This window comes from Mycobacterium sp. NGS63 (genome assembly GCF_059812295.1).
On the sequence record NZ_JCALCJ010000001.1, the window covers coordinates 622,322 to 737,664 of the forward strand.

82 protein-coding genes and 1 pseudogene (2 of these 83 running past the window's edge) are annotated in these 115,343 nt (G+C 70.7%); 56 read left to right on the top strand and 27 right to left on the bottom strand.

What is annotated here, in order from left to right; genetic code table 11:
- The 4 genes in view from ligD to AC5Y4Z_RS02790 are tightly spaced (at most 55 nt apart) and all read right to left on the bottom strand, a layout consistent with a single transcriptional unit that may run on beyond the window.
- Window positions 1-285, bottom strand: the 5' portion of a protein-coding gene (gene ligD, locus AC5Y4Z_RS02775; RefSeq protein WP_499960728.1) for a non-homologous end-joining DNA ligase. The gene continues 726 nt to the left of window position 1, outside the view; the window shows 285 of its 1,011 coding nt (coding positions 1-285); the start codon lies at window positions 283-285; the stop codon falls past the left edge of the window.
- A gap of 38 nt (window positions 286-323) precedes the next feature.
- Complete coding sequence (locus AC5Y4Z_RS02780) at window positions 324-941, bottom strand: fasciclin domain-containing protein (RefSeq protein ID WP_499960729.1); 618 nt, start codon at window positions 939-941, stop codon at window positions 324-326.
- A 55-nt stretch (window positions 942-996) separates the two neighbouring features.
- Window positions 997-2,715 (bottom strand): cytochrome c biogenesis protein DipZ, encoded by a 1,719-nt coding sequence (locus tag AC5Y4Z_RS02785; RefSeq protein WP_499960730.1) that lies wholly within the window; start codon window positions 2,713-2,715, stop codon window positions 997-999.
- A 19-nt stretch (window positions 2,716-2,734) separates the two neighbouring features.
- Window positions 2,735-3,400, bottom strand: coding sequence for a fasciclin domain-containing protein (locus AC5Y4Z_RS02790; RefSeq protein WP_499960731.1), 666 nt, complete (start codon window positions 3,398-3,400; stop codon window positions 2,735-2,737).
- Window positions 3,401-3,648: 248 nt separating this feature from the next.
- Here AC5Y4Z_RS02790 and sigK point away from each other — a divergent pair, with 248 nt between their 5' ends.
- Together sigK and AC5Y4Z_RS02800 are read left to right on the top strand one after the other, a co-directional pair.
- A complete protein-coding gene (gene sigK / locus AC5Y4Z_RS02795; protein WP_499960732.1) occupies window positions 3,649-4,212 on the top strand; it encodes an ECF RNA polymerase sigma factor SigK in 564 nt (187 codons plus the stop codon).
- Window positions 4,209-4,907, top strand: a complete 699-nt coding sequence (locus tag AC5Y4Z_RS02800; RefSeq protein WP_499960733.1) for an anti-sigma factor — start codon at window positions 4,209-4,211, stop codon at window positions 4,905-4,907. Before sigK ends, AC5Y4Z_RS02800 begins: the two co-directional genes overlap by 4 nt.
- Here AC5Y4Z_RS02800 and AC5Y4Z_RS02805 read toward each other — a convergent pair.
- Both AC5Y4Z_RS02805 and AC5Y4Z_RS02810 read right to left on the bottom strand, forming a co-directional pair.
- A complete protein-coding gene (locus AC5Y4Z_RS02805) occupies window positions 4,888-5,337 on the bottom strand; it encodes a ribonuclease FAU-1 family protein (RefSeq protein WP_499960735.1) in 450 nt (149 codons plus the stop codon). The genes AC5Y4Z_RS02800 and AC5Y4Z_RS02805 overlap by 20 nt on opposite strands.
- Window positions 5,338-5,412: 75 nt before the next feature.
- Window positions 5,413-7,992 (bottom strand): ATP-binding cassette domain-containing protein, encoded by a 2,580-nt coding sequence (locus AC5Y4Z_RS02810; RefSeq protein ID WP_499960737.1) that lies wholly within the window; start codon window positions 7,990-7,992, stop codon window positions 5,413-5,415.
- Window positions 7,993-8,153: 161 nt separating this feature from the next.
- On the opposite strand from AC5Y4Z_RS02810, the gene AC5Y4Z_RS02815 reads away from it, so the two are divergent.
- The 3 genes from AC5Y4Z_RS02815 to AC5Y4Z_RS02825 all read left to right on the top strand — a co-directional run bounded on the left by AC5Y4Z_RS02815 (window position 8,154) and on the right by AC5Y4Z_RS02825 (window position 13,895).
- Entirely contained in the window at window positions 8,154-10,190 is a 2,037-nt protein-coding gene (locus AC5Y4Z_RS02815; RefSeq protein WP_499960738.1) for a serine/threonine-protein kinase, read from the top strand.
- Window positions 10,191-10,314: 124 nt separating this feature from the next.
- Complete coding sequence (gene uvrB, locus AC5Y4Z_RS02820) at window positions 10,315-12,483, top strand: excinuclease ABC subunit UvrB (RefSeq protein ID WP_499960740.1); 2,169 nt, start codon at window positions 10,315-10,317, stop codon at window positions 12,481-12,483.
- A complete protein-coding gene (locus AC5Y4Z_RS02825) occupies window positions 12,480-13,895 on the top strand; it encodes an MFS transporter (protein ID WP_499960742.1) in 1,416 nt (471 codons plus the stop codon). Before uvrB ends, AC5Y4Z_RS02825 begins: the two co-directional genes overlap by 4 nt.
- On the opposite strand, the gene AC5Y4Z_RS02830 is transcribed toward AC5Y4Z_RS02825, so the two are convergent.
- Entirely contained in the window at window positions 13,865-15,442 is a 1,578-nt protein-coding gene (locus tag AC5Y4Z_RS02830; RefSeq protein ID WP_499960929.1) for a mannosyltransferase, read from the bottom strand. The two genes, AC5Y4Z_RS02825 and AC5Y4Z_RS02830, sit on opposite strands and share 31 nt — an antisense overlap.
- A gap of 113 nt (window positions 15,443-15,555) precedes the next feature.
- Here AC5Y4Z_RS02830 and AC5Y4Z_RS02835 point away from each other — a divergent pair, with 113 nt between their 5' ends.
- From AC5Y4Z_RS02835 to AC5Y4Z_RS02845, 3 genes are read left to right on the top strand one after another with little or no spacing between them, the layout of a single operon-like run.
- The gene (locus AC5Y4Z_RS02835; RefSeq protein WP_499960743.1) at window positions 15,556-15,999 is read left to right on the top strand and encodes a universal stress protein; all 444 of its coding nucleotides are present in this window, start codon (window positions 15,556-15,558) and stop codon (window positions 15,997-15,999) included.
- 53 nt (window positions 16,000-16,052) lie between these two features.
- On the top strand, window positions 16,053-16,301 hold the full coding sequence (locus AC5Y4Z_RS02840; protein WP_499960745.1) for a type II toxin-antitoxin system Phd/YefM family antitoxin: 249 nt from the start codon (window positions 16,053-16,055) through the stop codon (window positions 16,299-16,301).
- The gene (locus tag AC5Y4Z_RS02845) at window positions 16,298-16,678 is read left to right on the top strand and encodes a type II toxin-antitoxin system VapC family toxin (RefSeq protein ID WP_499960746.1); all 381 of its coding nucleotides are present in this window, start codon (window positions 16,298-16,300) and stop codon (window positions 16,676-16,678) included. Before AC5Y4Z_RS02840 ends, AC5Y4Z_RS02845 begins: the two co-directional genes overlap by 4 nt.
- Before the next feature lie 36 nt (window positions 16,679-16,714).
- Here AC5Y4Z_RS02845 and AC5Y4Z_RS02850 read toward each other — a convergent pair whose 3' ends face one another.
- Complete coding sequence (locus AC5Y4Z_RS02850) at window positions 16,715-17,392, bottom strand: MBL fold metallo-hydrolase (protein ID WP_499960747.1); 678 nt, start codon at window positions 17,390-17,392, stop codon at window positions 16,715-16,717.
- 102 nt (window positions 17,393-17,494) lie between these two features.
- Between AC5Y4Z_RS02850 and uvrA the strand changes: the two genes are divergently transcribed.
- Entirely contained in the window at window positions 17,495-20,401 is a 2,907-nt protein-coding gene (gene uvrA, locus AC5Y4Z_RS02855; protein WP_499960748.1) for an excinuclease ABC subunit UvrA, read from the top strand.
- Window positions 20,402-20,456: 55 nt separating this feature from the next.
- On the opposite strand, the gene AC5Y4Z_RS02860 is transcribed toward uvrA, so the two are convergent.
- The 3 genes from AC5Y4Z_RS02860 to AC5Y4Z_RS02870 are packed head-to-tail and all read right to left on the bottom strand — an operon-like array spanning window position 20,457 to window position 22,289.
- Window positions 20,457-21,629: a winged helix DNA-binding domain-containing protein gene (locus AC5Y4Z_RS02860; protein ID WP_499960749.1), complete on the bottom strand. Its 1,173-nt coding sequence runs from the start codon at window positions 21,627-21,629 to the stop codon at window positions 20,457-20,459.
- A 3-nt stretch (window positions 21,630-21,632) separates the two neighbouring features.
- On the bottom strand, window positions 21,633-21,860 hold the full coding sequence (locus AC5Y4Z_RS02865) for a PspA/IM30 family protein (protein WP_499960750.1): 228 nt from the start codon (window positions 21,858-21,860) through the stop codon (window positions 21,633-21,635).
- 9 nt (window positions 21,861-21,869) lie between these two features.
- Window positions 21,870-22,289, bottom strand: coding sequence for a DUF6653 family protein (locus AC5Y4Z_RS02870; RefSeq protein WP_499960751.1), 420 nt, complete (start codon window positions 22,287-22,289; stop codon window positions 21,870-21,872).
- A gap of 528 nt (window positions 22,290-22,817) precedes the next feature.
- Here AC5Y4Z_RS02870 and AC5Y4Z_RS02875 point away from each other — a divergent pair.
- Window positions 22,818-23,534 carry a hypothetical protein gene (locus AC5Y4Z_RS02875; RefSeq protein WP_499960752.1) on the top strand — a complete coding sequence of 239 codons (717 nt, stop codon included), beginning with the start codon at window positions 22,818-22,820 and terminating at the stop codon, window positions 23,532-23,534.
- A gap of 109 nt (window positions 23,535-23,643) precedes the next feature.
- Window positions 23,644-25,533, top strand: coding sequence for a putative bifunctional diguanylate cyclase/phosphodiesterase (locus tag AC5Y4Z_RS02880; RefSeq protein ID WP_499960754.1), 1,890 nt, complete (start codon window positions 23,644-23,646; stop codon window positions 25,531-25,533).
- On the opposite strand, the gene AC5Y4Z_RS02885 is transcribed toward AC5Y4Z_RS02880, so the two are convergent.
- Window positions 25,530-27,041, bottom strand: coding sequence for an alpha/beta hydrolase (locus tag AC5Y4Z_RS02885; RefSeq protein ID WP_499960930.1), 1,512 nt, complete (start codon window positions 27,039-27,041; stop codon window positions 25,530-25,532). The two genes, AC5Y4Z_RS02880 and AC5Y4Z_RS02885, sit on opposite strands and share 4 nt — an antisense overlap.
- Before the next feature lie 70 nt (window positions 27,042-27,111).
- On the bottom strand, window positions 27,112-30,441 hold the full coding sequence (gene lysX / locus AC5Y4Z_RS02890; protein WP_499960755.1) for a bifunctional lysylphosphatidylglycerol synthetase/lysine--tRNA ligase LysX: 3,330 nt from the start codon (window positions 30,439-30,441) through the stop codon (window positions 27,112-27,114).
- A 386-nt stretch (window positions 30,442-30,827) separates the two neighbouring features.
- Here lysX and infC point away from each other — a divergent pair, with 386 nt between their 5' ends.
- Genes infC through AC5Y4Z_RS02910 form a run of 4 tightly spaced genes read left to right on the top strand, consistent with a single transcriptional unit; the run spans window position 30,828 to window position 32,890 of the window.
- Window positions 30,828-31,424, top strand: coding sequence for a translation initiation factor IF-3 (gene infC, locus AC5Y4Z_RS02895; protein WP_499960931.1), 597 nt, complete (start codon window positions 30,828-30,830; stop codon window positions 31,422-31,424).
- 44 nt (window positions 31,425-31,468) lie between these two features.
- Window positions 31,469-31,663 (top strand): 50S ribosomal protein L35, encoded by a 195-nt coding sequence (gene rpmI / locus AC5Y4Z_RS02900; protein WP_083139999.1) that lies wholly within the window; start codon window positions 31,469-31,471, stop codon window positions 31,661-31,663.
- A 43-nt stretch (window positions 31,664-31,706) separates the two neighbouring features.
- Window positions 31,707-32,102 (top strand): 50S ribosomal protein L20, encoded by a 396-nt coding sequence (gene rplT / locus AC5Y4Z_RS02905; RefSeq protein ID WP_085204515.1) that lies wholly within the window; start codon window positions 31,707-31,709, stop codon window positions 32,100-32,102.
- 17 nt (window positions 32,103-32,119) lie between these two features.
- Window positions 32,120-32,890, top strand: coding sequence for a TrmH family RNA methyltransferase (locus tag AC5Y4Z_RS02910; RefSeq protein ID WP_499960757.1), 771 nt, complete (start codon window positions 32,120-32,122; stop codon window positions 32,888-32,890).
- An 84-nt stretch (window positions 32,891-32,974) separates the two neighbouring features.
- Here the strand turns inward: AC5Y4Z_RS02910 and AC5Y4Z_RS02915 are convergent, their stop codons facing one another.
- Complete coding sequence (locus AC5Y4Z_RS02915) at window positions 32,975-34,042, bottom strand: oxygenase MpaB family protein (protein ID WP_499960759.1); 1,068 nt, start codon at window positions 34,040-34,042, stop codon at window positions 32,975-32,977.
- 289 nt (window positions 34,043-34,331) lie between these two features.
- On the opposite strand from AC5Y4Z_RS02915, the gene AC5Y4Z_RS02920 reads away from it, so the two are divergent.
- The 29 genes and pseudogenes from AC5Y4Z_RS02920 (at window position 34,332) to AC5Y4Z_RS03060 (ending at window position 89,267) form a co-directional block, all read left to right on the top strand.
- Window positions 34,332-35,312 carry a PE family protein gene (locus AC5Y4Z_RS02920; RefSeq protein ID WP_499960760.1) on the top strand — a complete coding sequence of 327 codons (981 nt, stop codon included), beginning with the start codon at window positions 34,332-34,334 and terminating at the stop codon, window positions 35,310-35,312.
- A 140-nt stretch (window positions 35,313-35,452) separates the two neighbouring features.
- Window positions 35,453-36,184 carry a PE family protein gene (locus AC5Y4Z_RS02925; RefSeq protein ID WP_499960762.1) on the top strand — a complete coding sequence of 244 codons (732 nt, stop codon included), beginning with the start codon at window positions 35,453-35,455 and terminating at the stop codon, window positions 36,182-36,184.
- Between the two features lie 94 nt (window positions 36,185-36,278).
- The gene (locus AC5Y4Z_RS02930) at window positions 36,279-37,124 is read left to right on the top strand and encodes an adenylate/guanylate cyclase domain-containing protein (protein ID WP_499960932.1); all 846 of its coding nucleotides are present in this window, start codon (window positions 36,279-36,281) and stop codon (window positions 37,122-37,124) included.
- Window positions 37,125-37,142: 18 nt separating this feature from the next.
- On the top strand, window positions 37,143-37,919 hold the full coding sequence (locus tag AC5Y4Z_RS02935; protein ID WP_499960763.1) for a rhomboid-like protein: 777 nt from the start codon (window positions 37,143-37,145) through the stop codon (window positions 37,917-37,919).
- A gap of 89 nt (window positions 37,920-38,008) precedes the next feature.
- Window positions 38,009-39,052 carry a phenylalanine--tRNA ligase subunit alpha gene (gene pheS / locus AC5Y4Z_RS02940; protein ID WP_499960764.1) on the top strand — a complete coding sequence of 348 codons (1,044 nt, stop codon included), beginning with the start codon at window positions 38,009-38,011 and terminating at the stop codon, window positions 39,050-39,052.
- Window positions 39,052-41,538, top strand: a complete 2,487-nt coding sequence (gene pheT / locus AC5Y4Z_RS02945; protein ID WP_499960765.1) for a phenylalanine--tRNA ligase subunit beta — start codon at window positions 39,052-39,054, stop codon at window positions 41,536-41,538. Before pheS ends, pheT begins: the two co-directional genes overlap by 1 nt.
- Before the next feature lie 164 nt (window positions 41,539-41,702).
- A complete protein-coding gene (locus AC5Y4Z_RS02950; RefSeq protein WP_499960766.1) occupies window positions 41,703-43,274 on the top strand; it encodes a PE family protein in 1,572 nt (523 codons plus the stop codon).
- Window positions 43,275-43,425: 151 nt separating this feature from the next.
- The gene (locus AC5Y4Z_RS02955) at window positions 43,426-44,805 is read left to right on the top strand and encodes a PE family protein (RefSeq protein WP_499960767.1); all 1,380 of its coding nucleotides are present in this window, start codon (window positions 43,426-43,428) and stop codon (window positions 44,803-44,805) included.
- Window positions 44,806-45,051: 246 nt separating this feature from the next.
- The gene (locus AC5Y4Z_RS02960; protein WP_499960768.1) at window positions 45,052-46,548 is read left to right on the top strand and encodes a PE family protein; all 1,497 of its coding nucleotides are present in this window, start codon (window positions 45,052-45,054) and stop codon (window positions 46,546-46,548) included.
- 333 nt (window positions 46,549-46,881) lie between these two features.
- Window positions 46,882-48,537, top strand: a complete 1,656-nt coding sequence (locus AC5Y4Z_RS02965; protein WP_499960769.1) for a PE family protein — start codon at window positions 46,882-46,884, stop codon at window positions 48,535-48,537.
- Window positions 48,538-48,658: 121 nt separating this feature from the next.
- Window positions 48,659-50,449 carry a PE family protein gene (locus tag AC5Y4Z_RS02970; protein ID WP_499960770.1) on the top strand — a complete coding sequence of 597 codons (1,791 nt, stop codon included), beginning with the start codon at window positions 48,659-48,661 and terminating at the stop codon, window positions 50,447-50,449.
- Between the two features lie 129 nt (window positions 50,450-50,578).
- Complete coding sequence (locus AC5Y4Z_RS02975) at window positions 50,579-51,532, top strand: PE family protein (protein WP_499960771.1); 954 nt, start codon at window positions 50,579-50,581, stop codon at window positions 51,530-51,532.
- A 114-nt stretch (window positions 51,533-51,646) separates the two neighbouring features.
- Complete coding sequence (locus AC5Y4Z_RS02980) at window positions 51,647-53,479, top strand: PE family protein (protein ID WP_499960772.1); 1,833 nt, start codon at window positions 51,647-51,649, stop codon at window positions 53,477-53,479.
- A gap of 82 nt (window positions 53,480-53,561) precedes the next feature.
- Entirely contained in the window at window positions 53,562-54,971 is a 1,410-nt protein-coding gene (locus tag AC5Y4Z_RS02985) for a PE family protein (protein WP_499960773.1), read from the top strand.
- 497 nt (window positions 54,972-55,468) lie between these two features.
- The gene (locus AC5Y4Z_RS02990) at window positions 55,469-60,211 is read left to right on the top strand and encodes a PE domain-containing protein (protein ID WP_499960774.1); all 4,743 of its coding nucleotides are present in this window, start codon (window positions 55,469-55,471) and stop codon (window positions 60,209-60,211) included.
- 118 nt (window positions 60,212-60,329) lie between these two features.
- Window positions 60,330-61,389 (top strand): annotated as a pseudogene (gene argC, locus AC5Y4Z_RS02995) (N-acetyl-gamma-glutamyl-phosphate reductase).
- Window positions 61,386-62,597, top strand: coding sequence for a bifunctional glutamate N-acetyltransferase/amino-acid acetyltransferase ArgJ (gene argJ / locus AC5Y4Z_RS03000; RefSeq protein ID WP_499960775.1), 1,212 nt, complete (start codon window positions 61,386-61,388; stop codon window positions 62,595-62,597). The pseudogene argC and the gene argJ overlap by 4 nt, the downstream one beginning before the upstream one ends.
- The gene (gene argB / locus AC5Y4Z_RS03005) at window positions 62,594-63,478 is read left to right on the top strand and encodes an acetylglutamate kinase (protein WP_499960776.1); all 885 of its coding nucleotides are present in this window, start codon (window positions 62,594-62,596) and stop codon (window positions 63,476-63,478) included. The genes argJ and argB overlap by 4 nt, the downstream gene beginning before the upstream one ends.
- On the top strand, window positions 63,475-64,644 hold the full coding sequence (locus tag AC5Y4Z_RS03010; RefSeq protein WP_499960777.1) for an acetylornithine transaminase: 1,170 nt from the start codon (window positions 63,475-63,477) through the stop codon (window positions 64,642-64,644). The genes argB and AC5Y4Z_RS03010 overlap by 4 nt, the downstream gene beginning before the upstream one ends.
- Entirely contained in the window at window positions 64,637-65,563 is a 927-nt protein-coding gene (gene argF, locus AC5Y4Z_RS03015; RefSeq protein ID WP_499960778.1) for an ornithine carbamoyltransferase, read from the top strand. The genes AC5Y4Z_RS03010 and argF overlap by 8 nt, the downstream gene beginning before the upstream one ends.
- A complete protein-coding gene (locus AC5Y4Z_RS03020) occupies window positions 65,560-66,054 on the top strand; it encodes an arginine repressor (RefSeq protein WP_499960780.1) in 495 nt (164 codons plus the stop codon). The genes argF and AC5Y4Z_RS03020 overlap by 4 nt, the downstream gene beginning before the upstream one ends.
- Before the next feature lie 13 nt (window positions 66,055-66,067).
- Complete coding sequence (locus AC5Y4Z_RS03025) at window positions 66,068-67,267, top strand: argininosuccinate synthase (protein WP_499960781.1); 1,200 nt, start codon at window positions 66,068-66,070, stop codon at window positions 67,265-67,267.
- A gap of 97 nt (window positions 67,268-67,364) precedes the next feature.
- Entirely contained in the window at window positions 67,365-68,777 is a 1,413-nt protein-coding gene (argH, locus tag AC5Y4Z_RS03030) for an argininosuccinate lyase (RefSeq protein WP_499960782.1), read from the top strand.
- A 90-nt stretch (window positions 68,778-68,867) separates the two neighbouring features.
- The gene (locus AC5Y4Z_RS03035) at window positions 68,868-69,929 is read left to right on the top strand and encodes a type III polyketide synthase (protein WP_499960783.1); all 1,062 of its coding nucleotides are present in this window, start codon (window positions 68,868-68,870) and stop codon (window positions 69,927-69,929) included.
- 160 nt (window positions 69,930-70,089) lie between these two features.
- Window positions 70,090-76,494 carry an SDR family NAD(P)-dependent oxidoreductase gene (locus AC5Y4Z_RS03040; RefSeq protein WP_499960784.1) on the top strand — a complete coding sequence of 2,135 codons (6,405 nt, stop codon included), beginning with the start codon at window positions 70,090-70,092 and terminating at the stop codon, window positions 76,492-76,494.
- Between the two features lie 26 nt (window positions 76,495-76,520).
- Entirely contained in the window at window positions 76,521-82,877 is a 6,357-nt protein-coding gene (locus tag AC5Y4Z_RS03045) for an SDR family NAD(P)-dependent oxidoreductase (protein WP_499960785.1), read from the top strand.
- Between the two features lie 3 nt (window positions 82,878-82,880).
- Window positions 82,881-85,940, top strand: a complete 3,060-nt coding sequence (locus AC5Y4Z_RS03050; protein WP_499960787.1) for a type I polyketide synthase — start codon at window positions 82,881-82,883, stop codon at window positions 85,938-85,940.
- Between the two features lie 142 nt (window positions 85,941-86,082).
- A complete protein-coding gene (locus tag AC5Y4Z_RS03055; RefSeq protein WP_499960788.1) occupies window positions 86,083-87,192 on the top strand; it encodes a type III polyketide synthase in 1,110 nt (369 codons plus the stop codon).
- A 347-nt stretch (window positions 87,193-87,539) separates the two neighbouring features.
- Entirely contained in the window at window positions 87,540-89,267 is a 1,728-nt protein-coding gene (locus AC5Y4Z_RS03060) for an NAD-binding protein (RefSeq protein ID WP_499960933.1), read from the top strand.
- 11 nt (window positions 89,268-89,278) lie between these two features.
- Here AC5Y4Z_RS03060 and AC5Y4Z_RS03065 read toward each other — a convergent pair whose 3' ends face one another.
- The 9 genes from AC5Y4Z_RS03065 to AC5Y4Z_RS03105 are packed head-to-tail and all read right to left on the bottom strand — an operon-like array spanning window position 89,279 to window position 99,191.
- The gene (locus AC5Y4Z_RS03065; protein ID WP_499960790.1) at window positions 89,279-91,057 is read right to left on the bottom strand and encodes an ABC-F family ATP-binding cassette domain-containing protein; all 1,779 of its coding nucleotides are present in this window, start codon (window positions 91,055-91,057) and stop codon (window positions 89,279-89,281) included.
- A 7-nt stretch (window positions 91,058-91,064) separates the two neighbouring features.
- Window positions 91,065-91,787: a PAS and ANTAR domain-containing protein gene (locus AC5Y4Z_RS03070; RefSeq protein WP_499960791.1), complete on the bottom strand. Its 723-nt coding sequence runs from the start codon at window positions 91,785-91,787 to the stop codon at window positions 91,065-91,067.
- 60 nt (window positions 91,788-91,847) lie between these two features.
- Complete coding sequence (locus tag AC5Y4Z_RS03075) at window positions 91,848-92,957, bottom strand: enolase C-terminal domain-like protein (protein ID WP_499960793.1); 1,110 nt, start codon at window positions 92,955-92,957, stop codon at window positions 91,848-91,850.
- 9 nt (window positions 92,958-92,966) lie between these two features.
- Complete coding sequence (locus AC5Y4Z_RS03080) at window positions 92,967-93,416, bottom strand: hypothetical protein (protein ID WP_499960795.1); 450 nt, start codon at window positions 93,414-93,416, stop codon at window positions 92,967-92,969.
- Window positions 93,413-94,420, bottom strand: a complete 1,008-nt coding sequence (locus tag AC5Y4Z_RS03085; protein ID WP_499960796.1) for an SDR family oxidoreductase — start codon at window positions 94,418-94,420, stop codon at window positions 93,413-93,415. The genes AC5Y4Z_RS03080 and AC5Y4Z_RS03085 overlap by 4 nt, the downstream gene beginning before the upstream one ends.
- A gap of 44 nt (window positions 94,421-94,464) precedes the next feature.
- Window positions 94,465-96,258 carry a glycoside hydrolase family 15 protein gene (locus AC5Y4Z_RS03090; protein WP_499960797.1) on the bottom strand — a complete coding sequence of 598 codons (1,794 nt, stop codon included), beginning with the start codon at window positions 96,256-96,258 and terminating at the stop codon, window positions 94,465-94,467.
- Entirely contained in the window at window positions 96,251-97,957 is a 1,707-nt protein-coding gene (locus tag AC5Y4Z_RS03095; protein ID WP_499960798.1) for a GMC family oxidoreductase, read from the bottom strand. The genes AC5Y4Z_RS03090 and AC5Y4Z_RS03095 overlap by 8 nt, the downstream gene beginning before the upstream one ends.
- On the bottom strand, window positions 97,957-98,703 hold the full coding sequence (locus AC5Y4Z_RS03100; protein WP_499960799.1) for a gluconate 2-dehydrogenase subunit 3 family protein: 747 nt from the start codon (window positions 98,701-98,703) through the stop codon (window positions 97,957-97,959). The genes AC5Y4Z_RS03095 and AC5Y4Z_RS03100 overlap by 1 nt, the downstream gene beginning before the upstream one ends.
- A gap of 8 nt (window positions 98,704-98,711) precedes the next feature.
- Entirely contained in the window at window positions 98,712-99,191 is a 480-nt protein-coding gene (locus tag AC5Y4Z_RS03105) for a hypothetical protein (protein ID WP_499960800.1), read from the bottom strand.
- 263 nt (window positions 99,192-99,454) lie between these two features.
- Here AC5Y4Z_RS03105 and AC5Y4Z_RS03110 point away from each other — a divergent pair, with 263 nt between their 5' ends.
- The 3 genes from AC5Y4Z_RS03110 to AC5Y4Z_RS03120 are packed head-to-tail and all read left to right on the top strand — an operon-like array spanning window position 99,455 to window position 104,258.
- Window positions 99,455-100,981 (top strand): HNH endonuclease signature motif containing protein, encoded by a 1,527-nt coding sequence (locus AC5Y4Z_RS03110; RefSeq protein ID WP_499960802.1) that lies wholly within the window; start codon window positions 99,455-99,457, stop codon window positions 100,979-100,981.
- 33 nt (window positions 100,982-101,014) lie between these two features.
- A complete protein-coding gene (locus AC5Y4Z_RS03115; protein WP_499960804.1) occupies window positions 101,015-104,050 on the top strand; it encodes an acyl-CoA synthetase in 3,036 nt (1,011 codons plus the stop codon).
- Window positions 104,043-104,258 (top strand): Trm112 family protein, encoded by a 216-nt coding sequence (locus AC5Y4Z_RS03120; protein ID WP_499960806.1) that lies wholly within the window; start codon window positions 104,043-104,045, stop codon window positions 104,256-104,258. Before AC5Y4Z_RS03115 ends, AC5Y4Z_RS03120 begins: the two co-directional genes overlap by 8 nt.
- Here AC5Y4Z_RS03120 and AC5Y4Z_RS03125 read toward each other — a convergent pair.
- From AC5Y4Z_RS03125 to AC5Y4Z_RS03140, 4 genes are all read right to left on the bottom strand, one after another.
- Window positions 104,224-104,841 (bottom strand): TetR/AcrR family transcriptional regulator, encoded by a 618-nt coding sequence (locus AC5Y4Z_RS03125; RefSeq protein ID WP_499960807.1) that lies wholly within the window; start codon window positions 104,839-104,841, stop codon window positions 104,224-104,226. The genes AC5Y4Z_RS03120 and AC5Y4Z_RS03125 overlap by 35 nt on opposite strands.
- On the bottom strand, window positions 104,838-105,656 hold the full coding sequence (locus AC5Y4Z_RS03130; RefSeq protein ID WP_499960810.1) for an ABC transporter permease: 819 nt from the start codon (window positions 105,654-105,656) through the stop codon (window positions 104,838-104,840). The genes AC5Y4Z_RS03125 and AC5Y4Z_RS03130 overlap by 4 nt, the downstream gene beginning before the upstream one ends.
- On the bottom strand, window positions 105,590-106,354 hold the full coding sequence (locus AC5Y4Z_RS03135; RefSeq protein ID WP_499960811.1) for an ABC transporter ATP-binding protein: 765 nt from the start codon (window positions 106,352-106,354) through the stop codon (window positions 105,590-105,592). The genes AC5Y4Z_RS03130 and AC5Y4Z_RS03135 overlap by 67 nt, the downstream gene beginning before the upstream one ends.
- A 259-nt stretch (window positions 106,355-106,613) precedes the next feature.
- Window positions 106,614-107,894 (bottom strand): ammonium transporter, encoded by a 1,281-nt coding sequence (locus AC5Y4Z_RS03140; protein ID WP_499960813.1) that lies wholly within the window; start codon window positions 107,892-107,894, stop codon window positions 106,614-106,616.
- A gap of 71 nt (window positions 107,895-107,965) precedes the next feature.
- Here AC5Y4Z_RS03140 and AC5Y4Z_RS03145 point away from each other — a divergent pair, with 71 nt between their 5' ends.
- The 9 genes in view from AC5Y4Z_RS03145 to recN are tightly spaced (at most 52 nt apart) and all read left to right on the top strand, a layout consistent with a single transcriptional unit that may run on beyond the window.
- On the top strand, window positions 107,966-108,577 hold the full coding sequence (locus AC5Y4Z_RS03145; RefSeq protein WP_499960815.1) for a DNA-3-methyladenine glycosylase: 612 nt from the start codon (window positions 107,966-107,968) through the stop codon (window positions 108,575-108,577).
- A gap of 12 nt (window positions 108,578-108,589) precedes the next feature.
- Window positions 108,590-109,861, top strand: coding sequence for a tyrosine--tRNA ligase (gene tyrS / locus AC5Y4Z_RS03150; protein WP_499960817.1), 1,272 nt, complete (start codon window positions 108,590-108,592; stop codon window positions 109,859-109,861).
- Window positions 109,862-109,913: 52 nt separating this feature from the next.
- Window positions 109,914-110,270: a DUF732 domain-containing protein gene (locus tag AC5Y4Z_RS03155; RefSeq protein ID WP_499960818.1), complete on the top strand. Its 357-nt coding sequence runs from the start codon at window positions 109,914-109,916 to the stop codon at window positions 110,268-110,270.
- Between the two features lie 23 nt (window positions 110,271-110,293).
- The gene (locus AC5Y4Z_RS03160; protein ID WP_499960819.1) at window positions 110,294-111,022 is read left to right on the top strand and encodes a hypothetical protein; all 729 of its coding nucleotides are present in this window, start codon (window positions 110,294-110,296) and stop codon (window positions 111,020-111,022) included.
- Between the two features lies 1 nt (window position 111,023).
- Entirely contained in the window at window positions 111,024-112,019 is a 996-nt protein-coding gene (locus tag AC5Y4Z_RS03165; protein ID WP_499960821.1) for an HAD hydrolase-like protein, read from the top strand.
- Window positions 112,020-112,031: 12 nt separating this feature from the next.
- Complete coding sequence (locus AC5Y4Z_RS03170; RefSeq protein WP_499960823.1) at window positions 112,032-112,205, top strand: hypothetical protein; 174 nt, start codon at window positions 112,032-112,034, stop codon at window positions 112,203-112,205.
- Between the two features lie 8 nt (window positions 112,206-112,213).
- Window positions 112,214-113,023 carry a TlyA family RNA methyltransferase gene (locus AC5Y4Z_RS03175; RefSeq protein WP_499960825.1) on the top strand — a complete coding sequence of 270 codons (810 nt, stop codon included), beginning with the start codon at window positions 112,214-112,216 and terminating at the stop codon, window positions 113,021-113,023.
- Window positions 113,020-113,943: an NAD kinase gene (locus AC5Y4Z_RS03180; protein ID WP_499960826.1), complete on the top strand. Its 924-nt coding sequence runs from the start codon at window positions 113,020-113,022 to the stop codon at window positions 113,941-113,943. The genes AC5Y4Z_RS03175 and AC5Y4Z_RS03180 overlap by 4 nt, the downstream gene beginning before the upstream one ends.
- Window positions 113,943-115,343, top strand: the 5' portion of a protein-coding gene (recN, locus tag AC5Y4Z_RS03185) for a DNA repair protein RecN (RefSeq protein ID WP_499960827.1). Its footprint extends 342 nt past the window's final position; only the first 1,401 of its 1,743 coding nucleotides appear in the window; it begins with the start codon at window positions 113,943-113,945; its stop codon lies beyond the right edge, outside the window. Before AC5Y4Z_RS03180 ends, recN begins: the two co-directional genes overlap by 1 nt.

Below are 115,343 nucleotides of genomic sequence, written 5' to 3' on the forward strand. Positions count from 1 at the left end.
CACGAACCGGGCGGTGCGCTGGGCGCCCAGCGCGTCGACCAGCTCGGGGTAGGTACCGTTGAGCGGCAGGCGATTTCGCGACAGCAGCCGCACCCGGCCGCCGTCGCGAAAGGCCAGGCAGCGCATCCCGTCGAACTTGCTCTCGAAGATCCAGTCCGGGTCGGAGAAGCGCTTCTCGGTCAAGGTGGCCAGGGTGGGGGAACGCCAGTCGGGCACCGGCTCGTCGTGCAGCGCCTCGCGCACCGCGCGCGGCAGACCGGCGAAGTCGGGTCGCCGGTCGGACATAGGCGTCAGGTTACCCAGGTATCGGGCTACCGACACCGCTACGCCGGCGGCATCAGCACCGTGTCGATCATGTAGACCGTCGCATTCGCGGTGGGGACCCCACCGCACACCACGCCGGCGGTGTTCACGTTCAGGCGGTTGCCCTGGCCGTTGACCGTCACGCCGGCGCCCTGCAGCGTCTGGTGGCTGCCGATTACCTTCGCCGGGCTGAGCTGGCCCTGCACTACGTGGTAGGTGAGGATCTTGGTGAGCATCGCGGAGTCGGTCTTCAGTTGGTCGATCGTCGACGGCGGCAGCTTGTTGAACGCGTCGTCGGTCGGTGCGAACACCGTGTACTGACCGTTGTCGAGGGTGTCGACGAGGTTGACCTGCGGGTTGAGCCGGCCGGACACCGCGGACGTCAGGGTGGTCAGCATCGGGTTGTTGGACGCCGCCTCCGCCACGGGCACCTGCGACATTCCCTGCACCGAGGCCGGGCCGCTGGGGTGTGCGTTGGCGTAGTCGGCGCAGCCCGGTCCCACCAGGTCGGCGGCCGTGGCCGCCGGGGCCGCGCTGATCGCGAAACCCATCATGGTCACCGCGGCGAGACCCGCCGCCGCCGTTGCCTTCTTGTCCAGTTTCATCGCGTTCCGCTCCTTTGTCGTCGTAGGTGACATCGGGGATTCGGAGCCGCACCCCTTCTGGATTGCGCGCGGCGGCAATCGGCGATGATCAGCCGTAGGTGAACGAAAACACCTGAAGTCCTTTGCTGGGGCGTATTTCCAGGCTTGCGGCTTCGGGATGGTGGTCGGCGACGATCTGGTGTGACGTCGGTGGCCCGTCGATGGGCAGCGTGGTGGATCGCCCGTCCCGCGACACGGTAAGCGTGCCGGTGCCGCCGACGACGACGTAGACGTTTTGGGCGTGGTAGTTGAGTTTGATGCTCGACCGGTCGCTGTCGGCCGTCGCGCCCTGGTAGTCCAGGGACCACGGGCCGCGCAGCGCGAAGCTGTCGGCGGCGAGGTTCGGGGGATAGTCGAATGTCGTTGAGCCCTCGTCGTATTGACCGCCGCCGCCGTAGTTGACGACCTTGCCGACGGCGAGGTACGTCTCGGGCGTGGTCTGGTGCTGCGGGGTGGCATCGGTCGCGTCCACCGGAGGGGGCAGCGACGCGCTGGGGTTGGCCCGGGCGATCAGCTGTCTGATCAGCCGCTCGGTGAGGTTGTAGTCGCCTTCGCCGAACTTGATGTGCCGCACGGTTCCGTCCGCGTCGATCAGGTACTCCGCGGGCCAATACCGATTGCGGTAGTTGGTCCAGGTGGAGTAGCCGTTGTCGAGCGCGATCGGATAGGTGATGCCGAGGTCGGCGGCACCCTTGGCGACGTTGCCGGGCACTTTTTCGAAGGCGTACTCGGGGGTGTGCACGCCGATGACTTCGAAGTTGTGCTGGTGGTACGCGCGGTACCAGCCGACGACGTGGGGGATGGCGCGTTGGCAGTTGATGCACGAGTACGCCCAGAAGTCGATCAGCACGACCTTGCCGCGCAGCGATTTCAGGTCGATGGGTTGGCCGCCGGGCGTGTTCAGCCACCCGGCGATGCCCTTGAGATCCGGCGCCGGGCCGCAGTCTTCCAGGCTTTGGGCGGCGTTGCTGCAGTTGGACAGCTGAGCGTTCTGATCGTTGACGATGCCGCCCAGGTTGAGCTTTTCCCGGACCCGGCTATCGCCGGCGAGCTTGTCCTGCAGCGGGGCGGTGTAGTCGGGAATCGCCTGTTGTAGCAATGCGGGCAGGTTGAAAACCAGGGCCACCGCCAGCACGATCGTGACCATCCCTGCGGCGACGCGAATTTCGCGCTGTCGACGCCGAAAGGCGGTCACGCGCTGTGCCACCCGTCGACCCGCCAGCGCGAAACACAGCAGCGGCAGGGCGGCTCCGATGGCGAACGCGCACGTGAGCACGACGGTGCCCGGCCCGATCGTGGCGGTCGCGCCGGCCACCACGATCGCGGCCAGGACGGGTCCGGCGCACGGAACGTAGAGCACGCCCAGCGCCAGGCCGACGCCGAAACCGTTGCCGCGGTTGCCGACTTGCTTCTGCGGGATGCGCGCGAAGGGCCGCTCCAGGAGCCGCTCGACCCTGGGGAAGATCAGGCCCAACCCGATCGCGACCAGGGCCGCCAGCGCGATCCAGCGGATGGCGTCCTGCGGCAGGCCGAGCAGCGACAGCAGCGTCGATCCCACCAGGGTGACCAGGGCGAAGCTGAGAACGAGCCCACCGATCACGCGATAGGGCCGCAACCGTCGCCGCAGCGAATGTTTCGCCGCGGCCGCATCGTCGCCGCCCGCGTCCTGGGCGCCGGAAAAGAAGATCACCGGCAGCACCGGCAGAATGCACGGCGATACGCCGGTGATCAACCCTCCGACAAAACCGATCAGTGCCAGAGTCAACACGACACGTGCACCGCGGGACCTACTGGCCCGGAGGCATCAGCACGGTGTCGATCATGTACACCGTCGCGTTGGCGGTGTGCACGCCGCCGCACACCAGGCCGGCGTCGTTGAACTTGAGGCCGGCGCCCTGTCCGGTCACGTTGACGGTGGCGCCCTGCAGGGTCGGGTGGGTGCCGTCGATCTTGTTCGGGCTCGTCTGCCCCTGCACGACGTGATAGGTCAGGATGCTTTTCAGCATCGGCGCATCGGTCTTCAGCTTGTCGATGGTCGCCGCGGGAAGCTTGTCGAACGCGGCGTTGGTCGGCGCGAACACGGTGTACTGACCGTTGTTGAGGGTGTCGACGAGGTTCACGTTCGGGTTGAGCTTGCCCGACAGCGCCGACGTCAACGTGGTGAGCATCGGGTTGTTCGACGCCGCGGTGGCGACCGGATCCTGCGCCATGCCCGCCACCGAGCCCGGACCGGTGGGGTTCTGCTTTGCGTAGTCGGCGCAACCCGGACCGACGAGGTCGGCGGCGGGATCGGCGGCGGCCGACGTCGAGGCGGGTGCGGCCATGCTGCTGGCCGGGCCGCTGGTGGTCGGCGCGGACGCCGACTTGTTGCCGGAACATCCCGACAACCCGACTAGCAGTGCGGTTGCCGCCAGCCCCGTGGCGGCCACCGTCTTGGCCCGAGCGTTTGTCATCGCGTTCGACTCCTTAGTCATGGGCGGCCTCGTGCCGCCGGTTTTGGCCGGACAGCAGTCATTCGGAAACGATGGTGCCGCGGACGGAAATTGGGTGCGGTCCGCCACGGTCCGCCACTTTGGCGATGATCCGGTGTCTCGCGCGTCCGCGACGCTGTCGGCCCCGAATACCAGATATGGAGGTCGTGGCGGACGGTAGGTCGGCGTGCGTACAGGCGGCGCGCCGCGAGTCGTTACGCTATCGCGCCATGGGTAGTTCGGCGCGCGCGGGCGGCGAGCTCGACGCGTTGTTGCGCCGGGTAGCCGCGGGCGACGGCGACGCCTTCGCGCAGCTCTATGACCAGACTCGCGCCAGGGTGTTCGGGTTGGTGTTCCGAATTCTGCGCGATCCTGGGTACAGCGAGGAAACGACCCAGGAAATCTATCTGCAGCTGTGGCGCAACGCCTCCGCCTACAATCCGGTGGCGGGCAGCGCGGTGGCCTGGATCTTGTCGCTGGCGCACCGCCGGGCCGTCGATCGGGTCCGGTCCGAACAGGCCGCGACCGACCGCGAATCACGTTACGGTGCAAGCGATGTCGAACGCGACCGCGACGTCGTCGCCGACGCGGCGATGGCCCGCGACGAGCGCGACCGGGTGGTCGCCTGCCTGGACGGATTGACCGAGGACCAGCGCCAGTGCATCGAACTGGCCTACTACCAGGGGCTGACCTATGCCGAGGTTTCCGCGCGGCTCGCGCAGAACCCCTCGACGATCAAGTCGCGGATGCGGGATGCGTTGCGCAAACTACGTCGTTGCTTGGATGTGCCATGACTGATCCGTCCGATTTCACCCTGCTCGATCTGGCCACCGCCTACGCCCTGGACGCCGTCTCCGACGGCGAACGCGCGGACATCGAGCGCCGGGTGGCCGCCGCGCCGCCGCCGGTCGCGGAGGCGTTCCACGCCGAGGTGCGGGCGGTCCGCGAGGCGATGGCGGTCGTGTCGGCGCACACCGAGCTGGACCCGCCGCCGGCGCTGCGCGCCCGGGTGCTGGCGACGGTCGGTTCCTCCCGTGTCCGCCGGAGCCGTTGGCGCGCAGCGGCATTGGCGGCCGCGGCCGCGGTGGTGGCCGCGGTGATCGCCACCGGCATCACCGTGGCGTTGCGCCCGGCCCCGACACCGTCGACGGCCCAAGACGTGTTCGCCGCGCCGGACGTTCGCACCGCGACCGCGGAACTCCCGGCCGGCGGCACCGCAACCGTCGTGTTCTCCCGGCATCGTGACGCGGCGGTGATCGTGCTGAACAACGTCGCCCCCCCACACCCCGACACCGTCTACGAGATGTGGCTGATCGACCAGACCGGGCCGCGTCCGGCGGGCACCATGGGCGCCGACACCGTCAAGGCGTCCACCACCGCCGTGTTGCCCCACCTCGGGGACAGCACCGTGCTGGCGCTCACGGCCGAACCGGGGGCTGGTTCCGCCCAGCCGACGACCACACCGTTTCTCAAACTGCCGTTGACCTGAGCCAGGTCAAGTCCATGCCGTCGGCGCCGAGCCACCGCGAAAGGTCATAGCCGTTGCGGGCCAACCCGTCCACGGCGGCCACCGCGCGCCGCACCGCGCGCTCGGCGACCTCGGGGGTGAGCAGGCCGTGGCGCACGGCCTCGAACAGCTCGTCGACGTCGGTGAGTTCCGCCCCGGCGCCGGTGCGCACCTCGATGTCGAGGTAGTGGTCCTCGGAGCGCCACACCGCCGGGCCCGGCGTGTAGTCGCCGACGTCGAGGTAGTAGTCGTGGTCGCGTTCGTGCCCGGCGTTGAAGTGAAAGACGGTGGCCCGCAGGCCCAACGCGGGCAGCAGCCACGATTCGAGGTAATGGAACTGCGCCCGGCCCGGGGTGGGCCGGGCCACGTACAGGCCCCACGGGCGCACGACGTACTCGTCGACGGCCCGCACGATGCCCTTCGGATCGGTATTGGTGCGGGCGGTCAGGTCGAACGTCTCGTGCTTGGGCGGATGGATGGTGCCACTCTATCGGCGTAACCGGATTTTCCACCGCACGAAGCCGCCGTAGAGCACCGACAGCGCGGCCAGCATGCCCATGTCGATCAGCCAGATCTTGGGCAGGTGCTGCCAGAACCGGTCCTGGGGGAGCAGCGAATCCGGCACCAGGTGCCGCACGTCGACCGTCGCCGCCGCGGCGGCGTAGCCCCAGCGCGCCGGCATCGCGAACGACAGCTGGTCGAGGACGAGCCGGCCGGTCACCGGCACCATCCCGCCGCACAGCACCAGCTGCGCCATGATCGACACCACGAACAGCGGCATGATCTGCTCGCTGGAGCGCACCAGCGACGAAATGGCAAGGCCCAGAATGGCCGACGTCACGCAGGTCGCGGCGACCGTCAAGAACAGCTCGACGGTGGCCGCCGCCGTGGAATGGCCCAGCAGCACGGCCGCGCGGGCGGGCGCGCCCTTGCCCACCACCACGATCGTCGTGGTGATCGCCGACTGCAGGATGGCGAACCCGCAGAACACCGCGGTCTTGGCGAGCAGGTAGGCCGACGTGGACAGGCCGACGGCCTGCTCGCGCTGGAAGATTGCGCGCTCGCCGACCAGGTCGCGGATCGTCAGCGCGGTGCCCATGAACGCCGCGGCCAGCAGCAGCAGGTTCAGTATCTGCGCGGACTCGTCGGGCGTCCCGCCGTGCGGGTCGGGGACGCGGAACCCGCTGGACCCGGGCACGGTCAGCGACAGCGCGCCCAGGATGAACGGCAGCAGGGCCAGGAAGATGAAATAAGCGCGGTCGGCGACGACCAGGCGGACCTGGCGGCGGGCGACCGTCGAGATCTGGCGCCGCACGCTGGTGTGCACCGGCTCGCCCAGGTCGCCGGGCTCGTCGCTGCGCGGTGGCAGCAGCTTCTGCGGGCGCTGCTGGGCCTCGGCCCGGAACCGCCGGTTGGCCTCCTCGGGATCGGCGCCCACCTTGGTGAAGATCTTGGCCCAGTTGGTGGTGCCCATGGCGTCGCCGATGCGGTCCGGCGGGCCGAAGTAGGCCGTCTTGCCGCCCGGTGCCACCAGCAGCAACTGGTCGCAGACGTCGAGGTAGGACAGCATGTGCGTCACCACGATCACCACGCGACCGGCGTCGGCCAGTTGTCGCAACATCGTCATGACCTGGTGGTCCAGCGCCGGGTCCAGGCCCGACGTCGGCTCGTCGAGGATCAGCAGCGACGGGCCGGTGAGCAGCTCCAGGGCCACCGACGCGCGCTTACGCTGGCCGCCCGACAGCTTGTCGACGCGGGTGTCGGCGTGTTTGGTCAGGTCGAGCTCCTCGAGCACCTGGGTGACCACCTTGGCGCGGTCGGCCTTGCTGGTGTCGGGGGGCAGCCGCAGCTCGGCGGCGTAGCCCAGCGCCTGGTTGACCGTGAGCTGGCGGTGCACGACGTCGTCCTGGGGGACCATGCCGATGCGGCTGCGCAACGACGCGTACTCGGCGTGGATGTCGTGGCCCTCGAAGGTCACCGAGCCGGAGCTGGGGCTGGTGTAGCCGGCGATGAGCCGGGCCAGCGTGCTCTTGCCGGCGCCCGACCCGCCGATCACCGCGGTCAGCGTCCCCGGCCGCGCGGTCAGCGAGATGTCGTCGAGCAGTTGCTTGCCGTTGTCGACGGCGTATTTGACGTCGCGCACCTCGAGCCCGCCGGTGCGCGACGCGGCCTCGCCGCGCTTGACCAGGGTGCCGTCGCGCAACACCAGGTCGACGTTGCCGATGGTGACGACGTCGTCCTCGGTCAGGATCGCCGACCCCACCCGGGTCCCGTTGACGAACGTCCCGTTGATGCTGTTGTCGCGGATCTCGGTGCCGAGCGGGGTCTGCACCAGCGTGGCGTGATGGCGCGACGCGAGGACGTCGAACACGACGATGTCGCTGTCGGCGGCGCGCCCGATCGTCTTGGCGCCGGCCGTGCCCGCGCTCGCCGAGTTCCGCGGCGAGAGCAGCCTCATGAAGCGGGTGGACAGGTCGGACACGTCGGCGGTCTGGGCGTCGATCACCGTGGACTCGGCCGGCGGCGGCGCGTCGGGCGGGGGTGGCGGCGCGGCGGCGATCCGGGTCGTCTGGACCGGTGGCGCCGGGCGCCGCCTGATCGGGCCGGCAGTCCTCGCCGGCCGCCTACGCGGCGGGGGCGGGGGCGGGCGCGGCGGGGCCGTCGGATTCGTCGGCTCCACCGGCGCGGACCACGCCAGGGTGGGCGGGCCGGAGTCCCGCGCCGGGCGCGCCTGGGGCGGGCGGCTGGTCTGGCCCTGCTGCGGCCCGACCGCGAAGGTCAGCCGCGGCCCCTGCGGGTTGCCGACGTTGATGCTCTGGCCGTCGTGGATGTCGATGACCGGCATCCGGTAGCCGTTGACGTAGGTGCCGTTCAGCGAGCCGTTGTCGATCGCCAGCCATCGGCCCTGGTCGAACCGCACGATCAAGTGGGTGCGGGAGATCCGCGGGTCCGGAATCCGCAAGTCGGCGTTCACGTCCCGGCCGACGACGACCTCGTGGCCGGCCGCGAAGGAACGCTGGGACCCGTCATGCCGGATTGTCAGGACAGGCGGGGCGGGTCGGGTCACCACTCAAGTATCGGCCCGCGGCTTCGGTGCGCTCCATTGGACTCGCCTGTGATTTGTCTTTGTGTCCGCCCGGCCACTCATAGCTGTTTCACAGCCCGCTGAGATCAACCGCCCACCGGGATGCGGCATCTTCGAACGGGAGCTAAAGGGGGCAACCGTAGATGGACGAACGTAGGGGGGCCACCCGGCGCCTCGACGCCGGGCGACGGCTGCTGAGCAACCCGCGGCTGGCCCGCGAGGCCCTGCGCGCGGGCTTTCACTCGCTGCCCTCGGCGACCGTCGCGCACCTGTTCCACCGCATCCCGCCGGTCAACTCGACGCCGGACGCCCCGGCCGGAGGCTCGCGCCTGAGCGGCGGCGCGCCGTTCGCCGGGTACACGATCCTGCGGCAACTCGGCGCGGGCGGCATGGCGGAGGTCTACCTGGCGTTGCACCCCCGCCTGCCGCGCCGCGACGTGATCAAGGTGCTGGCCGAGGCCGTCACCGCCGACAGCGAGTTCCGCGAGCGGTTCAACCGGGAGGCCGACCTGGCGGCCACGCTGTGGCACCCGCACATCGTCGGGGTGCACGACCGGGGCGAATTCGACGGGCAGCTCTGGATTTCCATGGACTACGTCGAGGGCACCGACGCCGCGCGGCTGGTCAAGGAGCGCCGCGCCGACGGACAGGAGGGGCTGCCGGTCGGCGAGGTGTGCGCCATCGTGCGGGCCGTCGCCGGCGCGCTGGACTACGCGCACGACCGCGGCCTGCTGCACCGCGACGTCAAGCCGGCCAACATCCTGCTCACCCACCCCGAGGAGGGGGAACGCCGAATCCTGTTGGCGGACTTCGGCGTTGCGCGCCACCTCGCCAACATCAGCGGCATCACCGAGACCAACGTCGCTGTGGGCACCGTGGCCTACGCCGCGCCCGAGCAGCTGACGGGTTCCAACATCGACGGCCGGGCGGACCAATACGCGTTGGCCGCCACGGCTTTTCACCTGCTCACCGGGGCGCCGCCCTTCCAGCACTCCAACCCCGTCGCGGTGATCAGCCAGCACCTGCACGAGGACCCGCCGCGGCTCAGCGACTTCCGCCCGGAGCTGGCCGACCTCGACGACGTCTTCGCCAAAGCCCTTGCCAAGCAACCGCAGGACCGGTTCGAGCGGTGCCGCGCGTTCGCGTCCGCCTTGGAGGCCGACACTGCGGCCGCGGTCACCGAGCCGGTCTCGGACACGGGGGCCGCCCCCGACGCCGGGCCGCCGTCGCCCCCGCGGGGTCTGCGGCACCGGTTCTCCTCCCGCACCCGGTGGGCGGCCGCGCTGGTGTGCGCCGTGCTGATCGCGATCGCGGCGACCTGGTCGACCCTGTACTCGTTCGAGCCGCAGGGCCCGCCGCCCAACAACCCGGCGCTCGCCGCCAAGCCGTCCGCGCCGGCGCCCGGCGCCGCGCCCCTGACGCCCGGGGGACCGGCGCTGAGCGGCACCTACCGGTTGACCTTCGACCGCAGCAAGCAGACCACCAACGGCGTCCCGATCCGGCACGACGGGGCCGCCACCAGCTGGTGGGCCTTCCGCTCGGCGTGCACCGCCGACGGGTGCGCGGCCACCGGCACCGAGCTCAACCAGGCCAACCACCAGATGGCCAGCACCGCCGACGGCGGCCGCACCGACGCGCTGCGCTTCGTCGCCGGCTATTGGCAGGGCACGCCCCAGCAGGTTCGGCTGGGCTGCACCCAGCCGAACGGACAGGTCCGGGCCACCCAGCAGGAGACGATCGCGTGGTCGCTGGCGCCGCAGGCCGACGGCACCCTGCGCGGCACGGTGACGGAGACGGCGCTCAGCAACGAGTGCGGCGCCCAGGGCGCCGTGGTGCGGGTGCCGGTGGTCGCCGCCCGCACGGGCGACGCCCCGAGCGTGCCCCTGGCCGATCCCGCCCAGGTGATCAGCGCGTCGGCCACGCCGTCGCGCCCGGTGCCGCCCGTCCTCGGCGGGCTGTGCGGCGACGTCGACAAGCTCGCCTACGACCCGACCAACAACGAGCAGGTCGTCTGCGAGGGCAACAGCTGGGCCCGGGCGCCCATCACGATGGGCATGCACGCCTCCGGCAGCTCGTGCGACCGGCCCAACACCTCGGTGTTCGCCATGACCACCTCGAACGACGGCTACCTGCTGCAATGCGATCCGGTCACCCGGACCTGGACCCGCCCCTCCCACTAGGGCTCCCCTTCAACCGCGAGCGGCCGCGTCTGTACGGTGACACGCCGGCACATGTGGCATTTTGCGGACGCTCGCGGCACCGGCGGCGGCGCCACTTGTCGGTGCGCCGCCTTACCCTGTTGGCATGGCCTTCGCCACTGAACATCCGGTAATCGCGCACTCGGAATACCGCCCCGCCGCCGAGGAGGTGGCGGGGCTGGTGCGCACCGGCGGCCACTTCGAGGTGGTCAGCCCGCACGCCCCGGCCGGCGACCAGCCCGCCGCCATCGACGAGCTGGAGCGGCGGATCAGGGCGGGGGAGCGCGACGTGGTGCTGCTCGGCGCCACCGGCACCGGCAAGTCGGCCACCACGGCGTGGCTCATCGAACGGCTGCAGCGCCCCACCCTGGTGATGGCGCCGAACAAGACGCTGGCCGCCCAGCTGGCCAACGAGCTGCGAGAGATGTTGCCGCACAACGCCGTCGAGTACTTCGTGTCGTACTACGACTACTACCAGCCCGAGGCCTACATCGCGCAGACCGACACCTACATCGAGAAGGACAGCTCGATCAACGACGACGTCGAACGCTTAAGGCACTCCGCCACGTCGTCGCTGCTGTCGCGCCGGGACGTGGTGGTGGTGGCGTCGGTGTCGTGCATCTACGGCCTGGGCACCCCGCAGTCCTACCTGGACCGCTCGGTGGAGCTGCGGGTCGGCACCGAGGTGCCCCGCGACGGGCTGCTGCGGCTGCTGGTCGACGTCCAGTACAGCCGCAACGACCTGTCGTTCACCCGCGGCTCGTTCCGGGTGCGCGGCGACACCGTCGAGATCATCCCGTCCTATGAGGAACTGGCGGTGCGCATCGAGTTCTTCGGCGACGAGATCGAGGCCCTCTACTACCTGCACCCGCTGACCGGTGAGGTGATCCGCCAGGTCGACTCGCTGCGGATCTTTCCCGCCACGCACTACGTGGCCGGCCCGGAGCGGATGTCGCACGCGATCTCGACCATCGAGGAGGAGCTCGCCGAGCGGCTCGCCGAGTTCGAGAGCCAGGGCAAGCTGCTGGAGGCCCAGCGGCTGCGGATGCGCACCAACTACGACATCGAGATGATGCGCCAGGTCGGGTTCTGCTCGGGCATCGAGAACTACTCGCGGCACATCGACGGCAGGCCGGCCGGGTCCGCTCCGGCGACCCTGCTGGACTACTTCCCGGAGGACTTCCTGCTCGTCATCGACGAGTCGCACGTCACCGTGCCGCAGATCGGCGGCATGTACGAGGGCGACATCTCGCGCAAGCGCAACCTGGTCGACTACGGGTTCCGGCTGCCGTCGGCCATCGACAACCGGCCGCTGACCTGGGAGGAGTTCGCCAGCCGGATCGGGCAGACGGTGTACCTGTCGGCCACGCCCGGCCCCTACGAGCTGAGCCAGACCGGCGGCGAGTTCGTCGAGCAGGTGATCCGGCCCACCGGCCTGGTGGACCCCAAGGTGGTGGTCAAACCCACCAAGGGCCAGATCGACGATCTGATCGGCGAGATCCGCAAGCGCGCCGACGCCGACGAGCGGGTGCTGGTGACGACGCTGACCAAGAAGATGGCCGAGGACCTCACCGACTACCTGCTCGAGATGGGCATCCGGGTGCGCTACCTGCACTCCGAGGTCGACACCCTGCGCCGGGTCGAGCTGCTCAGACAGCTGCGGCTCGGCGACTACGACGTGCTGGTCGGCATCAACCTGCTGCGCGAGGGCCTCGACCTGCCCGAGGTGTCGCTGGTGGCCATCCTCGACGCCGACAAGGAGGGGTTCCTGCGGTCGACTCGCAGCCTGATCCAGACCATCGGGCGCGCCGCCCGCAACGTGTCCGGCGAAGTGCACATGTACGCCGACAAACTCACCGACTCGATGAAGGAGGCCATCGACGAGACCGAGCGGCGCCGCGCCAAGCAGATCGCCTACAACGAGGCCAACGGCATCGACCCGCAGCCGCTGCGCAAGAAGATCGCCGACATCCTCGACCAGGTCTACCGCGAGGCCGACGACAGCGAAACCGTCGAAATGGGTTCGGGGCGCAGCATTTCCCGCGGCCGGCGCGCCCAGGGCGAGCCCGGCCGCGCCGTCAGCGCCGGCGTGTTCGAGGGCCGAGACACCGCCAACATGCCGCGCGCCGAGCTGGCCGACCTGATCAAGGACCTCACCGCCCAGATGATGGCCGCCGCCCGCGACCTGCAGTTCGAGCTCGCGGCGCGGTTCCGCGACGAGATCGCCGACCTGAAGAAGGAACTGCGCGGGATGGACGCCGCCGGCCTGAAGTGACGCACACCGACAACGTCACCGGCAGCTGGCGTGAGCTGCTGGGCGCCCGGCACCTGGGCACGTCGGTCGTGCTGGCCGGCGGCGTCGCGCTGTACGCCACCAACGAGTTCCTGACCATCAGCCTGCTGCCCAACACCGTCGCCGAGATCGGCGGCAGCCGCCTGTACGCCTGGGTGACCACCCTGTACCTGGTCGGGTCGGTGGTGGCGGCCACCATGGTCAACCCGATGCTGGTCCGCGTCGGGGCGCGCCCGTCCTACCTGATCGGGCTGGCCCTGTTCGGCGCGTCGAGCCTGGCGTGCGGGGCGGCCCCCAACATGGAGACCCTGATCGCCGCCCGCGCCCTGCAGGGCGTGGCCGGCGGGCTGCTGGCCGGCCTCGGCTACGCGGTGATCAACGCGGCGCTGCCGCGCTCGCTGTGGACGCGGGCCTCGGCGCTGGTGTCGGCGATGTGGGGCGTGGCGACGGTGGTCGGGCCCGCGACGGGCGGGCTGTTCGCGCAGTTCGGGCTGTGGCGGTGGGCGTTCGTGGCGATGGCGGTTCTGACGGCGCTGATGGCCGTGCTGGTGCCGGTCGCGCTGCCCGCCGGGCGCGCCGAAAACGCCGACGCCACACCGGTTTTGCGGGTGCCGGTGTGGTCGCTGCTGCTGATCGGCGCGGCGGCCCTGGCCGTCAGCGTCGCCCAGCTGCCGCACCACGTCGCCGCGACCGCCGGGCTGCTCGCCGCCGCGGTGGTACTGGTCGGGTTGTTCGCGGTCGTCGACTGGCGGGCGCGCGCAACGGTGTTGCCGCCCAGCGTGTTCGGGCCCGGGCCGTTGAAGTGGATCTACCTGAGCATGGGCGTGCTGATGATCGGCGCGATGGTGGATACCTACGTGCCGTTGTTCGGCCAGCGGCTGGCGCACCTGTCGCCGGTGGCGGCGGGCTTCCTGGGCGCGGCGCTGGCCGTCGGCTGGACGGTCTCGGAGATCGTCAGCGCGTCGCTGGAGAACCCGCGCGCGATCGGGCGGGTGATCGCGGTCGCGCCCGTGGTGGTGGCGTCAGGGCTGGCGCTGGGCGCGCTGACCCAGCGCGACAACGCGTCGGCCGGCATCGTCGCGGCCTGGACGCTCGCGCTGCTGGTGGCCGGGACCGGGATCGGCATGGCGTGGCCCCACTTGTCCGTGCGCGCAATGGATTCCGTCGACGACCCGGCCGAGGGCGTCGCGGCGGCCGCGGCCATCAACACCGTGCAGCTCGTCTCGGGGGCGTTCGGCGCCGGTATCGCCGGCGTCGTCGTCAACGCCACGCGGGGCGGCGAGGCCGCGGCGGCCCGCTGGCTGTTCGCGGTGTTCACCGCGCTGACCGCCGCCGGGGTCGTCGCGTCGTACCTCGCGACCCGTCAGCGCACCGACTTGACGACCTGCGAGTAGTGGAACTGCCACCGCTCGACGATGTGGAAGCCCAGGTAGCCCGGGAACCGGTACGCGGGCGCGCGCCCGAAGGCCTTTCCGGGCGGCAGTGACGGGCCCGCCTGGTGATCGGGCAGCGACGGGTCGTGGTCGGTGATCGTCCAGATCGCCGGGCACTTGTTGATCTTGGCCGTCGTCAGCCACACCGCCACGTGGCCGTCCCACAGCCAGCCGACCTTGGGGCCGTAGGGGCCGCGCTCGACGTCGATCAGCGACCGGAAGGCCGCCGGCCGGGTGGCCAGCAGCGCGCGGATCGGCCCGGGCCGCCAGGGCACGGCGTTGTCGACCATCAGACAGTCCCCGGGCGCGGCGTGCGAGCCGATCAGGTCGGCCACCTGGCTGTAGTCCCAGCCCTCCTTGGCGTACGGCCAGCGCTGCGTGAACAGGTAGTTCGGCAGCGCGGCGACCGCGAACAGCAACACGACGGCCGCGATCGGCCACGGCTTGCGCGCGATCGTGACGATGCAGACGGCCATGACGACGGCCGCCGCGGGCGCGGTGAAGATCAGGTAGCGCGGGTAGTAGATCGGTTCGCTGACGGCCGAGTAGACGACCACGATCGCGGTGGGCAGCGCGATCCACGCCGCGCAGCTCAGCAGCAGGGCGCGGGTGTCGCCCGCCGGGCCGCGAACGCCCCTGAGCGCCACCACGATTGCCACCCCGACGAGCACGCCCGTGCAGATGGCGAACGGGACGCTGTGGTCGAAGTACTGCCGCAGGATGATGTCGAAGGCGTAGTGCCAGCTGACCGGGTAAATCCAGTTGACCTGCCACACCTGGTTGTGGGCGAACACCAGGAACGGCGTCATGGCCCCGACGGCGACGGCCGAGCTGACCGCCCACCGGACGGCCGGGGATCGGCGCGATCCCCTGGGCACCAGCAACGGCAGCATCGCGGCGTAGACCGGGACCAGCAGCACCAGGTTGAGGTTCAGCAGGATCGACACCATCAGCGCCGGCGCGTAGCCCAGCCACCACCGGGCCCGGTTGCGCCGGGCGGCGGCGACGAACAGCACCGTCAGCCAGATCGCGGCGGCGGCGGCGAACGCATACGAGCGCGCTTCCATGCCCGCCCAGGTGGTGCGCGGCAGGATGGCGAACACGGCGCCCGCGCACAGCGGGGTGGCGCGGCCCTCGACGAACTGTCGGGTGAACACCGTGACGCCGGCGGTGGCCGCGCCGATCGCCAGCGCGCTGGGCAGCCGCGACCAGAATTCGGTCGGCGGAAAAACCGCGAACCAACCGTGCATGACCAGGTAATACAGCCCGTGCACGGCGTCGATGTGGCCGAGCAGCTTCCACAGCTCGGGCAGCGTCCGGCTGGCCGAGGCCGAGATCGTGGCGCCCTCGTCGAACCACAGCGACGGCCGGCACGCCCACGCGGCGCTGACGGCGGCCGCGAACACGGCGAGCGCCCACGGATCGAGCAACCGGCCGCGCGGGCGGGCGGGCGCGGCATAGTTATCGGCGCCGGGATCCTCGGAGGCGCGCGGCTCGGCGGTGGACATGGCCATGATGCTTGTCACTGTAGGGCGCGCCGAGTGGCTAATCTGATCCCCTCTTTATCCGGCAAACGCGATACTGTCTTGGGTTGGCTGACCAACCGAAACTGGGAGGGTAAATGAGCGCCTATCGGACCGTGGTGGTCGGGACCGACGGCTCGGATTCATCGATGCGGGCGGTGGATCGGGCGGCCCAGATCTCAGGGGCGGACACCAAGCTGATCATCGCTTCGGCGTACCTGCCCCAGCACGAGGACACCCGGGCCGCCGACGCGCTGCGCGACGAGAGCTACAAGGTGTCCGGCACCGCCCCGATCTACGCGATCCTGCAGGACGCCAAGGAGCGCGCGCACGCCGCCGGCGCCAAGAACGTCGAGGAGCGGCCGATCGTCGGCGCGCCGGTCGACGCCCTGGTCAAGCTGGCCGAGGACGAGAAGGCCGACCTGCTGGTCGTCGGCAACGTCGGCCTGAGCACCATCGCGGGCCGCCTGCTGGGCTCGGTGCCGGCCAACGTCTCCCGCCGGGCCAAGGTCGACGTGCTGATCGTGCACACCACCAGCTAGTCGGGCCGTTCCGCCGAACGTAGCACAAGTACCACAAGTGCTACATTGGGGGTATGACAGTCGTTGGATTGCGCGAACTACGACAGAACGCATCCGAACTCGTCCGGCGCGCCGAAAGCGGCGAAGAAATCACCATCACCGTGGCCGGCCGCCCGGGAGCCCGCCTCGTTCCCGCATCCCCGCGGTCCTGGAGGATGTGGGCCGACGTCGCCGAACTTTTCGCCGGGAACGCCGATCCCGAGTGGGCTGCCGACCGCGAGGCGATCGCCGATGAACTGCGCGACCCGTGGGCGCAGCAGTGAGAGCGATCCTCGACACCAGCGTGGTCATCGCGAGGGACGTCGAGCCCCTGGACGGTGAGCTGGCCATATGCGCAATCACCTTGGCGGAGCTTCACTTCGGGGTCCTGGTTGCCAAGCAACAAAGCGTGCGCTCGGAGCGGCTGCGGCGCCTGCTGTTCGTTCAGCGGCAGTTCGACGCGTTGCCCATGGATGACGCCGTGGCCGCGAGTTACGGTCAAGTGGCGGCAGCGGTCGTCGACGCGGGACGTCAGCCGCGAGCACGATCGATGGACCTGTTGATAGCGGCCACCGCGCACGCGCATGCGGCCCGGCTCTACACCCGCAACGCCGACGACTTCGAGGGCCTGGCCGGGCTGGTCGACGTCGTGCCGGTCTGACCCGCGTACGCGCCCCAGCCGCCCGGCGCGGGCATTTCACCACCCTCGCTCACGCCACTCCGCTAGATGCGGCCGCTCCGCGCCCAGCACCGTGTCGTCGCCGTGGCCGGGGTAGATGACCGTGGCGTCGTCGTAGACGTCGAACACCCGGGCCGTGACGTCCTCGAGCAGCTGGTCGAAATCCCCGGGCTGCCACGTCTTGCCCACCCCACCCGGGAACAGGCAGTCGCCGGTGAACAGCTGGGTGACCCCACCGGTCGCGGGACCGTCGAGCGCCAGCGCGATCGATCCGGGCGTGTGCCCGCGCAGGTGGATGACGTCGAAGCTCAGCTCGCCGATGCGCACGGTGTCGCCGCCCGCCAGCAAACGATCCGGTTTGACCGGCAGCGCCTCGGCGTCGATCTCGTTGGCCGCCGTCGGCGCGCCCGTCGCCTCGGCCACGGCCTGCAGCGCCTGCCAGTGATCGAAGTGCTGGTGGCTGGTCACGATCAGGGACACCTTGGGCGCGTGCTGCCGGATCAGGGCGATCAGGTCGTCGGCGTCGTTGGCGGCGTCGATCAGCAGCGTTTCGCCCGTGGCGGAACACGTCACCAGATAGGCGTTGTTGTCCATGGGGCCGACCGACGCCTTTAGAATCGTGGCGCCGGGTAGGGTCCGGCGGGCCGCGGTGCCGGGGTCGACGTGTCCGGTGTAGTCGTCGTTCAGGACGGTCATAGCGGCCACGTTACTGGTCCGGAATGTCTTGTCGGTATGGCCACATAGCATGGGATGCGGTGTGCGCACTATCTGCTATCCCAAGTCGTGAGAGGGGTCGCGTTGGCTGACCGCCTGATCGTCAAGGGCGCCCGCGAGCACAACCTGCGCGGCGTCGACCTCGACCTGCCCCGCGACTCGTTGATCGTGTTCACGGGCCTGTCCGGGTCGGGCAAGTCCTCGCTGGCGTTCGACACCATCTTCGCCGAGGGCCAGCGCCGCTACGTGGAGTCGCTGTCGGCCTACGCCCGCCAGTTCCTCGGGCAGATGGACAAGCCGGACGTCGACTTCATCGAGGGGCTGTCCCCGGCCGTGTCGATCGACCAGAAGTCGACCAACCGCAACCCGCGATCGACCGTCGGGACCATCACCGAGGTCTACGACTACCTGCGGCTGCTATATGCCCGCGCCGGCACCCCGCACTGCCCGGTCTGCGGCCACCGCATCGCCCGCCAGACGCCCCAGCAAATCGTCGACCAGGTGCTGGCGATGCCGGAGGGCACCCGGTTTTTGGTGCTCGCGCCGGTGGTGCGCACCCGCAAGGGCGAGTTCGCCGACCTGTTCGACAAGCTCAACGCCCAGGGCTACAGCCGGGTGCGCGTCGACGGCGTGGTGCACCCGCTGGCCGACCCGCCGAAGCTGAAGAAGCAGGAGAAGCACGACATCGAGGTGGTGGTCGACCGCCTGACCGTCAAGGCCACCGCCAAGCAGCGGCTGACCGACTCGGTGGAGACCGCGCTGAACCTGGCCGACGGCATCGTGGTGCTGGAGTTTCCCGACGACCACGACGAGCACGGCCACCCCCGCGAGCAGCGCTTCTCGGAGAAGCTGGCCTGCCCCAACGGACACGCGCTGGCCGTCGACGACCTGGAACCGCGGTCGTTCTCGTTCAACTCGCCCTACGGCGCCTGCCCCGAGTGCACCGGGCTGGGCATCCGCAAGGAGGTCGACCCCGACCTGGTGGTGCCCGACCCGGAGCGCACCCTGGCCGAGGGCGCGGTGGCGCCGTGGTCGACGGGCCACACCGCCGAGTACTTCACCCGGATGATGGCCGGGCTGGGCGACGAGCTGGGCTTCGACGTCGACACCCCGTGGCGCAAGCTGCCCGCCAAGGCGCGCAAGGCGATCCTCGAGGGCTCCGACCACCAGGTGCACGTGCGCTACCGCAACCGCTACGGCCGCACCCGGTCCTACTACGCCGATTTCGAGGGCGTGCTGGCGTTTTTGCAGCGCAAGATGGCCCAGACCGAATCCGAGCAGATGAAGGAGCGCTACGAGGGGTTCATGCGCGACGTGCCCTGCCCGGAGTGCGAGGGTACCCGCCTCAAGCCGGAGATCCTGGCGGTGACGCTGGCCGCGCGGGAGCGCGGCCACAAGTCCATCGCCGAGGTGTGCGACCTGTCCATCTCGGACTGCTCGGACTTCCTGCAGCGGCTCACCCTGGGGCCGCGCGAGCAGGCGATCGCCGGGCAGGTGCTCAAGGAAATCCAGTCGCGGCTCGGGTTTTTGCTGGACGTGGGCCTGGACTACCTGTCGCTGTCGCGGGCGGCGGCCACGCTGTCCGGCGGTGAGGCCCAACGCATCCGGCTGGCCACGCAGATCGGTTCCGGCCTGGTGGGCGTGCTCTACGTGCTCGACGAGCCGTCCATCGGGCTGCACCAGCGCGACAACCGTCGGCTCATCGAAACCCTCACCCGCTTAAGGGATTTGGGGAACACGCTGATCGTCGTCGAGCACGACGAGGACACCATCGCGCACGCCGACTGGATCGTGGACATCGGGCCGCGGGCCGGCGAGCACGGCGGCCAGATCGTGCACAGCGGCACCTACGCCGAGCTGCTGGCCAACAAGGACTCGATCACCGGCGCCTACCTGTCGGGCAAGGAGCGCATCGAGATCCCCGCGATCCGCCGGCCCGTCGACCGGCGCCGCCAGCTGACCGTCGTCGGCGCCCGCGAGCACAACCTGCGCGGCATCGACGTGTCGTTCCCGCTGGGCGTGCTGACCGCGGTGACCGGGGTGTCGGGGTCGGGCAAGTCCACGCTGGTCAACGACATCCTCGCGGCGGTGCTGGCCAACCGGCTCAACGGCGCCCGGCAGGTTCCCGGCCGGCACACCCGGGTCACCGGGCTGGATCACCTGGACAAGCTGGTGCGGGTGGACCAGTCGCCGATCGGGCGCACGCCGCGGTCCAACCCGGCCACCTACACCGGGGTGTTCGACAAGATCCGGACGCTGTTCGCGGCCACCACCGAGGCGAAAGTCCGTGGCTACCAACCGGGTCGGTTCTCGTTCAACGTCAAGGGCGGCCGCTGCGAGGCGTGCACGGGCGACGGCACCATCAAGATCGAGATGAACTTCCTGCCCGACGTGTACGTGCCGTGCGAGGTCTGCCACGGCGCCCGGTACAACCGGGAAACCCTTGAGGTGCACTACAAGGGCAAGACCATCTCCGAGGTGCTGGACATGTCGATCGAGGAGGCGTGCGGCTTCTTCGAGCCGATCACCGGCATCCACCGCTACCTGCGCACGCTCGTCGACGTCGGGCTGGGCTACGTGCGGCTGGGCCAGCCCGCGCCGACGCTGTCCGGCGGCGAGGCGCAGCGCGTCAAGCTCGCCGCCGAGCTGCAGAAGCGCTCGACCGGGCGGACCGTCTACATCCTCGACGAGCCCACCACCGGCCTGCACTTCGACGACATCCGCAAGCTGCTGGGCGTCATCAACGGCCTTGTCGACAAAGGCAATACGGTCATCGTCATCGAACACAACCTGGACGTGATCAAGACGTCGGACTGGATCGTCGACATGGGGCCGGAGGGCGGCGCCGAGGGCGGAACCGTCGTCGCCGAGGGCACCCCGGAGGACATCGCCGCGGTGCCGGAGAGCTACACCGGCAAGTTCCTGGCCGAGGTCCCGGGTGTCGGGGCGCCTGCCACCCCACCCCGGCGGCGCCGCAAAGCCAGCGCCTAATTGACTCTGCGCTGAGGGTGCGCCCCACTCGCACTTGTGCGCCGTGGACGCAGGGTCAACCCGCCGACTGCGACAGCGGCGACGGGAAGCGCGGGCTGATCCGCACCCCGTCCAGCCACGCGGTGAGGTCGTCGGCTTGCCGCTGCAGGGCGCGGCGCCCGTCGCGGCCGGGATCCTCGAGCAGCTGCAGCCGGACGCGGGCGCCGTCATCCTGGTACCAGCCGCCCACCACCCGCCCGTTGCACCACGCCGTCGGGCCGCCGTTGCCGTTCCGGTCGAACACCCGGGTGCGGTGGTCGCCGAGATACCAGTCGCGCTGCGACCAGCCCATCGTCGTGGCGTCCAGGCCCGGCAGCAGCGCGGCCCACGGCGGCGCCTCGGGTTCGGGATCGAGGTCGTCGGGCAGCGCCCAGCCGGTCCCGCTGCCGTGCAGGTCGACTTCCACCGCGCCGACGTCGGCCAGCGCAATGCGGGTGGCCGTCATGGTGGTGCCGAACCACCACGCGATGTCGGCGGCGCCGGCGGGCCCGAACGTCGCCAGCCACCGGCGGACCAGGCCGGCGCGGGCCTGGCGGTCGGGGAGCGGGTCGCCCGGCTCGCCGAGCCAGTCGCCGGTGGTGGCCCACCGCGGCCGCGACACCGTCCAGCGTCCGTCGTTGGGCCCGCGCACGATCTCACCCCGCGCCGACAGCACGGTCAGCACCCGCGGGGCGAGCGGAACCGTTCCGCCCCAACGCTTCCCGGGCGCCGGGTCGTACGTTCCGGCCAGCTCGGGCAGCGCGGCCCGAAGCTCGGTGCTGCTGGCCGGCCCGTGGGCGCCGAGGTGGCGCAGCACCGCGGCGCCGGCCTCGTCGAGCCAGCGGTCGCCGTCGTCGGCCACCCCCGCCTTGCGCACGTCGGCGGCCAGCCGGCGGCGTTCGTTGTCGGCGACCCGGTCGCTGCACGCCGGCTGGATCAGCGGCAGGTCGTCGCCGGCCACCACCCACAGCGTCCGGCGCATCGCGAGATGCCGGACCGCCGAGCGCTTCTCGTACAGCGCGGCGTCGAGGTCGGCGGTCGCGAAACCCGGCACCCGCGCCCACAGCGACAGGTAGGGCGTGGCCGGATCGGTCGCGTGCAGCCCGACCAGCCCGGCGATGACCCGCGTGATAGGCGGCGCTTCACCGCTTGCCAGGAAATGCCTGCGCGCCAGGCGGTTACGCCGCTCGTCGACGGTGAAGGTGCGCACGGGTCAGCGATCGCGATCGCGCATCGACTCCCGGATCTGCGCCAGCCGCTCGGCCGCCGCGCGTTGCCGCTCGTCGTACTGCTCCTCGACGGAGCGACCCGCGCCGGCGTCGAGCTCCGCGGCGCCCTCGGCCGTCGCGTAGCGGGACTCGATCTTGTCCCGCACGGACTCGAAGGTCGGCAGGCCGGAGCTGTCGTAGCCGGGATCGGGTGGGGTCGGTTCGTCGGGCATAACGCCAAACTACTGATGACGCTCGAAATAGCGCACCATCTGCTGCCAATACACCAGCGTCAGGGTCATCTGCACCGCGGTCGCGACCACGGCCGGCACCACCCGGCGCCGCCGCGCGGCGACGACGGCGCACAGCGCGGCCGCCGACGTCACCGCGCTGACGAGCGTCGCGGCGTCGCGGGGCCGGCGGCTGACCCACAGCTCCTCGCCCAGCATCGCCCGGGTCGACCAGGCGCGGTGCTGCGCCGGCTTGCCGAACACGAACGGGTTGACGGCGAACCACAGCGCGACCAGGGCCGCGTGGCTCCAGCGCCGGGTCCACACCGGCACGAGCGTCAACGGCGTCGTCGCCCAGCGCGTCCACGCGCTCCACGGATTGCAGTGCCGGGCGAATATCGCGCGCCGGAAGCGCGCCACGGCTGGCCACACGCCACCAGTCTGCAACAGCTCCCGCCCGCGGCGGCCGGTCGGTCAAAAGACGGGCCCGGCGAAATGCGCCGCAATTCCACGCCGGCGGAAAACTCGTCCCATTCCCTCGGACAGCGTGCAGCTAATCTTGCCGCCGCCGCCCGCCGGCGCCCGAAGAATCCGGAGGTAGAGGCGGTAACGGCCGTCCGGTTGAATCATCTCAATGAGTAGAATGCGGGACGCGTCGAGCGGGGGTCGGCGCTGCTCGCGGACCATCCGGGATGGGCGCGTGCCGCCGTGGCCGAGCCCGGCGCGGCCGGCTTCGGGCTCGCCGGGACGGCCGGCAACGTCACGGAGAACGCCCGCGACCGCAAACTTTCGGCCCGTTGCCGTATACCGACCGGTAACACTAACGCTTTGGCGGCGGGAATCGAAGATCAAGAAAAGAAATACCGCCGGTTATTTGTCACGCGCCCATTTTAGGAAATAATTCAAGGCACGTCGGATGAATTAGCCCAGGATTCACGGTTAAGAAGCGAAGGGATACCCATGGTAGCGGCTCAGCTCAACGGCAGCACGATCGACGGCCCGTGGTTGGCGGGTGGGTCGGGTTGGCGTGACGAGGCGACCGGATGTTGGATCGCCGCTTCCACCCCGGAGGCGGAGCCCGAGTTGTGGGAGCAATACCTGGAAGGGGCGTTGCACAGCTACAGCCGGCACGGGCTGGAGTGGGTGCTCGACGTCGACGCGATCCGGGACGGCGCCGACACCACGCTGTTCTTCGCCGCGGTGGACCCCACGGGCCGGGTCGTCGGTGGCACCCGCGTGGTGGGGCCGCTGCGCAGGCCGGAGGACTCTCACGCGCTCGAGGAGTGGAACGGCAGCCCGGGCCGTCCCGTGCTGCGCCACATGATCGCCAACCGGATTCCCTTCGGCATCGTGGAGGTCAAAAGCGCCTGGACCAACACCAGCGACTACGGCAGCCGGGCGCTTTCGCGGGTCTTGGCGCGCACCGCAATGCCCATGATGACGCTGCTGGGCGTCCAGTTCGTCATGGCCACCGCGGCGGCCCACGTGTTGGAACAATGGCAATCCTCGGGTGGCGTCGTGGCCGGACGGGTGCCGGCGGCGGCCTATCCCAATGAGAACTATCGAACCAAGGTGATGTGGTGGGACCGCCGCACCATCGCGACGCACGCCGAACCCGAGCAATTTAAACTGATGTGCGCCGAAAGCTCCGAAATTCTCAGTCGCATTTCGGCTTGAGTCGTTCGGCGTTGGGGGGCACTTCCCGGCTACGCTGAGCAGCTGAAGACAGTGCCGGCACCGCGCCGCGCGCTCCGCGCCGGCCGGCGCGCGTCGAGGTAGCGAGGACATGGAAAAGACCACAGGTCCAAAGGCTTTGACGGCCATCGTCACCGATGTCGCAACCAAGCTCATGGGCGCCACGGCCAGCACCGCCACCGAGATCAGCACCGAGATACTGGCCGAATTGGTGGAGATCCTCGGCGTCGACGTGAGTTTCCTGCGCTACAACGACCACAGCATCCGCGCCACGGTCCTGGTGGCCGAGTGGCCGGTGCGCGCGGACAAGCCCGATCCCGACCCGCTGCAGACGATCTATTTCGCCGACGCGGACCCGATCTTCGCCCTGTGCGAAAACGCCAAAGAGCCAGTCATTTTGCGGCCCCAGGCCGAGCACGAGGACTACCAGCGCACGCTCTCGGAGGCGGGCGGCGTCCCGGAAGTGTCCATGGCCTCCGTCCCGCTGCTGTCCGCTGACGTCACCACCGGGGCGCTCGGCTTCATCAAGTTCGGCGACCGCGAGTGGACCCAGGAGGAGTTCAACACCCTCACGGTGGTCGCCACGATGTTCGCGCAAGTGCAGGCCCGGTTGAGCGTCGAGGACCAGCTGCGCTATCAGGCCGAGCACGACGACCTCACGGCGCTGCCCAACCGGCGAACCCTGGTGTCGCACCTGGATTATCGCCTGGTCGACGGGCGGCCGGGCCCGGTGTCGGTCCTGCTGTTCAACCTCGACCGGCTCAAGGCGATCAACGACTACCTCGGCCACGGCGCCGGCGACCAGTTCATCCGCGACTTCGCCACGCGGACAACCGAAGCGATGGCGGGGCGGGGGCTCATCGCGCGGCTCGGGGGCGACAAGTTCGTCGTCGTCCCGGCCGGGGAGATGGACCTCGCTACCGCCACCGGCCTCGCCGAGAGCCTGAGCCGGCAGGTGACGGACCACGTGACCATCGGCGGCGAGGTGCTGAACCGCACGGTGAGCGTCGGCGTCGCCGCCGGTGCGCCGGGCCAGGACTCGAGTCTGGACCTGCTGCGGCGCGCCGAAGAGGCGCTGATTTCGGCCAAGGGGACCGGGGGAGACAGCATCGGGGTGTTCTCCGCCGAAATGCTCACCCGCCGCGAGCTGCGCAACGACATCGAGCTGCACCTGCAGGCCGGCATCGAAACCGACGCCCTGTCCGTCCTGTACCTGCCCGAGGTGGACATGCTGACCGGAAAGGTGCTGGCCCTCGAGGCGCTGGTGCGGTGGCACCATCCCACCCGCGGGCTGCTGCTGCCCGACGAATTCGTCCCGGTGGCCGAGTCGATCAACCTCGCCGGGGAGCTCGGCAACTGGATCCTGAACGCCGCGTGCGCGCACCTGGCCGAGTGGCGCGCGCAGGGCGTCGGGCTCGACACCATGCTGCGCATCAACGTCTCACCGGCGCAGCTGGTCGCGCACGACTTGGTCAACACCGTCGAGCGCACCCTCAAGAAATTCGGTCTGGACGGCTCGTCGATCGGGCTGGAGATCACCGAGAGCATGCTGATCCGCGACCTGGTGAACACCCGGGCCACCCTGGTCGGACTCACCGAACTCGGGGTGGACATCGCCATCGACGACTTCGGCACCGGGTACAGCGCGATGGGCCTGCTGCGGACGCTGCCCGTCGGCACCCTGAAGATCGACCGCGGCTTCGTGCTGGACCTCGCCACCTCCGTCGACGACCTGGCGATCGTGCGGGCGGTCATCGGCCTGGCCCAGGCGCTGGACCTCAACGTCGTCGCCGAGGGCGTGGAGACCGAGGCCGCCGCGCAGGTCCTCGTCGACGAAGGGTGTTCGCACGCCCAGGGATTCCTGTTCTGCCAGCCCATCCCCGCCGAAGCGGCCGCGCTGCTGCTGGCCAGGGGTTCGGTTCCCGTCCGCATCAAAGCGACGCAGCCGCAACAGGAAAGCGACCAGCGGGGCGCCGGCTAGCGCGAGGCGTTCGCGTGCTCGGCCGGGACCACCGCGTTCGCCGGCAGCGCGGTCAACGGGGACGGCGCAATGCTGGGCAGCGGCGTGCGGGCGACCCCCGGGGTGCCGAGCCGGCCGGCCAGCCACGGCAGCGCGGCCGCGAAAGCCCGGTCCGCGAACGGCCAGTCGTGCTTGCCCGGCTGGGGCAGGACGGCGCAGTCGATGCCGTGGGCGCGGCCGAGCGCGCACAGCGAGTAGGCGGCCGCGGTCTGGTTGGTCGGGTTGGCCGCGGCGTCCCGGCTCGCGCGGCCCATCGCGCCGGCGTCGGCGATCGCCGGATCGCGCCGCGACGCCGCCGGGCCCTCCGACGAGATCGCGAACCAGCCGGCCACGTCGCGGTATTGGCCGTGCCGGGTGATCACGGTGGTGGGGTCGAAGGCCGCCCAGGCGTCGGCGTTCCCGCCGAACAGCCGGGCGATGGTCTGCGCCTTGGTGCCGGTGTTCGGGAAGAAGTCGCCGGCGACGTCGACGAAGGCGCTGAACAGCTCCGGGTGCATGACGGTCAGGTCCACCGCGCACGTCCCGCCCATCGACCAGCCGGCGACGCCCCAGCCGGCCCGGTCGGGGTTCACGCCGAACTGCGAAACCATGAACGGCACAACGTCTTTGGTCAGGTGGTCGGCCGCGTTGCCGCGGATCCCGTTGACGCATTCGGTGTCGTTGTTGAAGGCCCCGCCGGAGTCGACGAACACCAGCACGGGCGCCCTGCCGTCGTGGGCGGCCGCGAAGTCGTCGATCGTCTTGACCGCGTTGCCCGCGCGGGTCCAGTCGGCGGGGGTGTTGAACTGCCCGCCGATCATCATGACCGTCGGCAGCGCCGGCGGCGGGCTGCTGGAAAACCATTCGGGCGGCAGGTAGACCAGCTCGCCGCGGTGTTTGAAATGCGATGCGTCCGAGGGGATCACGACCGGCACCACGCTGCCGTGCGGCGGCCGGGTGCGGGTGGCGGCCATCGCGGTGACCGTCGCCGGGTCGGTCTGATCGGGCAGCGGGCCGGAGGTCAGCTGGCCCCACGCCGCCTGCACGGTCGGGAAGTAGCCGACCCACAGGTTGAGCACCAGCGCCGCGCAGAGCAAAGACAGCGGAACCGCAAGCGCCGTCGCGCCGCGCCGCCACGGCCGCGCTCCGCGCCACCCCAGAATCAGCACCGCCGCGGCGGCGCCGGCCAGCGCGATCCACAGCCACAGCGTCGCCGGCGCCGGTTCGTCGGACAGGCCGCGATCGACGACGTACCAGTGCGTCGCGTAGGCGACGGCGCCGCCGACCGCGCCCGCCACCGGCAGCCAGACCAGGCGCCAGCGCCGCGAGCGCCAGCCGACGGCCAGCGTCAGCACGACCCCGGCGGCGACCTGGATCGTCGTGGGCAGCCAGCCGTGCATCAGGGAGGTGTGGGCGCTCGCCAGCAACTGCCCCGTCGGGGGGGACGCGAGGGGCGCGAGGGCGGCGGCGGTCACGTCAGTCATTGTGATCCATTGTTAACCGCCCCGGAACGTAATCGGCCTAATGCCCGCCGCACGGACGGTGAACGGACGGGGCCCGCTAGTGGGGCTTGGCCAGCGGGAATGGCAGGGTCTCGCGGATGCTGCGGCCGGTTATGAGCATGACGAGCCGATCGACGCCCATGCCCAGCCCGCCGGTGGGCGGCATCGCGTACTCCATGGCCTGCAGGAAGTCCTCGTCGAGCTCCATCGCTTCGGGGTCCCCGCCGGCGGCCAGCAGCGACTGCTCCTGCAGGCGGCGGCGCTGCTCCACCGGGTCGGTCAGCTCGCTGTAGGCGGTGCCCAGTTCGACGCCCCAGGCCACCAGGTCCCACCGCTCGGCGACGCCGCGCCGGGTGCGGTGCGGCCGGGTCAGCGGCGACACCGAGGCGGGGAAGTCGATGTAGAACGTCGGCCGCTCGGTCCTGTCCTCGACCAGGTGCTCGTACAGCTCGAGCACCACCGCGCCGGCGTCCCAGTGCGCCCGGTAGGGGATGTGCGCGGCGTCCGACAGCTTGCGCAGCGCGGCCAGCGGCGTGTCGGGATCGACGGGTTCGCCCAGCGCCTCGGAGACCGCGTCGTAGACGGTCTTGACCGGCCAGTCGCCGGAGATGTCGACGGGCTCCAGGCGCCCGTCCGCGCCCGGGCGCAGCACGGTCTGTTCACCGGTGGCGGCCTGGGCGGCGTTCTGGATGAGCTCCCGGCAGCCGTCGATCCACACCGTGTAGTCGGCGTGCGCCTGGTAGGCCTCGAGCAGGGTGAACTCCGGATTGTGGCTGAAGTCGACGCCCTCGTTGCGGAAGGCGCGGCCCAGCTCGAAGACCTTCTCCACGCCGCCCACGCACAACCGCTTCAGGTACAGCTCGGGGGCGATGCGCAGGAACAGGTCCAGGTCGTAGGTGTTGATGTGGGTGACGAACGGGCGGGCGGTGGCCCCGCCGTGGACCTGTTGCAGGATCGGCGTCTCGACCTCGATGAACCCCTTGGCGAACAGGGTCTCGCGCACCGAGCGCAGCACGCAGCTGCGGGCCCTGATCAGCTCGCGCGACTCGGGATTGACCGCAAGGTCGACGTAGCGGGTCCGCACCCGCGCCTCGGGGTCGGTCAGCCCCTTCCACTTGTTCGGCAGCGGGCGCAGGCACTTGCCGATCATCCGCCAGTCGCGCACGATCAACGACCGGGTGCCGTTCTTGGAATAGCCCATGTGCCCGGCCATTTCGACCAGGTCGCCGAGGTCGATGGCCGCGGTGAAATCGGCGGTGCGGCCGCGCTCGAGGCGCGAATTGTCCAGCAGCACCTGCATTTCGCCCGACCAGTCGCGCACCTGGGCGAACAGCACGCCGCCGAAATCGCGGATCCGCAGGATGCGGCCGGACACCGACACGGATTCCTGGTCGTTGGCGTCCAGCGCGGCGGCGATCGTGTGGCTCGGCGGGGACCCCACCGGGTAGGCGTCAACGCCGTTGCGCTGCAAGGTCTTCAGCTTGGCCAGCCGCACCCGCACCTGTTCGGGCAGGCGGGCCCGGGTCTCCTCCGCCTCGGCGACGCCGGCGCTGTGCTGCAGCCCGCTCACGTCCGGCGCCGACCCGTCGTGGTGCAGCAGCCCGGACTCGGCCAGCCGGGCCGGCACGGCCGGGTGGTGGCCGGTGTGCACCTTGTCGCGCCGGCTGAACGGCAGCACCAGGAAGCCCTCGGCGATCACCGAGGCCACGCCGACGCGCGGGATCAGGCGGGCGTCCTCGTAGCAGGCGTAGCGCGGGACCCACTGCGGTTGGTACTTCATGTTGGAGCGGTACAGGGTCTCCAGCTGCCACCACCGCGAGAAGAACAGCAAAAAGCCGCGCCACAGCCGGGCGACCGGGCCGGCGCCCAGCTGCGCGCCCTGCTCGAACGCGGACCGGAACATCGCGAAGTTCAGCGAAATGCGGATGATGCCAAGGCCTTCGGCGTTCAGGGCGAGCTCGCTGACCATCAGTTCGATGGTGCCGTTGGGCGACTGGGGGGACCGGCGCATGAGGTCCAGGGAGACGCCGGTGCTGCCCCACGGGACCAGCGACAGCATCGCCACCACGGCGCCCCCGCGGTCCAGCGCCTCGACCAGCAGGCAGTCCCCGTCGGCCGGGTCGCCGAGCCGGCCCAGCGCCATCGAGAACCCGCGCTCGGTTTGGGTGTCGCGCCAGGCGTCGGCGCGCGAAATGGTGGCGGCCATCTCGTCGGCCGACATGTCGCGGTGCCGGCGGATGCGCACGGTCAGCCCGGCCCGGCGGGCGCGCGTCACCGCCTGGCGCACCCCGCGCATGTCGGGACCGGACAGCTTGAAGTCGGACGCGAGCAGGATCGCCTCGTCGCCGAGTTCGAGGGCGTTGAGGCCGGCCTCCCGAAACACCTGGGCCCCTTGGGAGCTGGCGCCCATGACGCCGGGCGCCCACCCGTACGTCTGGCACAACGCCAGCCACGCGTCGACGGCCTGGGGCCACGCCCTCGGGTCGCCCACCGGGTCGCCGCTGGCGAGGCAGACACCGATTTCGACGCGGTAGGTGATGGCGGCGCGGCCGCTGTGGGCGAACACCACCGACTTGTCGCGGCGGGTGGCGAAGTAGCCCAACGAGTCGTTCTTGCCCCACAACTCGAGCAGGCCGCGGATGGCGGACTCGTCCTCGCCGGTGAGCGCGTTGTCGGCGCGCTGAGACTGGAACAGCACGATCGTCGCCGCGATCAGCGCCAGCGCGCCGAACAGCCCGAAGATGGCGGACAGCAGGACGTGCGGGCGGCCGGTGAAGGCCTCGCGGTCGACCAGGGAGAAGCCGACGACGCGGTTGACCACGTACCAGAAGCGCGAGTCCGGCGCCAGGGTGCCCGGCCACATCTCGACCAGGCCCCAGGAGGCCAGGATGCCGATCACGTCGCCGGCGACCAGCACCGCGGCGGCCTTGACCAGCGCGGCCCTGCGGACCTTGGCCCAGAACTGCCGGTAGGCCAGGACCAGCAGCACGATCGCGACGATGTGGAAGGCGAAGCCGAGGTTCTCGCCGAAGGATTCGGAGGCGGTGTTGTCGCCCCCGGCGATGTCGGCGGCGTTGAGCCCCGCGGCGAGGATCATGTTGATCAGCAGCAGCAGCCAGGCGATGCGTTTGCGCGCGGTCAGCGCCGCGGCCAGCAACGCCAGCACGAACGACCACGCGATGCTGGTGTCGGGGAAGTTGAACAGGTAGGCGTTGATGAACTCCCGCGGCGGCTTGATCAGCCACCGGATCAGCGGTGACACGCTGCCGAGCAGGGACAGGGTGGCGATGACGCCGACGATCCAGCCCGCCGCGGCCGGTACCCAGCGATACCGGGGATTCGGCTGGCTGCCCGACCGGGGCCCCGGATGACGAGGAGCGAGTGTCACAGACCGCGAGGATATGCCCTAAAGCCGTGAAAATCCTGGCGAAGCGCCAAGAGCCGCCGGGGTCGGTTGCCGCCCGTCCCGCCGCGGACGTGCGGGAAGGCGCCTGGTGGCTGCTAAACTGTCGACTGCGACCGTCCCGGCCGACGCCGGGAACAGTAAGTGGAGTCCCACTCCCACCGCTGGCCACGAGAGCGTTTTTCAAGGTACAGCGGTCCGGTCACAGGCATCGTGGATGCCTGTTTCGCGCGGCAGCGCGGGCGGCGTGACCAGTTCACCAGCCGCGATCGGTCGGCATTGGGCCCTGCTTGTGCAGGGCTTTTTTGCTGGTGGGGTGTGTTCACCGCTACGGACGCTGAGCACAACAGAAGCCCAACAAGGGAGGCCCCATCAGCACTGAGACCCGCGTCAACGAGCGCATCCGCGTACCTGAAGTCCGATTGATCGGCCCGGGAGGGGAGCAGGTAGGCATAGTGCGCATCGAAGACGCACTGCGCGTCGCCGCGGACGCCGATCTCGATCTCGTCGAAGTTGCCCCCAACGCCAGACCACCGGTCTGCAAGATCATGGACTACGGCAAGTTCAAATACGAGGCGGCGCAAAAGGCGCGCGAATCCCGCCGGAACCAGCAGCAGACCGTCGTCAAAGAACAAAAGCTGCGACCAAAGATCGACGATCACGACTACGAGACGAAGAAGGGCCACGTGATCCGCTTCCTGGAGGCGGGATCCAAGGTCAAGGTCACCATCATGTTTCGCGGACGTGAGCAGTCGCGGCCCGAGCTGGGCTACCGATTGCTGCAGCGGCTGGGCGCCGACGTCGCCGAATACGGCTTCGTCGAAACCTCGGCCAAGCAGGACGGCCGCAACATGACGATGGTGCTGGCACCGCACCGCGGCGCGAAGACCCGCGCCAGGGCGCGCCACCCCGAGGGGCCCGGCGGCGCGGACGCCGACGCGGGGACCGAGAACCCGTCAGCCAACTGAGCCCACCGACCGACACGAGCGAGAAGTAGAGAAGTAGAGGAAACATGCCCAAGGCCAAGACCCACAGCGGGGCGTCGAAACGGTTCCGGCGCACCGGCACCGGAAAGATCGTGCGGCAGAAAGCCAATCGGCGCCACCTGCTCGAGCACAAGCCGACCAAGCGAACCCGGCGGCTCGACGGCCGCACGGTGGTGGCGGCCAACGACACCAAGCGCGTCAACAAGCTGCTCAACGGCTGACCCTGTCCATTTACGTCTAAAGCTCTAAAAGTTAGGAACATCCATGGCACGCGTGAAGCGGGCGGTCAACGCCCACAAGAAGAGGCGCAGCGTCCTGAAGGCCTCGAAAGGCTATCGCGGCCAGCGGTCCCGGCTCTACCGCAAAGCCAAAGAGCAGCAACTGCATTCGCTGAACTACGCCTACCGCGACCGCCGCGCCCGCAAGGGCGAGTTCCGCAAGTTGTGGATCTCGCGGATCAACGCCGCCGCGCGCGCCAACGACATCACCTACAACCGGTTGATCCAGGGCCTCAAGGCCGCCGGCGTCGAGGTGGACCGCAAGAACCTCGCCGACATCGCGATCACCGACCCGGCCGCGTTCACCGCGCTCGTTGACGTCGCCCGCGCGGCGCTGCCCGACGACGTCAACGCCCCGTCGGATTCCGGAGAGGCCGCCTAACGGCCGCCGACCCGGCGGTGCTCACCGAGCGCTCGGCCCGGGTGGCCGCGGCGGTCAAACTGCATCGGCACGTCGGCCGCCGGCGCGCCGGACGATTCCTCGCCGAAGGCCCGAACCTGCTCGAGGCGGCCGGCGCGCGCGGGTTGGTCCGCGACGTGTTCGCCACCGAGGCCGCGGCGCAGCGGCACGAGTCGCTGCTGGCCGCGGTGGGCCGCCCGGTGCACCTGGTCAGCGAGCGGGCCGCAAAGGCGTTGTCCGACACCGTGACCCCGGCGGGGCTGGTCGCGGTGTGCGACATGCCGCAGACCCGGCTCGACGGCGCGCTGGCCGCGCCGCCACGACTGGTCGCCGTTCCCGTCGGGATCGGCGAACCCGGCAACGCCGGCACGCTCATTCGCATCGCCGACGCCATGGGCGCGGGCGCGGTGCTCCTCGCGGGACATAGCGTCGACCCCTACAACGGCAAGTGCCTGCGCGCGTCGGCCGGCAGCATCTTCTCAATCCCCGTCGTGGTCGTGGCCGACGCGGAGGTTGCCCTCGCCGCGCTGCGCGGCGCCGGGCTACAAATCCTGGCGACGACGGTGGACGGCGAGACGCCCCTCGACGCGGCGGACCTGGCCCGCCCGACGGCGTGGCTGTTCGGGCCCGAATCCCATGGCCTGCCGGCCGAATTGGCCGAACAAGCCGACCACCGCGTGCGCATCCCGATGGCCGGCGGGGCGGAAAGCCTCAACGTGGCGTCCGCCGCTTCGATCTGCCTGTATCAGAGCGCGCGGGCGCTGGGCTGAATGCCTTCGCCGCCGAGACTGCGGTGAGCGCTACCCGCAGTCGCGAAAACGCGCTCTCACCGCAGGCTCGACGGTGAGGCTGGGCTAGGCGGCCCGCGGGTTGCCGGCCCGGGAGGGCCTCCGAGATCGAAGCCCGGCCAGCGACAGCGTGCCGTGCACCAGCGAGCCGGCGCGCTCCATCAGGGCCCGGGCGGGCTGCAGGGCGGGATCCAAAGCGGAGCGGGGGCGGGGCGGGACGTAGTGCATCGGCAGCCCCCGGCGGTCCCGCGGCGGCCCCATGAACGGCGGCGCCTCGACCAGCGGCGCATCGCTGGGCAGCCGCCCTTCGGCGCGGCGGTAGGCGGCGAGGGCGCGCGGGTGCAGCCGAATCTCGTCGGGCACCGCCAGGAAGGCCAGCTCGACGAGCTTGCCGAAGACCCGCAGCAACACCTCGTCGCCCGGCGTCCAGTGCATGCCCGCCTTCTCGCGCACCGCGGGCTCGAACAGCCCTGCCGCGATCCAGCGCTGACCGGCCACCAGCGGCTTGAACAACTGGTCCCACAGCGGCGTCGGCATCAGCACGAACCTGGGCTTGGGAATCCGGATGTGGAAGATGTCCAGCGTCGCCTGGTTGATCTCCAGCTCGTCGCGGCAGACCCGATCCCAGTACTCCTGGAACTCCTCCCACGACGTCGGCACCGGGCGCATGCTCATGCCGTACATCCGGTACCACTGCACGTGCTCGGCGAAGAGCTGCCGCTTCTCGGCCTCGGTCAGGCCGCCGCAGAAGTACTCGGCCACCTTGATGATCAGCATGAAGAAGGTGGCGTGCGCCCAGTAGAAGGTCTGCGGGTTCAGCGCGTGGTAGCGGCGCCCCGCGCCGTCGACACCCTTGATGGTGCGGTGGTAGCTCTTGATCTGCTGACCGGTCTGCGCCGCGCGGTCGCCGTCGTAGACGACGCCCATGATCGGGTACACCGACCGGGCCACGCGCTGTAGGGGCTCGCGCAACAGGATGGAATGCTCTTCGACGCCGGCGCCCAGTTCCGGATACATGTTCTGGATCGCCCCGATCCAGACGCCCATCATGCCGGTCCGGAGATCACCGAAGTACTTCCACGTGAGCGAGTCGGGCCCGAGGGGATCGGCGGATGTCGTTGCTACGGCAGTCATCTCGGCCTCCTGCGCCTAACTTCGCCCACGATAAACTCTGACAACGCGCGTTGTCTAGAATTTCGGCGCCGCGTGCCGCAAGCGCTACCGAACGGGTGCCAACGCGTGATCGCGTCGCGGGCGAGTGGGCGCCGGCCGCCACGGGATGAATTCATCCGAAACGGTGAAAAGAATTCCGTGGAAATGTGTTTCGATCGGCTGCCGTTAATGGCTGCCGCTGTTACGATCGCGTCGTCTCGTCCTGTTCGGTAATCCGCGTGGTGTGCTATTCGGTCAGGAAAGGGTTGTTATGTCATTGGTAAGCGTCGTGCCGGATGCAATGACTGCGGCGAGTGCGAATCTCACGAATATCGGGTCTTCACTGCGCGCGGCCCATGCGGCGGCGGTGGCCCAGACGACTGCGATCGCGGCGCCGGGCGCTGACGAGGTGTCGGCGGCGATCACGTCGTTCTTTGGTAAGGCCGGCCTTGAATTCCAGGCCCTCGGGGCGCAGGCGTCGGCTTATCACGACGACTTTGTGGGCGCGTTGAGCGCCGGGGTCGGCCAATATGTCAGCGCCGAGGCCGCCAATGTTCAGCAAACGTTGGCGAACGTGGTGAACGCCCCCGGCCCAACCCTGTCGGGCGCCCTCACCTCGGCCGCCGCCCAGGGCATCACCACCCCGTTCGGTACCGTAACGCTGTCGTTCGGGGGCAGCCTGCCCACCCCCGGTCCCAACGGCCCGTTCTCGGGGTTCGCCGTCGCGACCAATGCGCTGCTCGGTAGCGCAAACTTCTCGGTGAGCGGCAACGTGTTGACCGGGCCCTCCGGACCCGGCACGGAATTCCAGGTCACCGGGGCCAGCTTCACCGCGCCCCAGCTATTCAATATCCTGAGCGCCGGCCTGGGTCCCACCGTCACGGGGAACACCTCGCTTTTGAATAGCATCAACACGTTTGTCAGCGATTTGCAAACCGGGAACTGGCCGGGGGCGGCGTTGGCGATCCTCAACACTCCCGGTAACTATTTCACCGCCATTACGGTCGGCTCTACCACGGTCAACCTCCCGATTGACACCACGGCCTATGGTGGGCCGGTGGGCACCCTGAGCATTCCCTTTAATGGGGTTTTTGCAGGGTCCCAGCCGATAACGGCATCGTGGCCGCAATTCACCGTCACGAACGGTCCCACCACCTACACGGTCGACGGCGTCACAAATCTCCCAATTGGTTCCACGACCGGCTTTGTCCCGTACGTGCTGGGAGGGCTCGCGAGCCTCCTCGGTCTGTAGCCGGTCGACGCGCACGAACCCGGGGCGAGATCTTTGCGAAAGTCCAGCCCAGGCGGGGTTCCGTTGCTACGCTCGCAGTCTCCTGACCTATTGGGCGTGTGTGCCATAGGCGGGCCTCTGCGAGTGGAAGGGGCGCGGCGATGTCGTTGCTGAGTGTGGCGCCGGAGCTGGTGACGGCGGCGAGCGGGAACCTGCAGAACCTGGGCGACGCGCTGCGCGGGGCGAGCGCGGCCGCGGCCAGCCAGACGACCGCGGTGACGGCGCCCGCCGCCGACGAGGTGTCGGCGGCGATCACGGCGGCCCTCGGCGCCCACGCGCAGGAATTTCAGGCCGTCAACGCCCAGGCGGCGGCCTTCCACGACAACTTCGTGAACCTGCTCAACGGCGGCGCCGCGCAATACGTCAGCGCCGAGGCGGCCAACGCCCGGTACGTCGCCGCCACCAGCGCCACGCCCGGGCCGCCCGGCCCGATCACCACGCCCAACCCTTCCCCCAACCCCTTCGGCGCCATCAGCATCAACTATCCGTTCGGCCCGTTCGGGATATCGCTCAGCTCGATCCCGACCTTCTACGCGAACGGCGACCTCTCGCTGATTTCGACTGGCGCCGTGACCTACAACCTGCCGCTTGGCTCTGGGGTGCTCGCGTCGTTCAGCGCCAACCAGGCCATCATCGGCAACGCGTTTTATGGGCAAGCGGTTGAGACCTTTCCGCTGGGCGCCTGGGTCTCATTCGGCACGAGTGGGGTCTTCACCCCCTTCCCCCAGCCCACCTCGCTGTTCTACAACTTCAACGGCCTGGAGTTCTCCGTGCCGGGCACCGGCATGTTCGGGCCGCTCGTCCCCAATGTGACCTGGAACCCCAACCCTTAAGCGGCCCGCTCCCGTCCGCACCGCCTACCCTGGCGTCGTGGACGTTGGGCAGCGCGATTCGGGGTCCGTCGACTCCGACGAAACCGCTACCGCATTGGCGTCTTCCGACGAACGGAAGCGGTCACCGGCGCAATGGCTGCGCAGCACGAACCACAGCCCCGGCGCCATCGGTTTCGTCCGGCGTGCCCGACGGCTGCTGCCCGGCGATCCGGAGTTCGGCGATCCGCTGTCCACGGCGGGGGAGGGCGGCCCGCGCGCCGCGGCCAGGGCGGCCGACCGGCTGCTGGGGGACCGGGGCGCGGTGTCGCGCGAGGTGGGTCTCGGCGTGCTGCAGCTGTGGCAGGCGCTGACCGAGGCGGTTTCCCGACGGCCCGCGAACCCCGAGGTGACGCTGGTGTTCACCGACCTCGTCGGCTTCTCGACGTGGTCGCTGGAAGCCGGCGACGAGGCGGCACTGGTCCTGCTGCGGCACGTGGCGCGCGCCGTCGAGCCGCCGCTGCTCGACGCGGGCGGGAACATCGTCAAGCGCATGGGCGACGGAATCATGGCCGTGTTCCGCGATCCGACCGTCGCCCTGCGGGCGGTGCTGGCCGCCGACGAGGCGCTGCAATCGGTTGAGGTGGGCGGCTATACGCCGCGGATGCGGGTCGGGATCCACACCGGGCGGCCGCAGCGGATGGCCGCGGACTGGCTGGGCGTCGACGTCAACATCGCCGCGCGAGTTATGGAACGGGGCACCAAAGGTGGAATCATGGTGTCGAGCTCGACGTTGGATCTCATACCGCAAACCGAGCTGGACGCGTTGGGCATCGTCGCCAAGCGGGCCCGCAAGCCCGTCTTCGCGGGCAAGACCGCCGGAATCCCCGCCGACCTGGGGATTTATCGGCTGAAGACTCTTAAGGATTTGACAGCTAGTGATCACAGCGCCGAAACAAATTAGCCCGCATAATGGATCCCGATGATTGGGGGCGTCTTCTCCCGGCTGGCCCGGGTTCAGTTCACCGTCGGGTATGTGGCGATTCTGTTCGCCATCAGCTGCGCCATTCTGGTGCTGGGCCCGCAAGCGCATGACCTGCTCGTCGAGCGGGCCAGCACCAACCTGCACAACCTGGCCCACGGCCACGTCGGCACGCTGCTGGGCAGCGCGCTCGTCGTCGACGCCGGGCCGCTCTACTTCTGGCTGCCGTTTTTGACCTGCCTGCTCGCCCTGGCCGAACTGCACCTGAGCACCATCCGGCTGGCGGTGGCGTTCGTCGTCGGCCACATCGGCGCGACGCTGGTGGTGGCCGCCGCGCTGGCCGCGGCCGTCGAGTTCGGCTGGCTGCCGGTGTCGATCACCCGCGCCAGCGACGTCGGGATGAGCTACGGCGCCCTGGCGGTGCTCGGCGCGATGACGGCGGTGATCCCCCCGCGCTGGCGCGCGGCCTGGGTCGGCTGGTGGATCGCGGCCGGCCTGGCCTCGGCGATCATCGGCGGCGACTTCACCGACGCCGGTCACACGGTCGCCGTCGTCCTGGGCGTCCTGGTGTCGGCCCGGTTCCGGCAGCCGATTCACTGGACCCCGACGCGGCGCCTGATGCTGGTGGCGTCCTCGGGCTTCGGGTTCCTGGTGCTGGCGCACCACTGGGGGACGATGGCCGCCGCGCCGGTGTTCGGCGTCCTGGGCGCGCTGGCGGCCCACAAGATCGCGCAACTCGCCACCGCGCGCGCCGCGCAGCCGGCCCTGGTCGGCTAGCCACCGCCACCCGATCCCCTAAGATCGGCACTTGCGCTGGGCAGATTCGCCCGTCGACCAAATCTCGTCAGCAAGGAGAGTGCCGCCGCGTGGGCGATCAACCAGTCGACCTGTCGCCGGAAGCCTTGGCCGAGGCGGTCAGCGCCGCCCGGCAGGCCATCGCGGGCGCGGGCGACCTGGACGCGCTGGCCCGGGTCAAGACCGAGCACCTCGGTGACCGCTCCCCGCTGGCACTGGCGCGCCAGGCGCTGGGCGGCGTCGGAAAGGACGAGCGCGCCGACGCCGGCAAGCGCGTCAACACCGCGCGCGGGGAGGCCCAGCGCAGCTACGACGAGCGGCTGGCCACGCTGCGCGCCGAGCGCGACGCCGCGGTCCTGATCGCCGAAGGCATCGACGTCACGCTGCCGTCGACCCGGCAGCCCACCGGCGCCCGGCACCCGATCACGATCCTGGCCGAGCACATCGCCGACACCTTCGTCGCGATGGGATGGGAACTGGCCGAGGGCCCCGAGGTCGAGACCGAACAGTTCAACTTCGACGCCCTCAACTTCCCCGCCGACCACCCCGCCCGCAGCGAGCAGGACACCTTCTACGTCGCGCCCGAGGGCTCCCGGCAGCTGCTGCGCACCCACACGTCACCCGTGCAGGTGCGCACGCTGCTGGAACGCGAGCTGCCCGTCTACATCGTCTCGATCGGCCGCACGTTTCGCACCGACGAGCTCGACGCCACCCACACCCCGGTGTTCCATCAGGTCGAGGGCCTGGCGGTGGACCGCGGCCTGACCATGGCGCACCTGCGCGGGACGCTGGACGCGTTCGCGCGCGCCGAGTTCGGACCCACCGCGCGCACCCGGATCCGGCCGCACTTCTTCCCGTTCACCGAGCCGTCCGCCGAGGTCGACGTGTGGTTCGCCAACAAGAAGGGCGGCGCCGACTGGGTCGAGTGGGGCGGCTGCGGCATGGTGCACCCAAACGTGTTGCGCGCCGCCGGAATTGACCCCGACACCTACTCCGGCTTCGCGTTCGGCATGGGCCTGGAGCGCACGTTGCAGTTCCGCAACGGGATCCCCGACATGCGCGACATGGTCGAGGGCGACGTCCGGTTCTCGCTGCCGTTCGGGGTGGGGGCCTGATGCGCGTCCCGTTCAGCTGGCTGCGCGAGGTCGTGAGCGCCGGGGCGCCCGGCTGGGATGCGGATCCCGCCGAGGTGGCGCAGACCCTGGTCCGCATCGGTCACGAGGTCGAAGAAATCATCACCCTCGGCCCCGTCACGGGGCCGCTGACGGTCGGGCGGGTCAGCTCCATCGAGGAGCTCACCGAGTTCAAGAAGCCGATCCGGGCCTGCCTGGTCGACGTCGGCGAAAACAAGCCGCGCGAGATCGTCTGCGGGGCAACCAACTTCGTGGTCGACGACCTCGTCGTCGTGGCCCTGCCGGGCACCACGCTGCCCGGCGGTTTCGCCATCACGTCCCGCAAGACCTACGGCCGCACCTCCGACGGGATGATCTGCTCGGCCGCCGAACTCGGTTTGGGCGCAGACCATTCCGGGATCCTGGTGCTGCCTCCCGGTACCGCCGAACCCGGCGCCGACGGGGCCGGGGTGCTGGGGCTGGACGACGTGGTGTTGCATCTGGCCATCACCCCCGACCGCGGCTACTGCATGTCGGTGCGCGGCCTGGCCCGCGAGATCGCGTGCGCCTACGACCTGAACTTCGCCGACCCCGCCGAGATCAAGCCGCTGCCCGTCGAGGGGGAGGCGTGGCCGCTGGCGGTGGACCCCGACACCGGCGTGCGGCGGTTCGCGCTGCGCCCGGTCACCGGGATCGACCCCGCCGCCGCGTCGCCGTGGTGGCTACAACGCCGGCTGCTGCTGGCCGGCATCCGCGCCACGTCCCCCGCGGTGGACGTCACCAACTACGTGATGCTCGAACTCGGCCACCCCATGCACGCCCACGACCGCGCCCGCATCATCGGCGGCTTCGGCGTGCGGTTCGCCCGGCCCGGCGAAACCGTCGTCACGCTGGACGACATCGAGCGGCGGCTCGATCCGGCCGACGTCCTCATCGTCGACGACACCGCGACCGCGGCGATCGGCGGCGTCATGGGCGCGGCCAGCACCGAGGTGCGCGACGACTCCACCGACGTGCTGCTGGAGGCCGCGGTGTGGGACCCCGCCGGGGTGTCGCGCACCCAGCGCAGGCTGCACCTGCCCAGCGAGGCCGCCCGGCGCTACGAGCGGGCGGTCGACCCGGCCATCTCGGTGGCCGCGCTGGACCGTTGCGCGGCGCTGCTCGCCGACATCGCCGGGGGAGAGGTGTCGCCGACGCTGACCGACTGGCGCGGGGACCCGCCGCGCGACAACTGGTCGGGTTCGCCGATCCGGATCGGGGCCGACCTGCCCGACCGCTTCGCCGGCGTGGCGTACGCACCCGGCGCGACCGCGAGGCGCCTGACCCAGATCGGCGCGGTCGTCACCGAGGAGGGCGGCACGCTGATCGTGACCCCGCCAAGCTGGCGCCCCGACCTGCTGCAGCCCGCCGACCTCGTCGAGGAGGTGATGCGGCTGGAGGGCCTCGAGGTCATCCCGTCGGTGCTGCCGGCGGCCCCCGCGGGTCGCGGGCTCACGTCCGTGCAAAAGCGCCGCCGCGCCGTCGGCAAGTCGCTGGCCCAGTCCGGCTACGTCGAGATCCTGCCCACCCCGTTCCTGCCCGCCGGCGTCTTCGACCTGTGGGGCCTGCCCGCCGACGACCCGAGGCGCGCGACGACCCACGTGCTCAACCCGCTGGAGGCCGACCGTCCGGCGCTGGCCACCACGCTGCTGCCCGCGTTGTTGGAAGCCTTGGGGCGCAACGTATCCCGCGGCCTCGTCGACACCGCGCTGTTCGCCCTGGCGCAGGTGGTGCGGCCGACCGACGAGACCCGCGCGGTCGCGCTCATCCCCGTCGACCGCCGGCCCACCGACGCCGAGATCGCGACGCTGGACGCGTCGCTGCCGCGGCAGCCGCAGCACGTCGCCGCGGTGTTGACCGGCCTGCGCGAACCCCGCGGCCCCTGGGGGCCCGGCCGCCGCGTCGAAGCCGCCGACGCGTTCGAGGCGGTGCGAATCGTGGCCCGCGCCAGCGGGATCGACGTGCGCCTGCGCGCGGCCCAGCACCTCCCGTGGCATCCCGGCCGGTGCGCCGAGGTGCTCGTGGGGCAGACCGTCGTCGGTCATGCGGGGCAGCTGCACCCGGCCGCGATCGAGCGCGCCGGCCTGCCCAAGGGCACCTGCGCGATGGAGCTCGACCTCGACGCGATCCCCATCGTCGAGGCGCTGCCGGCGCCCCGGGTGTCGCCGTTTCCGGCCGTGTTCCAGGATGTCAGCCTGGTGGTGGCCGCGCACGTGCCGGCGCAGGCCGTGGCGGACGCCGTCCGCGAGGGCGCCGGCGAACTGCTGGAGGACCTCCAGTTGTTCGACGTGTTCACCGGCCCGCAGGTCGGGGAGAACCGCAAATCGCTGACGTTCGCGCTGCGGTTCCGGGCGCCCGATCGGACGCTCACCGAGGACGACGCCAGCGCGGCCCGCGACGCCGCGGTGCGGCGCGCCGCCGAAGCCGTCGGCGCCGAACTGCGCGGCTAGCGGCCCTTCTTCGGGCGGACCGGCTCGCCCGATCGGACCCGCGGCCGACCCATTCCTGTGAGTTTCCTGGAAATTATTTACGCGTTAAATACATGCGCAATAAGCTTCGCTAACAGTAGGCGACCGCCGGTCATTGTCCCCCAGTGAGCCGAGGAGTGTTTGCTATGTCGTTTGTCACGGCGATGCCCGATCTGATGCAGGGCGCGGCCCAGCAATTAGCCGGTATCCGCTCGTCGCTGTCCGAGGCGGCCGCCGCCGCGGCGGCACCCACCACCGGGATCGCGACCGCGGCACAAGACGAGGTATCGATCGCCCTCGCCTCGTTGTTCGGCGACTTCGGTGGGCAGTTCCAGGCACTCAGTGCCCAGGCGCAGGCCTTCCATGCCGAGTTCGTCGGGCTGCTCAACGGCGGCGCCGGCGCGTACGCCGGCGCGGACGTCGCCAACGCCGCCCAGACCCTCCTGGGCGGCGAGCTCGACACCACCGCCCTGGTGAACGGAATTCAGACTGGCGGGCAAGCCATTTCGCAAGCCGTCACCGGCTTCGAGACCCAGCTTGGCGCGCTCGAGGCGGGCGGGGCGGCCGGGCTGGTCAACAGCCTCAACACCTTCGGCGCCGGCGTCGCGGCGCCGTATCAAGCGCTCGTCGCGAACACTGTCAGCAACCTGCAGAGCATCGGTAACACCATCGCCGCCAACCCGCTGCCCTTCCTGCACCAGGTCGTCAACAACCAGATCTTTTACGGCGAGACCATCGCCTCCGCCGTCGGAACCGGCATCCAGAACCTGCCCGCCGAGCTGGCGAATTTGCCCGCGACCATCCAGGCGGGCATCCAGGGCCTTTCAACCTTCAATCCCGGCGCTTTGCTGCAGCAATTCGTCAACAACCAGATCGGCTACGCCCAGACGGTCGTCAACGGGCTGGCCATGGTGCCCCAGGACTTCGTGACCGGGCTCGCCGCGCTGCCCGCCAGCTTCCAGGCGGCCGGTCAGGCCCTCGCAACGGGCGACCCCGTCCTCGCGGCGAACCTCCTGGGGCAGGGCGTGGAGAGCCTCTTCCTGCCCGGCTTCAGCGTCGCCAACCCGGCACCGGGCGTCCTGACGATTACGCCGGCGGGCCCGCTGGGCGACCTGCTGCCGATCCTGGGCATCCCGGGGCAGATGGCGCAGAACTTGACCAACCTGCTGCCCGCGGGAACCATCCCCGCGATGGTCGCGCAGAACTTCACCAACGTGATCACGACGATCACCAGCACGTCGAACACGCTCGACATCATCGCGGGCACGCTCACGTTCGGCATGCCGCTCGAGGTCATCTTCGACGGCATAGGCGCGCCGATCAACGCGCTGAGCGCGCTCAACTCGAGCTGGGTGGCGTTCGGCACGGCGCTGCAGACCGGCAACGTGGGCGCGGCCCTGGCCGCGGTCCTCGATGCGCCGGCCGTCGTCGCGAACGGCTTCCTCAACGGGACGACCCTTCTGTCGCTGCCGCAGGTGGATTTGTCCAGCCTTGGGGCGCCCGGCGTCAGCTCGCTCGTCGAAATTCCCTTCGGCGGGATCCTCACGCCGCTCGCCCTGCCCCCGCTGTTCCTGGTGGCCGGCGGCCAGGCAGAGCAGCTCACGCTCGGGGGTGGCACCGGGTTCGGCGGCCTGATCCCGGGCATGCTGAACATCGCGTCCGAGCTGGCGCAGGCGATCGCGTTGCCCGCGCCGGTGCTGCCGTCGTTCACGTTCTAGCGACGCCGGCAACCCGTCCAGGCGGACCCGATCTACGACCCCCTGGCGCGGTTTTCTACGACCTCTGACCGATGGTCTTCGTCGACCAGCCCGAAAAAATCTTACTTGCCAGTAAGGACTGGCCATCGGGCAAAGAGTCGAGGAGCTGGACATGTCGTTTGTGACCGTCACGCCGGAGCTGATCCAGGGAGCGGCCCAGGATCTGGCGGGCATCCGTTCGTCCCTGGCCGAGGCCGCCGCCGCGGCAACGGGTCCCACGACAGGGATCGCGGCTGCGGCCCAGGACGAGATATCGATCGCGATCGCGTCGTTGTTCGGCGGTTTCGGCCAGAAGTTCCAGGCCATGGGCGCCCAGGCGCAGGCGTTTCACTCCGAGTTCGTCTCCCTGATGAGCGCCGGGGCCGCTTCCTACGTGAGCGCCGAGGCCACCACCGTCGCCAATTTCGGTGCCACCGTCGCCGCCCCGTACCAGGCGCTGGTGTCGAACACGGCCGCCAACCTGAGCGGGCTCGGCAGCGCGATCACGGCCGACCCGGCGCCGGTGCTGCAGCAGGTTTCCAACAACCAGCTGATGTACGGCCAGGCCATTGCCGCCGGGTTTCCCGGCGCCGTCCAGAACCTGCCCGCCGCGCTGGCCAACCTGCCGGTGACCATTCAGACCGGCATCGCGGGGGCGCTGCCCGCCGTGCAGCAGCTGGCGAACGCCCAGATCGGCTACGCGCAATTGATCGCCACGTCGCTGCAGAACGCCGGCAACGACTGCCTGGCCGGGCTGAACGCCTTCCCCGCGAACCTCCAAACCGGGGTGCAGACCATCATGGGCGGCGACGCCACCGGCGGGCTGCTCCAGGTCGGCGGGGCGTTCCTCGCCCCCGTCTTCACCGGCCTCAACGTCAACGTCGACCCCGTCACCAACCTCCTGGTGATCACGCCGGGCGGAGCGCTGGGCGACCTGTTGCCGATCCTCGGCATCCCCGGGCAGATGGCCCAAAACTTCACGAATCTGCTTCCGGCCGGGTCGATCCCGGCGATGGTGGCCCAGAACGCGACCAACTTCTTCACGACGCTCACCGACCTGTCCCAGACGCTGGACCTCAACACCGGCAACCTGCACATCGGGCTGCCGCTGGCGCTGGCCCTGGACGCGCTCGGCCCACCGGTCACCACGCTGCAGGCCGCCGGGTCCAGCGCGAGCGCCTTCGCCGGCGCGGTGCAGACCGGCGACGGCCTCGGCGCGCTCGCGGCGGTGATCGATGCCCCGGCGGTCATCGCCAACGGCTTCCTCAACGGCCAAGCGGTGCTGCAGCTTCCGGCCCCGCTGGGCACGCCGCCCGACACGATCCTGACGTTCACCGGCATCCCGCTGGGCGGGATCCTGACCCCGCTGCAGTTTGCGTCGCTGAGCATCCCGGCGCTCGGCCCGGGATCGCTCACCCTCAGCGGCACCGCCTTCGGCGGCATCCTGCCCGGCTTGCTGACATTCCTGCCGCAGACCCTCGCGGCGGCGATCACCCCGCCGCCGATCATGTAGCTCGATCCCTTTGCTACGGCGGCCCGGGAGCGAGCCGATTCTATGTAAACGCGCGGGGTGTATTGACAAACGATGGCGGGGTCTTATTAGACTCACGCCTGTCTTGGTTACCGCTGGGTAAGTTCCCGGCCGGTAACCGGCAGCCAGTAAGAACCGAGGGGCCCGCATGCTCGCGCGGCGCCTTGCCGGTTCGCGCCAACCGGAGTGACCACTGGTCACCAATAAGTGCCCCAGGAAAGGGTGGACATGTCGTTTGTGACCGCGATGCCGGAACTGGTCGAAAGTGCGGCCACGAATCTGGCGGGCATTCGTTCGTCGCTGGCCGAGGCGGCGACCGTCGCAGCCGGTCCCACAACCGGGATCGCGACCGCGGCGCAGGACGAGGTGTCGATCGCGATCGCTTCGCTGTTCGGGAACATGGGCCAGGAGTTCCAGGCGCTCAGCGCCCAGGCGCAGACGTTCCACCAGCAGTTCGTTGCCCTGTTGAACGGCGGCGCGGGCGCGTATGCGAGTGCCGAGGCCGCCAACGCCGCGCAGGCCGTGCTGGGCGGGGGCGAGATTCAGGCTGGCGCGCAGGCGATTACGAACGCGATCGCGGGCTCGCCGATCGCGCTGGGGACGCTGCCGACCGGCGCCGCGGCGTCGGCGCTCACCGGGCTCGGTTCGTTCCCGGCCACGGTGGCCGCGCCCTACCAAGCCCTCGTGTCCAACACCGTCACCAACCTGCAGGCCATCGGAGGCACCTTCACCTCCAATCCGTTCCCGTTCCTGCACCAGATCGCCAACAACCAGATCGGCTACGCGCAGACGATCGGCTCGTCGATCGCGACCGGCATCCAGAACCTGCCTTCGGAATTGGCCAACCTGCCGTCGACCGTCCAGACCGGCATCCAGGGCCTGGCCACCTTCAACCCGGGCGCGCTGCTGCAGCAGTTCGTCAACAACCAGATCGGCTACGGCCAGACCATCGTCACGGGGCTGCAGAACGCCGGCAACGACCTGGTCACCGGGCTGAGCGGATTGCCGGCGAGCTTCCAGGCGGCCGGCCAGGCCCTGGCGAGCGGCGACCTCGTGGGCGCGGCGACGGCGCTGGGGCAGGGCGTGGAGAACGTCTTCCTTCCCGGTTTGAACATCACGGTGGGGTCCGGCGGCGCTCTCGACATCGCCCCGCTGGGTCCCCTGGGGGACTTGGCACCAATCCTGGCCATCCCCGGGCAGATGGCGCAGAACTTCACCAACCTGCTGCCCCCGGGCTCCATCCCGGCTCAGATCGCCCAAAACGGCACCAATCTCGTCGAGGCGTTCACGAATTTCGGAACGACGCTCAATGGCGCCACCGGCCGCCTCGACTTCGGGGTGCCCCTGCAGCTCGTTCTCGACGGGATCGGCTCGCCGATCACGGCATTGAGTGCGCTGAATTCCAGCGCCGTGGCGTTCGGCAGCGCGGTGCAGACCGGCGACGGCCTGGGGGCCCTCGCCGCCGTCCTCGATGCCCCGGCCGTCGTCGCCAACGGCTTCCTCAACGGCACCACCTACCTGGCGCTGCCCCCGGCCAGTTTGTTCGGGTTCACGTCGACCACCGAAATTCCGTTCGGCGGGATCCTCACCCCGCTCAGCATCCCGACTGTGTACCTCAGCGGATTCCCGCTACAGATTCCGGCCGGCACTGGCATCGGCGGGATCATTCCCGGGCTGTTGAGCTTCGGACCTCAACTGGCACAGGCCATCACGCCGGTCAGCTAGACGGTTTGTAGCCGAAAGGGGCTGGGGCGCCGCATCGTCGGTGCCCCAGCCCTTCTTTTGTTGGGTCCCTTGCCGTTTCGGGTCCTGTTGCCCCCAGGCCTAAGCAAAACTAAGGAGATGTTGTGACAACACGCGTGGTCGTTTTCCCCCGATAGACCGCCTTATTAGGCTCATGTCTGTCTTGGTTACCGCTGGGTAAGTTTCCGCCCGGTAACCGGCAGCGCAAGGAAGCGAGGGGCTCCCGCACGCACGTGCGTGCGCCGTCCCCCGGTGCGCTCACGTCGAATTGAGTGACCGCTGGTCACCGCCTGGTGGTTGAGGAGAGGGTTGGAAATGTCGTTTGTGACCGCAATGCCGGAGCTGGTCGAGAGCGCCGCCCAGAGTTTGGCGGGCATTCGTTCGTCGCTGGCCGAGGCCGCGGCGACCGCGGCGGCTCCCACGACCGGGATCGCGACCGCGGCCCAGGACGAGGTGTCGATTGCGATCGCTTCGATGTTCGGCAACGTCGGCCAACAATTCCAGGCGCTCAGCGCCCAGGCCCAGACGTTCCACCAGCAGTTCGTCTCCCTGATGGGTGCGGGCGCGGGCGCGTATGCGAGCGCCGAGGCCGCCAACGCCGCTCAGACCGTCCTGGGCGGTTCGCTGGGCCAGGTCGGTCAGACCTTCGGAGGCGCTATCACCGCGCTGCAGGGCGGCGGCGTCGCCGCCGCGCAAGTGTCCTCGGCCGCCGCCGGCGCTCCCGCGGCACTGTCCGGCGTCATTCAGACCGGGGGACAGGCGATTTCGCAGGCCGTCACCGGATTCGAGACGCAGCTGGGCGCACTAGCGGCGGGCGGGGCGCCCGGGCTGGTCGCCGCGGCCAACACCTTCGGTACCTCGATCGCCGCGCCGTACCAAGCCCTCGTCGCAAATACCATCACCAACCTGCAGGCCATCGGCAGCAGCGTCGTCGCCAATCCGTTCCCGTTCGCGCACCAGCTGATCAACAACCAGATCTACTACGCGCAGAACATCGCCGGCGCCATCGGAACCGGCATCCAGAACCTGCCCGCCGAGCTGGCCAACCTGCCGGCGACCATCCAGGCCGGCATCCAGGGCCTTTCGGCCGTCAACCCGGGCGCGTTGTTGCAGCAGTTCGTCACCAACCAGACCGGCTACGCGCAGACGATCCTGACCAGTCTGCAAAGCGCGGGACAGGACCTGATGACCGGTGTCCAGCAATTGCCGGCAGGTTTCGAGGCCGCCTTCCAGGACCTATTGGCGGGCGACAACGTCGCCGCGTACGGCGCCGTCAACCAGGCCTTGCTGAACGCCTTCCTGCCCGGGTTCAACGTCGAATTGGGGTCGGGCATCTTCTCGTCGGTGGTGCCGATGGGCGTTTTGGGAGACCTGGCCCCGATCCTGGCGATTCCCGGACAGACGGCCCAGAACTTCACCAACCTGCTCCCCGCCGGCTCGATCCCTCAGCTGATGGCGCAGAACGCGACCAACCTGGTCGAGGCGTTCACCAACCTGGGCACGACCCTCGGCCTTGGGCAGACCGTCACCCTGAGCTTCGGGATTCCGCTGCAACTGATCATCGACGCGGCGGGCGCGCCTGCGAACGCACTCAGCGCGCTGAATTCGAGCGCGGTGGCCTTCACCTCCGCGCTGCAAACCGGGAACGTGGGCGCGGCGCTCGCCTCGGTGATCGACGCCCCGGCCAATGTGGCAAACGGGTTCCTCAACGGAACCACGCTGGTCTCGTTGCCGGGCGCCGACCTGGGCAGCGGCATTTCGTCGGTCGTCACGTTGCCCCTTGGCGGACTCCTCACGCCGCTGGGTTTCCCGACGACCACGCTTTTCTTCGACGGCCAGAACTTCGGCGACCTGCCCGTCACCGGCGGCACCCCGATCGGCGGCCTCATTCCCGGACTGCTCAGCTTCCCCGCGCAGCTCGCACAGGACATCGCCCTGCCCGCGCCGATCCTCCCGTCGCTCATCTTCTAGCTGGCGCGGCCCTCCCCGGACGAACCTGCGATTTCCCCGCGCGGCTGACGTGTGTGTGATTAGGCTCGCAATTGCCTGATGGTCGTTGGGCAACCGTCGTCTGCAGCGATGGGGGATGGGTATGTCGTACGTCAGCACGACGCCCGAAGACATGCAGGCCGCGGCCCGAAATTTGGCGGGGATCCGCTCGATGCTGGCCGAGTCCAGCGCATCGGCCGCGGCGCCCACGGTCGGCGTCGCGGCGGCGGCCCAGGATCAGGTGTCGGTCCAGGTAGCCGCCTTTTTCGGCGGGTTCGGGCAGCAGTATCAGGCCATCAGCGCCGAAGCGCAGGCGTTTCACCAACAGTTCGTCAATTTGGTGAACTCTGGGGCGGGCGCCTACCTCAGCACCGAACTGGCCAACGCGCAGCAGAACGTGGTCAACGCGGTGAACGCGCCCGTCCAGGGACTGCTGGGACAGTCGGCCGCCGCCAGCGCCGCCGTGGGCGCGGCGGCTTCGGGAGTGACCGCCGCGCCGACGGCGGTGCTCCCGCTGCTCGGCGGCGGTGTGAGTTCGATCGTCGGGCGCGTGGCGGCCGCCGGCCAGGGCGTCGGCGGCGTCGCGACCGCCCTGCAGAACGGCAGCGCGCTGCCGCTCCTGTCCGGCCAGCTCGGCTGGGGTTTGCAAACCCTTTCCGGCGGCGTCACCGGGTTGCCCGTCGGGCTCAGTGGATTCGAGCGCGCCCTGGCACCCGGGCTGCTGGCGCCGGCCGCCGGTACCGGTGTCGGCTCGGTGGCCGGCCCGTATCAGACGCTGGTCGCCAACACGTCCGCCAATTTGCAAGTGCTCGGCAGCACCCTGCTGGCCAACCCGGCGCCGTTCCTGCACCAGTTCATCGCCAATCAAGTCGGCTACGCGCAGACGATCGCGGCGGGGGCGCAGTACATCCTGCAGAACTTCCCCGCCGTGCTCGCCAACTTGCCGGCGAATGTCCAGGCGTTCGTCCGGGCCCTGCTGGCCTTCAATCCGGTGCCGTACGTGCAGCAGTTCATCGCCCACCAGATGGCCTACGCCCAGATCGTCGTCACGTCGTTGCAGAACGCGGCCCACGACTTCGGTGCCGCGCTGCAGGCGTTGCCACCGGCTTTCGAGTCCGCCCTGCAGGCCCTGCAGATGGGCGACATCACCGGCGCGGTCACCGACGTCGCGCAGGGGTTCGTGAACCTGTTCGTTACCGGGGTGGACGTCACCACCACCGGAAGTATCACTTCCGGGATCACCGCGGCCGTCGTCCCGACCGGCACGGTCGGGGACTTGCTGCCCATCCTCACCATTCCGGGGATGATGGCCCAGGACTTCACTAACCTGCTGCCGCCCGGATCGATCCCCGCGCTGATGTCGCAGAACTTCACCAACGTGATCGACGCGGTTTCCGACACGTCGCTCACGGCGCAGGCGCTCCTGACAATCCCCCTTCCCCCTCCTTTTCCTCCTCCGCCGGCCAACCTCTCAGTCAATGTTGTCGCGGGCCTGCCGGTGGCGCTCACGATCGAGGCGCTGGGGGCGCCGTACAACGCTTCGAGCGCTTTCGGGTCCAGCGTCACAACGCTCGTCGGTCAAGTGCAAACGGGGGACTACGGCGGGGCTCTCGGCACGTTGGTTGACTCTCCGGCCGTCGTTGCGAACGCCTTCCTCAACGGTCAGTCGACGGTGCCCGTGACGTTCGATCTCAGCGGCCTGCCGGCCACGGTGAACCTCCCGATGAACGGGCTGCTCGCTCCGCCGACCGCGTACACCGCGACCGTCAGCAATATCCCCGTGGTTGGGACCCTCACCGTGCCCGTCGGGGGCACCCCGATCAGCGGCCTCGCGACCGGACTGCTGGCCTACGCGCCCCAGCAGCTCGCGCTGGCCATCACCCACACCGGGTAGCCGGGACGGCCCGACACGCGGGCGCCATGAAAATACGCAATTTCCCCTGGTCACACACCTGCCCCAGTAACCTCAGGGTCATCACGGTCACCACCGGTGGCCGTCCCATGAGTCGATGGGAGGTGGCGAATGTCGTATGTCGTCGCGGAGCCGGAAATGGTTCAGGCGGCCGCCCAGAACCTGGCGGGAATCCGATCCACGCTGAGCCAGGCGGCCTCGGCCGCGGCCGGCCCCACGACCGCCGTGGTGGCGGCGGCCGAGGACCAGGTGTCGGTCAGCGTCGCGGCGCTGTTCGGGGCCTTCGGCCAGGAGTACCAAGCTCTCAACGCCCAAGCGCAGGCGTTCCACGGCCAGTTCGTCAACCTGTTGAGCTCGGGCGCGGGGGCCTACCTCGCCACCGACGCCACCGCGGCGCAGGCGCTGGGCGCGGCCGCCGCCGGGAACTCGATCCTCGCCCCCTACCAGAGCCTCGCGACGAACACGGCCGCCAACCTGCAGACCCTGAGCAACACCTGGTCCAACGTGGCCGCGCCCGCCCTGCTGCGGGCGATCGCCGTCAACGCCAACCCGCTGACCTCGCCCGCACGGCTCCTGCAGGGCTACGCCAACCTGGTCCAGAATCTGACCGTCCCGGTCACGGTGTCCATCACCTCGCTGAACCCGCCGAACGCATCGGTCGCCATCGGGGTCGGGCTGCCGGAGTTGCTGGCCTTCGACGCGTTGGGGGCACCGGTCAATGCGGCACTGGCGACATCGTCAAGCGGCGCAGCGATTCTCAGCGCGGTGCGCACCGGGGATCCGTTGGCCATGATGGCGGCGTTCGTCGACGCTCCCGCCAACATCACCAACGCATTCCTCAACGGCCAGCAGACTCTGCCCATGCCGCTGCCGGTGCCGGGGCTGACGGCCAACGTGCCGTTCAGCGGGCTTCTCGTTCCGCTACAACCGTTTTCGACGACGACGACGCTGCCGGGTAATCCGCTCATGCAGAACGTCACGGTCACCGGCCCGCCCGTCGGCGGATTCCTTTCCGCCCTGCTGGATTACACGCCGCAGATGCTCGCGGCGGCGTTCGGCAGCTAGCCGCCCCGCGGCCTTTCATCGCGCGCGTTTGCTGGCGCGTGTCGAACATTTCTGACTAGAGTCTTTTCGTCAGGGTCATTGTGGGGTGGTCTTCGTCGTCGACGGGAGATGGCTATGTCGTTTCTGACCGCAACGCCGGAGTTCGTGACGGCCGCAGCAGTCGACCTCGCACAACTCGGCTCGGCGCTGGGCGAGGCTCACGCGGCGGCGGCGCTCCCGACGACGGGGTTGGTCGCCGCGGCCGGCGACGAGATCTCCGCCGAGATCGCGTCGTTGTTCGGCGCCTACGGCCAGCAGTACCACGCCCTCAGCGCGCAGGCGGCCGCCTTTCACGGCGAGTTCGTGCGGCTGCTGAACGGTAGCGCCGCAGCGTATCTGGGCACCGAGGTCGCCAACGCCGAACAGGCGCTGCTGAGCGGGGGAGGCGCCGCGGCCGCCGGTCCTGCGGCGACGCTCCCACTTCTCGGCGGGTCCGGTGGCCTGCTCGGCGGCCTGGGCGGGATCCTCGGCGGCTCGGGCGGCGGCCCGCTGCCCATCCTCGGTGGCCTGAGCCCGATCCTCGGGGGCTTCGACGCGTTGCTCACCGGCGGCAACCTGGCCCCCTACCTCGGCGTGCCCCCGTTCCTCAACCCCATCCTCGGCGGCGTGACCTCGTTGCTTTTCACCGGCGGACCCCTGGGCCCGATCCTCACCGGCGGACCCCTGGGCCCGGTCCTCGGTTACCTCGGCCAGGGCCTGGGCGGCACCCTGTCCACCGTGTTGGGCGGCGGCCTTCCCGCGCTGCTGACGGACCCGCTGGGCGGATTCTTCGCGTCGACCGGGACCGCCGCGTCCGCCGGCGGCCCGTATCAGGCCCTCTTCGCCAACACCAGCGCCAACCTGCAAGCCATCAACAGCGCCTGGGCCGCTCACCCGTTCCCGTTCCTGCACCAGGTGATGGTCAACCAACAGGGCTACGCGCACACGTTCGAGGCGGGATTGGCGCTCGCCCTGCAAAACCTTCCCGCCACGTTCGCGAACATTCCGGCGAACATCCAGATTGCGCTGCAGGGCGCGTCGACCTTCAACCCCGGCGCCTTGGCGCAGGCGTACCTCACACAGCAGATCGGCTACTTCCAGACCGTCAGCACCTCGTTGCAGAAGGCGGCCGTGGACTTGCAGGCCACGCTGCCGGTCTTCGAGACCGACATGGGGCTGGCCTGGCAAGCCGCGCTCTCCGGCAACTACCACGGCGCCGTGCAGGACTTCGCCCACGGCCTGCTGGGGCTGTTCATCACCGGATTCGACACCAGCAACCTGTCGAACATTCACGTGCTGGGCCCCGGCGGGGACCTGCTGCCCATCCTGTCGATCCCCGCGCAGCAGGCGCAGAACTTCACCAACCTGCTGCCGCGCGGCTCGATCCCGTGGCAGATGGCGCAGAACTACACCAACGCGGTCACCGCGCTCACCAACGCGAATATTTCGACGACCATTGCCTTCACCCCAGGGTTCCCTCTCCCTTCGCTGACCCTCGGCGCCAACTTCGGGTTGCCACTGTCGCTGGCCTTCGCGGTCCTCGGCCCGCCGATCGCCTCGATGGACGGGCTCGCGACGGGCGCAACGGCGTTCAGTACGGCGATGCAGGCCGGCAACGGGATGGCCGCTCTCGGCGCGCTCGCCGACATGCCGGCCTACGGCATGAACGGCTTTCTCAACGGCCAAACGCTCGTCGACCTGAGCATGCCCGTGACCGTCGCCGGCGTCACCGTGCCGATCACCATGCACCTGCCATTCGACGGCATTCTCGTTCCGCCACAACCGATTACGGCCACGGTGGACCTGAGCCTGCTGGGCTTTAACGTTCCGATCAACCTCACCCTCGGGGGCACGCCGTTCGCGGGTCTGATCCCCGAGTTGGTGAACTACCTGCCGCTGCAGCTCGCCGCGGCGATCACCCCGACGTAGTGGGGGCCGCCCGGGGCGGCCGGGCATGTTTAGATTCGATTTTTGGGGGGTAGTTCCGGGCGATGATTCGACGGGTCGCGTGATGTCGTTCGTAGTTGCGGCGCCAGAGCAAGTCCAGGCGGCGGCCCAACAGCTCGCGGGTATCCGTTCGCTGCTGACCCAGGCGGCGGCGAGCGCTTCGGGTCCCACGACGGCAATCGTGCCGGCCGCGGCCGACCAGGTATCGGTTGCCGTCTCGGCGATGTTCGGCAACTTCGGCAAAGAGTTCCAATCCCTGAGCGCCCAGGCCGAGGCGTTCCACGCCGAGTTCGTCAACTTGATGAACGCCGGCGCCGCGTCCTATCTCAGTACCGAGGTCGCCAGCGCCGGGACAATGCTGGGCTCCGCGTTGCTGACCACCGCCGGCGGTGGCGCGGCCGCCGCCCAGGCGGTGAGCGCGGCCGGCCTGCTCGGCGGGATCCTGGGCGGTGGCAGCGGGGGCGGACTGCTGAGCGGTCTGACGGGCGGGACGGGCGGTCTCGGCGGACTCCTGGGTGGCCTGGGTTCGCTCGGCGGCGGCCTGAATTCGATTCTCTCCGGGGCCCTTCCGGGGCTACCGGGTTCCTTGTCCGGCCTGGAGAATTCGTTGACGGGCGTGGTGAATTCGTTGCTGCCCGGGTTGGTCAACGTCCAAGTCGGTGCCGGCCCCTATTTCACCGGCATCGCCGGCCCGTACGAGGCGCTCGTCTACAACACCTGGACCAACCTGAACATCCTGACGTCCGGCTGGCTGGCCGATCCCTTCCCGTTCCTGCGCCAGTTCGTGGCCAACCAGATCGGGTACGGCCAGATCATCGCGACGGCATTGCAAACCGGGAACTTCCAACCGGTCTCGGCCATCCCCGGCGACATCGCACGCAATTTCGGCAATGTCGTTGGAACGCTTACCAATACAAGTGTCACCTCATCCCTGGACCTGTCTCTCACGCCGCTACAAGCAACCGTCAACAACGCCGTCGGGTTGCCGCTGGTCTTCGGCGCCGCCCTGTTGGGTCCGCCGGTCGCCGCGATGGAGTCGGCCGGCTACGCCGCGTCATTGTTCACATCCGCCATCCAGGCGGGGAACCCCGCGGGGGCGTTCGCCGCTCTCGTCGACGCCCCCGCCTACATTGCCAACGGCTTCCTCAACGGCCAGGCGACCTATCCCTACGCACTGAACCTGTCGAGCCTGACGGGCCCCGCGGTCGGACAGATCGCAAACGTCACCGTGGTCGGTAACTTCCCACTCGACGGACTGCTTCACCCGTCCGGCTATTACCCGGTGACGGTGACGGTCTCGACGCTACTTAATCCGCTCGTCCCGGAAATCGTCGCCAACGTCGGCGTCGGCGGCACTCCCTTCACCGGGCTCCTGCCCTTCCTGGTCAACTACGCGCCCCAACAGCTCGCCCAGGCGATCGGCGCACCCGCGTCGCCGCCCCCGCTCATCTCGCTTCCGATCCTGACGTTCTAATCCTGGACGGTCGTCTCGGAAAGGCCTGCCTCACGCGGGGTTTCGGGCGTCGGCCGTCGTTTCGGCCCTCGCATCACCCCGCCGGGGCCGGGGCAGGCCAACTCCCGCCTTTGCTTGAAATCCTGGACGGGTGTCTCGGAAACGACTGCCTTACACGCGGTTTCGGTTGTCGGCCGTCGTTTCAACTTCCCGGGGATCGCTGATGCATGGCGCCGGTAAGCGGGTGAGGCGGAGACCCCAGCGGACTGAAAATTGTTCAATAGCAACTGCGTTGTACTTTTGGTATCGTGTCCCTCGCCTCTCCACTATGAGTGAGTGCTCACGGCCCTACCCCTCGACGAGCCGCTCGAACGTCGGGAATGGTACGCAGACGCGCCTAACCTTGCTGAAAATCAGCATTTTCGAATGTGCTTGTGTGGCACGCCATTACGCTCAGCTTGCCTAGATTATCCAGGCTGACATTTGCATATGTAGTTCATTTGCGTGGGGAGATGAACATGTCTTTTGTGGTCGCTGTTCCTGACCTCGTTGAGGTGGCAGCCCAAGATCTTGCAGGAATTCGCTCCGCGCTGGACGAGGTCACGCAAGCGATAATTGCGCCGACGACCAGCCTTGCTCCCGCAGCCGCGGACGAGGTATCGGGCGCGATCGCGGCGCTCTTCGGAACGTTTGGCCGGGAGTACCAAGCACTCAATGCGGAAGTGGCCGCGTTCCACAACGCATTCGTCGGCACGCTCACCGGCGGCGCGGCCGCATATGCGGGTGCTGAAATTTCCAACGCCGCTGCGCTGCTTTCCGGCAGCGGAAACCTCGCAGCCGATCTCGGTGGCGCGATCTCCGGGTTGGGCGCCGCGCTTGGCGGCTCCCTGTCGGCCGGGTTGAGTAGCAGTCTGGGCGCAAGCCTTGGCGGGACCCTCGAGACGCTCCTCGGCGCCGGGCTCGGCGGGATTGCCTTCCAGACCGGCGGTTTCATCTTGTCCGGCATCGGCAACGGGATGGTCCAGACCGGGAATGCCATCGTCCAGGCCGGCCTCGCTTTGGAAAACGCGGGAGCGACCTTCTCCGCCATGGGTGCTCAGCTGCTGGCCCAGGCCAACGGCGCTCTCAACGCACTGCTGAATGCCAACTTCGCCGTCAATCTCGGCGCGGCATTGTCGGCGAGCCTCAGCGGCAGCCTCAACGGGTTGGCGGCGAACCTCTCCGCCAGCTTGGGCAATTTGGGTGGTTTGGCCGGAAACATCGGGGCCAGCCTCAACGGGGCGCTGCAGACGGGGGCCACCCTGGCGGGCAACTTCTTGGCGGCGCTGCCGGGTCTGCCCGCCTTCACGATTCCGAACCTCGGTGCGCTGGGTGTGCAGTTGTCCGCGGCGCTAAATGGGTTGGGCGCCTCCATCAGTGGGTCGCTGAACGCGGCCCTGAACGGGGTGCTGGCGTTGCCGGGCCTGCCGCCGTTCACCTTCCCGGGTCTGCCGGCGTTCACGCTGCCGAACCTGCCCGCTCTGGGTGCGGACATCAGCGCGGGTCTCAACGCGTTGCTGAGTGGGACGTTGGCGTTGCCGGGTCTGCCGCCGATCACGTTCCCGGGTCTGCCGGCGTTCACGTTCCCGAGCCTGCCGGCTCTGGGTGCGGACATCAGCGCCGGTATCAACGCGCTGCTTAGTGGGACCCTGGCGTTGCCGGGTCTGCCGCCGATCACGCTTCCGGGTCTGCCGTCGTTCACGTTCCCGGGCCTGCCTCAGCTCACCCTGTCGCTCGGCCCGCTGGGCGCGGACATCGGCGGAGCCCTCAACGCATTGCTGACGGGCACCGTGACGCTGCCGGGTCTGCCGCCGTTCACCTTCCCGGGTCTGCCCGCGTTCACGCTGCCGAGCCTGCCGGCGTTGGGTGCGGATATCAACGCGGGTATCAACGCGTTGCTGAATGGCACGTTGGCGTTGCCGGGGTTGCCGCCGATTGCGTTCCCGGGTCTGCCGGCGTTTACGTTCCCGAGCCTGCCGGCGTTGGGTGCGGACATCAACGCGGGCATTAACGCGTTGCTGAATGGCACGTTGGCGTTGCCGGGTCTGCCGCCGATCACCTTCCCGGGTCTGCCGGCGTTTACGTTCCCGAGCTTGCCCGGGCTGGGTGCGAGCCTCAGCGCGGCGCTCAATGGGCTGGGTGGGTCGATCAGCGTGTCGCTGAATGGGTTGGGCGCCAACCTCAGTGCGTCGTTGAGCGCGTTGCTGTCGGGTAGCTTGGCGCTGCCCGGCCTGCCGCCGTTCACCTTCCCGGGTCTGCCGCCGTTCACGCTGCCGAACCTGCCGGCGCTGGGCGCGGACATCAGCGCGGGCATTAACGCGCTGCTGAATGGCACGTTGGCGTTGCCGGGTCTGCCGCCGATCACGTTCCCGGGTCTGCCGCCGTTCACGCTGCCGAACTTGCCGGCTCTGGGTGCGGACATCAGCGCGGGCCTCAACGCGCTGCTGAGCGGGACGCTCGCGTTGCCGGGTCTGCCGCCGATCACCTTCCCGGGTCTGCCGGCGCTCACCTTCCCGAACCTGCCGGCGATCGGTGCGGACATCAACGCGGCCGTCCGGGGCCTGTTGTCGGGCAGCCTGACATTGCCGGGCTTGCCGCCGATCACCTTCCCGGCGCTGCCGCCGCTGACGTTGCCCAACTTGCCCGCGATCGGTGCGGACATCAACGCGGGCATTAACGCGCTGCTGAATGGCACGCTGGCGCTGCCGGGCTTGCCGCCGATCACCTTCCCGGGTCTGCCGGCGTTCACGTTCCCGAACCTGCCGGCGATCGGTGCGGACATCAACGCGGGCATTAACGCGCTGCTGAATGGCACGCTGGCGCTGCCGGGTCTGCCGCCGATCACCTTCCCGGCGTTGCCGCCGCTGACGTTGCCGAACCTGCCGGTGATTGGCGCGAGCCTCACCGCGGCGCTCAATGGGCTGGGTGGCTCGATCAGCGCGTCGCTGAATGGGTTGGGCGCCAACCTCAGTGCGTCGTTGAGCGCGTTGCTGTCGGGTAGCTTGGCGCTGCCCGGCCTGCCGCCGATCACCTTCCCGGCGCTGCCGCCGCTGACCTTGCCGAACCTGCCGGCTCTGGGTGCGGACATCAGCGCGGGGATCAACGCCTTGCTGAATGGCACGTTGGCGCTGCCGGGGTTGCCGCCGATCACGTTCCCGGGTCTGCCACCGTTCACGCTGCCGAACCTGCCGGCGCTGGGCGCGGACATCAGCGCGGGCATTAACGCGCTGCTGAATGGCACGTTGGCGTTGCCGGGGTTGCCGCCGATCACGTTCCCGGGTCTGCCGGCGTTCACGCTGCCGAACTTGCCGGCTCTGGGTGCGGACATCAGCGCGGGCATTAACGCGCTGCTGAATGGCTCGTTGGCGTTGCCGGGGTTGCCGCCGATCACGTTCCCGGGTCTGCCGGCGTTCACCTTCCCGAACCTGCCGGCTCTGGGTGCGGACATCAACGCGGGCATTAACGCGCTGCTGAATGGCACGCTGGCGTTGCCGGGGTTGCCGCCGATCACGTTCCCGGGTCTGCCGGCGTTTACGTTCCCGAGCTTGCCGGGGCTGGGTGCGAGCCTCAGCGCGGCGCTCAATGGGCTGGGCGGGTCGATCAGCGTGTCGCTGAATGGGTTGGGCGCCAACCTCAGTGCGTCGTTGAGCGCGTTGCTGTCGGGTAGCTTGGCGCTGCCGGGTCTGCCGCCGTTCACCTTCCCGGGTCTGCCGCCGTTCACGCTGCCGAACCTGCCGGCTCTGGGTGCGGACATCAGCGCGGGTCTCAACGCGTTGCTGAGTGGGACGCTGGCGCTGCCGGGTCTGCCGCCGATCACGTTCCCGGGTCTGCCGCCGTTTACGTTCCCGAACCTGCCCGCGCTGGGTGCCGACATCAACGCCGGGATCAACGCGTTGCTGAATGGCACGTTGGCGTTGCCGGGTCTGCCGCCGATCACCTTCCCGGGTCTGCCGGCGTTCACCTTCCCGAACTTGCCGGCGATCGGTGCGGACATCAGCGCGGGTCTTAACGCCTTGCTGAACGGCACGTTGGCGTTGCCGGGGTTGCCGCCGATCACGTTCCCGGGTCTGCCGGCGTTCACGTTCCCGAGCTTGCCGGGGCTGGGTGCGAGCCTCAGCGCGGCGCTCAATGGGCTGGGTGGGTCGATCAGCGCGTCGCTGAATGGGTTGGGGGCCAACCTCAGTGCGTCGTTGAGCGCGTTGCTGTCGGGTAGCTTGGCGCTGCCCGGCCTGCCGCCGTTCACGTTCCCGGGTCTGCCGGCGTTCACGTTGCCGAACTTGCCGGCTTTGGGTGCGGACATCAGCGCGGGCATTAACGCGCTGCTGAATGGCACGTTGGCGTTGCCGGGGTTGCCGCCGATTACGTTCCCGGGTCTGCCGGCGTTCACGTTGCCGAACTTGCCGGCTTTGGGTGCGGACATCAGCGCGGGCATTAACGCGCTGCTGAATGGCACGCTGGCGTTGCCGGGTCTGCCGCCGATCACCTTCCAGGGTCTGCCGGCGTTCACCTTGCCGAACCTGCCCGCGCTCGGTGGCAGCATCACCGCGGCGCTCAACGGGCTAAGCGGGTCGATCAGCGCATCGCTGAACGGCCTGGGCGCGTCGCTCAACGCGATGTTGTCCGGCGGCCTGACTCTGGGCGCCAACCTGTCCGGCCTCGTCCAGACCGGCCAGACGCTGGCGGCCAACTTCGCCGCGGGCATCAACGGAGCGATCCAGACGGGCGAGACGCTGGCGGCCAACTTCCTGGCCTCCCTGCCCGCGCTGACCCTGCCGAACCTGAGCGTGTCGATCAACGCCGCTCTCGGGGCCAGCCTCGGCGCGGCCTTGAACGGCCTGGCCCAGAGCGGGGCCACCCTGCTCGGCGGCTTGAGCGGCAGCCTTGGGGGTCTGGTTCAGGCCGGCGAGATGCTGGGTGGCAGCCTGGCGGCCAGCCTGTCCGGGCTGACCGGCACGGGCAACGCGCTGGCGACGATCTGGGAGAACACCGCGGCCCAGGTCGGGTCCGCACTGAGCGGCGGCCTGTCGGCCACCGTCGGCGTGGGCTTCCCCGGCCTGATCGGGGTGGGGGCGTCGCTGGCGAGCGGTTTCGCGGGCGCCACCGCTGCGCTCGGACAAACCGGTGGCTCCCTGGTGACGTCGCTCAGCGTCGCGCTGCGGGACCTGGCGCTCTCGTTGCAGGCCGCGCTCAACGCCAGCCTGGGCATCGGCGTCACCGCCTGACCCGGTTGCGCCCAGGAGGCGCCGGAAGGTCCGGGCTCTTCCGAAGCGGAACCCTGACCGGTCCGACCTCCTGGGCGCACGCCGCCCTTGGAATGGATTTGCAAACTTCTGCATAACCATGCAGAATCGTCGAAATGGCCGACGTTTTGAGGGTGGCGGTTGCCGGGGCCACCGGTTACGCGGGCGGGGAGATCCTGCGGCTCCTGCTTGGGCACCCCGCCAGCGCCGACGGCCGGCTCGAGATCGGCGCCGTGACCGCCGCGGCGAGCGCCGGCAGCACCTTGGGTGAGCACCATCCGCACCTTATTCCGTTGGCGCAGCGCGTGGTTGAGCCCACCGAACCAGCGACGCTCGACGGTCACGACATCGTCTTCCTGGCCCTGCCGCACGGCCACTCGGCCGCACTGGCCGAACGGCTCGGCCCCGACACCGTGATCATCGACTGCGGCGCCGACTTCCGGCTCACCGACGCCGAGGCCTGGGAGCGCTTCTACGGGACGGCGCACGCCGGCAGCTGGCCGTACGGCCTGCCCGAGCTGCCCGGCGCACGCGAGCGGCTGCGCGGCGCCCGCCGCATCGCCGTCCCGGGCTGCTATCCCACCTCCGCGTTGCTGGCGCTGCTGCCCGCGATGGCCGAGGGCCTCATCGAGGCTGCCGTCACGGTGGTCGCCGTCAGCGGCACCTCGGGGGCCGGCCGCGCGGCCAAGACCGACCTGCTGGGCGCGGAGGTCATCGGGTCGGCGCGGGCCTACAGCATCGCGGGCGCACACCGGCACACCCCCGAGATCGCCCAGGGCCTGCGCGCCGTCACCGACCGCGACGTCACGGTGTCGTTCACCCCGGTGCTGATCCCCACCTCCCGCGGCATCCTGGCCACCTGTACCGCGCGCACCCGGGCGCCACAATCCCAGCTGCGGGCCGCCTACGAAAAGGCCTACCACGCCGAACCTTTCGTCTATCTGCTGCCCGAAGGGCAGCTGCCCCGCACCGGGGCGGTGCTCGGCAGCAACGCGACGCACATCGCCGTGGCGGTGGACGAGGCCGCCGAGACGTTCGTGGCGATCGCCGCGATCGACAACCTGGTCAAGGGGACGGGCGGCGCCGCGGTGCAGTCGATGAACCTGGCGCTGGGTTGGCCTGAGGCCGAGGGGCTTTCGGTCGTCGGAGTCGCGCCATGAGCACCGCGCAGACGGCGCGGTTGCTGCGCGAGCAGGGCGTCACCGCAGCGGCCGGATTCCGGGCCGCCGGCATCGCCGCCGGGATCAAGGCGTCGGGCGCCCCAGACCTGGCGCTGGTCGTCAACGAGGGACCCGACTGCGCGGCCGCCGGCGTGTTCACCCGCAACAAGGTCAAGGCGGCGCCGGTGCTGTGGAGCCAGCAGGTGCTGACCACCGGGGCGCTGCGCGCGGTGATCCTCAACTCCGGCGGCGCCAACGCGTGCACCGGGCCCGGCGGCTTCCAGGACACCCACGCCACGGCCGAGGCGGTCGCCGCCGCGCTGTCGGACTGGGGGACCGAGACCGGGGCCATCGAGGTCGCGGTCTGCTCCACCGGGCTGATCGGCGACCGGCTGCCGATGGACAAGGTGCTCGCGGGCGTCCGCGAGATCGTGCACGAGATGGCCGGCGGGCTGACCGGCGGCGACGACGCCGCGCACGCCATCATGACCACCGACACCGTGCCCAAACAGGTTGCGCTGCACCACCCGGACAACTGGACGCTCGGCGCGATGGCCAAGGGGGCGGGCATGCTGGCGCCGTCGCTGGCCACCATGCTGTGCGTGCTCACCACCGACGCCGCCGTCGACGCGGGGGCCCTCGACCAAGCGCTGCGCCGCGCCTCCGCTCGCACCTTCGACCGGCTCGACATCGACGGGGCCTGTTCGACCAACGACACCGTGCTGCTGCTGGCGTCGGGGGCCAGCGAAATCACCCCGTCCCAGGACGATCTCGACGACGCGGTGCTGCGGGTCTGCGACGACCTGTGCGCGCAGCTGCAGGCCGACGCCGAGGGCGTCACCAAGCGCGTCGACGTCACCGTCACCGGGGCGGTCTCCGACGACGACGCCCTGGTCGCCGCGCGCACGATCGCCCGCGACAGCCTGGTCAAGACGGCGGTGTTCGGCTCGGACCCCAACTGGGGCCGGGTGCTTGCCGCGGTCGGCATGGCACCCATCGCCCTGGACGTCGACCGGATCACGGTGTCGTTCAACGGTTTCACCGTCTTCGCCGACGGCGTTCCGGTGCCGGGCGCCCGCGAGGTGGACCTGTCGGGAGCCGACATCGACATCACCGTCGACCTGCAGCTCGGCGACGGGCGCGCCACCATCCGGACCACCGACCTGTCGCATGGCTACGTCGAAGAGAACTCGGCCTACAGCTCATGACCACCACCGAAGAACTGCCCACCGGGGTCAAGGCCCAGGTGCTGGCCGAGGCCCTGCCCTGGCTCAAGCAGCTGCACGGCAAGATCGTCGTCGTCAAATACGGCGGCAACGCCATGAACGACGACACGCTGCGGCACGCCTTCGCCGCCGACATGGCGTTTCTGCGCAACTGCGGCATCCATCCCGTCGTCGTGCACGGCGGCGGACCGCAGATCAGCGCCATGCTGCGCCGGCTCGGCATCGCGGGCGACTTCAAGGGCGGATTCCGCGTCACCACACCCGAAGTGCTCGACGTGGCGCGGATGGTGTTGTTCGGGCAGGTGGGCCGCGAGCTGGTCAACCTGATCAACGCGCACGGACCGTATGCCGTCGGCATCACCGGCGAGGACGCGCAGCTGTTCACCGCCGTGCGGCGCAGCGTCACCGTCGACGGCGTGGCCACCGACATCGGCCTGGTCGGCGACGTCGAGCTGGTCAACACCGCCGCCGTGCTGGATCTGATTGCCGCGCGGCGCATTCCGGTGGTGTCGACGCTCGCGCCCGACGCCGAGGGCGTGGTGCACAACATCAACGCCGACACCGCCGCGGCGGCGCTGGCCGAAGCCCTGGGAGCCGAAAAACTGTTGATGCTCACCGATGTCGAAGGCCTCTACACCAGCTGGCCGGAACGCAACTCGCTGGTCAGCGAGATCGACACCGCCTCGCTGGCACGGCTGCTGCCCACGCTCGAGGCGGGCATGATCCCCAAGGTCGAAGCGTGCCTGCGCGCGGTCACCGGCGGCGTGCCCAGCGCGCACGTCATCGACGGCCGGGTCGAACACTGCGTGCTGGTCGAGCTTTTCACCGATGCGGGCACGGGCACCAAGGTGGTCTCGGCATGACCCTGCAAAAGCGTTGGGAAGCCGTGATGATGAACAACTACGGCACGCCACCGCTGTCGCTGGTCAGCGGCGACGGGGCCGTGGTCACCGACCCCGACGGCAAGAACTATGTGGACCTGCTGGGCGGCATCGCGGTCAATGTCCTCGGCCACCGGCACCCGGCGGTGATCGAGGCGGTCACCACCCAGCTCAACACGCTGGGCCATACGTCGAATCTGTATGCGACGGAGCCGGGTATCGCGCTCGCCGAGGCGCTGGTCGAGCATCTCGGCGCGCCCGCGCGGGTCTTTTTCTGCAACTCGGGAACCGAGGCCATCGAGGTGGCCTTCAAGATCACCCGGCTGACCGGAAAGACGAAGGTCGTTGCCGCCCAAGGGGCGTTCCACGGCCGGACGATGGGATCGCTGGCGCTGACGGGTCAGCCCGCCAAGCAGGCGCCGTTCGAGCCGCTGCCGGGCAACGTCACTCATGTCCCCTACGGGGACGCGAAAGCCCTTGCCGAGGCGGTCGATTCGACCACGGCGGCCGTGTTCCTGGAACCGATCATGGGGGAGGGCGGCGTCGTGGTGCCGCCCGAGGGCTACCTGGCCTCCGCCCGGGAGATCACCGCCCGGCACGGGGCGCTGCTGGTGCTCGACGAGGTGCAGACCGGCGTCGGGCGCACCGGCGCGTTCTACGCTCACCAGCACGACGGCATCACCCCCGATGTGGTGACGCTGGCCAAGGGCCTGGGCGGCGGGTTGCCGATCGGTGCCTGCCTGGCCGTCGGTGCGGCCGGTGAGCTGCTGACTCCGGGACTGCACGGCAGCACCTTTGGCGGCAACCCGGTCTGCACCGCGGCCGCGCGCGGGGTGCTCAAGGCGCTCGCCGACGGCGATCTGATCGCCCGCGCGGCGATGCTGGGCAAGACGCTGAGCCACGGCATCGAGGAACTGCACCATCCGCTGGTGGACCATGTGCGCGGCAAGGGGCTGCTGCAGGGCGTGGTGCTGACCGCGCCGCGCGCCAAGGAGGCCGAGGCCGCCGCGCGCGACGCCGGATTTTTGATCAACGCCGCCGCGCCCGGCGTCATCCGGCTCGCGCCGCCGCTGATCGTCACCGAGGCCCAGCTCGACGGCTTCGTCGCCGCCCTGCCGGCCATCCTGGACGGGGCCGCACATGGTTAGGCACTTCCTGCGCGACGACGACGTCTCCCCGGCCGAGCAGGCCGAAATCCTCGCGCTGGCAGCCGAACTCAAGAAGGACCCGTTCGGCCGTCGCCCCCTAGACGGGCCGCGCGGGGTCGCGGTCATCTTCGACAAGAACTCCACGCGCACCCGGTTCTCGTTCGAGGTGGGCATCGCCCAGCTCGGCGGGCACGCCGTCGTCGTCGACGGCCGCAGCACCCAGCTGGGCCGCGACGAGACGCTCCAGGACACCGCACAAGTGTTGTCCCGCTACGTCGACGCCATCGTGTGGCGCACGTTCGGGCAGGACCGGCTCGACGCGATGGCCGCGACGGCGACCGTGCCGGTGGTCAACGCCCTGTCCGATGCGTTCCACCCTTGTCAGGTGCTGGCCGACCTGCAGACCGTCGCCGAACGCAAGGGGTCGCTGAAAGGCCTGCGCCTGAGCTACTTCGGCGACGGCGCCAACAACATGGCGCATTCGCTGCTGCTGGGCGGGGTCACCGCCGGCATGCACGTCACCGTCGCGGCGCCCGAGGGCTTCGCGCCCGACCCGGCCGTGGTGGCCGCGGCGCGGCGGCGCGCCGAGGACACCGGCGCCTCGGTCGCCCTGACCGCCGACGCCGACGCCGCCGCCAAGGGCGCCGACGTGCTGGTCACCGACACGTGGACGTCGATGGGGCAGGAGGACGACGGGCTGGACCGGGTGGGGCCGTTTCGGCCGTTCCAGGTCAACGCGCGGCTCCTCGGGCTGGCTGACCCGGAAGCCGTTGTGCTGCACTGCCTTCCGGCCCACCGCGGCGACGAGATCACCGACGAGGTGATGGACGGTCCGGCCAGCGCGGTGTGGGACGAGGCCGAAAACCGGCTGCACGCCCAAAAGGCGCTGCTGGTGTGGCTTTGGGAGCGGTCCCGATGACCCGATCGAAGGCCACCCCCGAAACCACCCGCGCCGGGCGGCAGGACCGCATCGTGGCGATCCTGTCGTCGGCCTCGATCAGCAGCCAAAGCGAACTGGCGGCCCGGCTCGCCGACGAGGGCATCGAGGTCACCCAGGCCACCCTGTCGCGCGACCTCGAGGAACTCGGCGCGGTCAAGCTGCGCGGCGCCGACGGCGGCGTCGGCGTCTACATCGTTCCCGAGGACGGCAGCCCGGTGCGGGGCGTGTCCGGCGGCACCGCGCGGCTGTCCCGGCTGCTGGGCGAGCTGCTGGTGTCCGCGGACGCCAGCGCCAACCTCGCGGTGCTGCGCACCCCGCCCGGCGGCGCAAACTACCTGGCGAGTGCCATCGACCGCGCGGCGCTACCGTACGTCGTCGGCACCATCGCCGGCGACGACACCGTCTTCGTGGCCGCTCGCGAGCCGATGACCGGCGCCGAGTTGGCCACCACCCTCGAGCACCTCAAATAAAGGAGATTGGTTCATGTCAGAACGCGTCATCCTGGCGTATTCCGGCGGTCTGGACACCTCGGTGGCGATCAGCTGGATCGGCAAGGAGACCGGCCGCGAGGTCGTCGCGGTGGCCATCGACCTCGGCCAGGGCGGCGAGGACATGGAGGTGATCCGCCAGCGGGCCCTGGACTGCGGCGCCGTGGAGGCCGTCGTCGTCGATGCCCGCGACGAGTTCGCCGAACAGTACTGCCTGCCGACGGTGCAGAACAACGCGCTGTACATGGACCGCTACCCGCTGGTGTCGGCGATCAGCCGGCCGCTGATCGTCAAGCACCTCGTCGTCGCCGCGCGCGAGCACGGCGGGTCCACCGTCGCGCACGGCTGCACCGGCAAGGGCAACGACCAGGTTCGCTTCGAGGTCGGATTCGCCTCGCTGGCACCGGATCTCGAGGTGCTGGCGCCCGTGCGCGACTACGCCTGGACGCGGGAGAAGGCGATCGCGTTCGCCGAGGAAAACGCCATCCCGATCAACGTCACCAAACGCTCGCCGTTCTCCATCGACCAGAACGTGTGGGGCCGCGCGGTGGAAACCGGCTTCCTGGAACACCTCTGGAACGCCCCCACCAAGGACATCTACGCCTACACCGAAGACCCCACGCTGAATTGGAGCACTCCCGACGAGGTGATCGTCGGGTTCGAGCGCGGCGTGCCGGTGTCCATCGACGGCCGGGCGGTCTCGATGCTGGGCGCCATCGAGGAGCTCAACACCCGCGCCGGCGCGCAGGGGGTCGGGCGCCTCGACGTCGTCGAGGACCGGCTGGTGGGCATCAAGAGCCGCGAGATCTACGAGGCGCCCGGGGCGATGGCGCTGATCACCGCCCATACCGAGCTCGAGCACGTCACCCTGGAGCGGGAGCTGGCCCGGTTCAAGCGCCACACCGACCAGCGCTGGGCCGAGCTCGTCTATGACGGGCTGTGGTACTCGCCGCTCAAGACCGCGCTGGAGGCCTTCGTCGCCAAGACCCAGGAGCGCGTCTCCGGCGAGATCCGGATGGTGTTGCACGGCGGCCACATCGCGGTCAACGGCCGGCGCAGCGCCGAGTCGCTCTACGACTTCAACCTGGCCACCTACGACGAGGGCGACAGCTTCGACCAGTCGGCCGCCAAGGGCTTCGTCTACGTGCACGGGTTGAGCTCCAAGATCGCCGCCCGCCGGGACCAGGCCACATGACCCACCCGACCGCGAGCGGCCGTGTTTGTGCAGCGACACGCCGCAATGCGCGTACAAACGCGGGCGCTCGCGCCGGAGGTGCCGGGGTGCGGGACAAGTGAGCACGCGCGAGGGGTCGCTGTGGGGCGGACGGTTCGCCGACGGCCCGTCCGACGCGCTGGCCGCGCTGAGCAAGTCCACCCACTTCGACTGGGTGCTCGCGCCCTACGACATCGTCGCCTCGCGGGCCCACACCGTGATCCTGTTCCGGGCGGGGCTGCTCACCGAGGAGCAGCGCGACGGCCTGCTGGCCGGGTTGGACAGCCTCGCCGCCGACGTCGCCGACGGCAGCTTCACACCCCTGGTCACCGACGAGGACGTGCACGCCGCCCTGGAGCGCGGGCTGATCGACCGGGTCGGCGCCGACCTGGGCGGCCGCCTGCGGGCCGGGCGGTCGCGCAACGACCAGGTGGCCACCCTGTTCCGGATGTGGCTGCGCGACGCCGTGCGCCGGGTCGCCGACGGCGCGCTGGGCGTCGTCGAGGCGCTGGCCGCCCAGGCCGGCGCGCACCCGGCGGCCATCATGCCCGGCAAGACCCATCTGCAGTCCGCGCAGCCGATCCTGCTGGCCCAGCACCTGCTCGCGCACGCCCACCCGCTGCTGCGCGACGTCGACCGCATCGTCGACTTCGACGAGCGCGCGGCGGTGTCCCCGTACGGGTCGGGGGCGCTGGCCGGCTCGTCGCTGGGCCTGGACCCGGACGCCATCGCCGCGGAGCTGGGCTTTCGCGCCGCCGCCGACAACTCCGTCGACGCCACCGCGGCCCGCGACTTCGCCGCCGAGGCCGCGTTCGTCTTCGCGATGATCGGCGTCGACCTGTCCCGATTGGCCGAGGACATCATCCTGTGGAGCTCCACCGAATTCGGCTACGTCACCCTGCACGATTCGTGGTCGACCGGCAGCTCGATCATGCCGCAGAAGAAGAACCCGGACATCGCCGAGCTGGCCCGCGGCAAGGCCGGGCGGCTGATCGGGAACCTGGCCGGGCTGCTGGCCACGCTGAAGGCCCAGCCGCTGGCCTACAACCGCGACCTGCAGGAAGACAAGGAGCCGGTGTTCGACGCGGTGGCCCAGCTGGAGCTGCTGCTGCCGGCGATGGCGGGCCTGGTGGCCAGCCTGACGTTCAACGTCGAGCGGATGGCGGCCCTGGCCCCGGCCGGCTACACCCTGGCCACCGACATCGCCGAATGGCTGGTGCGGCAGGGCGTCCCGTTCCGGTCGGCGCACGAAGCGGCCGGGGCCGCGGTGCGCGCCGCCGAACACCGCGGCGTCGGCCTGGACGAGCTCACCGACGACGAGCTGGCCGCCATCAGCCCCGAGCTGACGCCGCAGGTGCGCGAGGTGCTGACGATCGAGGGCTCGGTCTCCTCGCGCGACGCGCGGGGCGGCACCGCGCCGAGCCGGGTCGCCGAGCAGCTCGATGAGGTCCTGGCCGCCGCGGCGCACTTCAAGGACCGATTAGGTAGCTGAGTTTGGCCGTTTCCGGCAGACTATGCTTCCGAGCCTAGGAGGCGGGTTGAACCATTCGGCCCGAGGCCTCGTCACCAAGGGATGGGACCAATGAGCGTCATCGCCGGAGCATTCGGTGCCTTGCCGCCATACCGCTATTCCCAGCGCGAACTGACCGACTTCTTCGTCGGCATCCCCGACTTCGAGGGCTACGAGGACATCATCCGGCAGCTGCACGCCAGCGCCAAGGTCAACAGCCGCCACCTCGTCCAGCCGCTCGAGCGCTATCCCGCCCTCAAGGACTTCGGCAGGGCGAACCGGATTTTCATCGACAAGGCCGTCGACCTCGGCTGCGAGGCGCTCTCGGGTGCCCTCGACGAGGCGGGCCTGCGGCCGGCCGACCTCGACGTGCTGGTCACGACGACGGTCACCGGCATCGCCGTGCCGTCGCTGGACGCCCGGATCGCCGGGCGGCTCGGGCTGCGCGACGACGTGCGACGCATGCCGCTCTTCGGCCTGGGCTGCGTGGCCGGGGCGGCGGGCGTCGCGCGCCTGCACGACTACCTGCGCGGCGCCGAGGACGGTGTCGCGGCCCTGGTCTCGGTCGAGCTCTGCTCGATGACCTACCCCGGCTACAAGCCCACGCTGGCCGGGATGGTCGGCAGCGCGCTGTTCGCCGACGGCGCCGCGGCCGTGGTGGCCACCGGCGAGCGCCGCGCCGACAAGATCGGCGCGCGCGGGCCCACCATCGTGGACTCGCGCAGCCACCTGTATCCCGATTCGCTGCGCACCATGGGCTACGACGTCGGCGCCGCGGGGTTCGAGCTCGTGCTGTCCAAGGACGTGGCCGCCGTCGTCGAGCAATACATCTTCGACGACGTCACGGCGTTCCTGGCCGCGCACGGCCTGAGCCTCACCGACATCGGCGGCTGGGTCAGCCATCCCGGCGGCCCGAAGGTCATCGAGGCGATCGTCGCGGCCCTCGATCTCTCGCCGGAGGCGCTGGAGCTGACCTGGCGCTCGCTCGGCGAGATCGGCAACCTGTCGTCGGCGTCGGTCCTGCACGTGCTGCGGGACACGATCGCCAAACCGCCGCCCCCCGAGAGCCCCGGGCTGATGCTCGCGATGGGCCCCGGATTCTGTTCCGAACTTGTGCTGCTGCAGTGGCACTGATTTGCCGTGCCCGTGGATGTTTCGTCGTACCGTAGGGGATCGCCCGTTGCTGGCGGGGCCTCGAGGGGAGTGATGGCGATGGGGCGGCGAGAGCGTGGTCGGGGGTTCGTTCGGGGGTTTCGGGGGGCTGAGCAGAAGGCCTCCCCGCACCCCCGTTCGGATGAGTGACGAGAGGCCGGGTGGCGTGAACAGCACCCAAGATGAGCTCGTCGCGGCGCTGCGCCGATCGCTGAAGGAAAACGAGCGGCTGAAGCGGGAGAACCGACGGTATTTGGCGACCGAACCGGTCGCGGTGGTGGGAATGGCCTGCCGCTATCCGGGCGGGGTGGACTCCCCGGAGGCCCTGTGGGAGATGGTGGCCGAGGGCCGCGACGTGGTCTCGGAGTTCCCGGCGGATCGTGGCTGGGACTTGGCGGGCTTGTTCGATGCGGACCCCGACGCGGTCGGCAAGTCGTACGCGCGGTGCGGCGGGTTCGTGTCGAACGTCGCCGATTTCGACGCCGCGTTCTTCGGGATCGCGCCCAGCGAGGCGCTGGCGATGGACCCGCAGCAGCGGCTGCTGCTGGAGGTGTCCTGGGAGGCGTTGGAGCGTGCCGGGATTGACCCGCTCGCGCTGCGCGGTTCGCCCACGGGGGTGTTCGCCGGGGTGTTCCACGGTTCCTACGGCGGTCAGGGGCGGCTGCCCGGCGACCTGGAGCGCTACGGGCTGCGCGGTTCCACGTTGAGCGTGGCGTCGGGGCGGGTCGCCTACGCGCTGGGCCTGGAGGGCCCCGCGGTGTCGGTGGACACGGCATGCTCGTCGTCGTTGGTGGCGATGCATCTGGCCGCGCAGTCGCTGCGGTCCGGCGAGTGCGATCTCGCGCTGACCGGTGGCGTGACGGTGATGGCCACGCCGGCGATGTTCATCGACTTCAGCAGGCAGCGAGCGCTGTCCGCCGACGGCCGGTGCAAGGCCTACGCGGGCGCGGCCGACGGCACCGGGTTCTCCGAGGGCGTCGGCGTGCTGGTGCTGGAGCGATTGGCCGACGCCCGGCGCCTCCAGCATCCAGTGCTGGCGGTGCTGCGGGGGTCGGCGGTGAACCAGGACGGAGCCTCCAACGGCCTCGCGACACCGAACGGGCCGTCGCAGCAGCGGGTGATCAGGTCGGCGCTGGCCAGCGCTCGGCTGGGCGCGGCCGACGTGGACCTGGTGGAGGGCCACGGCACGGGCACTTCGCTGGGCGATCCCATTGAGGCACAGGCCCTTTTGGCCACCTACGGGCAGGACCGGCCCGCGGATCGGCCGCTGTGGCTGGGGTCGATCAAGTCGAACATGGGGCATTCGTCGGCCGCCGCGGGCGCCGCCGGCGTCATCAAGATGGTGCAGGCGATGCGGCACGGGCTGATGCCCAAGACGTTGCACGTGGACGAACCCACGCCCCACGTGGATTGGGCCGCCGGTGCGGTGTCGCTGCTGACCGAGCCGCGGGACTGGCCGGCGGCGGACCGGCCGCGGCGGGCGGGGGTTTCGTCGTTCGGGATCAGCGGCACCAACGCGCACGTGATCCTGGAAGAGGTGGAACCGGAAGGCGTTGGCGCGCAGGGCGATGACGTGGCGGCGCCCTGGGTGCTCTCGGCCCGGTCGCCCGACGCCCTGGCGCACCAGGCCGCCCGGTTGCTCGCGCGCCTGAGCGCCGACCCGGGCCTGCGCGCGATCGACGTGGGGTGGTCGCTGGTGGCGACGCGCTCGTCGTTCGAGCATCGCGCGGTGGTGGTGGGGGCCGACCGCGACGAGCTGGCAGCCGGCCTGGTGGGCCTGGCCGCCGGCGAGCCGGGCACCAACGTGGTGGCCGGGCGGGCGCGGCCGGCGGGCAAGACCGTCTTCGTATTTCCCGGTCAGGGCTCGCAGTGGGCGGGCATGGGCGCCGAACTGTTCGACACGGCACCGGTATTCGCCGAAAGCTTGCGACGCTGCCACGAGGCGCTGGCCGAGCACGTGGAGTGGTCGCTGATCGACGTCATCCGCGGCGCGCCGGGGGCGCCGGGACTCGACCGCGTCGACGTGGTGCAGCCCGCGCTGTGGGCGGTGATGGTGTCGCTGGCCGAATTGTGGCGCTCGATGGGCGTGGTTCCCGACGCGGTGATCGGCCATTCGCAGGGCGAGATCGCCGCGGCCTGCGTGGCGGGAGCGCTGTCGCTCGCCGACGCCGCGCGGGTGGTCGCGCTGCGCAGCCGGCTGCTGGTGCGGCTGTCGGGCGAGGGCGGCATGGTGTCGCTGGCGTGCGGGCCGGCGCGGGCCCGGGAACTGGCGGCCGCATGGGGCGATCGGCTGAATATCGCAGCGGTCAACGGTGTTTCGGCGGTCGTGGTGTCCGGCGACCCGGGCGCGCTCGCGGAGCTGATGCGGCGCTGTGAGGCCGACGGCGTGCGCGCCCGCGCGATCGACGTCGACTACGCGTCGCACTCCGCACACGTCGACGCGATCCGTGATCCGCTGGCCGAGGCGCTGGCCGGCATCGCGCCGCGTTCGACGTCGGTCGCCTTCTTCTCGACGGTGACCGGCGGGCCGATCGACACCGCCGGCCTGGACGCCGATTACTGGTTCCGCAGCATCCGCCAGACCGTGCAATTCGACCACGCGGTGCGCAGCGCGGCCGAGGGCGGTCATCGCGTCTTTGTCGAATGCAGCCCGCACCCGGTGCTGCTGGCCGGCATCGAGGAAACGCTGGCCGATCGCGGCCCCGGTGACGACGCGGTGGTCATCCCCTCCCTGGGGCGCGATGACGGCGGGCTGCAGCGCTTTTGGCTGTCGGTGGGGCAGGCGCACGTGGCCGGCGCCGCGGTGGACTGGCGTCCGGCGCTGGCCGGCGGGCATCGGGTGGACCTTCCGACGTATGCGTTTGTGCCGCGCCGCTTTTGGCTGGCCGACGGGTCGGCGGCGGCGGGCGACGTGGGCAGCCTGGGCGTGGCGGGCGCCGGGCACGCCCTGCTGGGCGCGGTGGTGGAGCGGCCCGATTCCGGCGGCATCGTCCTGACGGGCCGGTTGTCGGTGGCCGCGCAGCCGTGGCTCCCCGCGCACGCGGTGTCCGGCACTGCGCTGTTCCCGGGAACGGGGTTCGTCGAGCTGGCCATCCGGGCCGCCGACGAGGCCGGGTGCGGCGCGATCGACGAGTTGACCCTGTCGGCCCCTCTGGTGTTGCCCGCTGCCGCGGTGGTGCGGGTGCAGGTCGTCGTCGGCGCCCCCGACGGCTCGGGGCAGCGCGAGATCTCGGTGTATTCGGCCGGCGCGCAACCGGGTTCGGAATGGGTACTGCACGCCCAGGGCCTGCTGGGCGAGCGGCCCGTGACGCCCGCCGCGGACCTGTCGGTGTGGCCGCCCGTCGGCGCCACCGCGGTGGCCGTCGCCGACGCCTACGACCGGCTGGCGCGGCGCGGATACGAGTACGGCCCCGCGTTCCGCGGCCTCCGGGCGATGTGGCGGCGCGGGAACGAGACCTTCGCCGAGGTCGACGTTCCGCAGGAGGCGGGCGCGCAAGCCGGCGGCTTCGGGCTGCACCCGGTGCTGCTGGACGCCGCGTTGCACGCGCTGGGGCTGGCGGCCGAACAAGCCCCGACCGTGTTGCCGTTCTCCTGGCAGGGGGTGTCGCTACACGCGGCCGGCGCCACCCGGGCGCGGGTGCGCATCGCACCGGCCGGCGCCGAGGCGGTGTCGGTCGAGCTGGCCGACGCGGCCGGGCTGCCGATGTTGTCGGTGCGGTCGCTGGTGATGCGTCCGGTGTCGCCCGGCCAGCTGTCGGTGGTCGGGAGATCTCCAGGCCCCGCCGAGGGGCTGCTGGAGGTGACGTGGACGCCGATCGCCGTGGCCGGCAACGGGTTCGGTGAGGACATTGCGGTGTGGGCGCTGGCGGAGGCCGGACCCGACGTGGTGGGTTCGGTGCATGCCGCCACGACCGAGGTGTTGGGGGTGTTGCAGTCCTGGCTGGCCGGCGACGGGTCGGGGGTGCTCGCGGTGCTGACCCGCGGCGCCGTGGCGCTGGCCGGTGAGGAGATTTCGGACCTGGCCGGGGCGGCGGTGTGGGGGCTGGTGCGCTCGGCGCAGGCCGAGCACCCCGGCCGGGTGGTGCTGATCGATTCCGACGGCTCGCTCGAGTCCGGCGCGGTGATCGGCTGCGGCGAGCCGCAATTGGTGATCCGCGCCGGCGTGGCCCACGCGGCCCGCCTGGCCCCCGTGGCGGCCGGCTCGCTCTTCCGGCTGCCGGCGCGGGCCTGGCGGCTGGACGCCGGACCCGGGGGCACGCTGGAGGACCTGGTGCTGGGGCCGTGCCCGCGGGCGGAGCTGGCCGCGGGGCAGGTGCGGGTGGCCGTGGCCGCGGTCGGGGTGAATTTCCGGGATGTGTTGGTGGCGTTGGGCATGTATCCCGGCGGCGGTCAGCTCGGTGCCGAGGGCGCCGGGGTGGTCGTCGAGGCCGGCCCCGGCGTGACCGGGGTGGCCGTCGGCGACGCGGTGATGGGCCTGCTGGGGGTGGTCGGTTCCGAGGGGGTGGTCGACGAGCGGTTGGTCGTGCGGGTGCCGGAGGGGTGGTCGCTGGTCACGGCGGCGGGCGTGCCGGTGGTGTTTTTGACGGCGCTGTACGGGTTGTCGGTGCTGGCCGGGTTGCGCGCGGGCGAGCGGGTGCTGGTGCACGCCGCGACCGGCGGGGTGGGCATGGCCGCGGTGCAGCTGGCCCGGCATTGGGGTGCGGAGGTGTTCGCGACCGCGAGCCGGGGCAAGTGGGACACGTTGCGCGCCATGGGCTTCGACGACGACCACATCGCCGATTCGCGGACGCTGGACTTCGAACGGAAGTTCCTCGCCGCCACCGGTGGGGCCGGGGTGGACGTGGTGCTCAACTCGCTGGCCGGGGAGTTCACCGACGCGTCGCTGCGCTTGCTGGTGCACGGCGGCCGGTTCATCGAGATGGGCAAGACCGACCCGCGCGACCCGGACCTGATCGCGCAGCGGCACCCGGGCGTGCGGTATCGGGCGTTCGATCTGATGGAGGCCGGCCCGGACCGCACCGCGGCGATGCTGGCCGAGGTGCTGGGCCTGGTCGCCGACGGCGCCGTACAACCGGTGCCGCTCACCACCTTTGACGTGCGGTGCGCGTCGGCCGCATACCGGTTCGTCAGCGCCGCCCGCCACACCGGCAAGGTCGTCCTCACCGTCCCCGACGGGCCCGGCGCCCCGCTCAGCGGCTCCGGCGGCGGGCTGGCCGGCGGCAGCGTCGTGATCACCGGGGGCACCGGGATGGCCGGTTCGGCGCTGGCCCACCACCTCGTCGAGCGCTACGGGGTCGCCCACGTGGTGCTGGCCAGCCGCGCCGGCGCCCGGGCACCGGCCGTTGCGGAGCTGGTGGACCGGCTGCAGCGGGCCGGGGCCCGGGTGTCGGTGGCGGCCTGCGACGTGGCCGACCGCGCCGCCGTGGCCGCGATGCTCGACGGGCTGCCGGCGGAAAACCCGTTGCGCGCGGTCGTCCACGCGGCCGGGGTGCTGGACGACGGGCTGATCTCCTCGCTGACCCCGGACCGGGTGGACGCGGTGTTGCGGGCCAAGGTCGACGGCGCCTGGAACCTGCACGAGCTGACCCGGGACCGGGATCTGGCGGCGTTCGTGGTGTTTTCGTCGATGGCCGGGACCGTCGGCACCCCGGGTCAGGCCAACTACGCGGCGGCCAACAGCTTCCTCGACGGCCTGGTCGCGCATCGGCGCGCCCACGGACTTCCGGGCCTGTCGGTGGCCTGGGGACTGTGGGAACAGTCCTCGGCGATGACGGCGCACCTGGGTGAGCGGGACAAGGCCCGCATCGGCCGGATCGGGCTGGCGGCCCTGTCCACCGAGCAGGCGCTGGAGTCCTTCGACACCGCGCTGCTGGTGGACCGCCCGGCGGTGGTCGCCGTCCGCGTGGATCGAGCTGCCCTGTCCGACAACGCCGCCGGCCTGCCCCCGCTGCTGCGCGAGCTGGCCGGCCGCCCGGCCCGCCGCGTCGTCGCCGACGCCGATGCCACCGCGTCGACCACCGGGCTCAAGGCGCGTCTGCACGGGCTGAGCCCCGAGGCCCGCCGGCGCGAGCTGGTCGACCTGGTCCGCGGCAACGCCGCGACCGTGCTGGGCCTGCCCGGCGGCGCGGACATCGACGCCGGCCGCGCGTTCCAAGAGCTCGGCTTCGACTCGCTGACCGCCGTCGAGCTGCGCAACCGCCTCAAAACCGCCACCGGCCTTACCCTTTCGCCGACCCTGATCTTCGACTACCCGACGCCAACCATCCTCGCCGACCACCTCGGCGCCCAGCTGACCACCACCACCGACCGGCCCGCCCTGCTGGCCCGCCTCGACGAGATCGTGCGCGAACTGCAGGCGCTGCTCGACGCGCCCGACTGCAAACCCGACGACAGATCGCGGCTGAGCGCGCGCATCCAGGGCCTGCTGGCCACGCTCGCGCCCACCGACCGCCCCGACCCCGAACAGGTCGACGAGCTCGACCAGGACCTGCACGCCGCCGACGAAAGCCAGCTCTTCGCCATCCTCGACGAAGAACTCGGCCGCTGACCGAAATGACCCGGAATGACCAAGGAATGACACCGAGCACCGAGAAGCACGTCGACTACCTCAAGCGCCTCACCGCCGACCTCCGGCGGACCCGGCGGCGGCTCGCCGAGCTCGAGGGCAAGCTGTCCGAGCCGATCGCGGTGGTGGGGATGTCGTGCCGGTACGCCGGCGGGGTGGATTCGCCGGAAGCGTTGTGGCAGATGGTGGTCGACGGCCGCGACGCCGTGAGCGACTTTCCCGCCGACCGGGGCTGGGACGTCGACGCGCTGTACGACCCGGACCCCGACGCGCAGGGCAAGATGTACACGCGCCGGGGCAGCTTCCTGCAGGACGCCGGCGACTTCGACGCGGGGTTCTTCGGCATCGGGCCCAGCGAGGCGCTGGCGATGGACCCGCAGCAGCGCCTCATGCTCGAGGTGTCGTGGGAAGCGTTGGAGCGGGCCGGGATTGACCCCCTCGGGCTGCGCGGATCGGCAACGGGGGTGTTCGCCGGGGTTATCCACGCCGGCTACGGCGGCGAGGTGAAGGGCGAGCTGGAGGGTTACGGGCTGACCGGCTCCACGCTGAGCGTGGCGTCGGGCCGGGTGTCCTACGTGCTGGGCCTGGAGGGTCCGGCGGTGTCGGTGGATACGGCGTGTTCGTCGTCCCTGGTGGCCATGCACCTGGCGGCGCACTCATTGCGTTCGGGGGAAACCGATCTGGCGCTGGCCGGCGGCGTGACGGTCATGGCCACCGCGGCCGCATTCGTGGAATTCAGCCGGCAACGGGCGCTGGCCCCCGACGGCCGCTGCAAGGTCTATGCCGGTGCCGCCGACGGCACCTCGTGGTCGGAGGGCGCGGGGGTGCTGGTGCTGGAGCGGCTGGCCGACGCGCGCCGGCTGGGGCATCCGGTGCTCGCGGTGCTGCGCGGGTCGGCGGTGAATCAGGACGGCGCCTCAAACGGGCTGACCGCCCCCAACGGTCCCTCGCAGCAGCGGGTGATCCGCGCGGCGCTGGCCGACGCCGGACTGACCGCCGCCGACGTGGACGTGGTCGAGGGGCACGGCACCGGAACGGTGTTGGGCGATCCGATCGAGGCCCAGGCGCTGCTGGCGACCTACGGGCGGGACCGGCCGGCGGATGCGCCGCTGTGGCTGGGATCGATCAAGTCCAACATCGGCCACACCTCAGCCGCGGCCGGGGTGGCCGGCGTGATCAAGATGATCCAGGCGATGCGGCACGGGCTGATGCCCAAGACCCTGCACGTGGATGCGCCCACGCCGCACGTGGATTGGTCCGCGGGGGCGGTGTCACTGCTGACCGAGCCCCGCCAATGGCCGGCCCGGCCGGCGCCCGACGGGCCGCGCCGGGCGGGGGTGTCGTCGTTCGGCATCAGCGGGACCAACGCCCACGTGATCATCGAGGAGGCCCCACCGGCGGAACGCGTTGCACCGCAAGCCGATACCGGCGAGCCGGTCGTGCCGTGGGTGGTGTCGGCCCGCTCGGAGCGGGCGCTGGCCGACCAGGCGGCGCGCCTGTTGGCGCACGTCGACGCGGAATCCGGCGCCGCCGACATCGGGTGGTCGCTGGCCACCACGCGGTCGACCTTCGAGCATCGGGCGGTGCTGGTCGGCGGCGACCGCGAGGCACTGCTCGAGGGACTGGCGGAACTCGCCGCCGGGAACCCGGCGCACGCCGCCGTGGGCATCGCGCGGTCGCCCGGCAAGACCGTGTTCATGTTCCCCGGCCAGGGCTCCCAAACGTTGGGCATGGGCGCCGCACTCTACGAGCGGTTCCCGGTGTTCGCCCGCGCCCTCGACGAGGCCCTGGCCGCGGTGGACCCCCACCTGCGGCTGCCGCTGCGGAGCGTGATGTGGGGGGACGACCCGGAGTTGTTGCAGAGCACCGAGTTTGCCCAGCCGGCGCTGTTCGCCGTCGAGGTGGCGCTCGCGGCGCTGTGGCGGTCCTGGGGTGTGGTGCCCGACGTGGTGCTGGGGCACTCGGTGGGGGAACTCGCCGCGGCGCACGTGGCCGGGGTGCTGTCGCTGGCCGACGCCGCGCGGGTGGTGGCGGCGCGCGGGCGGTTGATGGCGGCGCTGCCCGCCGGCGGTGTGATGGTGGCCGTCGCGGCCGACGAGGCCGAGGTGGCCCCGATGCTGACCGACGGCGTGAGCATCGCGGCGGTCAACGGCCCCGGGGCGGTGGTGCTGTCGGGCGAGCGGGCCGCCGTCGACGCGGTGGCCGATCGGCTGGCGCAGCGCGGCCGGCGCCTGCACCGGCTGGCGGTCTCGCACGCGTTCCACTCGGCGCTGATGGATCCGATGCTCGGCGACTTCGCCGCGGTGCTGGACGGGGTGTCGCCCGGCGAGCCGCGAATCACATTGGTGTCCAACGTGACCGGGCAGCCGGTCGGGCCGGGGTACGGGTCGGCGGCGTACTGGGTCGAGCATGTGCGCGAGCCGGTGCGCTTCCTCGACGGCGTGCGGACCGCCGAGTCGCTGGGGGCCGGGGTGTTCCTGGAGGTCGGCCCCGGCGCCGCGCTGACGGCGTCGGTGGCGCAGTCCGCGACCGTCCCGGTCGTCAGCACGATGGCCAAGGACCGCCCCGAAATCGATTCGGCCCTGCGCGCGGCGGCCAACCTGTTCGTCACAGGCGCCGCCATCGACTGGGCGGCGACGTTCGCCGGTCTGAGCCCGCGCCGGGTCGCGTTGCCCACCTACGCCTTTCAGCGCCGGCGGTACTGGCTGCCGGCCGAGCTGGTGGGCTCCAGCGACGTGGGCGCGTCGGGGTTGGTGGGGACCGAGCACGGCCTGCTGGGCGCGGTGGTGGAACGGCCCGACTCCGGCGGCGGGGTGGTGCTGACGGGCCGGCTGTCGGCGGTGGCCCAACCGTGGCTGGCCGACCACGCGGTGGCCGGGACGGTGTTGTTCCCGGGTGCCGGGTTCGTCGAGTTGGTATTGCGCGCCGGCGACGAGGTCGGCTGCTCGACGGTCGAGGAGCTGACGCTGTCGGCGCCGCTGCTCTTGCCGGCGCCCGCCGGGGTGCGGGTGCAGGTGGTGGTCGGCACCCCCGCCGAGTCGGGCCGCCGGCCGGTCTCGGTGTATTCGGCCGGCCTGCACGGGGATTCGGAGTGGGTGTTGCACGCCGAGGGCGAGCTGGGCGTGGCCCCGGTGGAGCCGACCACCGAGCTGTCGGTGTGGCCGCCGGCGGGCGCGACGGCCGTGGACGTGAGCGGTGGCTACGACCGCCTGGCCGAGCTGGGTTACCAATACGGGCCGGCGTTCCGGGGCCTGCAGGCGATGTGGCGGCGGGGCGAGGAGATCTTCGCCGAGGTCGCGGTGCCGCAGGCCGCCGGCGTCACGGTCGGCGGGTACGGCATCCATCCGGTGCTGCTGGACGCGGCCCTGCACGCGCTGGGGATGGACGACGAACGCGCCCAGGCCGCCTTGCCGTTCTCCTGGCAGGGCGTGTGCCTGCACGCGGCGGGCGCGCCGCGGGCCCGGGTGCGGCTGGCACCGGCGGGCGCGGGCGCGGTCTCGGTGGAGCTGGCCGACGCGGCGGGCCTGCCCGTGTTGTCGGTACACCAGTTGGCCCTGCGCCCGGTGTCGCCCGGGCAGCTGTCGGCGGGAGCGGGCCGCAGCGCCGGCGGGGGCCTGTTCGAGCTGGCGTGGTCGCCGGTGTCGGCAGGCCCCGAGCCCGCCGGCGAGGGCATTACGGTGTGGCAGTTGGGTTCCCACCACGGCGGAGCCCTGCCCGGCTCGGTGCACGCCGCCACGCACGAGGCGCTGGACGTGATGCAGTCCCGGCTGGCCAACGACGCGACGGGTCCGCTTGTGGTCCTGACCCGCGGGGCGGTCGGCCTGACGGACGAGGAGGTCACCGACCCGGCCGCCGCCGCGGTGTGGGGACTGGTGCGCTCGGCGCAGGCCGAGAACCCCGGCCGGGTGGTGCTGGTGGACTCGGACGGATCGCTCGATCTGGACGCCGTCGACGCCGTGATCGCCTGTGGCGAGCCGCAATTGGTCGTGCGCGCCGGCCAGGTGTATGCGCCCCGTTTGACGCCGACCGACACCGGGCCGCTGCTGGCATTGCCGCCGGGGGAGTGGCGGCTGGGCGCCGGTGAGGCGGGCACGTTCGAGGATCTGGCGGTGCGGCCCTGCCCGCGGGTGGACCTGGCCGCCGGGCAGGTGCGGGTGGCGATCGCCGCGGCCGGGGTGAATTTCCGTGACGTGTTGGTGGCGTTGGGCATGTATCCCGGCGCCGCCGAGCTGGGCGCGGAGGGCGCCGGGGTGGTGGTCGAGGTCGGGCCGGGCGTGACCTTGGCCGTCGGCGACGCGGTGGCCGGGATCGTGGGCCTGACGGGCTCCGAGGCGGTGGTCGACGAGCGCCTGCTGGCGCGCGTGCCGGAGGGGTGGTCGCTGGTGCAGGCCGCGGGCGTGCCGGTGGTGTTCCTGACGGCGCTGTACGGCTTGTCGGACCTGGCCGGGTTGCGCGCGGGGCAGCGGGTCTTGGTGCACGCCGCCGCCGGTGGGGTGGGCATGGCCGCGGTGCAGCTGGCCCGGCATTGGGGTGCGGAGGTGTTCGCGACCGCCAGCCGGGGCAAGTGGGACACGTTGCGCGCCATGGGCTTCGACGACGACCACATCGCCGACTCGCGGACGCTGGAGTTCGAGCGGAAGTTCCTGGCCGCCACCGGTGGGGCCGGGGTGGACGTGGTGCTCAACTCGCTGGCCGGCGAGTTCACCGACGCGTCGCTGCGCTTGCTGGTGCACGGCGGCCGGTTCATCGAGATGGGCAAGACCGACCCGCGCGACGCGGACCTGATCGCGCAGCGGCACCCGGGGGTGCGGTATCGGGCGTTCGACCTGATGGAGGCCGGCCCCGACCGCATCGCGGCGATGCTGGGCGAATTGATGGGCCTGTTCGCCGCCGGCGCGCTGCAGCCGTTGCCGGTCAGGGCTTTCGACGTCCGGCACGCCCCCGAGGCCTACCGCTTCGTCAGCCACGCCCGCCACATCGGCAAGGTGGTGCTGACCCTGCCCGACGGGCCCGGCGGCCTTGCCGGGGGGACGGCCCTGATCACCGGGGGGACGGGCATGGCCGGCGCGGCGCTGGCCCGCCACCTCGTCGGCCGTTACCGGGTTCCCCACGTGCTGCTGGTCAGTCGCGGCGGCGAGAACACCGACGGCGCGGCCGAACTCGTCGCCGAGCTGACCGGCGCGGGCGCGTCGGTGTCGGTGGCTGCCTGCGACGTCGCCGACCCGGCCGCGGTGGCCGCGCTGCTCCAGCAGGTGCCGTCCGCCTACCCGCTGCGCGGGGTGTTCCACGCCGCGGGCGTGCTCGACGACGGGCTGATCACCTCGCTGACCCCCGAGCGGCTGGACGCGGTGTTGCGGGCCAAGGCCGACGGGGCCTGGAACCTGCACGAGCTCACCAAGGACCTGAATCTGTCGGCGTTCGTGATGTTTTCGTCGATGGCCGGCATCGTGGGCGCACCGGGCCAGGGAAACTACGCGGCGGCCAACAGCTTCCTGGACGCGCTGGCCGCCTACCGGCGCGCGCGCGGACTGGCCGGGATGTCGGTGGCGTGGGGGCTGTGGGAAGAGGCCAGCGCCATGACGCGGCACCTCGGCGACGCCGACCGGGCCCGCATGAGCCGCCTCGGGCTGGCGCCCCTGCCCAGCCCACAGGCGCTGGCGCTGCTGGACGACGCGATGCTCGCCGACCGCTCGGTGCTGGTAGCCACCCGGCTGGACGCTTCGGCGCTGGGCCGCGCCGGGGCCGCGCTGCCGCCGCTGCTGCGCGGGCTGGCGGCCCGCCCGGTCCGGCGCGTCATCGCCGACGCCGGCGCCGCGTCCGCCTCGGCATCGGGGCTGCGCGCGCGCCTGGACGGCCTGACCGCCGAGCAGCGGCGCCGCGAGCTCGTCGACCTGGTGTGCGGCGACGCCGCCACCGTGCTCGGGCACGCCGATGTCGACGCCGAGCGCGCCTTCCAAGATCTCGGCTTCGACTCGCTGACCGCGGTGGAGCTGCGCAACCGGCTCAAAACCGCGACGGGACTGACCCTTTCGCCCACGCTGATCTTCGACCACCCCACGCCATCGGCGCTGGCCGAGCACCTCGACGCCCAGCTGGCCACCCCCACCGGCGAAGCGCCCGATCGGATGGCGCGTTTCAACGACGTCGCGGGCGAACTGCAAAAGCTGATCGATCAGCCGGGCTGGAGCCCCGAGGACAAGACGCTGCTGAACGCCCGCATCAATACGCTGCTCACCGCCGTGGGGCCCCCGGCCCCGGAGCCCGAGGACCTCTACGACGATTACCCGGACGACCTGCACGACGACATCGAAACCGCCACCGAGGCCGAGCTTTTCGCCATCCTCGACGAGGAAGTCGGTCCGTAGGCCGTGCCAGCGACGGATATTGCGGTGATCGGGCTGGCGTGCCGCTTCCCCGGCGCCGCCGACCCCCGCGAGTTCTGGCGTCTGCTTCGCGACGGGCTGGAGGCCACCCAACTGCCCGGCGACCCCGCCGAATTCGACGCGGACTTCTTCAACGTGTCGCCGCGCGAGGCCGCTGCCATGGATCCCCGACAGCGGCTGGCGCTCGAACTGGCCTGGGAGGCAATGGAAGACGCGTTCATCGTGCCGGAGACCCTGCGCGGCGACCGGGTCGGCGTCTATCTCGGCGCGATGACCGACGACTACGCGGCGTTGGCACTCGGGCAAGACGTCGACCATCACTCCTTCGCCGGGATCAGCCGGGCGATGATCGCCAACCGGATCTCCTACGCCCTCGGCCTGCACGGCCCGAGCCTGACCGTCGACTCCGGCCAGTCGTCCTCCCTGGTGGCCGTCCACCTGGCCTGCGAGAGCCTGCGGTCCGGCGAGTCGGAGCTGGCCGTCGCCGGCGGCGTCCACCTCAACCTGGCGGGCGAAACGGCCGCGCTGGAACGCGAATTCGGCGCGGTGTCGACCTCTGGCCACACGTACGCCTTCGACGCACGCGCCGACGGATACGTGCGCAGCGACGGCGGCGGCCTGGTGCTGTTGAAACCGTTGCGCGCCGCGCTCGACGACGGAAACCGCATCCGCGCCGTTATTCGCGGCGGCGCGGTCGGCAACGCAGGGCACACCGCGGCCGGGCAGACCGTCCCCTCCGTCGCGGCGCAGGCCGACGTCATCCGCCGCGCCCTCGCGTCCGCCGGACTCGAAGCCGACGGGCTGGACTTCGTCGAGGCCCATGGCACCGGCACCCCGGCCGGCGACCCGGTGGAGGCCCGGGCGCTGGGCGAGGCGTTCGCCGGGCGCCGCGAGCCGATCACCCTGGGCTCGGTCAAGACCAACATCGGCCACACCGGTGCCGCCGCGGGCATCGCCGGCCTGCTCAAGGCCGTGCTGGCGATCGAAAACCACGCCATCCCAGCGAACCTCAACTACGCGAGTCCGGTGGCCGATCTGGACGCGCTGGGGTTGCGGGTCGACACCGCGCTCACCCCGTGGCCGGCGGGCCGGCGACCAAGGCGGGCGGGAGTGTCGTCGTTCGGGATGGGCGGGACCAACGCGCACGTGATCCTCGAGGAGCCCCCCGAGCCGCCGCAAGATCCCGCCGTCGACGAGGTTCCCGGGCCGTCGGCCTGGGTGCTGTCGGGCCGTTCGGAGGCGGCGCTGGCCAACCAGGCCGCAAGGCTGCTGGCGCACGTGACCGACGACACCGCGCTGCAAACCGGCGACGTGGCCTGGTCGTTGGCAACCACGCGGTCGACCTTCGAGCACCGGGCGGTGGTGGTGGGCGCCGACCGCGACGCCCTCCTGGCCGGGCTGGCGGGTTTGGCCTCCGGCGGGCCGCGCGCCCACGCGGTCGCGGGCCGCGCCGGCGCACCGGCCAGGGCGGCGTTCGTGTTTCCCGGGCAGGGGGCGCAGTGCCTCGCGATGGGGGCGCAGCTGTGCGTCCAGTTCCCGGTATTCGCAAGGGCTTTCGCCGAGGCCGCCGACGCGCTGGACGGCCACCTGCGGCTGCCGCTGCGCGACGTTGTTCGCGGCAATGACCCAAACCTGTTGGACAACACCGAGTTTGCCCAGCCCGCGCTGTTCGCCGTGGAGAACGCGCTCGCGGCGCTGTTGCGGCACTGGGGCGTGGTCCCCGATGTGGTGCTGGGCCATTCGGTCGGCGAGATCACCGCGGCCCACGTGGCGGGCGTGCTGACGCTGGCCGACGCGGCCAAACTCGTGGCGGCGCGGGGGCGGTTGATGGCCGCGCTGCCGGCCGGCGGCGTGATGGTCGCGGTGGCCGCCGGCGAGGCCGAGGTGGCCCCGCTGCTGACCGACGGGGTGGCCGTCGCCGCGGTCAACGGCCCGAATTCGGTGGTGCTCTCGGGGGCGGAGGCGAACGTCGGCGCCGTTGCCCAAACCCTGGCGGCCCAGGGCCGGCGGGTGCGCCGGCTGGCGGTCTCGCACGCGTTTCACTCACCGCTGATGGACCCGATGATCGACGAATTCGCCGCGGCGGTGGCGGACCTGGCGCCGCGGGAGCCGCGAATCCCGGTGGTGTCCAACGTGTCTGGGCGGCTAGCGGCGCCCGGGTACGGGTCGGTGCGCTATTGGGTCGAGCACGTGCGCCGCCCCGTGCGTTTCGCCGACGGGGTGCGCGCCGCCGAGGAACTCGGCGCACACGTTTTCGTCGAGGCGGGCCCAAGCGGTGGCCTCGCCGCCGCGGTGGAGCAATCCCTGATCACCGATCGGCCCGCGGCGGTGGTCACGCTGAAAAGGGACCGCCCAGAGGCGGAATCGCTGCTCGCCGCGGCCGGCCGGTTGTTCGCCGTCGGCGTGCCCGTCGCCTGGAGCGCGGTCCTCCCGCGCGGACAACGGGTTTCGCTGCCGACGTACGGTTTTGCCCGGCAACGGTTTTGGCTGGGCTCGCACCCGGACCGGCCGTCCCCGGCCGCGGGCAGGCCGGCCGGGTTGGCCGGGCGGCTGCGGCAACTGGCGCCCGACGAGCGGCGCCGCGAGCTGGTCGAGCTGGTGCGCGCGCACGCGGCGGCCGTGTTGGGACATTCCGGCGGCCACGCCGTCGACGCCGAGCGGGCCTTCCAGGATCTTGGATTCGACTCCCTGACCGGGGTCGAACTTCGCAACCAATTGCGGGCCGACATCGGGCTGCCGTTGTCGCGCACGCTGATCTTCGACTATCCGAACCCCGCGGCGCTGGCCGATCACCTGGTCCGACAACTGTTGCGCGGCGGCCGCGAAGAGTCCGACGAAGAAAAGATCTGGGCGGTGCTGCGAAAGATTCCGCTTCGTGATCTTCGAAGAACCGGATTGCTCGACAAACTATTGCTGTTGGCCGGCGATCCGGAACAATCGTTTACCGATCCGACGGTCAGCGACGACACCATTGACTCGTTGAGCCCGGACGCGCTGATTGCGCTGGCCCTCGAGGCCGACGACTCCGACGACGCGCACCGCTGAACGCGGCGAAACCCCTGCTTGCGGAACTGATTACACGCTGCGCTTAACGGCTTATTTGACAAGCGTTGAATATCAACCATTTTGCGATACGGGCACCGACCTCTTAAACTTTCCAACGTTAAAGCGCGGGTCTCGGGGGCGGGTGAGAGCAAAGGTTTTCGTCCGGACGCGTCCTGAAAAAGGCAGGGGCATGAGCGTTATCGCAGGTGTGTTCGGTGCGTTACCGTCGCATCGGTATAGCCAGAGCGAGATCACCGATCAATTCGTCGAGTTCCCCGGGCTGAAGGAACACGAAGAAATCATTCGGCGTTTGCACGCCGCCTCGAAGGTGAACAGCCGTCATTTCGTCCTCCCCCTGGAGCGCTACGCGACGCTGACCGACTTCGGCGAGGCCAACGAGATCTTCATCGAAAACGCGGTGAACCTCGGCTGCGAGGCGCTGTTGGGGGCGCTGGAAGAGGCCGGCCTGGAACCCCAGGACATCGACCTGATCGCGACCACGACGGTGACCGGCGTGGCGGTGCCGTCGCTGGACGCGCGGATCGCCGGGCGGCTGGGGTTGCGCCCGGACGTGCGCCGGTTGCCGCTGTTCGGCCTGGGCTGCGTCGCCGGGGCGGCGGGGGTGTCCCGGCTGCACGACTACCTGCGCGGTGACCCCGACGGCGTCGCGGTGCTGATCGCCGTCGAGCTCTGCTCGCTCACCTACCCGGCGATGAAGCCGACGGTGTCCGGGCTGGTCGGCAGCGCGCTGTTCGGCGACGGGGCGGCGGCGGTGGTGGCCGTCGGTGATCGCCGGGCCGAACGGGTTCGCGCCGCCGGGCCGGACATCGTCGATTCGCGCAGCCGCATGTACCCCGAGTCGCTGCACATCATGGGCTGGAACGTCAACTCGTCGGGATTCCAGCTGGTGCTGTCCCCGGAGCTGACCAACCTCATCGACCAATACCTGGCCGACGACGTCAACGGGTTCCTGGCCACCCACGGGCTGGCCAAGGACGACATCGGCGCCTGGGTCACCCATCCGGGCGGCCCCAAGGTCATCGACGCGATCACCCGCAACCTCGAGCTCGGCCCCGAGGCGCTGGAGCTGACCTGGCGGTCGCTGGGCGAGATCGCCAACCTGTCGTCGGCCTCGGTGCTGCACATCCTGCGCGACACCATCGCCAAGCCGCCGCCCAGCGGCAGCCCCGGGCTGATGCTGGCGATGGGCCCCGGGTTCTGCTCCGAACTGGTGCTCCTGCGCTGGCGCTGATCAGGATCGGATTGACGTGCGCCGCTTGAGGCGTCATCATCCTCGCTATGCGCCCGGCGTGAGCTGCACCGCCGCACGCGAACGGCGACACCCGCGTGTGTCCTGGCGGCAAGGAGGTGTGGGCCGAATGAGTCCGTGCGACAGTCCGCGTCCAAGTTCGCCGTCCTCTGTATCCGGCCCCGGCACGGCCGCCACTTACCCCCTTCGCTAGCTCTTTCGGCCCCGCCGGCGCGCCCGTCCCATCCGATCCGCCCTGACGGGCGTCAAGAGCAGAAGTGGGTAGTGCCGTGCACGTCTTGCAACCCAAGTGGCGGGGCCAAAACGTCGACTTCGTCGACTTCGACGAATTGGATTTCCCCGTCGAACGTCACGTCATCGTCACCGGCGAGGACGCGCTGGCGACGACGATCGCCGAGGAGCTGACGAAGGCCGGGGCCAGCATTGTCCGCCTCGCCGGCGCCAAACTCGCCGAAGCCGGCGTCGCCAGCGCGCTCGCGGTCGTCTGCGCCGGCGACGACGACTCGGAGAATCTCGAAATCGCGCTGCTGGCAAGGAAAGCCAGTCCGGACGTGCGGGTGGTGGTGCGGCTCGACAACGACGTCGTGCGGGGGGCCATGGCCGCCGACAACGGGCCGGGGGCGATCCTCGACGTCGCCGACCTGGCGGCGCCTTCGGTCGTCGAGGCGTGCCTGGCCAAGACGACGCACCCGTTCGAGGCCGCCGGCATCGACTTCGCGGTCTGGGGCGGCGAAGCACCGCGTTCGGCGACGCTGCGCGATCTGCACGGCGGACTGGCCCCGGTGGCGGTCATCCGCGGCGAGAATTCGGAGAGCCCCGGTGACGTGGTGGCCTCCCCGGGCCGGGACCTGCTGGTGCAAGCCGGCGATTGGACGGTGCTGATCGGCACCGCCGAAGAGCTGGTTTCCCACGGCATAGAGGCCCCGGCACCGGCCGTGACGAGATCGCACACCCGGTTTTTGCGGCGAGCGCTTGACGCGGCGCGCACCGCGCGTGAGGACGTCAACCCCGCGTTTTATCCGGCCTTGGCGGTCGGGCTGTCGCTGTTGATCGGTTCGACGCTCATACTGCGCTTCAGCTACCAACGGGTTCCGGGGATGACGTGGCTCGACGCCCTGTATTTCAGCGCCGAGACCATCACGACGGTGGGCTACGGGGACTTCAATTTCGCCGAACAACCCACCTGGCTGCGACTGTTCAGCGTCATGCTGATGTTCGTCGGCATCACCACCACCGCGGTGCTGGTCGCGTTCGTCACCGACGTCCTGTTGTCGCGGCGCTTTGTCCATTCGGCCGGTCGCCGACGTGTGCGTCACCTGCGCGACCACGTCATCGTCGTGGGCCTGGGCTCGGTCGGTGTACGCGTGGTCGGGGAACTGAGCGCCGCCGGCTGCGACGTCGCCGTCATCGAACTCGACGACGAGAACCCGTTGCTGCCGGTGGCGGCCGGACTCGACGTGCCGGTGATCTTCGGTGACGCGACGATGGAACAGACGCTGCTGGCGGCCGGCATCGAACGCGCCCGCGCCGTCGCGGTGCTGACCCAGGACGACATGGTCAACATCGAGACCGGCATCGTGCTGCGCGAGATGTTGGGACCCGGACTGCTGCCCGCGCTCAACCGGCCCGATGTCCCGCTTGTGCTGCGCATTTACGATCGCGAGCTCGGCTTTTCGGTGGCCCAGCGGTTCGGCTTCGAATACGTTCGCTCCACCGTCGAACTGGCCGCTCCGTGGTTCGTCGGCGCGGCGATGGGACTGGAGGTGCTGGAGACGTTTTCCGTCGGGCAGAGCACCTACATGGTCGGAGCGATGCACATCGAGCCCGGCAGCGAACTCGATGGATTGCAGATGTTCGCCATGGGCACCCAGACCCGCGTCATCGCGATCACCCGGCCGACCGAGCCCGTCAGCCTGCACCCCGGCCGCGACGCGCACCTCGAAGCCGGCGACACCGCGTACGTCGTAGGGCCTTATCGGGATTTGCTGGATACGCTGCGCAAGGCCCGGCGGCGCGGGGCCGATGGTCAGCATCCGGTCGGAGCTCGGGAAGACTGACCGCGGCCCGGTCATTCGAGCCCTTCCGAGAGCTCCAACCATCGGCTCTCGGTCGCGGCGACGTCGCCTTCCAACGCCCTTAGCTCCTGGGTGAGCCGCGTCAGGCCGGCGTGGTCGGACTGGTCGTGGTCGGCGAGTTCGTGGTGCTTGGCCGCGACCCGGTCCGCCAGCCGGGCGAGCTGGCGGTCGACGGACGCGAGCTCCTTCTCGGCGGCGCGGCGCCGCGCGCCGGTCATCGCCTGCGGTCCTTGCGGTTCTGCCACGGGTGTGCCGGCCGGGGCCGCGGTCCGCCGCGCCGCCAGCCGCAGGTATTCGTCGATGCCACCGGGCAGGTGGCGCAGCCGGCCGTCGAGGATCGCGTACTGCTGGTCGGTGACCCGCTCCAGCAGATAGCGGTCGTGCGAGACGACGATCAGCGTGCCGGCCCACGAGTCCAGCAGGTCCTCGGTGGCGGTGAGCATGTCGGTGTCGACGTCGTTGGTGGGCTCGTCCAGCAGCAGCACGTTGGGTTCGGACAGCAGCGTGAGCATCAGCTGCAGCCGGCGCCGCTGACCGCCGGACAGGTCGCCGACGCGGGCGGACAGCTGGCCCCGGCCGAAGCCGAGCCGCTCCAGCAGCTGCGCCGGGGTGACGTCGCGGCCGTCGACCTGATAGCCGCCGCGCAGCCGGCCGAGCACGTCGGCGATCCGGTCGCCGTCGACCGCGGCCAGCGCCTCGCCCCGCTGGTCGAGCACGGCCAGCCGCACGGTCTTGCCGCGCTTGACCCGCCCGGTGTCCGGCGTGACGGTGCCGGCGATCAGGCCCAGCAGCGTCGACTTCCCGGCGCCGTTGGCCCCGACGATGCCGGTGCGTTCGCCCGGGGCGATGCGCCACTCGACGTCGCGTAGCACCGGGCGCCCGGCGAAGGAGACCGACACGTCGAGCAGGTCGACGACGTCCTTGCCCAGCCGCGCCGTCGCCAGCTTGGCCAGCTCGACGGTGTTGCGCAGCGGCGGCACGTCGGCGATCAGCTGGTTGGCGGCCTCGATCCGGAACTTGGGTTTGGACGTCCGCGCCGGCGGGCCGCGGCGCAGCCAGGCCAGCTCCTTGCGCATCAGGTTCTGCCGCTTGGCCTCGGCCGCCGCGGCCAGCCGGTCGCGCTCCACGCGCTGCAGCACGTAGGCCGCGTAGCCGCCGTCGAACGGCTCGACGATGCCGTCGTGCACCTCCCACGTCGTGGTGGCGACCTCGTCGAGAAACCAGCGGTCGTGGGTGACCAGCAGCAGCCCGCCGGTGTTGCGGGCCCAGCGTTGTCGCAGGTGGCCGGCCAGCCAGGTGATGCCCTCGATGTCCAGGTGGTTGGTGGGCTCGTCGAGGGCGATGACGTCCCATTCGCCGATCAGCAGCCGGGCCAGCTGCACCCGCCGGCGCTGCCCGCCGGACAGCGTGGCGACGGTGGTGTCCCAGGCGATGTCGGAGACCAGCCCGCCGACCACGTCGCGCACCCGCGGGTCGCCCGCCCACTGGTGCTCGGGTGCCGCGCCGACCAGGGTCCAGCCGACGGTGCGGCCGGGATCGAGGGTGTCGGCCTGGCTCAGCGCGCTGACCCGCAGCCCGCTGCGGCGGGTGACCCGCCCGGCGTCGGGCTCCAGTTGCCCGGTCAACAGGCCGAGCAGGCTGGACTTGCCGTCCCCGTTGCGCCCGACGATGCCGATGCGCGCGCCGTCGCCGACCCCCAGCGTGACCGACTCGAACACCACCTGAGTCGGGTATTGCAGACGTACGCCCTCGGCTCCCAGCAGGTGTGCCACCGGGCAATTATTCGAGAGTGAGCAGCGCGTGGTCGATGTGGGTGCGGGTGTCGGCCGACGTCTTGCCGGCCACCGCGTCCAGGAAGCGGGTGGCGAGCTCGCGCACCTTGAGGTTGGTCTCCTGGGACCGCCACACCAGGATGTCGAAGGCGCGTTCGGCGGTGATCCCGTAGGCGGCCATCAGCACGCCCTTGGCCTGCTCGATGCGGGCGCGGGCGCCGGCCACCGCCTCCAGGACGTGGGTGATGTCGGAGTGCAGCGAGTCCGTGACGTCGACGTAGAACCCGGAGGTGCCGATCAGCGCCCCGGCGTCGTCGACCATCCGGTCGCCCGCGACGACGACGCAGTGAGTGTGTCCCTGGGTGTCGACGATGCGGTGGCGGCTGCTGAACGGCTTGCCCTTGTGCACGTGGTCGAGCACGGCCGCCACGCGCTCCCGGTCGTCGGGGTGTTTGTGCTGCAGCAGCAGCTCGGTGGTGGGCTCGACTTCGCCCGGCTCGTAGCCGTGCATGCGCGCGACGGGATCCGACCATTCCCAGCGCTGGCCGTCCAGGAAGAACCGGAACCGCCCGACCTTCTGCGGATCACCCAGCCCCAGGACCAGGTCGACGGCGCCGAGCTCCTGCTGCTCGAGCACGTCCGACATGAACGCCTCGGACCGCGCCGCGTCGTCAGCCGACGCCTGCCCGTTGCGACGCTCATATGTCTCGCCTTCGAAGTTCACACTCATCCGCTAAAAATGCCCATTCTCGTGCGCGTTCATGCATGGCATTTCGACTTTTCGAGCGCGTCACTTCACCCGGTACTGCTCGGCGTCGCGGTGCTTGAACTCCAGGCCCAGCCCGGGGGTTTGCTGGTCCGGGCGCAGCGCCCCGCCCTCGGGGTCCAGGGCGCCGTCGAAGAGCAGGTGCTCGATGCGGTGGTGGTCGTGAAAGTACTCGAGGTGGCGCAGGTTGGGGATCGCGGCGGCGACGTGGGCGTGCAGGTTGGGGGCGCAGTGCCCGGAGACGTCGACGTTGTGCGCGGCGGCGACGGCCGCGGCCCGCAGCCAGTCGGTGATGCCGCCGCAGCGGGTGACGTCGATCTGCAGGCAGTCGACGGCCTCGGCGGCCAGCATCCGGCGGAAATAGGTGAGGTCGTAGCCGTATTCGCCGGCGGTGACGTCCGGGGTCACCTGGTCGCGCACCTCCCGCAGCCCGGCGAGGTCATCGGAGGACACGGGTTCCTCGAACCAGGTGACGTCGTGGTCGGCCATGGCGTGGGCGACCCGGATCGCCTGCTTGCGGCGGTAGCCGCCGTTGGCGTCGACGTACAGTTCGGTGTCGGGCCCGATCACCTTGCGCGCCAAGGCGATCCGCTCCAGGTCGCGGCGCTCGTCGGAGCCCGACGACTCGCCGATCTTGATCTTGACGCGGGGGATCTTCCAGGCGTCGACCCAGCGCTCGAGTTGGGCGCGCGTCGCGTGCTCGTCGTAGGTGGTGAAGCCGCCGCTGCCGTAGATCGGCACCTCCGGGCGCGCCACCCCGAGCAGCCGGCACACGGGCAGGTCGAGCAGCTTGCCCTTGACGTCCCACAGCGCGGTGTCGACGGCCGAGATCGCGCAGGAGGCCAGGCCGGGGCGCCCGCTGTTGCGGATCGCGCGGACCATCGACTCCCACGCGCCGGGGATGTCCAGGGCGCTGTGTCCGCGGACGGCGCTCGCGAGCGGCCCGGTGATCAATTGGCCGCAGGCGCCGGCGGCGTAGGTGTAGCCGAGCCCGCGCCGGCCGCCCGCGACCACCTCGGCCAGCACCAGCGTGGTCGACGACCAGGCGAACGTGCCGTCGGCTTCCGGTGCGTCGGTGGGGATTTCGTACACCTGCGCGGTGACCTCGTCGATGCAGGCGTCGGGGCGGACCATCGGGGCCTCCTAGATGTTGAGGGCGGCGCGGGCCGTGCCGGGCAGGGTGTGCCGGGTAATCGGCGCGGCGATCTCATGGCGCAGGCGGGCGAGCGCGCCCAGCGCATCGTCGGTTTGCGACGGCTTGGCGTCCGCGCGGCGGGCGTCCGCGGCGCCGGCGACGGCGAACAGGGCGGCGATCGCGGCGCTGGCCAGCGTCAGCCGTCGCGACCGGCGGTCCACGGCGGCCCACGCGAGCATCGTGGCCGAGTGCACGAGGTCGACCTCGGCGCCCAGGGCCAGGGACACGGCGTCGGGGCGGATGTCGGTCGCCACGGCCTGGGTCAGCAGCCGCGCGCCCAGGATCCGGGTCACCGCCCGCTCCCGCGTGGTCGCGGTCTGACCGGTGACCAGCCGCAGCACCGGGCTGGGGACGGCGAGCAGCACCAACCCGTAGACGATGCGCGCCCACGCGGTCATCGGGCCAGGCGGTCGGCGACCAAGGCGCCCAGCGCGCCCAGCGCGCCCAGGGCACCGGCGCCGCCCATGACGGGGTGCTGGGAGAACCACACCTGAGGGCTGTGGGCGTGGGACTCGTCGTCGAATTCGCCGTGGGCGCCGTGGTCGCTGCCGGGCTCCTGATCGACCGGCGCCCACAGGTTGCTCGGCTGCTGGCCGTTGACGCGTTCCTCGGTCTGCTGCGAGTCGTACCCGGTGCGGCCGAGGTAGCGGTCGAGCAGGGGAGCGAGGAACTTCTGACCGAGGAGGGTGACCGCGGTGGAATCGCCGACCCAATATTGTTTGCGCTCCGGGTGATCGGCGGCGTACGCGACGCCCCGCGCGGCCACCTCGGGCTGATAGATCGGCGGCACCGGCTGGGGATGGCGGGGCAGGCGGGACAGCACCCAGGAGAACTGTGGGGTGTTGACCGCGGGCATCTGCACCACGGTGATCCGCACGTTGGAGCCCTCGTGCAGCAACTCGCAGCGCACCGACTCGGTGAACCCGTTGACGGCGTGCTTGGCGCCGCAATAGGCCGACTGCAGCGGGATGGATCGCTGGCCCAGCGCCGAACCGACCTGCACGATGGTGCCGCGGTCGCGCGGCTTCATCTTCGCCAGCGCCGCCATGGTGCCGTACACGTACCCGAGGTAGGTCACCTCCGTGACGCGTTTGAACTCCTCGGCGGAGATCTCCCAGAAGGGCGCGAACACCGACGTGAACGCGACGTTGACCCAGACGTCGATGGGCCCGAACGCCGCCTCGGTCTCGTCGGCGGCGGCCTCGACGGCCCGGGCGTCGGCCACGTCGGTCGGGATGGCCAGCGCCTTGCCGCCGCCGGCCTCGACGTCGGCTGCCGCCCCCTCGAGCCCGGCCGCGCCTCGCGCGACCAGGGCGACGTTGGCGCCGCGCTGCCCGAACAACTGGGCGGTGGCGCGGCCGATCCCGGCGCTGGCTCCGGTGATGAGCACGGTCTGTGTCATGGGGAAATGCCTTTCTCTGCAGTCGTTTTCGTCGGCCTGTCTTTTCAGTCGTGGTGGACGGCGTCCTCGGACAGGGTGGCCGTGCATTCCAGCAGCAGCGCGTGCGCGAACGCCTGCGGCAGGTTGCCGCGCAGCTGGCGCTGCCTGACGTCGTATTCCTCGCAGAACAGCCCCGGCGGTCCGCACGCGGAGCGGTTGCGCTCGAACCAGCGCATCGCGCAGTGGGAGTGGCCCAGTTGGTGTTCGGCCAGCGCCATCATGAACCCGCACAGCAAAAAGGCGCCCTCGGCCTCGCCGAGGTCGCGCTCGTCGTGGCGGAAGCGGTAGACGAACCCGTCGTGGGCCAGGTCGCGGCGGACCACGTCCAGCGTGGCCCGGGTGCGCGGGTCCTCGGCGGGCACGGCGCCGCGCACGGCCGCCAGCAGCAGCGACGCGTCGACCCCCGCCCGCTGCGGGCTGCGCTGCCAGTAGCCGCCGTGCGGGTTCAGGCTGCTGGCCGCCGTCTCGGCGAGGATCGCGTCGGCAAGCGAGGCGCACGAGGCGACCTCGTGGCCGGCGCCGGCCACCTTGGCGATGGCGCGCAGCCCCGCCACGCATGCCAGTCGGGACTGCGTCCAGAGCTCGTCGTCGATCTCCCAGATCCCGGCATCCGGTTCGCGCCAACGCTTTTCGATGGCGCCGATGGCGGCCTGCGCGGCGCGCCAGCCCTCGGCGTCGAGGCGGTCGGCGCTGCCGGCGCGGGCCAGCAGCTGCAGCGCCTCGCCGAACACGTCGAGCTGGAATTGCTGGTTGACCCAGTTGCCGACCTTGTCGTTGCCGCCCGGGTAGCCGGGCAGGTCCAGGGTTTCCTCGCTGGGGACGCTGCCGCCGGTGACGGTGTAGGCGGGCTTGAGCTGCGGGCCGTCCTCGAGCAGCCGGGCGCCGACGAACTCGACGGCGCCGTCGAGCAGCTCGGTCGCCCCGACGGCCGCGGCGGCCATGCCCGCGTACACCTGGTCGCGGATCCATGCGTAGCGGTAGTCGTAGTTCTGGTTGGTGTGCGCGCGTTCGGGCAGGCTCATGGTGGCCGCGGCGACCATGCCACCGCCGCTGCTGGTCAGCCCGCGCAACACCGCGTACGAGTGGCGCCCGTCGCGCGGCGCGACGGTGCAGTTCAGTTCCGGCACGCTGCGCTGCCAGGTGGCCGCCGTGGCGTCCCAGGCGATGTCGGGGTCGGGCGGCTCGTCGGGCAGCGCGCGCTCGGACAGCTCCAGCACGAGGTCGTGGTGGCGGCCCTCCTCGATGGTGAGCTCACCGACCAACAACTCGCCCCGGTCGCGCGCCGTGTGTCCCGGCCGCGCGTCGCCCCCGCCCGCCCAGCGCCACCGCAGCCGCCCCGACCGTCCGCTCCACACCCCACCCTCGCGGCTCGGCTGGCCCAGGCCGTGGCTGCCGAACGCGGCGCTCGGCCGCAGCAGCACCCGCACCTTCGCGGTGCCGCGGCAACCGGTCAGGCGGCGCAGCAGCACCACCCGGTCCGGGTCGCCCGGGAAGGCCAGCGCCTCACGGCATTCCACGATGGCGTCGCGGGTGGTCCACCGGTTGCGCCAGATCAGGCTGCCCGGCTCGTAGTAGCCGCCCCAGACGTTCCGGGTGTCGGTGGGGGTGATCGCATAGACCCCGCCGCCGCCGATCAGCGAGGAGAAGACGGCCTCGGATTCCCACCGCGGCGCGCACAGCCACGCCACATCGCCGCGCGGCCCGAGCAGCGCGCCGCGCTCGCCGTCGGCGATGAGCGCGTACTCGCGCAGCACCCGCGGCGGGAAGGCCGCCTCGACGTCGATGGTCTGCTCAGCCACGAGCCCCCGCCTTGGCCCGTCGGGCGCCGGCTGGGGTGTCCGTGCGAATCTGGCCGCCGGCCATCCGTTCGGCCAGCCGCGAGGCCAGCGCCATGATCGTCAGCGCGGGATTGGCCGAACCCTGCGTCGGGCAGACCGAACCGTCGGCGAGGAACAGGTTGGGCACGCCCCACACGCGGTGATCGGAGTCCACGACCGAGTTTTCCGGGCCGGTGCCCATGCGGGCGCCGCCGATCAGGTGCGCGAAGCGCTGGATGGTGAGCACGTCCTGGGCGTCGGCGGCGTGCAGGACGTCCGCGATCACCTTGGTGGAGTACTCCATGTTGGCCTTGTCGTTGTCGCACAGCGTGTAGTCGAACCGGGCCACCGGGATGCCGTACTGGTCGCGCTCCTCGGCCAGCGTGACCCGGTTGTCGGGGCGCGGCAGCAGCTCGTTGAGGACGCCGATGGTCGCCCAATGGTTGTAGTCGCGCATGTACTCTCGCAGCGCGCGGCCCCAATGCCCTTCGGCGAGAACGTGTTCGGCCCATCCGATGGGCAGCGGCGACACGGTCTGGATGGAGAAGCCGCGGGCGAACCCGCGCGCGGGGTCGGTCTCGTAGAACTGCTCGGAGGACACCTCCGGCGGCGGCGCCTTGTACATCCGGACCTCTTCGGACCACCGGCCCGCCGACTGCGTGGCGCCCTGCACCATCACGTAGCGCCCGACCTGGTCGTCGTTGTTGCCCAACCCGTGGGGGAAGCGTTCGCTGGCCGAGTTCAGCAGCAGGCGCGGCGTTTCGATGGAATAGCCCGCGATCGCAACGACTTTGGCGCGCTGCAGCCGCTCGGTGCCGCCGGCCTCGTCGTAGTAGACCACGCCCTTGGCCGCACCGGTCTCGTCGAGTTCGACGCGCGCGGCCATGCAGTTGGCGCGGATCTCCACGGCGTGCGCCAGCGCGTCGGGCAGGTGCGTGACGTACGGGCTGGCCTTGGCGTTGACCTTGCAGCCCTGCAGGCAGTAGCCGCGGTAGATGCAGTGCGGGCGGTTGCCGAAGGTGCCGTTGACGATGCCGACCGGCCCCACCCGCATCTCGATGCCGAGCTTCAGCGCGCCCTCCCACATCTTGGCGGCCGCTCCCGAGATCGGGTGGGGGGCAAACGGATACCGGTGCGGCTCGCCCCACGGCCAGTTCTGGCCGGCCACCGGCAGCTCGAGCTCGATGCGCTCGTAGTGGCGGCGGATGTCGTCGTAGCGGAGCGGCCAGTCGGCCCCGACGCCGTCGAGGGTGTAGGTCTGAAAGTCGCTGGGGTGAAACCGCGGGCAGTATCCGGCGTAGTGGACCATCGAGCCGCCCACGCCGCGCCCGGAGTTGTTCTTGCCCAACTCGATCGGGTCGTCGCCGCCGATGATGCGCTTCTGCGTCCAGTACAGCTCGTGGGAGCCGGCCTCGTCGGAGACCCAGTCCTCGTCGGGGTGCCAGAACGGGCCGGCCTCGAGTATCACGATCCGCCAGCCCGCGCGCGCCAGCCGTTGCGCCAGCACCGATCCGCCCGCGCCCGCGCCGACGACCACGAGGTCGACCTCGTCGTCGTCGCGGTAGCGGCGCATGGTCTTTTCGCCGGGCAGGTCGCGCGTGTGCACGTCGAGCAGGAAGCGGGAGTCGTTGTCCTTCGGTCCGATCGCTCCCTTGAGCAGGCCGCGCCAGAAGTCGCCCATTACGCCTCACCGTCCTTGACGACTTTGACCGGGTCCTCGTCGGTGGCGCCGGGGGTCTCGAACGGTTCGCGCGCCGCCGCCGGTCCGGTGGCGCCGCCCAAACGCATGAACCCGCGCGGGTAGGCCGGGCCGCCGAAACCGATCTCGTTCCACGCCCAGGGGTGGGAGTAGAAGCCCGACAGCGTCATTCGCATGCATACCGACCAGGCGCGCTTGACGTTCAGCCGCTCCCATGTCCCGCCGTCGAGCTTGCCCTGGGAGAACTGGCCGATGATCTCTTCGCGGATGTCGGGCCCGGCCGCGGCGAACGAGGCCTTGCCGTAGCGGCCCGAGGCGGTCTCGTCGAGCGCGCGCAGCACCAGCCGCCAAGTGTCGCGGTCGTCGGGCATGTCGGCGTACTGGTAGCCGTCGAGGCGCCCGTCGGCGAGCTTGGAGTCGACGGACTCGGCCGCCGGGACGCGAGGCTCGGTGTCCTGCGCCAGCACCGTGTCGCAGAACGCGCGCAGGCACGGCTCCTCGCCCGCGGTGAAAAACCGCAGGGGGCCGGGCGGTTCCAGCCGGGCCAGCACCACCTTGCGGGTGGCCTCGTCCCACGTGTCCTTGGTTGTTAGCACGTCGAAATCGGGGTAGCGCCCGATCATCTGCGGGGTGGTGCCGCGGCGCTGCCTGGGCAGCCAGGATGGGTGCGGGGGCTTGCCATCGGGGCGCAGGTTGGGCAAATGGTCGGGCTGCGAGGTGTCGGCCATCGGAATCTCTACCCCCGGAACCGTTCGCGGCGCAGGATCGACGCCAGCAGTCCCATCCCCCCGACCAAGCACATCAGTCCCGGTGCCGCGATCGGCGGGCCCATGGGAACGTTGTAGGACGCGTGCTTCCAGCCGCCCGGTTTGCGGGCGACCCCGCGGGCGTGCAGGTACTCACCCATGAGGCCGTTGGCGGTGTAGATGCCGGCCGTGATCGGCAGCCATACCTTGGCCCAGCGCCGCGAGAACACCCCGCCGATCCCGGCGACGACCACCGGCGGGGTGACCACGATCGGGCTCCACATCCACTTGTTGCCGAAGCTGGCCTTGTAATGCTCGAAATAGATTTCGGCCGTCGTGACGAGGGCGGCCATGGCCGTCAGCCCGGACAGCGAGCGTTCGAAGCGGCCGTGGGCGATGTTGTACAGCGCCCGCTCGGTCAGGTGCTCGGCCTCATCCGTGCGCCGACCGCCGTTGCCTAACAAGAACATTGGTTGCCCTTCCTCGCTCATGTGCCGACCCGTGCCGACGATCACTGCTCCGCGCCGGCGCGCTCGCTGAGCGCGCCCAGCTGGGTGTTCAACCGAGGTAGGTCCTGACGGCATGCAGACGTGCGTCGCGAACCTCGCGCCTTCGGTAGATAACCCAATTCGACGCTGGTCGAAACGGGGGCCGCAGGAGCCGGCTTTTACGCCCAGGAGTTGGGGCCGGCCTCAGCCACACCGTGTCGTCGGCGCCTGCTATACTCGAACATATGTTCGATGGATCGGTTTCCGAGTCGCGTGCTGAGGCGATCGCGCGGATGGACGAGATGATCGAGCGTCGTTATCCGTCGACGACGGCGGAGTCGACCGCGTTGGTCAATCGGATTGCGGCGGCGGCGCGGGCGGAGAATCGGGAGGCTGCTGCGCAGTTGGCGGCGATCGGGGAGTTGTTCGGGTATCGGCTTTCGCGCTGTGCGGAGGACGAGAGTTGGGCGATTGACACGATGGCGGCGGTGGCCGCGGAGGTGGCCGCGGCGTTGCGGATCAGCCAGGGGTTGGCGGGCAGCCGGTTGCATTATGCGCGGGCGATGCGCGAGCGCCTGCCGAAGGCGGCCGATGTGTTTCGGGCCGGGGACATCGACTACCGGATGTTTCAAACCCTGGTGTATCGCACCGATCTGATTGTCGATGCCGAGGTGCTGGCGACGGTGGATGCGCAGTTGGCGGCCAATGTGGCGCGCTGGCCGTCGATGACGCAGGGCCGGCTGGCCGGGCAGGTGGACAAGATCGTGGCCAAGGCCGACCGCGATGCGGTGCGCCGGCGCACACAACGTCAGGTCGATCGCGAGGTGTGGATCGGCGATGTCGGCGATGGTCTGGCCGACATTAGCGGCAGCCTGTTCGCCACCGACGCGCACGCGCTGGACCAGCGCCTGGACGCCTTGGCCGCCACGGTGTGTGCGCATGATCCGCGGACCCGTGATCAGCGCCGCGCTGATGCGCTGGGGGCGTTGGCGGCCGGGGCTGATCGGTTGGGGTGTCGCTGCGGGCGCACCGATTGCGCCGCCGGCGCCCGCCGCGCGGCCAGTCCGGTGGCCATCCATGTGATCGCCGAGCAGGCCACCGTCGAGGGCAGCGGCGACACTCCGGGCTCGCAGTGGGGTGCCGATGGGTTGATCCCGCCCGAGGTGGTGGCCGAGTTGGCCAAGTCGGCCAAGCTGGTGCCGTTGTTTCACCCGTGCGATGCCCCGCCGGAGAAGGGCTACGTGCCGTCGAAGGCGTTGGCCGATTTTGTGCGGTGCCGGGATTTGACGTGTCGCTTTCCCGGTTGTGACCGCCCCGCGGTGGAGTGCGAGCTCGACCATACGATCCCCTACGCGCAGGGTGGGCCCACGCATGCGGCCAACCTGAAGTGTTACTGCCCGCTGCATCACTTGATCAAAACCTTCCTCAACTGGAGCGAACGCCAGCTGGCCGATGGGACGTTGATCGTGACCGCGCCGTCCGGGCACACCTACGTCACCACCCCGGGCAGTGCGCTGCTGTTTCCGAGTTTGTGTCGCGCCGTGGGTGGCATGCCCGCCCCGGAAGTCGACCTGCCGCCGCAGGATTATTGCGCCGAGCGCACCGCGATGATGCCGCGGCGGCGGCGCACCCGCGCCCAAGAGCGCGCCACCCGCATCGCCACCGAACGCAACCACAACCGCCAAGCCCGCCAAGCCCGCCGGGTGGCATGGCCCAGCTACTTTGATCCCGTCCCACCTGGCGCCGAGGACGACGAGCCGCCGCCGTTTTAGCAAACCCCCTGGCCAGCACCGCCAAGCACGCTGATGTGCCATGATGTTCCAGCTGTCAAAAGTCAGGGAGCAGCGGTGGATCTCAATATTTCGATGGTCACGCGACCGGTCGGGCGGCTGATCGCCACGGCGCAGAACGGCCTGGAGGTGCTGCGGCTGGGGGGCTTGGAAACCGAGAGTGTTCCGTCGCCGTCCCAGATCGTCGAGAGCGTGCCGATGTACAAGCTGCGGCGGTATTTCCCGCCGGACAGCCGGCCCGGCCAAGCGCCGGTGGGCCCGCCCGTGCTGATGGTCCACCCGATGATGATGTCGGCGGACATGTGGGACGTCACCCGCCAGGACGGTGCGGTGGGCATCCTGCACTCCAGCGGGCTGGACCCCTGGGTCATCGACTTCGGCTCACCGGACAAGGTCGAGGGCGGCATGCGCCGCAACCTGGCCGACCACATCGTCGCGCTCAACCAGGCGATCGACACGGTGAAGGACGCCACCGGCCGCGACGTGCACCTGGTCGGCTATTCGCAGGGCGGGATGTGGTGCTACCAGGTCGCCGCGTACCGGCGCTCGAAGAACCTGGCAAGCATCGTGGCGTTCGGCTCGCCGGTGGACACGCTGGCCGCCCTGCCCATGGGCATCCCGGCCAACTTCGGCGCGGCCGCCGCGAACTTCATGGCCGACCATGTCTTCAGCCGGCTGGCCATCCCAAGTTGGATGGCGCGCACCGGTTTTCAGATGATGGACCCGCTCAAGACTGCCAAGGCCCGGGTCGACTTCGTGCGCCAGCTGCACGACCGGGAGGCACTGCTGCCGCGCGAGCAGCAGCGCAGGTTCCTGGAACGCGAGGGCTGGATCGCGTGGTCGGGACCGGCGATCTCCGAGCTGCTCAAGCAGTTCATCGCGCACAATCGCATGATGACCGGCGGCTTCGCCATCAACGGCCAGCTGGTCACCCTCACCGACATCACCTGCCCGGTGCTGGCGTTCGTCGGCGAGGTCGACGACATCGGGCAGCCGGCCTCGGTGCGTGGCATCCGGCGGGCGGCGCCCTACGCCGAGGTCTACGAACGCTCCATCCGCACAGGGCATTTCGGGCTGGTCGTCGGGTCGAGGGCGGCGCGGGAGAGCTGGCCGACCGTCGCCGCGTGGGTGCGCTGGCTGTCCGAGGGTGGCGACAAGCCCGACGGCATCGACCCGATGGCCGACCAGCCGGCCGAACACACCGACAGCGGGGTCGCGCTCAGCTCGCGGATCGCGCACGAGATCGGGGAGGCGTCCGAAGCGGCGCTGGGGTTGGTGCGCGGCGCGGCCAATACCGTTGTCGCGGCCAACAAGTCGATGCGCAGCCTGGCCGTCGAGACGGTCCGCACGCTGCCGCGACTGGTGCGGCTGGGACAGATCAACGATCACACCCGTATTTCGCTGGGCCGCATCATCGACGAGCAGGCGCACGACGCCCCGCAGGGCGAATTCCTGTTGTTCGACGGCCGCGTGCACACCTACGAGGCCGTCAACCGGCGCATCAACAATGTCGTCCGCGGGCTGATCGAGGTCGGGGTGCGACAGGGCGACCGTGTCGGCGTGCTGATGGAGACCCGGCCCAGCGCGCTCGTCGCCATCGCCGCGCTGTCCCGCCTCGGCGCGGTCGCCGTCGTCATGCATCCCGAATCCGACCTGGCCGCGGCGGTCCGGCTCGGGGGAGTCAGCGAGATCCTGACCGACCCCACCAATCTCGAAGCGGCGCGCCAACTTCCGGGCCAGGTGCTGGTGCTCGGGGGCGGTGAGACGCGCGACTTGCACTTGCCCGAGGACGCGTCTGAAGCCCAAGTCATCGACATGGAGCAGATCGACCCGGACGCCGTCGAGCTGCCCGCGTGGTATCGCCCCAACCCCGGGCTGGCGCGCGACCTGGCGTTCATCGCGTTCAGCGTGGCCGGCGGCGAGCTGGTCGCCCGGCAGATCACCAACTACCGCTGGGCGGTGTCGGCGTTCGGGACCGCCTCGACGGCCTCGCTCGACCGGCGCGACACCGTCTACTGCCTCACCCCGCTGCATCACGAGTCCGCGCTGCTGGTCAGCCTGGGCGGCGCGGTCGTCGGCGGCACCCGCATCGCGCTGTCCCGCGGCCTGCGCCCCGACCGGTTCGTCCAGGAGGTCCGGCAGTACGGCGTGACGGTGGTGTCCTACACCTGGGCGATGCTGCGCGACGTCGTCGACGACCCCGCCTTCGTGCTGCACGGCAACCACCCGGTGCGCCTGTTCATCGGCTCGGGCATGCCGACCGGGCTGTGGCAGCGCGTACTGGACGCGTTCGCGCCGGCGCACGTCGTCGAATTCTTCGCGACGACGGACGGGCAGGCGGTGCTGGCCAACGTGTCCGGGCAGAAGATCGGCAGCAAGGGCCGCCCGCTGCCCGGGGTGGGACGCGTGGTGCTGGGCGCCTACGACGCCGAACACGACCTGATCCTCGAGGACGACCGGGGCTTCGTGCAGGTCGCCGCGCCCCACGAGGTCGGCGTCCTGCTGGCCGCGTCCAACGGGCCGATCGACCCGAGCGCGTCGGTCAAACGCGGCGTCTTCGCCCCCGCCGACACCTGGATATCGAGCGAGTACCTGTTCTACCGCGACAACGACGGCGACTACTGGCTGGCGGGGCGGCGCGGCTCGGTGGTGCACACCGCGCGCGGGATGGTGTTCGCCGAGCCCGTCACCGACGCGCTGAGCTGTATCAACGGCGTCGACCTAGCGGTGACCTACAACGTGCCGTTCGGCAACCTGGATGTCGCGGTCTCGGCGGTGACGTTGTTGCCGGGGGCCAGCATCACCGCCGCGGACCTGACCGAGGCCGTCGCGGACCTGCCGATCGGGCTGGGGCCCGACATCGTGTGCGTGGTACCGGAAATGACGCTGAGCGCCACGTACCGTCCCACCGTCAGCGCGCTGCGGGCGGCCGGGATTCCCAAATCCGGGCGCCACGTGTGGTATTTCGACACCACCAGCGGGCAGTACCGCCGGTTGACCCCGGCCGTGCGGGCGGAATTGAGCGCCGTGTATCGAGGTGACGATGATTGATCAGACCCTGCTCGACATCCTGGTCTGCCCGGCCGACCGCGGCCCGCTGGTACTCGTCGGAGACGAGTTGCTCTACAACCCGCGGCTGCGGCGCGCCTACCGGATCGACGACGGCATCCCGGTGCTGCTGATCGACGAGGCCCGCGACGTCGACGACGACGAGCACGAGCGCCTCATGGCGCGGGCGCGTCCGGCAGATCCCCGGTGAGGTAGCGCTGCAGGTTCGGCGCGATTGTCCGCGCGATCTGATCGGCCGGCAGCGACGCGAACGGCTCCAGTTCCAGGATGTAGCGCGCCATCACGACGCCCACCAGTTGCGACGCGACGAACTGGATGCGGACGACGCCGCTGCCCGGCGGGTCGTCGACGCGGCTGCCCACCTCGACGGCGATCACGTCCTCGATGAACGTGCGAAACAGGTTGACCTCCGAGCCGGCCAAAATCGAGCGCAGCGTGGCGATGAACGCCGCACCGATCTCGGAGTCCCACAGCGGCAACAAGATTGACGGAATCGTGTGGCCGAGTTCCTCCACCGGCACGTCGCGCAGCCGGCCGATGACCTCCATCGGGTCGACGGGGATGTGCACGGCCGCGGCGAACAGCTGCTCCTTGGTGCCGAAGTAGTGATGCACCAACGCCGAGTCGACGCCGGCGGCCGCGGCCACCGCCCGGATCGACGTGTTGCGGATCCCGTTGCGCGCAAACAGCTCTCGAGCGCTGGCCAGGATCCGGTCGCGAGTGCCGGAGTTCCCGGCGGGCCGCCCGGGCCGCCTGCGTTTGGTGGCGGTCACGGTGTCCGTCGCCGCAGCGTCGCCGCGGCCAGGCACAGCGCCGCGACCGCGAAGGCCAGCACGACGACGATGTCGCGCACCGCGGTGTAGGTCAGTTCCGGGTGGGCGCCCACCTGCTGCAGGGCCTCCAGCGCGTAGCTGGCCGGCAGCACGTTGCTGACCCACTGCAGCCAGTGCGCCATCAGCGCGCGGGGCACGATGATGCCGGCCAGCAGCAGCTGGGGGACCATCACCAGCGGGATGAACTGCACGGCCTGAAACTCGGTGCGCGCGAACGCACTACACAACAGGCCCAGCCCGACGCCCACCATGGCGTTGACGATGGCGATCACGAACACCCACACCGGGCTGCCGGCCGTGTCGAAGCCCAGCAGCCAGAACGACACGATGCAAGCGAGGATCGCTTGTGCCGCGGCGGCGATCGAGAATGCGGTGCCGTAGGCGATCAGCAGGTCGAGGCGGCGCAGCGGCGTGGTCAGGATGCGTTCCAGCGTGCCCGAGGCCCGTTCGCGCTGCATCGTGATCGACGTGATGATGAACATCACGAACAGCGGGAACAGGCCGAGCAGGATCAGGCAGGCGTTGTTGAACGGTGACGGCGTGCCGGGGCGGTGCGGCGCGTTTTCGAACATGAAGTACATCAGCGTGATGACCAGGACCGGCACCAAAAGGATCAGCGCGACGCTGCGGTGGTCGGCGGCCAGCTGGCGCAGGATCCGCGTCGTGGTGGCCGCGTACGCCCTCAGGCTCAGCCGGCTTTTGGCGTGGTGCTGCGCCTGATGATGGACAGAAACGCGTCCTCCAGTGACGGACATCCGGTGTCCTCTCGTAGTCGGGTCGGGGTGGTGTGCGCCACGAGGTGGCCCTCGCGCATCAGCAACAGGTCGCCGCAGTGGTCGGCCTCGTCCATCACGTGGCTGGAGACCAGCAGGGTGGTGCCGCCGCGGGCCAGCGCGGCGAACTGCTCCCAGAGGTCGACCCGCAGCACCGGGTCCAGGCCGACGGTGGGCTCGTCGAGCACGAGGAGCTCGGGCTGGCAGACCAGCGCGCACGCGAGCGACACGCGGGTGCGCTGGCCCCCGGAAAGGTTGGCGCAGAAGGCCGTCCGGTGATCGGTGAGCCCGACGCGTTCGATCGCGTCGTCGGCGGCGTCGTTGCCGTATCCGTAGAGCGCGGCGAAGTAGCGGACGTTGTCGACGATCCGCAGGTCGTTGTAGATGGTCGGGTCCTGGGGCATGTATCCCACGCGGTGGCGCAGCGCCGGGCTGCCCGCGGGTCGTCCCAGCACCGTGACGGTGCCCCCGGCGACAATCTGGGTGCCGACGATGCAGCGCATCAGCGTGGTCTTGCCGCAGCCGGAGGGGCCGAGGATGCCGGTGATGCTGCCCTGCGCGATCCGCACCGAAAAGTCTTGCAGCACGGGGCGTTTGAAGCGGGTCACGCGCAGCTGCTGGATGTCGATCGCCGGGGCGCGGCCCCGAGTCAATAATTCATCATTTGATGAACTCATCATGTGATGAATAATCGTCCGATGGTGCGGGCTTGTCAAGGGCGCGCTGGCCCGGGCATTCCGGCGGTTGTGAATCCTGGGCTTTGAAAGTGAAACGTGGGCGGAGATCCGGCCGGAATCCCGCCCTACGCTCACACCCAAAGCCGTGAGTTCACACTCGACGGCCGGGCGTAAAACCGGTGATATCGCCGGCGCCATCACAATCCAGCAGGACCCATGCCCCGCCTCGCGGTACGCATGTGGCGCCCGATACAGCTGAGGATCAGCCCTCCGCGCGCTCCCCGGATCCGGGCCGACGGAACGGCAGGTGCCCGTGCACACCCTCGGCATACGCGGTTTCGGCGTGCTGGGTCAGGTCGACACCGGTGGTTTCGTCTTCCGGGCTGACCCGGAAGCCGATCATCCGATCGACCACCTTCGCGAGGACGAACGACATCGTGAACGAGTACAGCGTCACCACCACGATCGCCAGCGCCTGCTTGCCCAGCAGTCCGAGGCCGCCGCCGTACAAGACGCCCCGCGGGCCCGAGGTCATGACGGCCGTGGCGAGCAGCCCGATCAGCGACACCCCGACCACGCCGCCCACGAAGTGCACACCGACCACGTCGAGCGAATCGTCGTAGTTGAAACGGAATTTCGCGCCCACCGCGAACGAGCACACGACGCCGGCCGCCGCCCCGACGATCGCCGCGCCGAGCGTGTTGACAGTCCCGCACGACGGGGTGATGGCCACCAGCCCGGCCACCACCCCGGACGCCGCGCCGAACGTGGTGGGCCGGCCGTCGCGGAAACGCTCCACCGACAGCCAGCCGAGCATGCCCAGGCAGCCCGCGACGAGCGTGTTCAAGAAGATCGCCGCGGCGGTTCCGTTGGCGCCCAAGGCCGAACCGGCGTTGAACCCGAACCAGCCGAACCACAACAACCCGACGCCGAGCAACACGAACGGCAGGTTGTGTGGGCGCATCGCGTCCTTCTTGAACCCGATGCGCGGCCCGACCACCAGCGCCAAGGCCAGGGCGGACGAACCGGAGACGATCTCGACGACCAGGCCGCCCGCATAGTCGAGCACGCCCATCTTGGCCAGCCACCCGCCCGGGCCCCATACCCAGTGCGCGACAACCGAATACACCGCGACCGCCCAGGCCGTCACGAACGCCACCCACGCCGCGAACTTGGCGCGGTCGGCGATCGCGCCGCTGACCAGCGCGGCGGTGACGATCGCGAACGCCAACTGGAACGTGGCATAGAGCAGTTCGGGCACCGAGCCGTGGACGGTGTCGGGGGTGATGCCGAGCATCCCGATATGCCGGAGGTTGCCGACGAACCCGCCCGCCCCGTCCTCGGAGAAGGCGATGGTGTAGCCGACCAGCAGCCACGCCACGGTCACCAGCGGGATGGAGATGAAGCTCATCATGATCATGTTGAGCACGCCGGTGGTGCGCACCATCCCGCCGTAGAAGATCGCCAGCCCGGGGGTCATCAACAGCACCAGCGCGGTGCTGGCCAGCAGCCAGGCGGTGGCAGCAGGGTCGATCGCATGCATTCTTTGGGCTCCTTCTTGGGCTCCTAGCCACCGGGATACTGCCATGTTTGGGCCGCCAGTAGGTTCGATTGGTGGCCGCAGACCAGCTTTTAGCCGACCCGGTCGCGGCCGCACATCGGCTGTTGGGCGCCGTCCTCACCGGCCGCGGCGTGCGCGCGGTCGTCGTCGAGGTCGAGGCCTACGGCGGCGTTCCCGACGGCCCGTGGCCCGACGCCGCGGCGCACTCGTACCGCGGGCTGTCCGGCCGCAACGCGGTGATGTTCGGTCCGCCCGGGCGGCTCTACACCTACCGCAGCCACGGGATCCACGTCTGCGCCAATGTCTCGTGCGGGCCCGACGGGACGGCCGCGGCCGTGCTGCTGCGCGCGGCGGCCATCGAGGACGGCGCGGATGTCGCGCGCGCCCGCCGCGGCGAGCTGGTCCGTGCCACGGCGCTGGCGCGCGGGCCGGGCAACCTGTGCTCGGCCCTGGGAATCACCATGGACGACAACGGAATCGACCTGTTCGACCCAAGCGGCCCGGTGACCGTCGAGTTGCACGACCCGCTGACCGCGCTGTCCGGCCCCCGCGTCGGGGTCAGCAAGGCCGCCGACCGGCCGTGGCGATTGTGGCTGGGCGGGCGGCCGGAGGTCTCGGCCTACCGGCGAAGTCCGCGGGCGCCCGCCCCCGGGACCAGCGACTAGAGTTTTCCCCCGATGTCTTCCGGGATCCTTGACGAGCTGGGCTGGCGCGGGCTGATCGCGCAGTCCACCGACCTCGACGCGCTGGCCGCCGAGGCGCGGCGCGGGCCGATGACGGTCTACGCCGGCTTCGACCCGACCGCGCCCAGCCTGCACGCCGGGCACCTGGTGCCGCTGCTGGCGCTGCGCCGGTTCCAGCGCGCCGGGCACCGGCCCATCGTGCTGGCCGGCGGGGCCACCGGCATGATCGGCGACCCCCGCGACATCGGCGAGCGCAGCCTCAACGAGGCCGGCACCGTGGCCGCGTGGACCGAGCGGATCCGCGGACAGCTGGAGCGCTTTGTCGACTTTGACGACACCCCGACCGGCGCCCTCGTCGTCGACAACCTGGACTGGACGGGCCCGCTGTCGGCCGTCGAGTTCCTGCGCGACATCGGCAAGCACTTCTCGGTCAACGTGATGCTGGATCGCGACACCATCCGCCGGCGCCTGGACGGCGAGGGCATCTCCTACACCGAGTTCAGCTACATGCTGTTGCAGGCCAACGACTACGTGCAGCTGCACCAGCGCCACGGCTGCACGCTGCAGATCGGCGGCTCCGACCAGTGGGGCAACATCATCGCCGGCGTGCGCCTGGTCCGCCAGAAGCTCGGCGCCACCGTGCACGCGCTGACGGTCCCGCTGGTCACCGCGGCCGACGGCACCAAGTTCGGCAAGTCGACCGGGGGCGGCAGCCTGTGGCTGGACCCCCAGATGACCAGCCCGTACGCGTGGTACCAGTACTTCGTCAACACCGCCGACGCCGACGTGATCCGCTACCTGCGGTGGTTCACCTTCCTGAGCGCCGACGAGCTGGCCGAGCTGGAACAGGCGACCCAAGAGCGCCCGCAGCAACGCGCCGCGCAGCGCCGGCTGGCCCGGGAGCTGACGGTCCTGGTGCACGGCGAGGCGGCCACCGAGGCGGTCGAGCAGGCCAGCCGGGCGCTGTTCGGGCAGGGCGAACTGGACCGGCTGGACGAGGCGACGCTGACCGCCGCGCTGCGCGAGACGCCGGTCGCCGAGCTCAAGCCCGGCAGCCCCGACAAGATCGTCGACCTGCTGGTGGCCAGCGGCCTGTCGGCCAGCAAGGGGGCCGCGCGGCGCACCATCGGCGAGGGCGGCGTGTCGGTCAACAACGTGCGCATCGACAGCGAGGAGTGGGCGCCGCGGCCGTCGGACTTCCTGCACGGCCGGTGGCTGGTGCTGCGCCGCGGCAAGCGCAACATCGCCGGGATCGAGAAGGTCTAGACACCCAAACCGTTACCGCGCCGTGGCCCCGACGTGACCGGCGCCGACCACTGTGGTCACGGTGACTGCGACGCGGGTGCTGCGGGTTGTCGGGATGGGCGCCGGCGTGGCGGGGCTGACGGCCGCGCTGGCGGCGCCCGTCCACGCGGACCTGATGGGCAACGCGTTCCTGCGGGCGCTGACGAACGCCGGCGTCGCGGTGTCCGAGCCGGACGCCACGATGGCGCTGGGCCAGTCGGTCTGCCCGATGCTGGTGGCGCCCGGCGGGTCGTTCGACTCCGTCATCTCCGCGATGGCCGACGGCAGCGGGATGTCGCGCGACGCCGCGGGCGTGTTCACCATCATCGCGATCGCGACCTATTGCCCCGCGCTGCTGGCGCCGCTGCTGTCCAACCGGGTCCCGGCGTAACAGGCCCCCGTATCCTCGGCTGCGTGGTCGAGGACAGGCGGCGGCGCGCGCCGCGCACGGATCGCGCCCCGCGCACGGATCGCGCGCCGCAGGACGGCCCGCCGATACCGGCCGGGGTGGAGGCCAACCAGCTCGCGCCGGAAGTCCGCCGCGAGCTGAGCACCCTGGACCGCGCCACGGCCGACGCCGTGGCGCGCCACCTCGTCGCCGCCGGCGAGCTGCTCGACGAGGACCCCGAAGCCGCGCTGCGCCACGCCCGCGCGGCGCGGGCCCGGTCCAGCCGGATCGCCGCCGTCCGCGAGGCCGTCGGGATCGCGGCCTACCACTGCCGCGACTGGTCCCAGGCGCTGGCCGAATTGCGCGCCGCCCGCCGGATGGGCAGCAAGTCGCCGCTGCTGCCGCTGATCGTGGATTGCGAACGCGGGCTTGGCCGTCCGGAGCGCGCGCTCGAGCTGGCCCGCGGCCCCGAGGCGGCCCAGCTGTCCGGCGACGACGCCGACGAGTTGCGCATCGTCGCCGCCGGCGCCCGCGCGGACCTCGGACAGCTCGAGCAGGCGCTGACCGTCCTGTCCACGCCGCAGCTGGACCCGGGCCGCACCGGCTCGACGGCGGCGCGGCTGTTCTACGCCTACGCCGACACGCTGCTGGCGCTGGGCCGCAACGACGAGGCGCTGCAATGGTTTTTGCGCTCGGCGGCCGCCGACGTCGACGGCGTCACCGACGCCGAGGAACGCGTCGGCGAGCTGGCCTGAGATGAAAAGCCTTGCCCAGCAGTATGATTGCCTGCTGATCGACCTGGACGGCACCGTCTTCCGCGGCGCCCAGCCGACCAAGGACGCGGCGCAGTCGCTCGACGACGTGAAAGCCCGCAAGCTCTATGTCACCAACAACGCGTCGCGCAGCGCCGACGAGGTCGCCTCGCACCTGCGCGATCTCGGCTTCACCGCCGCCGGTGCGGACGTCGTCACCAGCGCGCAGAGCGCGGCCGGGTTGCTGGCCGACGAGTTGGAGCCGGGCTCGAAGGTGCTGATCGTGGGCACCGACGCGCTGGCCAACGAGATCGCGGCCGTGGGACTGCGCCCGGTGCGCCGGTTCGACGAGGATCCGGTGGCCGTCGTGCAGGGCCTGTCCACCACCATCGGCTGGCCGGACCTGGCCGAGGCCGCGCTGGCCATCCGCGCCGGCGCGCTGTGGGTGGCCGCCAACGTCGACCCGACCCTGCCCACCGAGCGGGGCCTGCTGCCCGGCAACGGATCGTTCGTGGCCGCGCTGCGGGCCGCGACCGGCGCCGAACCGCGGGTCGCCGGCAAGCCCGCGCCGCGGCTGCTGCAGGACGCGGTGGCCCGCGGGGACTTCCGCGCGCCGCTGGTCGTCGGGGACCGGCTCGACACCGACATCGAGGGGGCCAACGCCGCGCGGCTGCCCAGCCTGATGGTGCTCACCGGGGTCAACACCGCGCGCGACGCCGTCTACGCCGACCCGGACCTGCGGCCCACCTACATCGGCCACGACCTGCGCTCGCTGCACTCCGACCCCGACGCGCTCGCGGTGGGCCCGCAGCCGGGCTGGCGGGTCGACACCAAGGACGGGGCGGTGACGGTCCGCGCCGACGGCGCCGACGAGGGGGACGGGCTGGCGGTCGTGCGCGCGGTCGCCGCCGCGGTGTGGGGAGCCCAGGGCGACGACGTGCGCATCCAGGCCGCCGACGACCCGGCCCGCGACGCGCTGCAACGCTGGTCTTTGGGCTAGCGTAGGAGCGCGATGACTACCGATCCCGATCAGATCCGCGCAGAAATCGACGCCCTGGTGGCCCAGTTGCCCGAACCCGACGCAGAACACGAGCTGTCGCTCGCCCAGCTCGAAGACATCGCGCGCCGACTCTCCGAGGCGCACGACGTGCTGCTACAGGCGCTGGAGTCGGCGGAGAAGGGCTGAGTACCGCCGTGGCACGGCGTGCCCGCGTCGACGCCGAGCTCGTGCGCCGCGGGCTCGCCCGGTCCCGTCAGCAGGCCGCGGAGTTGATCGGCGCCGGCAAGGTGAGCATCGACGGCATGCCGGCGCGCAAGCCCGGCACCGCCGTCGACGTCACCGCGGCGTTGACCGTCGCCGCCGACACCGGGCGCGGCTGGGTGTCGCGCGGCGCGCACAAACTCATCGGGGCGCTGGACGCGTTCGGCGTCGGCGTCGAGGGCCGCCGCTGCCTGGACGCCGGCGCGTCGACGGGCGGGTTCACCGAGGTGCTGCTGGACCGCGGCGCCGCGGAGGTGGTGGCCGTCGACGTCGGGTACGGGCAGCTGGCCTGGTCGCTGCGCAGCGACCAGCGGGTCGTCGTCGTCGAGCGCACCAACGCCCGCGACCTGACCCCCGACGCGATCGGCGGGCCGGTCGACCTGGTGGTGGCCGACCTGTCGTTCATCTCGCTGGCCACCGTGTTGCCCGCGCTGATTGGATGCGCTTGGCCCAGCGCGGATATCGTTCCCATGGTGAAGCCGCAGTTTGAGGTGGGGAAGGGTCAGGTCGGCGCCGGCGGCGTCGTCCACGACGCCGGCTTGCGCGCCGACGCGGTGCTGGGGGTCGCGCGGCGTGCCGCGCAGCTGGGCTGGCACGCCCTCGACGTCACCGCCAGCCCGCTGCCGGGCCCGTCGGGCAACGTCGAATACTTTCTGTGGTTGCGCGCCGAAACCGACCGGACCCTGTCCGACGACGCGTTGGTGGCCGCGGTGGGGCGCGCGGTGAGCGAGGGCCCGGCATGAGCACCGAACGCACCATCCTGCTGGTGGTCCACACCGGCCGCGACGAGGCGACGGAAACCGCGCGGCGCGTCGAGAAAGTCTTGAGCGACAACGGGATTGGGCTGCGCGTGCTGTCCGCAGAGGCGGTGGACCGGGGATCGCTGCACCTGGCGCCCGACGACATGCGGGCCATGGGCGTCGAAATCGAGGTGGTCGACGCCGACCCCCAGGCGGCCGACGGCTGCGAGCTGGTGATGGTGCTCGGCGGCGACGGCACGTTCCTGCGCGCCGCCGAGCTGGCCCGCAACGCCGGCATCCCGGTGCTGGGCGTCAACCTGGGCCGGATCGGCTTCCTGGCCGAGGCCGAAGCCGAGGCCATCGACCGCGTGCTCGACCACGTGGTGTCCCGCGACTACCGCGTGGAGAACCGCCTGACGCTGGACATCGTGGTCCGCCACCGGGGTCGCGTCATCGAGCACGGCTGGGCGCTCAACGAGGCCAGCCTGGAAAAGGGCCCGCGGCTCGGCGTGCTCGGCGTGGTCGTCGAGATCGACGGACGCCCGGTGTCGGCGTTCGGCTGCGACGGGGTGCTGGTGTCCACGCCGACGGGATCCACCGCCTACGCTTTCTCGGCGGGCGGCCCGGTGCTGTGGCCCGATCTCGAGGCAATCCTGGTGGTACCCAACAACGCTCACGCGCTGTTCGGCCGGCCCATGGTCACCAGCCCCGAGGCCACCATCGCGATCGAGATCGAGGCCGACGGCCACGACGCCCTGGTGTTCTGCGACGGCCGCCGTGAAATGCGCATCCCGGCCGGCAGCCGGATCGAGGTGACCCGCTGCGACACCGCGGTCAAATGGGCGCGCCTGGACAGCGCGCCGTTCACCGACCGCCTGGTGCGCAAGTTCCGGTTGCCGGTGACCGGGTGGCGCGGCAATTAATGCTGACCGAACTGCGCATCGAGTCGCTGGGCGCCATCAGCGTCGCGACCGCCGAGTTCGACCGCGGGCTCACGGTGCTCACCGGTGAGACCGGCACCGGCAAGACGATGGTGGTGACCGGGCTGCACCTGCTCGGCGGCGCCCGCGCCGACGCCACCCGGGTCCGCTCCGGCGCCGAGCGCGCGATGGTCGAAGGCCGTTTCAGCACAAGCGATCTCGACGACTCCGCGGCCGCCCTCCTAGACGGGATGCTCGACGCGTCGGGCGCCGAGCGCGACGAGGACGGCAGCGTCATCGCGCTGCGCTCGGTCAGCCGCGACGGGCCCTCGCGCGCGTACCTGGGCGGCCGCAGCGTGCCCGCCAAGTCGCTGAGCGGCTTCACCACCGAGCTGCTCACCCTGCACGGGCAGAACGACCAGCTGCGGCTGATGCGCCCGGAGGAACAACGCGGCGCGCTGGACCGCTTCGCCGACTCCGGCGCGGCCCTCGAGCGCTACCGCAAGCTGCGCGACGCGTGGCTCACGGCGCGGCGCGACCTCGCCGACCGCCGCGACCGCGCCCGGGAACTGGCCCAGGAGGCCGACCGGCTGAAGTTCGCGCTCAACGAGATCGACACCGTCGACCCGCAGCCCGGCGAGGACGAGGCGCTGGTCGCCGACATCCTGCGGCTGTCCGAACTGGACACGCTGCGCGAGGCCGCCGCCACCGCGCGCGCGGCGCTGTCGGCAGACGACGTCGGTGCAACCGACGGACTGGGAAGGGCCAGGGCCGCATTGGAATCGGCCGACGACGCGACGCTGCGGGCGCTGGCCGGCCAGCTCGGCGAGGCGCTGGCGGTGGTCGCCGACGCGGCGCACGAGCTCGGCGCCTTCCTCGACGAGCTGCCCGTCGACGCCAGCGCGCTGGAATCCAAGCTGGCCCGCCAGGCCGAGCTGCGCACCCTGACCCGCAAGTACGCCGCCGACATCGACGGCGTGCTGCGCTGGGCGCACGAAGCGCGCGACCGGATGGCGCAACTCGACGTGTCCGAGGAGGGGCTTGCGGCGTTGGCTAATCGCGTCGACGAGCTGGCCCGCGAACTCGGCGCCGCCGCAGTCGATCTCGGCAAGGCGCGCCGCAAGGCCGCCAAGCGGCTGGCCAAGGAGGTGACCGCGGAGCTGTCCGCGCTGGCGATGGGCGACGCGGAATTCACCGTCGACGTCGCCACCGACCCGGCCGGCCCGGACGACCCGGCCGCGCTGAAGCTGCCGTCGGGTGAGCTGGCCCGCGCCGGCGGCGACGGCGTCGACCAGGTCGAGTTCGGCTTCGCCGCGCACCGCGGCATGACGGTGCTGCCGCTGGCCAAGAGCGCGTCGGGCGGCGAGCTGTCGCGGGTGATGCTGGCGCTGGAAGTGGTGCTC

Coding starts and splice junctions, on each gene's coding strand:
- AC5Y4Z_RS02780 (WP_499960729.1), bottom strand. CDS start 941: ATGTCACCTACGACGACAAAGGAGCGGAACGCGATGAAACTGGACAAG.
- AC5Y4Z_RS02790 (WP_499960731.1), bottom strand. CDS start 3,400: ATGACAAACGCTCGGGCCAAGACGGTGGCCGCCACGGGGCTGGCGGCA.
- sigK (WP_499960732.1), top strand. CDS start 3,649: ATGGGTAGTTCGGCGCGCGCGGGCGGCGAGCTCGACGCGTTGTTGCGC.
- AC5Y4Z_RS02800 (WP_499960733.1), top strand. CDS start 4,209: ATGACTGATCCGTCCGATTTCACCCTGCTCGATCTGGCCACCGCCTAC.
- AC5Y4Z_RS02815 (WP_499960738.1), top strand. CDS start 8,154: ATGGACGAACGTAGGGGGGCCACCCGGCGCCTCGACGCCGGGCGACGG.
- uvrB (WP_499960740.1), top strand. CDS start 10,315: ATGGCCTTCGCCACTGAACATCCGGTAATCGCGCACTCGGAATACCGC.
- AC5Y4Z_RS02830 (WP_499960929.1), bottom strand. CDS start 15,442: ATGTCCACCGCCGAGCCGCGCGCCTCCGAGGATCCCGGCGCCGATAAC.
- AC5Y4Z_RS02835 (WP_499960743.1), top strand. CDS start 15,556: ATGAGCGCCTATCGGACCGTGGTGGTCGGGACCGACGGCTCGGATTCA.
- AC5Y4Z_RS02840 (WP_499960745.1), top strand. CDS start 16,053: ATGACAGTCGTTGGATTGCGCGAACTACGACAGAACGCATCCGAACTC.
- AC5Y4Z_RS02850 (WP_499960747.1), bottom strand. CDS start 17,392: ATGACCGTCCTGAACGACGACTACACCGGACACGTCGACCCCGGCACC.
- AC5Y4Z_RS02865 (WP_499960750.1), bottom strand. CDS start 21,860: ATGCCCGACGAACCGACCCCACCCGATCCCGGCTACGACAGCTCCGGC.
- AC5Y4Z_RS02875 (WP_499960752.1), top strand. CDS start 22,818: ATGGTAGCGGCTCAGCTCAACGGCAGCACGATCGACGGCCCGTGGTTG.
- AC5Y4Z_RS02880 (WP_499960754.1), top strand. CDS start 23,644: ATGGAAAAGACCACAGGTCCAAAGGCTTTGACGGCCATCGTCACCGAT.
- rpmI (WP_083139999.1), top strand. CDS start 31,469: ATGCCCAAGGCCAAGACCCACAGCGGGGCGTCGAAACGGTTCCGGCGC.
- rplT (WP_085204515.1), top strand. CDS start 31,707: ATGGCACGCGTGAAGCGGGCGGTCAACGCCCACAAGAAGAGGCGCAGC.
- AC5Y4Z_RS02915 (WP_499960759.1), bottom strand. CDS start 34,042: ATGACTGCCGTAGCAACGACATCCGCCGATCCCCTCGGGCCCGACTCG.
- AC5Y4Z_RS02920 (WP_499960760.1), top strand. CDS start 34,332: ATGTCATTGGTAAGCGTCGTGCCGGATGCAATGACTGCGGCGAGTGCG.
- AC5Y4Z_RS02925 (WP_499960762.1), top strand. CDS start 35,453: ATGTCGTTGCTGAGTGTGGCGCCGGAGCTGGTGACGGCGGCGAGCGGG.
- AC5Y4Z_RS02935 (WP_499960763.1), top strand. CDS start 37,143: ATGATTGGGGGCGTCTTCTCCCGGCTGGCCCGGGTTCAGTTCACCGTC.
- pheT (WP_499960765.1), top strand. CDS start 39,052: ATGCGCGTCCCGTTCAGCTGGCTGCGCGAGGTCGTGAGCGCCGGGGCG.
- AC5Y4Z_RS02950 (WP_499960766.1), top strand. CDS start 41,703: ATGTCGTTTGTCACGGCGATGCCCGATCTGATGCAGGGCGCGGCCCAG.
- AC5Y4Z_RS02955 (WP_499960767.1), top strand. CDS start 43,426: ATGTCGTTTGTGACCGTCACGCCGGAGCTGATCCAGGGAGCGGCCCAG.
- AC5Y4Z_RS02960 (WP_499960768.1), top strand. CDS start 45,052: ATGTCGTTTGTGACCGCGATGCCGGAACTGGTCGAAAGTGCGGCCACG.
- AC5Y4Z_RS02965 (WP_499960769.1), top strand. CDS start 46,882: ATGTCGTTTGTGACCGCAATGCCGGAGCTGGTCGAGAGCGCCGCCCAG.
- AC5Y4Z_RS02970 (WP_499960770.1), top strand. CDS start 48,659: ATGTCGTACGTCAGCACGACGCCCGAAGACATGCAGGCCGCGGCCCGA.
- AC5Y4Z_RS02975 (WP_499960771.1), top strand. CDS start 50,579: ATGTCGTATGTCGTCGCGGAGCCGGAAATGGTTCAGGCGGCCGCCCAG.
- AC5Y4Z_RS02980 (WP_499960772.1), top strand. CDS start 51,647: ATGTCGTTTCTGACCGCAACGCCGGAGTTCGTGACGGCCGCAGCAGTC.
- AC5Y4Z_RS02985 (WP_499960773.1), top strand. CDS start 53,562: ATGTCGTTCGTAGTTGCGGCGCCAGAGCAAGTCCAGGCGGCGGCCCAA.
- AC5Y4Z_RS02990 (WP_499960774.1), top strand. CDS start 55,469: ATGTCTTTTGTGGTCGCTGTTCCTGACCTCGTTGAGGTGGCAGCCCAA.
- argJ (WP_499960775.1), top strand. CDS start 61,386: ATGAGCACCGCGCAGACGGCGCGGTTGCTGCGCGAGCAGGGCGTCACC.
- argB (WP_499960776.1), top strand. CDS start 62,594: ATGACCACCACCGAAGAACTGCCCACCGGGGTCAAGGCCCAGGTGCTG.
- AC5Y4Z_RS03010 (WP_499960777.1), top strand. CDS start 63,475: ATGACCCTGCAAAAGCGTTGGGAAGCCGTGATGATGAACAACTACGGC.
- argF (WP_499960778.1), top strand. CDS start 64,637: ATGGTTAGGCACTTCCTGCGCGACGACGACGTCTCCCCGGCCGAGCAG.
- AC5Y4Z_RS03020 (WP_499960780.1), top strand. CDS start 65,560: ATGACCCGATCGAAGGCCACCCCCGAAACCACCCGCGCCGGGCGGCAG.
- AC5Y4Z_RS03025 (WP_499960781.1), top strand. CDS start 66,068: ATGTCAGAACGCGTCATCCTGGCGTATTCCGGCGGTCTGGACACCTCG.
- AC5Y4Z_RS03035 (WP_499960783.1), top strand. CDS start 68,868: ATGAGCGTCATCGCCGGAGCATTCGGTGCCTTGCCGCCATACCGCTAT.
- AC5Y4Z_RS03040 (WP_499960784.1), top strand. CDS start 70,090: ATGAGTGACGAGAGGCCGGGTGGCGTGAACAGCACCCAAGATGAGCTC.
- AC5Y4Z_RS03045 (WP_499960785.1), top strand. CDS start 76,521: ATGACACCGAGCACCGAGAAGCACGTCGACTACCTCAAGCGCCTCACC.
- AC5Y4Z_RS03070 (WP_499960791.1), bottom strand. CDS start 91,787: ATGAGTGTGAACTTCGAAGGCGAGACATATGAGCGTCGCAACGGGCAG.
- AC5Y4Z_RS03075 (WP_499960793.1), bottom strand. CDS start 92,957: ATGGTCCGCCCCGACGCCTGCATCGACGAGGTCACCGCGCAGGTGTAC.
- AC5Y4Z_RS03080 (WP_499960795.1), bottom strand. CDS start 93,416: ATGACCGCGTGGGCGCGCATCGTCTACGGGTTGGTGCTGCTCGCCGTC.
- AC5Y4Z_RS03085 (WP_499960796.1), bottom strand. CDS start 94,420: ATGACACAGACCGTGCTCATCACCGGAGCCAGCGCCGGGATCGGCCGC.
- AC5Y4Z_RS03095 (WP_499960798.1), bottom strand. CDS start 97,957: ATGGGCGACTTCTGGCGCGGCCTGCTCAAGGGAGCGATCGGACCGAAG.
- AC5Y4Z_RS03100 (WP_499960799.1), bottom strand. CDS start 98,703: ATGGCCGACACCTCGCAGCCCGACCATTTGCCCAACCTGCGCCCCGAT.
- AC5Y4Z_RS03105 (WP_499960800.1), bottom strand. CDS start 99,191: ATGTTCTTGTTAGGCAACGGCGGTCGGCGCACGGATGAGGCCGAGCAC.
- AC5Y4Z_RS03110 (WP_499960802.1), top strand. CDS start 99,455: ATGTTCGATGGATCGGTTTCCGAGTCGCGTGCTGAGGCGATCGCGCGG.
- AC5Y4Z_RS03115 (WP_499960804.1), top strand. CDS start 101,015: ATGTGCCATGATGTTCCAGCTGTCAAAAGTCAGGGAGCAGCGGTGGAT.
- AC5Y4Z_RS03120 (WP_499960806.1), top strand. CDS start 104,043: ATGATTGATCAGACCCTGCTCGACATCCTGGTCTGCCCGGCCGACCGC.
- AC5Y4Z_RS03130 (WP_499960810.1), bottom strand. CDS start 105,656: ATGTCCGTCACTGGAGGACGCGTTTCTGTCCATCATCAGGCGCAGCAC.
- AC5Y4Z_RS03135 (WP_499960811.1), bottom strand. CDS start 106,354: ATGATGAGTTCATCAAATGATGAATTATTGACTCGGGGCCGCGCCCCG.
- AC5Y4Z_RS03140 (WP_499960813.1), bottom strand. CDS start 107,894: ATGCATGCGATCGACCCTGCTGCCACCGCCTGGCTGCTGGCCAGCACC.
- tyrS (WP_499960817.1), top strand. CDS start 108,590: ATGTCTTCCGGGATCCTTGACGAGCTGGGCTGGCGCGGGCTGATCGCG.
- AC5Y4Z_RS03165 (WP_499960821.1), top strand. CDS start 111,024: ATGAAAAGCCTTGCCCAGCAGTATGATTGCCTGCTGATCGACCTGGAC.
- AC5Y4Z_RS03170 (WP_499960823.1), top strand. CDS start 112,032: ATGACTACCGATCCCGATCAGATCCGCGCAGAAATCGACGCCCTGGTG.
- AC5Y4Z_RS03180 (WP_499960826.1), top strand. CDS start 113,020: ATGAGCACCGAACGCACCATCCTGCTGGTGGTCCACACCGGCCGCGAC.